Raw genomic sequence first — 108,540 nt, 5'->3', positions numbered from 1 at the left:
CCAATTTTACTTTTAGGGGTATAGCTCAGCTGGTAGAGCAGTGGTCTCCAAAACCACGTGCCGAGGGTTCGAATCCTTCTGCCCCTGCCATTCAAATTCTACAACATAAAAAATGTTGTATTAAAAATCTCCCACCCTCAACCGAGAGTGGGAGATTTTTAATGTAAGACGATTAAACTAATCATTCAACCTCGATAACAGGATCTATGCGTACAATGAAATTACATTTGGGATTTGAGCAGTAAAACGAATGAGCTTTATCAGCAGTTGTGTTAAAAGGAATAAAGTATCCGCTATGGCAAGCCTTACACTTGACCTTTTCACCTTTTATAAGTTTATCAATGAGATTTTCTTCTTTCATATATAGCGCCGCCTTTTCTTCTATTGTATTTGATTTAAAAGACTTACCATACAAGCATCTCCTTATTTGTGATACTTTGCGCAGTTAAAAAGCACACTATTGGTGTGTGGCGATTCGTCAGAAATTTCCTCATCATTAACTTTAATATCCTGAAAAGATTGTTCGGGGGAAAGTTCAAAGGATTCTTTCATAAAAGCTTCACGCTCTTCTGCAGAGCCATCCAAAACGGTTATGGGCTTTGTATCCGTTTAATCATCTCCTCAGAAAGCTGCTTTATAATGTTTGAAAATTTGCGCATTGTCTGTTTAAGTTAATTTTATAATATTTTTTCAACAGGAAGCGGCATACTAATTTTGTGATAGGCTTTTGTATTCATTATACCATTTCAGCCAGCGTTGTCAAGTGTACATTCTACATTTTCTCACCTTATGCTCAAAGACAAACGATGCCTCCCTTATAAGCTATTATAGATGATGTAAGCTTGTCTTTTTATTCGCAAGTCATTTCTTTAACTTTTGGAAGGCACATTTTTCATCGTGCTAAATTGATATAAAAATATAAAATGCCCATCTGAAGCCAATCAGATGGGCATTTTATATTATTACCTCTTACTTTTCAAATCCCTTTGGAGCTGCGATCTCGTAATCTCCGTCGGAGTTGATAGCTCTCATCATTGCAGCAATGAGGTCGGGCTGAGTTATCTCACGTGTGGAGCGGTTTATTACGCCGAAGCCCTTGTCGCCGTTCCAGCCGTTGTCCCAGTAAACGGGAATGCAGCCGTTGTCCTTGGCAGCCTTTACAACATATTCCATCCAGTAGCATCTGAAGCCGCCGAAGGTGTCGCTTACGTGCTCCTTGTTCTGAACGCCCATCTCGCCGATGATAACGGGATAGCCCTTGCTTACAAATGCGTCGTTCAGCTTCTTCATGGTGCTGTCAACGTAGTCCTCCTGACCCCAGTTGTCGTAATTTTCAACTGCGTATTTGCCCCACTGAGTCTTTGCTGTTGCCATGTTCTCGTCGATAGTAAAGTTATAGGGGTCATAGTAGTGAACGGATATCATAAGCCTATTGCCGTCTGCCTTGCAGCCGCTGTCGGTTGGAATAACAAAGCCGTAGTTGCCTGCAGTGTATTCAATGTTGGTGTTCCAGCCGGGAATAAGCAGCCAGCGCTTTTCGTTGTTGGAGCCTGTCTTTCTTACGGTGTCAACAAAGATCTGATTGTAGGCGTTGATATTCTCATAGCCGATTGCATTGGGCTTTCCGTATGTGTTGTCGGACTCCTCGTTCATGGACTCGAAAATAAGGTGCTGGTCATAATCCTTGAAGCGGTCAGCGATTTGTGCCCAGACCTTTTCGTACTTGTCCTTTATCTCGTCCTGGTTGTCGTCAACGCAGCGGAGCCAGCTCTTGTCAACAGTATAGTAGCCGTCGCCGTGAATGTTGATGATGGCGTAAAGGTCGTTGCCTACCACATAATCAACAACTTCCTGAACTCTGTCAAGCCATGCGCTGTCGATGGTATAATCGGGTGCAGCGCCGATCTTATCCAGATATGATACGGGGATACGGACTGTCTTGAAGCCCTGCTCCTTTACTGCCTTGATAAGGTCCTCGGATATTGTGGGATTGCCCCAGGTTGTTTCTGACGGAATACCTGCGTTTGATGCTTCCAGCTGATTTCCCAGATTCCAGCCCATGCCCATTTCCTTGGTGATGGTTGTCTGGTCAAGCTCAGTCCATGCAGACTGTACCTCTGCGGTATCTGCCTGAGACTGTGCATCTGAACCGTTTGCGTCAGAGCTGCTTGCGCAGCCTGTAAGACCCAGCATAAGTGCGGCGGTGAGCACACACAGTCCTCTGAGCAATTTGTTTTCCTTCATTGGTTTTATCCTCCTTAAAATCATCTTTTTTGCAATAGTCGATGAAATTGCATTTGCAAAAAACAGTTCCAGTTAAATTTATTCAATTATAACAGATTTTATCGGATAAAACAAGAAGTATTATCTATAATAATGAAATCGTTTTCTTGTTGCTTTAGTACAAAAATTATCGTAATATAAGTGGATTATCACACAAATGGGACAAGCTGAAAGCTTATTTGATTTTAACAAAGAAAAAGCGTACCAGAGCATAGAATAATATGAAAAGTGCAATGCAGATGTAAATTGAAGCGTTGGTCAGCAGGAGCAAAGCCTGTTCCATTGCGCCTCCGAAAAGCTCGTGGCGGAATTTTTCAAGGAGAAGTCCCGCTGCAACAACTGCTGCGGAAATTATAAGGTCTATCATCAGCTTTGTTAAATTTTCCTTTGCTTTCAGCTCCGGCATCTGCTTTGTTCCTATTCGCTGCCTGTTGATGATAAGGCATAAAACGGCTGCGAGTATGGGAGGAAGTGCGAAAATAATCATATTTATAATGCTCCTTTGTATATTATTTCCGTCAGGCAATTTTTATTAGAAATTGCCTGACGGATTTTTGACTTAGGTTGTGATTCTGCTAAATGTATTACATATTACGGTACCTTTGTTGACTACGTTTATAGATGACCGGCATCTGAGTGTGTATCCAACATAACCCTCGTTTGATTCATAATAAACATCATTCAGCGAAGTGCTTTTGGTTGTGCTTTCTTTCCAGAATAAAGCAGCAGCGTCGGATACACCGTAAGTTACGGTGCGGCTGTTAACAGCAACATTTTCTGTTTCCCATGAAGCTGCTGCGTCAACAAGTTCGTTGTTCGGACCCAAATTATCGATCCAATATACAAAAGCCCATGCTTTGATATCATACTGGAATTTTGGATCCCAGTTTTCCTTAACTGTTGCTGATACTACTGATGCTGTTACATACATATTTGAGGCTTTGCCTGCTTTATTCTTGACTTCACCGATTTTTCTTACTGTGGAATTAACGTCCATTGTAAGAGTATCTTCGGAGGTGCCGCTTACAGGAATAAATTCTGCATTTGCGCCGATACCGTCTCTGATAGAGGCTGGAATGGAGTAATCAATGATACTGTTTTCGGTTGCCTCTTTTAAGGTGTCCATATTTACGGAATTCATCAGTCTGTTGGCTTGAAGCATAACGTATTGCTCATCGGATATGGCTTTCTCCGAATAAGCGTATATAGGTGTGCAGGTAACGGAAAGAGCTGTAACAACGGACATTGCTGAAGCAATAATTCTTTTAATACTAAGCACCAATTAAAAACTATACAAAAAATTGAGCATAATCTTGCGTATATGGATTATGCGATGATTTTTTTGTCTATAGTTTTATTGGTGATTAGTATAAAGCACTTATTCATAACATTCAATCCTTTCATTTTCAGCACTAAAGGCTGTTTTTACGTTCATAGAATTTGGCGGTCATATTTGCACTGAACGTGGTGCGGGACATAATCGGTAAGGCAATTATTTTTATGATTTTTAATATTTTTTGGAAATAGAATCTGTAACGTGTTCGCTTGAGCCGTTGCGGTTTACATAAGCAGATACGCTTAATGTATAGGTTTCGCCCTTTGTAATGTTTGAAGTTGTCTTTGAGCAAACAAGCATTGAACTTTTTGATGATAAATTACTCCAAGACTTAACTTCATTACCATTGCTGTCTTTTAAGGATATGGTGCAGTTGGTAATGCTCGTTGTACCGGTATCTCCTTTTATTTTTGCATAGCATACAGCTTCGTTTTCTGAAAAAGTGATACTAAGAGTGATTTTGTTATTATTTGAATAACGAGGTTCGGCATATACCAGTACAGATGAACAACAAATTAAAATCGTCGTTAATGTAATAGCTAAAATGGCTAAAATTTTTTTCTTTATAAAATAACCTCCTTTTTCATTGCCTTACATTTATAAAACGACAAAAATCCTTTTTTTACTGCAAAATATTATGGCTTTTTTCAAAAAATTATACTTTCGGCTATTTTAATAAATTCATCTTGGCTAATTTGTGCATCTATGCTATAATAATAACCGCTTTGATACCATATCAGTGTGCTTTCGCTGTCAGCTTTTGCCGCTTTATAGAAATAATAAACCGTATTATTATCGTTTATTTCAATAAGCTCATGCCGTTCATTGTCATATGATATTTGAGAATTACTTCCCAAACCATATTCAAAATATAAGTAAGTGTCATTTGTCGCTTCATAAGTCAATGCCACATCGCTTTCGGAATAATACACCGACCTTAATTCATATCCTTCAGGCACATATCCAAGCTGTATATTTTTATTGAACTCCACATCGCTGCCTGTCGAAAAGCTGTAGCTGTCGTGGGTGGGGAAAATGCTTCGGAACACGTTTCCTACTGCGGCAGATACCTCAGGCTGTGTGAGCAGTCCGCCGAAAAGTATTCCCATTGCCGCCGCTGCCGTGACCGCCAGTTGGCTGAACACTCTGCCTGCCGCAGATATGCGCTCCCTTCTGCCTGCGGAGTTCCTTATCCGCCTGAGCCGTCTGTGAAAATCTGCGGGATAGATGTGCTCCTCGGTGGAAAGCATGGCGGCTGATGCTTCGTTTTCGTATCGGGATATAAGGGCGCTTTTCAGCAGTATATCAAAGATCTCGTCATTTGCTGCTTTTCTCCGTTCCATACAGTTCCTCCAGTTTTGTCATTAAAAGCTTTTTTCCACGGTATATGCGTGAGTCTGCGGTTTTTACGGGAATGTTCATAAGCTTTGAGATACTTGCTGTGTCATAGCCATATACAAGCTTCAGCATAAGTATATCGCTGTAAATGCTGTCAAGTTCACCGACGGCGTTCAGCAGGGCGCTGTAGCCATCACTGCTTATTATGTGGCTCAGAACATCGGAGGATATATCGGGTATTGCTTCATCAAGCGGCTCCGTGTCATTTATGTGCTCAGACTTCAACATATCAAGAGCAGTGTTCCTTACTATAATAACGATAAAAGCGGCAGTTTTACTGCAATTCGGGTCAGAAATTTTTGAAATATTTTTCGCTATCTTCAGAAAGCTTTCCTGAACCGCTTCTTCGGCAAGGGCGGTGTTGTGCAGCACAGACATTGCCTTTGAAAACATCATATTGCCGTAGCTTCTGAAAATCTCGGCAAATTTTTCCTTATCGTCGGGTTCGTCTATAAGCGAGAGATAAAAGCCTAACATAAGCAAAACCTTTCTAAAAAAAGCTGCCGCACGGTTCATCGTGGGCAGCTTTCGGGAAGCTATGAAATTATCTTATATTATGCCACACTGTCGTTATTCGTCTGAACTTTGCTGACTTTCCGTTCCGTTGTTATCTTCCGATGCAGATGTATCGCTTTCAGCCTGAGCGGTCTGTTCAGCTTTCTGCTCTTCAAGTTTATCGCTGAGCTTGCCCAGCTTATCCTTTACTTCCTCGATGGTATTAAAGATAGGATATTCGATGGAGAAATATGTGTAGCTCCATGTGCCGTCATCAATGTCATACACCAGCTGACCGTTCTGCTCGGCAAGAGCGTCTGTTTCGTCGAAATAAACCTCGCCGTCGATTATCATTTTTGTGCCGCTCCACTCGCAGCTGAACTCGCAGGGCTTGGGAGCCTGCTTTACAAGCTTTTTGATGGTGGTATCAAGCTTTATAAAGCCCTTGTCAACGTCAAGTGTATTGGGCTGAACATACACGCACTTCTTGCCCGTGGATTTGTTCTGCACGTCAAGCACGTAGTATCTGAATGCACCCGAGGGTGAAACTCCCTGCTCGATAAGCGTATCTACCGTTGTTACCCTGAAAACGTTCATTATCAGGAAGAATGCGATGCCGCCGAGTATGTACATCAGCAGGAATATGGTGCCGAAGATCGTTTTTGCTGTCTCGTTCATATGGCAGCAGAAGAAGCCGAAAAGTGTTACCACTGCGGCAGGCAGAAGCAGCGGCCAGTTGCCCCAGTCAAGCAATAGCAGCGGGAAGAACAGCAGCATATTCACCATTCCGAAAATACAGGTGAACACCGATTTTCTTGTGTACATGAACAGCAGGCATATGACCAGAGAAAATACCGAGCCGATTATAGCAAATTCCTTTCGGCTGACATATTCTATATCGTAGAAGAAAACATTGTAGTCAAAGCACGCCAGCACGATGGAATAGGCAATGCCCAGCAGGCTGACTGCCATTCTGAACCATTTGTTTGTAACGACTGTCATGAATTTATTCATATGAAAACTCCAATCCTAAAGAATAAAATTACAGCTAATATAATTATACCAAAGCTGTCATAAAAGTCAACAAAAATTCCGTATCAATGCGGTTACAATAAAAAGACCCGAGACATTGTCCCGGGTCTTGGAAGATTTTCATACTAATCCTCAATCAACCTATAGACAAATCCTCGGCTGAAATAAGCCCATTCTTCGTCAAGCTTCCTTGCCGGGCGACAAGCCCGCCTGCAGTCGCTTTCCTAGACTGGTCTTATTTCATCTGTCGGCTTTGTCTATAGAACGATTAAAGATTAGTATCAAATGTGTTATCTGAACTTTCTTACTACCTTCAGCACGAAGAACGCGATGCCGCCTACGGCTGCGATTATCAGCACGATGAACAGGATAGTTGTTATAACTCTTGTAAATCCGCTGGGGCCTGTATAAACGGAAGTGTCAATGTCGCCGATATTTGCAAGGGTCTTGCCGTAGTTATCGGTGATGTCGATATTATCCACGTAGCACACATTTCCTGTAAAGGTCTCGGTGATGGGAATGGAGATGCCCACCTTTGTGTTCTTGGAATCGGCGGGAACTATCATGGAAGCTGTTACCCATGTGCCGTTGCTGCTGGTGGCAAAGGGAGTGGATGACCACTGGTCACCGTCAGCAAATATCTCAAATCTGTCGGTAGCCTTTGCGGCTTCCTTTGTGGCATGGATGTTGAAAGTAACGGTATAGCCGCCGAAGTTTGCAAGGCCGAAGTCGGCAGCGTCAAGGTAAAATCCGCCGTAGCGGTTGCTAAGGCTTCCCTTGAAATCCTCGCTCATAAGGAGCGATCTGCCCCAGATAACTTCCTTTTCGGATATCTCGGTCTTGAGGCCCGTATCGGAAGCATTTCCGAAGGTGTGGACATAATCCAGTGCCTTATCGGTATCAAAGGTTATTGTAGCGTCGGTTGACGAATTTGTTTTCTCAGTTTCAGCAAAAACGGCTGTACCCATTGTAAAAATGGAAGCAGCGGCGAGTATCAGTGATAAGAGTTTTTTCATATGCTTTGACCATCTTTCTCCGAATTATTTGCCATATGGATCTACTGCAATTTTTTCGTCCCCAGGGACGTACCCACTTGCATAAATAAGTTACAATATTATTAGTTTAATATAAAATCAGCGCTTTGTCAATAGGATTTTTTGATAAAAATATCATTTCGTTTAAATTTTCTGCAATTACCTGCAAATAAGCTGCCCCCTTCGTTTAGGAAAGGGGCAGGCTGTGTTTTTCTTATTCTCCTGTGCTGAGTGAGAGGATAACATCGCCCACAAGGTTTGCGGGGAGAAGTTCATATCTTACAAAATTGAACTCAAAGCTGCCCTTGCCTCTTGTTATCTGCCTGAGCTGAGTGGTGAAGTTCTGCATCTCTCTTTCGGGGACTTCCGCCTCGATGATGGTCATACCCTTTTCATCGGAGGGGTGCATACCCAGAACTCTGCCTCTGCGCTTGTTAAGGTCGCCCATAACATCGCCTGTGTTTTCGTTGGGGATAACTGCTCGCAGGGTTCCGACAGGTTCTAGTATAGCGGGGTCTGCCTGCTTGATGCCCTCCTTGAATGCCAGAGCTGCGGCGGTCTTGAACGCCATTTCGGAGCTGTCAACAGGGTGGTAGGAGCCGTCAACAAGGATAGCCTTTACGCCTGTTACGGGGCATCCTGCCAGCACGCCCTTGCCCATGCAGTCCCTGAGGCCCTTTTCAACAGCGGGGAAGAAATTCTTGGGAACCGCTCCGCCGAATACCTTTTCTTCAAATACCAGTTCGTCGGAAAGGCAAGGCTCGAACTCGATCCATACGTGACCGTACTGACCGTGGCCGCCCGACTGCTTCTTGTGCTTGCCCTCTGCCTTGACCTTCTTGCGTATAGTCTCACGGTATGCTATCTTTGCGGGCGCAAGGGTAACTTCCGTGCCGAACTTGTTTTTGAGCTTTGCGCAGGCAACTTCAAGGTGCTGATCTCCCAGACCCTTGATGATAAACTCGCCTGTTTCCTTATCCTGACCGAAGGTAAGGGTGGGGTCTTCTTCAGTAAGACGTGCGAATGCTGCGCTTATCTTGCTTTCATCGCCCTGTGTCTTGGGCTTAACAGCCATCTTGCAGCAGGGCTTGGGGAATACTATCTTGTCGTAGGACAGTATCTTTCCGCCGCAGAGGGTGTCGTTTGTGGCAGCGCTTATCTTTACGGCTGCGCAGATATCGCCTGCATTTGCGGAGGTTATCTCGGTCTGCTTCTTGCCGCAGAGGGAGTAGAGCTTGCCAATCTTTTCAGTCTCGCCTGTGGTGGCGTTCACATATTCGCTGTTAGCCTTGAACACGCCGCTCATTACACGGATAAAGGACATTTTGCCAACAAATGGGTCGGCAACTGTCTTGAACACGAATGCGCTTGCGGGAGCGGAATCGTCGCAGCTTACCTCTTCCATATCGTCAGCTGTGTATGCTATAGCGGGAGGGCAGTCTGCGGGGGAGGGGAGCAGCAGGCATATTTCCTTGAGCAGCATATCTATGCAGCCCATGGTAACATCGGAGCAGCATACAACGGGGGTTATCATACCCTTGTTCATGCCGTCGTGGAGGCCCTTTACCAGCTCCTTCTGAGTAAATGCCTCGCCCTCGAAGAACTTCTCCATAAGAGCGTCATCGGTCTCGGCAACTGCCTCGGAGAATGCTGCAACAAGGCCGTCGAGACGGTAGTCTATCTTTTCGGATATCTCGGCTGTGGGCATATCTGTTTCGGAAACGTTGCCCTTATCGTCGTACTTATAGCATTTCATTTCGATAAGGTTTATGTAGGATACCACCTGTCTGTCCTTGATAACAGGTACGATAACGGGGCACACTGTGGGGCCGAAAACTGTTTTCAGGTCAGTGAGCACGTTGTAGAAGTTTGCATCGGGGTCATCTACCTTGGTGATAACGAACATAGATGCCTTGTTCATCTTCTGTGCTGCGGCATATGCCTTTTCAGTGCCTACCTTTACGCCCGACTTGCCCGAAACGGTTATCATAACGGTGTCGGAAGCTCTTACGGCTTCAAGCATATCGCCCTCAAAATCGAAAAGGCCGGGAGCGTCAAGAAGATTGAGCTTCAGACCGTTGTATTCAAATGAAGCTATGGAAGCGCCCAGCGATGCCTTGCGCTTTATCTCTTCGGGGTCATAGTCGCATACTGTTGTGCCTTCGGCAGTCTTTCCAAGACGGTCGGAAGCGCCTGCTTTATATATCAGGGCTTCTGCAAGAGTGGTCTTGCCCGAGCCGCTGTGTCCTGCGATGGCGATGTTTCTTATATCTGCTGCGTGATAGTCTTTCATGACGATGCTCCTTTTCTTCGTATATTTATAATATTTTGTTGGAAATCCACAATTAGAAATCGCAACTATAGGGATATTATATATCATTTGCCAATATATTGCAATACTTTTACGGCAAATTATATATAAATTTTAAATTTGAGATATGCTCTTTGTTGATGTTGCACAACAAATGGCGCCGAGACTGACCTTTGTGTGCGGTATATATCCGCACTTCAAAGCTTTAAAATGTCATTATGGTAGGTCACGGAACTTTTTTCCTTGACTTTTATTGCCGTCAATGTTATAATATTGAATAGTATATTTTTTTATGTCATCTAATAATGACCTTGATGTGCGGCTATGCCGTATCAGGGCTTTTCAATGAAAGGAAGAATTTACAATGTCCAGAGTTTACAACTTCTCGGCAGGTCCCGCAATGCTGCCCGAAAAGGTACTCAGCACAGCTGCTGCTGAAATGCTTGATTACAACGGAACAGGCGAATCCGTTATGGAGATGTCCCACCGTTCAAAGGAGTATCAGGCAATAATCGACGAGACTGAGGCTCTCCTCAGAGAGATCATGTCCATTCCCGATAACTACAAGGTGCTTTTCCTTCAGGGCGGCGCTTCCACACAGTTTGCAATGATCCCCCTCAACCTTATGAACAAGTCCGGCAAGGCTGATTTCGTTCTCACAGGTCAGTGGGCTACAAAGGCATTCCAGGAAGCTTCCCGCTACGGCGACTGCAAGGCTGTTGCTTCCTCAAAGGATAAGACCTTCTCTTATATCCCCGAGATCGACAAGAACGAGTGCAGAGCAGACGCTGACTATTTCCACATCTGCTTCAACAACACCATTTACGGTACAAAGTGGGCTGAGATCCCCGATGTAAGCGTTCCTCTGGTAGCTGATATGTCTTCCTGCATTCTTTCCGAACCTGTTGACGTAAGCAAGTTCGCTATGATCTACGCAGGCGCACAGAAGAATATGGGCCCTGCCGGTCTTACCGTTGTTATTATCCGTGAGGATCTTATCGGCAATGCAAAGGATATCACTCCTACAATGCTCAACTACAAGACCCACGCAGACAATGGTTCTATGTACAACACACCTCCTACATACTCCATCTATATCCTTGGTCTGGTACTCAAGTGGGTAAAGGAGCAGGGCGGTCTTGAGGCTATGAAGGCTCTCAACGAGAAGAAGGCTGCTGTTATCTATGATTTCCTCGACAGCTCCAAGATGTTCAAGGCTACCGTTCACGGCAAGGATCGTTCTCTTATGAACATTCCTTTCGTTACAGGCAATGACGAGCTTGATGCAAAATTCGTTGCAGAGGCTAAGAAGGCCGGCTTTATCAACCTGAAGGGTCACAGAACCGTCGGCGGCATGAGAGCTTCCGTTTACAACGCAATGCCTATGGAGGGCTGCGTAAAGCTGGTTGAATTCATGAAGAAGTTTGAAGAAGAAAATTCCTGATCGGAGGTTCTTTTACCATGTACGATATTCTTACACTCAATAAGATCGCCAAGTGCGGCACAGACGCATTTGACAAGGCAAAATATACAGTTGCCGATGCTGTGGAAAATCCCGACGCTATCATGGTACGTTCCGCAGCTATGCACGATATGCAGTTCGGCAATAAGCTTCTCGCTATCGCAAGAGCAGGCGCAGGCGTAAACAACATTCCCGTTGACCGCTGCGCAGAAGAGGGCATCGTTGTTTTCAACACTCCCGGTGCCAATGCAAACGCTGTTAAGGAGCTTGTTATCGCAGGTCTCCTCCTTTCCTCCAGAAAGGTAACTGACGCTATTGACTGGGTATCCACCCTCAAGGGTCAGGAAGATATCGGCAAGAAGGTAGAAAAGGGCAAGTCCAACTTCGCAGGTCCCGAGATCAGCGGAAAGACTCTGGGCGTTATCGGTCTGGGCGCTATCGGCGTTCTGGTCGCAAATGCTGCAATGAGCCTTGGCATGAAGGTGATCGGCTACGATCCTTTCCTCTCCGTAAAGGCTGCGCTTTCCCTTAAGCCCGGCGTAAAGACCGTTACCGATGTTAACGACCTCTATGCTGCTTCCGACTATATCACTATCCACGTTCCTTACAATGCTGATACCAAGGGCACTATCTGTGAAAAGTCCATCGCTGTTATGAAGGACGGCGTAAGAATACTCAACTTCGCAAGAGGCGAGCTGGCTGATACCGCTGCTGTTCTGGCTGCTGTTGAAAGCGGCAAGATCGCTTGCTACATCACTGACTTCCCCTCCGATGAGCTTATCGGCGTAAAGAACGTTATCTGCGTTCCTCACCTGGGCGCTTCCACTCCCGAGTCCGAGGACAACTGCGCAGTTATGGCTGCTTCCGAGCTTATCGACTACATTGAGAACGGAAACATCAGAAATTCCGTAAACTTCCCCAATGCAGAGATGAATGCCGCAGGCACAAAGATCTGCGTTCTGCATAAGAATGTTCCCGCTGTTATTTCCGAGATCACAACTATCCTCGGAAAGGCTTCCATCAACATCGACAACATGATAAATGCTTCCAAGAAGGATTACGCATACACACTCATTGACGCAGCAGGCAACATCAGCGAGGACATCGCTGCAAAGCTTTCCGCTGCAGAGAACGTAATCAAAGTAAGAGTTATCAAGTAACTCTTACTTTGGAATAAAACTTCATTGTTATCACGAAAGGGGTAAAAAAATGGCAAATTACAATTTCAGCCAGGAAGACGCAAACGCAAACAAGGGTATGGGTATTCTTATGTCGGTTTTCCCATTTCTGTTCTTCCTTCCTCTGGTAGTTGAGAGCCAGAAAAATTCCGAATATCTCAAGTTCCGTGCAAATCAGTCGCTGATTATTTTCGGCTGCTCTGTTGCCTGCTCGATCCTTAATTACATACCCATTATAAAGTATATCTCGGGTATCATCAGTCTTGTTGTATTTGTTTTTGCTATCATTAACCTTGTTAATGCGTGCCAGGCAAGCGATAAGCCCCTGCCCCTTATCGGCGACATCAAAATTCTTTGATAAAACCCTATAAAATCAAAAGCCGTCTCGTTTGAGGCGGCTTTTTCATAGCATATAAAAATACTCATTGTATATATCTGATTAAATATATACAATGAGTATTTATTCGCTTACTTCTTTCTTATCATTTCAGCTTTGAGCTGTCTGGGGAGGAACATCTTTACGCCCTCCATGGTCTTTTCGTTGGGAGTGAAGATAAGGCGGACATTTCCTGCGCTCTGGTGCCTGAAATCGGCGTAATATGCGCCCTCGTTTGTGCCGTCGGTAACAAGGACGGTAGTTACCTTGTCGGCTGCCTCGGGAGCTTCCTCCAGCTTGCCGAAGGCGGTGAAGTCGCCTATCTTTGTGCTGAGCAGACGCTTTCTTTTGCGCTTGCCTGTTATCTTGTCGATATCAAGGTCGCCGTTGGTGAGGATATATTCATACTCGGTGTCGATGCCTGTCATAAGATAATATCCGCCGTAAAACACCAGACCCACCAGCAGCAGGCTCAGCGGGAAAATAATTATAAGGAAAAGAAAGGCTGCCACAAGAGCGGTAAGCACGCCTATGAGTATTTTCTTGGCTGTTTCGGAGCCGCCTGACTTTTTTGCCACAAGCTGCTCGGAATAAAAATCGTTGTTCATTCTGATGATCCTTTCGTGTAATGAAATTCCCCTATTCAAATAATTATATCACACAATCACCAAGGTTGCAAGGATAAAATACAGTTTTTTTGTTTACAGTGTGTTGACGCAGGCGGTTTTATGCTGTCAAATTGTCTTGCAAAGAGGAGGGATATGTGCTAAAATACAGGTAAAGTAAAAATAAGGCACGGGTCAGCCCGTGAGAGGTGCAAAATGATATCTCAGATAAACGAAACTTTGAAAATTGCTGTTGAAAACGGCGACGTATCAGGCGCAAATGTGCTTGTGCTGCATAACGGCAGGGAGGTGTATTGCCAGTACGGTATGAGGGACATTGAAAACAGCCTGCCTGTTGAGCGTGATACTATCTTCCGACTGTATTCCCAGACAAAGCCGATAACTGCCGCAGCGGTGGTGCTGCTGGCCTCCGAGGGGAAGATAGACATGGGAGCGTGGCTGTCGGACTATATGCCCGAATTTGCCTGCTCATATGTGAACGCCGACGGCGAAAGGCGTGGGGCGAAAAATCACATCACAGTCCGTGACCTGCTGAACATGACCTCGGGTATCCCATACCCTGACGGAGCCACTGAGGGCGGCAGACAAAGCGGAACGGTGTTCCGGACAGTAGAACAGCGGCTGCGCTCCGACTCGCCTGTGACTACCCGGGAGTTTGCGGAGATGATGTCCCACGTTGACCTTTGCTTTGAGCCGGGGGAGCGGTTCATGTACGGCGCTTCCGCCGATATTCTGGGTGCGCTTGTGGAAAGGGTCAGCGGAATGTCATTCCGTGATTTCCTCAAAAAGCGCTTTTTCGAGCCGCTGGGCATGAATGACACGGATTTTTATGTGCCTGCGGAAAAATCCTCACGTCTTGCAAAGGTGTATGACTATTCGGAAAACGGTCTGTATGAGATGAAAACAAATCATCTTGGTCTTGCGTATGAGAGGGATAACATCCCAGCGTTCCAGTCAGGCGGAGCGGGTCTGTGCTCCACCCTTGATGATTATGCCAAGTTTGCCCAAATGCTTATGAACGGCGGAGAATATAACGGTACCCGCATAATGCCGCAGGCGGCGGTGAGATTCCTCACTCACGGAGGTCTGGCACCCCACCGGAAGCATCAGCTGGCAGAGGGCTGGGGCTGGATGACAGGCTATACATACGGTAATCTTATGCGTGTATGCGACGACGAGAGCATGACATCGCTGTTTTCAACCAAGGGAGAATACGGCTGGGACGGCTGGCTCGGCACGTTCTTTTCAAATGAGCCTGCCCATGGCATCACGCTGCTTTTCGGCACACAGCAGGCAGGCGTGGGCAGATCGGGCGTGCTGGTGAGAAAGATAAAAAATATTGTAATGAGCAGTCTTGCTTAAAGGAGAAGCTATGATAATTGAGAGTTTTAAGATAAAAGCAGAGGGCTCGGGGGATAATGCCACCCTGCGCACATATATCGTTGACAGCTCGGAATATTTTGAGTACAGCAGGAGACCTATGGTGTTCATCTGCCCGGGCGGAGGATATGAATTTGTGTCCCACAAGGAGGGGGAGCCTCTGGCGCTCCAGTTCACCGCTATGGGCTATCATGCGGCGGTGCTTACATATTCGGTAAAGCCTGCGGTATATCCCACACAGCTGCTGGAGATCGCTCAGGCATGGAAGATAATCCGTGAAAATGCGGACAGGTGGAACGTTCTGACGGACAAGATCATCATTATGGGCGGCTCTGCTGGAGGTCATCTGGCGGCAAGCTACGGCATTTTCAGCGGCGAGGACTTTATATGCCGCTCTGTGGGGCTTACAGCACAGGAGCTTAGGCCTGCGGGAATGATACTGTGCTACCCTGTTATATCCTCGGGCGTGTATGCTCACCGTGGCTCCTTTGAGGCACTGCTGGGGGTACCATATGGCGAGAATAAGGAGATGCTTGAAAAAATGTCCCTTGAAAAGCAGGTGACGGAGAACACTCCCCCTGCCTTTATCTGGCACACCTTTACGGACAATGTGGTTCCCTCGGAAAATTCCATGCTTTTTGCCATGGCGCTGAAAGAAAAGGGCGTAAACTGCGAGCTGCACATTTTTCCCGACGGGGGACATGGGCTGGCGCTTGCCAATGAGTTCACCCAAGACAAGGGCGGATATGGCATTCAGCGTGAGTGTGTTGTGTGGATAGAGCTTGTAAAAACATGGCTTGGAAATAAATTTGGTTTCGGTGAAAGTCTGTAAAAATATTTTTCGGCATTTTATATCCGCAGCGGGATCTCTGCTGCGGATATTTTAAAAAAGTGCTGATTTTGATGTGCATAATATCTAACCGTATATGTGCAAAACAGCATATCTGTCAGCAAATGTCACAAACTGAAATTTTTTTTGAAAAACCCCTTGACTTTTCCTGCTGAATGTAGTAGAATAAACAAGTCGGTTGAGGACAGCGGTTCTCAAAAGACAAGCGGAAGCCCAACAATATCGGGCGAATGGGAGCATAGCTCAGCTGGGAGAGCATCTGCCTTACAAGCAGAGGGTCATAGGTTCGAGCCCTATTGTTCCCACCAAAATGATGCGGAATTGTTCGCAAAAACAATTCCGCACAATATTCGGCCTGGTAGTTCAGTTGGTTAGAACGCCGCCCTGTCACGGCGGAGGTCGTGGGTTCGAGTCCCATCCAGGTCGCCATTTTGCCTCTGTAGCTCAGTCGGTAGAGCAGGGGACTGAAAATCCCCGTGTCGATGGTTCGATTCCGTCCGGAGGCACCATATTGCGGATTTAGCTCATCTGGTAGAGCGCCACCTTGCCAAGGTGGAGGTAGCGAGTTCGAGCCTCGTAATCCGCTCCACGATTCGTCGAGACAATAGTCTCGGCGTTTTTTTTTATCCTTTTATACTATTATAATGTATATCGGAGGAAGCTATATGAAAAGATTTGCGGCGGCGCTGGCTGCTGTTCTTATGCTTACCGCCTGCACTCAGGTGGAAGAAAATATACCCGTAATGGCGGAGACCTCTGCCGTGACCGAGGATACTGACGCATCTGTCGATGTCACCACTGCTGTTTCGTCTGAAATTGTTTCGGAAGAAATAACATCGGAAACCGAGCTTGAAACATCGGAGGCAGTGTCCGAAAGCGAAACAACTGCTGCGGAGGAGGTACAGACCGAAGCACCTGCGGCTGCTGAAAATTCGGCAGAAGAGACCTCAGCAGCTGAAACTACGACAACCGAGGCGGTTTATGAGGACGCTCAGGCAGAAAGCACGGGCACTGTCACAGGCATTGAGCTTACGTTTTACGATGTGACGCTTTCTCAGGGCGAACACAAGATGCCCATTGTTACCATGTCACCCGAAAGCGCTCCCGATAAATCCGAGATATGGACAAGCTCCGATGAAAGCATTGCAAAGGTAGATGGGCTTGGAAATATCACCGCTGTGGGCGAGGGTACGTGCGTTGTCACCGTGGCTTCCGCTGCCAGCCCCAACGTTACAGCAAAAGTGAACGTGACTGTCAAGGCGGCTCCGGGACTTACATACATAGGCGGTATTCTCATTGCAAACAAGACCTACGCTCTCCCTGCGGACTATAACCCGGGCGTTGACCCCGAGGCTCAGGCGGCTTTTGACGATATGCAGGCCGCAGCCACAAAGGAGGGGCTGAACATATACGTATCATCGGGCTTTCGCTCCTATGAATATCAGTCGGGGCTTTACGACAGATATGTACAGCGCAGCGGTAAGGCAGAGGCAGACCGCTATTCCGCCCGCCCGGGCCATTCCGAGCATCAGACAGGGCTTGCCTTTGATATGAACACCATTGACATCTCCTTTGCCGATACCGACGAGTATGTGTGGGTCAAGGCACACTGCTGGGAATATGGCTTCATCATCAGATATCCCGAGGACGGCGAGGATGTAACGGGCTATATGTATGAGCCTTGGCATATCAGATACCTTGGTAAGGAGACTGCCAAAAAGGTCTATGACAGCGGCCTTACGCTGGAAGAATATCTGGGAATAGATTCAAAATACAGCGAATGATGCAACTGCATAAGCTGCTTACTTGCATTAAAATAAATAAAAAAGTCCGCGTGGGTTTATATTTTCTGACTTAATTTGTTCGGAGGGTATTGACTTTTGCGGATTTTTTTGTTATTATAAATTTGTGCATTGCTTTGCAGGAAAATAACAGTCGGCTTGCATATGGGCGGCAGGGACGTCCGCAGGTCGGTCATTTTGCTTTTCTGCGTTAATGAATATTATTATTTTATAGGGAGATTGATATTTATGATCCGTGTCGGTATTTTAGGCTACGGCAACCTTGGAAGAGGCGTTGAGTTCTCTATCCGTCAGAACAAAGATATGTGCCTCAAGGCAGTTTTTACACGCCGTGATCCCGCTTCTGTAAAGATAATGACAGAGGGCGTTCCCGTTTATTCCGTAAACGATGCAGCAGCTCACAAGGACGAGATCGACGTTCTTATCCTCTGCGGAGGAAGCGCAAATGACCTTCCCGCCCAGACCCCTGAGTATGTAAAGTATTTCAATGTAGTTGACAGCTTCGATACTCACGCAAGGATCCCCGAGCATTTCGCAGATGTTGACAAGGCTGCTAAGGAGTCCGGCAAGATCGGTGTTATCTCCGTTGGTTGGGATCCGGGACTGTTCTCTCTTATGAGAATGTACGGCAACGCAGTTCTTCCCGAGGGAAGCGACTACACATTCTGGGGCAAGGGCGTAAGCCAGGGTCACTCCGATGCTATCAGACGTGTAAAGGGCGTTAAGAACGGCAAGCAGTACACCATTCCCGTTGAGTCCGCTCTCGAGAAGGTAAGAAACGGCGAAAATCCCGTTCTCACCACCCGTGAAAAGCACACAAGAGAGTGCTTCGTAGTTGCTGAGGAGGGTGCAGACCTGGCTCAGATCGAGCATGATATCAAGACCATGCCCAACTACTTCTCCGACTATGATACTACCGTTCATTTCATCACCGAGGAGGAGCTTGAAAAGAACCACAGCGGAATACCTCACGGTGGTTTTGTCATCAGAACCGGCAAGACAGGCAACGGCGATAACAAGCACGTTATGGAATTCAGCCTGAAGCTTGACTCCAACCCTGAGTTCACCGCAGGCGTGCTGGTTGCATTTGCAAGAGCAGCATACAAGCTTAACGCAGAGGGCGCAAGCGGCTGCAAGACCATTTTCGACGTAGCTCCCGCATACCTTTGCCCCCAGACTCCCGATGAGCTGAGAGCACATATGCTTTAATTTTGCGGTAACAGAAAATCCCGATGCACTGCGGTGTGTCAGGATTTTTTTTCAGACGAACTGGTATAATAGGAGTATGACAATTACAGTATCCCGATGCGAGGAGGCATATCAAAATTATAACCGGTTTTGACGATATCAGCAAGCGCGCCGCAGAGTGCGGCAGAGATGCCAAAGCGTATATTTTTCTTTCGTGGCTGGGACTTACCGAGGACGAGATGAAAAGCATAGGGGCAGATGATTATAACGCAGCAATGCGTATCCTTATGTGCGGCAGGCGAGAGCCTGCCGCTTTTGCGTGATAAGTGGACTGTTGGAAAAATCAGCACAAACAAAAGCAACAGGGACCTGCATTTTGTCTGCAAGTCCCTGTTAATATCGTTAATATATCTTATTTCCTCACAAAACTGTAGTCACAGCAGCTTCCGCCGTTTCCTATCTGCTGGGTATAAACAAAATCTGCTCCGGGAAGCGAGTCGTAAATGATATCATCTATATGGCAGAACACAGCCGTAAGCTCGGGTATGCCGTATTTCCTGAACAGCTGGTCAAAAATACAGTCGTGGGTTATCATGGAAAATGTGTTCTTCGGTGCCTGCGGTAGCTCGATGTTCCAGCCGTAGCCTGCTGTTCTGCGGATCTTTATTGGCATATACACTTTCAGAAACGGCACGAACACAGGCAGACGTGACAGCTTTTTCATCGTATTTATCTGTGGCTTTACAAAGTCGTACATGGCGTTCCGCACTATTGCTATGCTTTCCTCTCTTGTTCTGCCCCGCTCTTCATACGAGAACACAAACGCCAGCGAGGTGAAAAGGTTGCACAAAAAGCCGTAGTTCTTATCATCGGCATATGGCCTGTTGTCGCTGACAAGCCTGTCTATGCGGCTCAGTACCTTTTCCTGCATGGCTTTGTCAGAATCTGCAAAAAGCACGGAAAATCTGCTGTCTGAGATCATTTTCTCAGGGTCATAGTCTTTCATTTCAAATCCCCTTTGTTTATATTAGCATATACTAACCAAATTATACCATCGGATTGGAAAAGTGTCAATAGGAAAGCGTGTTTTTTGGCGATATTTGGGCGCATCAGGCAGATGATTCATATTATCTATTGTAAAAACTGCGCTTGTGTGTTATAATGTGTGCAAATGTGATTTGAAAGGACGTTTTGATATGAATAAAAAGATCATTGCCGCTTTGTGCGCTCTGACGATATGCCTATCTGCTGCTGCCTGCGGACAGACTGACAGTGCAGAGGACGCTCCTGCCGAGACAACTGCTGCCCAGAGCGCTCCCGCTCCTGTTACCGCGGCGACCGAGGCTGTTCCCACTGAGCCTGTTGACCTCTCCAAGGGGCTTACGGACGCTATGTACGAGAGAGCTGTTGTCAGCGAGGGCAACAAGGCTCGCCTTGCAAAGGCTATGAAAAAGGTTGCAAACGGCGAGGACATCACTGTGGGCGTTATCGGCGGCTCCATTACTCAGGGAAGCAGTGCCACTGACCACAACAACTGCTATGCCGAGCTTTTTCACAAGTACTGGGTGGAGAAATTCCCTCAGAGCAATGTTAATTTTGTGAATGCGGGCATCGGCGGCACAAATTCCTATCTGGGCGTGCACAGAGTTGACACTCAGCTTCTTGACAGCAAGCCCGATGTAGTCATCGTGGAATTTTCCGTAAACGACACCGACAAGCTTATGAACAAGTATTCCTACGACAGCCTTGTAAGAAAGATACTTAACTGCGACAGCCAGCCTGCGGTAATGCTGCTTTTCACCACTCAGGAGGATGGCACCAGCCTGTGGGAGACCCACAAAGAGATAGGCGCTGCATATGACCTGCCCATGCTCAGCTACAGGGCTGTGGTTTATCCCGAGGTCTCTGCGGGCACTCTTGACTGGAAGGACATTTCCCCCGACAATATCCACCCCAATGACGAGGGCCACAAGCTTATCGGTCAGCTGGTAAGCAGGTATCTTGACAGTGTTTATGACGACCTTGACAATATTGACGACAGCAGCGTTGCTTTTGATACTCCCGCTTACACTGCCGATTATTACAAGGACGCAAAGATGCTCGGCGCATCGGATATCACTCCCCAGGAGATAAGTGGCTTTGAGCAGGGCGGAAACTCCGTTTATCCCGAGCTTTTCCCCGACAACTTCGTTACCGAGGATGAGGGATATCTTAAATTCGAGACAGAGTGCAAGTGCCTTGGCTTCTTCTACCTGAAAAAGGTTGACGGCAAGGGCGGCAAGTATGATGTTTACGTTGACGGCGAAAGAAAGGGCACTCTTGACGCTGATTTCAAGGGCGGCTGGGGCAACTATGGCGAAACTCAGCAGATACTTATCTCCAAGGACAGCGAAAAGCACACGGTTGAGATAAAGCTTGCCGAGGGCAGCACCAACACTTCACTCACAATTTTAGGAATAATGGAAAGTTAAGTTGAATACAGCTGAAAAATTTTTGTGCAAACATACAAAAAACACACTTGGCTAATCTGTAAAAATGACAGTTGAAGATTTGGCAAAAATGTGTTAAAATTAGCTTGTGAATATTTATGGGGGAGATATCGGCATATGATGTTTCTTTCATAAACAAAGGATTTAATCAAATTTTTTCAAGGAGGAGATAAAAATGAAGCTTAAAAGATGTATAGCTTCTGCAACAGCTCTTGCGATGACCGTAAGCGTTATGGCATTTGCACCTATGACTGCTGAAGCTGCTCCGGTCGATAGACCTAATGGCACTGAAAGTGTTATCAAAACCTTCAGCATTGACGGCAACCCCGTTATGTCTCAGTATGCTTCCTGCTGGGTAAGCCTTTACGGAATCGACGAGTCAAGCTTTACTTCCGCAAATTATGTAAAGGTAACCATGGATTTTGACACTGCACCTGAGATCGGTGACGGCAAAAACAAAATGAGCGAGGTCGCAGGCTGGGGCTGGGGCTCCTACAGCGGCTGGTATAATGCAGGTCAGTTCTACGACGGAACCATCAAGAGCAGTAAAAATCTGGTTCCTGCTACCAGTTCAAAGGATAAAGAATATTACTGCTACCTTCCTGTTTCGGATTTTAAGGTTGATGACCATATAGCCGGAAATGTTCAGAACTATATTGCCGTTACTGCAACACTGAAATCTGTTGAGCTTGTTGAGATATCAAGCTTCTCTGCTCCCACACTCCCCGCTTATAAGTATGATTTCGACCAGTCCAGCGGAAGCTGCGGCGCTTGGGGTCAGGCTGCTTTCACCGAAGTAGGCACTGACAAGACCGTTACCCCCGAGGTACTGGCAGGCAATTCTGTAATTGCTGTCAAATATACAAGCTCAGATCGCCCTGACCTTGTTCTCAGCGACAGCAAGGGTGATACTTCTCCTCTTAACTGGATAAAGGTAAAGCCTGACGGCGTTGCCGACGGCGTTGCTTACTACATGATGGCTGATATGGCTGCAGCATGGACAGCAGCAGGCGGCAGCACAGATTTCTCTGATGTTGCCAAGCTCTTTGTTTCCGCAGGCGCCAATGATCTTACCGTATCTTCTGCTTCCGTTTACTCAAACTGCAGCAAGATAAAGACCATTACCCCCGTAGTAACACTTCCCGATTCCATCACAGTTTACACTACCGATACAGATGCTCAGGTAAAGCTTATCAAGGGTGCTGTCAAGGTAAGCGGCATTGATATGCTTACTTCCGATGACTACACTCTTACAGTTTCATCTGACGGAGCAGCAGGTGTTGCAGCATTTGCTCTTACCACTGTCGGAAAAGCAAAGTATGAGCTTTCTGCCGATGCGGTTACCACAGCTACCTGCGTCATCAACTTTGAGGCTTGGAAGCCTACCTTCTATGATGATTACACCGTAAGCGGTCCCATGACCATTGATGTTGATTACAACTCCGACGCTTCCGCTGTTTCTTCCGCTATCACAGCTGCTATCGGTTCTCAGACAATCACAATGGAGCTTATCGCTTCCGAGGGTGACCACGCTCCTCTCCCTGCAAAGGCTATTGAGGACGTTATGACCTCTATCGTTCTTCCCGATTCCTACGATGCTGACTCTACTGTTTCCGTTCCTGTTACCATCGGTCTCAGCAACGTAATGAACGAGGGCGACGTTTACTATCCCAATTACACACTGGGCGCTTCCGGCGAGGCTGCAAGCTCCGTAACTGTTACATATACAGTTAATATCGGTTCTGACAGCTCCAAGCCCGATCCTAATCCTAACCCCGATCCCGATCCCGATCCTAAGCCCAATCCTGATCCCAATCCTACTCCCGAGCCTGTTCCCACAGGATATAACGGAGACGGCACCGATCCTACAGCAAAGTATCCTTCCAACGGCAGCACAGATTGTGCAGCAAGCCGTTATGCAGGCGGCAATGCGTACAGCTCAGCAAGAGCAGGCTATGCTATCCGTCAGGCAGCTTCCGGTTCTGAGGTAGTTATCATCATGGAATCCGATGACATTATCCTCAGAAGAGTTCTTGAGCTTCTTGCTCAGAAGGACAATGTAAACGCAACATTCGTTTACAGCGGATATTCCGTAACCATCAACAGCGACGATATCGACGCTGACGAAGTAACAGATATCGACCTTTCCAACAAGGGCAAGTTCCTTACCGCTGATGAGCTGGCAATGTTTGACGGCGCTATCGAGGTAAGACAGCTTAACCTCAGCGCATTCAAGGGCATTGCAAAGGTACAGATCACCATGACAATGACCGGCGCTTCCAAGGGTGCAGACGGCACAGCTCTTGACAGAACCTCCGAGGGTCAGTTCAGATTCATTTCCGACGGTTCCGTTGGTGATGACAGAACATTCTCCTTCGAGATCACCGAGGGCGGCAAGTATGTCGTTTTCACAGGCGACTGCGATGTTGAGGTTTACGAGGACGAGGTTTGATCGTTCGGACTAAGCTGAATTCTTAAACAATGAAAGCACGTACTTAAAGGGGCACCCTTAGGTACGTGCTTTTTCTTGTATGCAGATTATATTTAATTTATATCTGTAGAATTTTTTATACCATTGCTGTATAATATAATCACATAATGCGAAAGGACGATAATATATGAAATTCAGACTTACAATAGATATTGACGAATTGAATTACGCTCAGGCAATAAGAGCTATCCTGCCCTTTGTGAAAAAGGAAGATATCCCGCTGCCCGAAATGGTGCTGAGTGCTGCCGAATCTCCGGGAGTATTGGAGAATTTTCTGAAATTTATCCCCCGGGAAAAGCAGGACGAGCTTATCCTGAAAACCTTTGACAAAAACAAGGTGAGGATAATCGCCAAGGCTCACAGGACTGCCGCAAAATACGGCGTGGATATGAAAATATCGGACGTTTCCCTTGAGGAGCGCACCGATGATGTTATAGTGTATTGATAAAAGGAAGGAAGAAGATCATGAACGAAACCATTCAGAACCTTATTACAAGAAGAAGCGTGCGCTCTTACAGCAACAAGAGCATTCCCGATGATGTGCTTGACCAGATACTTGATGCAGGCTCATATGCCCCCAGCGGAATGAACAAGCAGTCCGCCGTTATGGTGGTGCTCAGGGACAGAGACAGGATATCCGACATCTCTTTCCTTAACGCCAAGGTCATGGGAACAGACAGTGACCCGTTCTACGGCGCTCCCGTTGTTGTGGTTGTATTTGCCGACAGCCGTGTTCCCACCTACGTTGAGGACGGCAGTCTTGTTATGGGCAACCTTATGAATGCGGCTCATGCGCTGGGCGTTGATTCCTGCTGGATACACCGTGCCCGTGAGGTGTTCTCTACTCCCGTTGGAAAGGACATTATGAAAAAATGGGGACTTGATGAGAACTATGTGGGCATAGGAAACTGCATTCTCGGCTACTCCGACAAGCCTGTTCCCGAGGCAAAGCCCAGAAAGGACGGAAATGTTATTTTCGAGCATCACTAAGCCGAAAAGAATTTTCCCGCTCATATTGCTGCTTCTCTGCGGCTGCGGAGAGGTGCGGGACGGCAATGTTTCCGAAACTGTTCAGAATGTTTCCGAGATTACTCAAAATATTTCTGAGCAAGCTCAGAAAACCGAAAGTGCTGAAACGGCGGAGATTTCTGCCGTTCGCAATGACGGCGTGCTGATGTTCGGCTTCACTGCAGATGAGTTTGTGAACAGCTTCAATGCGGTTTACAGTGATGAATACGGGGAGGTTTATCTCACTCCCGTTTCTCAGTGGAATTGCTATGAGGCGTGTTCCCCTTTATTGGATAACGACGGCATGGCGTACTGCTTCACCGAGGACAGGGAGATATTATCCATGCCGAACATCACTTTGTTTACCGATGACAACGGCGGTGTATATGAGATAATGGCGACCTTTGATGACCACGGATATCAGGACTGGCTCAACAAGAAGTTCGGCATCATAAGCATGAACATGATAGAGACCGTTCTGCCCGATATGGCAGATACAGAGGCGTTTTACAGGGAGCTGTATGCACTTGCCGGAACAAATTTTTACGGTGACGATTACAAATTCCCGCCCTCGGACTTTTACCGCAGCGGAGATGTGGGGCTTTACTCCTATTACGGCGGCGGAACTATAAATATATGCGCTGTTCCTGCCGATGATGAGCTTGAAAATGAGCTTTCTCGGGCGGATTGTGTGATACATGGGATAGAATAATAAAAGAGCTGCTGCATTTTTTGCAACAGCTCCTTTTATTATCCCTGCTCATTTTCAAACAGCTCGCCGTCAACTATGCGGACTATCCTGCCTGCACTTTTGGCAACGTTCAGGTCGTGGGTTATCATGACTATGGTATGACCCTTTTGGTTAAGCTCGCCGAAAAGCTTCAGAACTTCCTTGCCTGTGGCGCTGTCAAGAGCGCCTGTGGGCTCATCGGCGAGGAGCAGCTTTGGGTTGCCCACCAGTGCCCTTGCAATGGCTGCTCTTTGCTGCTGACCGCCCGAAAGCTCATGGGGCTTGTGATCCATTCTTTCGCCCATTCCCAGCTGAATAAGGCGCTCCCGTGCGGCAGCCTCCGCCTCCGACGAGGTAAGCCCACGGAGCAGCAGTGGCATCATCACATTGCGCAGCACGGTGTATTTCTGTATCAGGTGATATTTCTGGAAAATAAAGCCCACATAACGGTTTCGCAGGTCTGTAAGGCTTTTGTCGTTCATTTTATGCACGGCGTTGCCTGAGAGATAATATTCGCCGCTGTCAAAGCTGTCCATGCAGCCGATCATGTTCATAAGGGTGGATTTTCCCGAGCCTGAGGGTCCGAGTATGGCGAGAAATTCCCCCTCCTTTACTGTCAGGTCGATGCCCTTTAGCACGTTCAGAACGCTGTCGCCCATGGCATAGCTTTTTCTGATATCCTTCATGCTGATAACGTCCATATTGTCTCCTATTCTGCGCTTGCCGCACGGACTGTGCCGTCCTCGCTGACTGTAAGGGTGAGGATCGTTCCGACGGTTATGCCGCTATAGTCGGAGGAACGTCCCGAAAGTCCGGCTATTGTCATTCCCACGGGGATCATGTAGCTGCTTTCCTCGCCACTTTTAGTGATAGAAGCGCTCTTCCTGCCGCCTCTTCCGAAGCCTGCGCCGTCGGGAGCGTTCATATCACCCGAGGGCATTTCGGGCATATCTCCTGACGGCATATTTCCGTCAGGCATTTCGGGCGGAGTGCCGTTGCCGTCATTGTTGGGAGCGTCGGGGAGATCCGACGGCATATCGTAATTACCGTCCGACTTATCATCGGAATTGCTGTTATCACTGTCGTCTTTGTTTTCTTCCACCGTTCCCAGCGCCAGTGTAACATAATTGCCTGCAATGGCTGTGACTTCGCCCGAAACCGTTGTATCTGTTGAAACTGCGGTGTAATTGTTGGGAGCGGCGGTGGTTATCTGCTGATTTTCCTCTGCGCTGTCCGAGCAGGCAGTGAGGTTAAGGGTCAGCAGGGCAAGCAAAAGGAAAAAGCTTTTCTTATTCATATTATCTGCCTTTCTTATGTTCATATTTATTCTCCGCTGAGGGCTTCGATAGGTGTAAGGCGTGAAGCCTTGTATGCGGGGTAGAAGCCGAAAATAGTTCCCGTTGCCGCCGCAAATACCAGCGACAATACGCCTGCCGGCACCGACGGCTCTGCTCTTGTGCCCAGCAGCTCTGCCGCAGGGATAAGCGCATATCCTGCCGCCACGCCTGTGATACCGCCGAATATGGCTATCATTCCCGCTTCAAGGAGAAATTCGGAAAGTATCACCGATTTCTGGCTGCCAAGGGCTTTCAGCAGACCTATCTCGCCTGTGCGTTCCTTGACCGTTACGAAAAGTACATTCATAATGCCAACGCCGCCAACGAAAAATACTATGGAAGCCACGGCGATAAGAAGCGTCTGGAGAGTGTCGGCGGATTTTGTTGCCGCTTCCATCTGGCTGCCTGCATCGGTTATGGTAAAGGTGGCTGAGGGATAGTTCTGGGTAAGCACCGCCTCGATATCCGCCATTACGTTTTCGACCTCCGATACATCGGAAGCTATGGCGGTTATCTTGGGGTCGCTGTCCGAGCCGAAAATGTACTTTGCGGCTGTGGAGTAGGGTACGTATATTGCTTCATCGGGGGAAATTCCCGAGGAGACTGTTCCCATTGAGGAAAGAACGCCCACGACCTCGTAATTTTTGCCTTCTATTGAAATGCTTTCGCCCTGTGCCAGATAGGCAGCACCGAAAATGTTCTGCGCTGTTTTGTAGCCCAGCACGCAGACCTTTGCTTTGTCCTCTTCATCGTCCTCGGTGAAAAACTCGCCGTACTGCACGGAAAGGTTGCTTATCTGCGCATATTCGGGCATAACGCCTGCGGTGGTGAAATTTGTTTCTTCGTCGAGGTCTCCGCCGTCAACTGCTGCGTCTCCGCTGGTGATAATAGATATGGACTCAATGTTCGGAACTACAGCGGCAATGTCCTCAACGTCCTCTTCTGTGAGGGTCACGGCTCCTGTTCGGGCTGCACCTGAAAATCCGCCGGAAGAGCCTCTTCCTGAGAAACCTCCTCCTGCAGGTCCTCCGCCGCCTGACGGGAAGCTGCCGGAACCGCCAAAGTCGGGCATACCTCCGAAATCAGGCATTCCTCCGCTTGAAGGGGGACCGCCGGAGCCGCCGAAGTTTTCCATCATTCCTTCCACCATGGTATCGGCGGTCTGACCTGCGGTGACTTCTATTGCCCCTGCGTTCAGGTTCTTGAACTGGTCGGCAACATCAGCCTTGCCGCCCTGTCCAATGGCGATCACCAGCACGATGGTCGCCGAGCCTGCGGCTATTCCGAGAGAGGTAAGGGCGCATTTTGATTTGTTTGAAAATATATTTATAAAAACTGTTTTTATCAGCTCGGAAATCCTCATTCAGATCATTCCTTTCCGCCGCTGAGAGTGATCTCCGCCAGCAGCTTATCGCCTGCGGATACGCCTGTTATCTCAACGTTTCTTCCGTCGGTAAAGCCTGTCTGGACTTCCTTTTCAACGATATTTCCGCTGTCGTCATAGACCTTTACGTAGGAATGACCGTCACGGAAGGTAATGGCATTTACATTGACGGTGAGAACATCTGTTACCTGATGCTGTAAGAACGTAACATCGCCGCTCATGCCCTCCAGCACGTTAAGGCTGTTCCGGGTGTCAAGCTTTACGGTGACGGTGTAGCTTACTGAGCCTGAGGAACGGGCAGGCTCTGCGGAAATGGTGTCTATCTCGCCGCTGAAATTCTTATTGTCATAGGCGGTAAGGGAAATGGTGCATTCCTGACCTACCGTAAGAGCGGTTATATCCTCCTCGGATACGGATGTGCTGAGGTAAACGGAGCTTGTGTCCATAAGGGTAACGATAGTGGCATTCTGCATAATGCTGTCCCCCTCGGAAACGGAAACAGAGGAAACTATTCCGTCAATGGGGGCGTATATCACGCCGTCATCGCCTGCATTTTCGCAGAACTCGGCGTATTCCTCAACAAGAGAGTCATATTCGTCCTGCTTGGTCTCCACATCGCTTTCAAGGCTGCTTATGGTGCGTTCATAGGTAAGCTCTGCCAGCTCTGCGGCGGACTGTGCGGACTGGGCTTCCTGCTTGGCGTTAAGGCTGTCGGAGCTTTCGCTTACCGCACTGCTTTCGATGTTCAGCTGTGCGGAAGAAATGTCCGATTTAAGCTTTTCAATGCTGTCGCTGATGGAATCCGCATCGTTATTGCCGTAAATGTCGGTAAAGTCGGACTTGTAGTCCTCATATTCCTCACGGTAATCGGATATGTCGGAGTTAAAGTCGTCCATTTCGCTTTTGTATGCGTCGGTTATCTTCTGGTGAGCCTTGCAGACTTCCTCAGCAGCGGAGATTTTGTCCTCGTAGTCCTCTATCTTGTCACTTATCTGCTCGCCTAAAGTGACATAATAGCCCGAGTATGCGGTCTTGGCGGCGCTGTAGGTGCTATATGCCTTGGTGAGTGCTGCGGAAGAGGCTTCATACTTGCTTTCGGCGGAGGTGTTTGAGTTCTGGGAGTTTTGAGTGGTCGAAGAGTTGTCGGAGGAAGAAGTCGATATATAAACGGAATCATTGTAGGCTTCCTTGGCATCTTCATATTCGCTCTGAGCCTGTTCGTAAGCTGCCTTTGCTTCCTCGTAAGCCTGTTTCAGGGAGTTTATCCTTTCGCTGGTGTCGGAAATCTTTTCGGTGTATGCGCTGTACTCGTCCTTTATGGCTTCAAGGGCTTCGTTGTTGGCAGTGTCGGTTTTCTGATATTCCCTGTACTGCTTTTCCATTGCCTTGTGATCCGCTTCAAGCGCGCTGAGCTTATTCTCGTATGCGGTGAGCTTGGCGTAGTCATCGTCATAGGTGAGGGTCATATTCTCATATTCTTCAAGCTGCTTTTTCAAGTCGGCAAGATTTTTGGCAGAGGTCTCCTTTTCGTTTTCCTGCTTGCTGAGGTAAAGCTCATATTCGCTTTGCGCCGATGTGCCTTTGAGCTTGGCGCTTTCAAGCTCCTGCTCAGCTTTAAGGGAGCCTGAGGTGAGGTTGTCCTTTGCCTCATAAAGAGCGTTCTGAGCAGATCTAAGCTTCAGCTCATACTGCTTCTTGGCTTCCGCCACATGATCGGGGTCAACTTTAAGAAGAGCGTCGCCCTCCTTCACGCTTGTGCCTGTCTTTACATATACCTCTGTGACCTCGGCGGTGCAGGGGAATGAGACATATTCCCTGTCAAGGGAGAGGGTGCCGCTTTCCTCTGTTCCAGCGGTGATGTTTCCCTTGGAAACGCTGTATTCTCTGTAGCTTACGTCTTCTTCCGCCTTGGCTGAGGAGGCGTTGGCGATTATAGCAGCCGCACCTCCTGCGGTAACAGCCACAGCAGCCGCTGCTGCGAATATCTTTTTGTTCATGTTCCGTGCTCCTTTCGATTTCTGTAATCAATGATAATTGCCAAAGCTTAATTTAAGCTTAAAGGAAGAATAAGGGAGCGGAATTTTCATTTGTTTATCACAATATACTAACTGTATAAAATTGTATAGATATACAAAAAGGCAAGAATAACTGTATTAGAGAGAAAAAAGATCATAAAAAAATCAGCACAAATAAGTACAAAGCAAAGGGTTTGGGTCAAGCCTTTTTCCCGAAAGGCTTGCGGGTGTCCAGAGGGCAGAGCCATCTGGTCGCTGTCCGCAGACAGCGAAATCTTTTTGCTTGCGGCATAAATGATAAAATCGTTAGCCGACTGACTAACAAATCCTAAAGCCGCCTGCACCGTGATTTCAAAAACGCTCAAACAAATATAATTTCTCAAATAAACCCGAAACTATTCCATGCAGGCGGCTTGAAACTGAGAGCAATTTCGCAGAAATTGCAATTCAGTTTCCGCCGTAAGGCGCAGGTACGGACTATTCTACATTTCAATTTAATATGTCCGTACCATGCAAAGGAGACACCTAAGGAGAGAGGGAGGAAACCAAAACCCAACAAAAGCGGGCATTCCCCCCTCTCTCCTACGGTTTCTCCATGCCTTGAAAAGGCAAGCACTCATCTTTTCCCTACCCTCTCACCCCCACTAAGCCCGCTTTTACAGTTTGTCTTTAACTTTTTGTTTATCTCCTGTATTGAATATTGTTTCGGACCTTTCACCGCCGCCCCTCTCATTTGTGGTCTGGCGTTTCGATATCAAGTATCTGCTGTTAGTTTTGCTTGGCTCTGCGGTGGGGATTGGGTATATTGTCCGCCATACTTTAATCAGTCGGCTAACGTTTTAATTGCTTTAACCGTCAGCAAAGGAATTTCGTAGGTAAACGTAGTTTACCACTGCGGCAACAGCGACCAGATGGCTCTGCCCTCAGTGGACTTTCTAAACCCTTTGCCTTATGCTTATTTGTGCTGACTTTTTTGAGAGCAATCAATCCTCTTTTACGCAAAATGAGGCAGCCGATATTATCAGCTGCCTCAAATAAGTATAAGAATTTACGGACCGATACGTGAGAGTATTGATATCCCAATATAAGAACCCGTCTTCACAAGCATATGCGCACGTCTTTTCGGCAAATTTTGCCGCAGACTGCGTTAAAAATCCTTGCCGGGCGAAAGCCCGCCTGCGGATTTTTGCCTACTCTGCAACAAAATTATGCTCGAAAATCCGCACACATTTCTTATGAAGACAGGTTCTAAGTTACAGTATCCTGCCGTCAGTGGATATGGTAACACATCTGAACGGTACTCCGGCCGCTTGTGCAGCCTTTTTCGCCGCAAGCTCTATACCTCCGCAGCAGGGGACTTCCATTCTTACCACGGTAATGTCCGACACTCCGCCGCTTACTGCCACTGCGGTGAGCTTTTCAGTGTAATCGCAGCCGTCAAGCTTGGGGCAGCCTATAAGCGTGATTTTTCCGTTCATAAAATGACGGTGAAAATTGCCGTATGCGTAGGCGGAGCAGTCAGCTGCCACAAGCAGGCTTGAACCTGCAAAATAGGGCGCATTGACGGGGGCAAGCTTTATCTGTACGGGCCACTGGTTAAGTCTGCTCTCTATTTCGCTGAAATTCTCGGCTGTGCCAAGATCAGGCTTTTTATGCGCAAATGACTTTGCAGCCGTGCCGGGGCAGCCGCAGGGGAGAGGTTTGGGTGCTTTTGCTGCCATTACGGCGGCTTCGTTATACTCAGCGGCTTCCCTCATTTCAAAGGATATGGCGTTTGTGGGGCAGGCGGGGAGGCAGTTGCCCAGACCGTCGCAGAAATCGTCTCTCAGCAGCTTTGCTTTGCCGTTCACCATTCCTATTGCGCCCTCGTGACAGGCATTTGCGCAGGCGCCGCAGCCATTGCACTTTTCTTCGTCTATTCTTATTATTTTTCTTATCATAATATTGTTCCTTTCGATTATTATCGGGCTTATTGCTATGATGATATTATACATCACCCTCGCACAAATGTCTGTTGTTTTTACAACAAAATAAATTGCCAATGGTCGGGCTGTATATAATTACATAAATATTACAATTAGTAATCAAAATGAATATTTTATTGCAAATGCCGTGGGGATATGATATACTTATGCTGATGTTTAATGATATTTTCCGAAAGGGTGTATTATATGTCGAAAAGAACTGCAAAAATTGCGGCTACTTATTTTATAACTATCTTTGTGGCGCTGCTTGTAATAGGCGGAACGGGATTTTTTCTGCTGAGGTCATACCTTACCGATTCAGGCGTTAAGGACGACCTGAGCGGCATAAAGCCCGACGGCAGCCAGACCGTTACCACGACTTCGGAGGAATATGCTCCCAGCTATGCGGACAGCAAGACTGTGCTTGCCATATATGACGCTGAAAAGCGCAGCTCGGCGGTGTGCTTTGTGCTTGCAAGGTTCGTGCCTGCGGAAAACAAGCTGGTCATTGTCCCTCTTCAGTCGGATATTAAGGCGGAGGCTGACGGCAAGGTGAACACTATATATGAGTTTTACCGCTTAGGCGGAGCTTCCGATGCCAAAAAGGCGATAACAGCCGCAACGGGCATAGAGATCGACAGATATATGAAGTTTTCCAAGGACAGCTTCACACTTTTCTCAAATTTCATGGGCAACGTGGATTATGAAGTGCCCTACAATCTGGTTTATGAAAACGAAACAACAGGGGAAAGCACCATTATCAAAAGCGGCAGACAGACCCTTGATTCGGGAACACTGAGAAAGGTGCTCACCTTCCCCAACTTCAAGGGCGGCGAGGAATACCGTGCCAAGGTAGTCGGAACCATTACCGTTGATCTTATCAACTCGGGCGCATCGGGTATGCTGAGAGACGGACTTGACTCCGTTTTCACCTCCGTAATAAACAGCGACCTTGAGACCGATATTACCAAGTACGATTATGACGAGGCAAAGCCCGCCATTGAATATGTGCTGGACGCAACAAGCACCCCTGCACAGGTGGTCATACCCTCTGGCGTGTATGATGACAGCAAGATGTATGTCCTTGACGACAGCTTTGTTCAGGCATTGCCCAGATGGTTCTCCATGGATATTGGCGATGACGTTGTCAGCGCTGATGACACAGGTGCGGAAGAATAATAGATAAGAAAATGGCTGTTGCACAAGATGCAGCAGCCATTTTTTGCAATAAAGCAGGCAAATGAAAAAGTCAGCACAAATAAGCACAAGGCAAAGGGTTTGGGTCAAGCCTTTTCCCGAAAGGCGCAGGTACGGTCAAAACGCATGATACTGCCATAGTCTTTTTGTTATATATTCACATATTTGCCACCATACATTTGTCTATATTTATCCGATACAGAAAAATTATAATTATTTGCACTGAAAAACTAAGCTTTTCACACTTTCTGCCGATATAATAAGTGATAATGATGTTATTAAACTGATGAAAGAGGCTGTGAAATGGATATGAAAAACCAGAGCGCTTGTAATTTCCTTTTCGGCTCGGATAAAAAATTTACGGCAGAAGATGTTTTCGGCGGCGAAAGGGAATTTGCTTCCGATGAACGCCTAAAAAAGCTTTCCCGTATCATTTCTGACGGGGAATACAGAATATCTGCCGAGGACGTGGCTTCGGCTATAATTGGTATATAAATAAATGGCTGCCGATCTAACACGGCAGCCATTTATTTATTGCGTCAGCGTGACAGTCAGACCCGACTGCATGGTATCATTTATAAGCGCACGGGTAAAGCCGTTTTCCGCATCGTTGTAGGTGATGTCTGCGCCGATCATTCGGTGGTCGTCAAAAAGCAGGTCCACAACAACATTTTCGGGATAGTCGGGGTAGTTCAGGACTGTGTAGGTGTATTTGGTCACTTCCTTTCCCGCATACGGCTCCAGATCAAAGCCCTGCTGCTTTTGCAGTTCGTTATATTCCGTGAAAGCGGCGTTGAATTCTGCGGGTATGGTTATTTTCTCACGCTGGGGGTCTGGCTCGACTATAAGCCCCTGCTTGTTGAGAAACTCCACACGCTCCGAATTGCATTCAAAGGTGAACAGCTTATCCGCTTCCGCTTTGTCTCCTGCGGTGAACACGAACAGTGCAAGTCCGCCCAGAATTATCAGCGCCGCCGACAGAAATATCCACTTGGCGCTCCTTTTCCGTTTTGCTCTTCCTGTTGACAGATCATTGCTCATATCTCAGCGCTCCATTTCCTTGTGTATTTACAGAATTAAGGTGTAGCTGATATAAGATATGCGGGCAAGCTCCCTTTAATGACCTGTTTTTCATAACGCTTTTTAAGTATTTTCAATGACATATCACATATTTTACACATTGAGCCATTATTATATAAGCATAGAAACAAAGATGAGCCGATGAGGCCCATAGAATAAAGAACAAAAGAATAAAATGATCTGGAAGGATGATTTATATGTACGAAAACAATTACAATTATATTGATGTCCCCGAGGATAACGGCGGCAAGAAGAACAGCGGCAAGGGCGCAGGAAAAACTATCGCCATGATACTTGCAGTTGCTATCGTAGGCGGCGCTTCGGGCTTCGGCGGTGCATATCTCCAGAATGCGGTTTCGGACAAGAGCATTGCGGCTGATACTTCCGTATCCTCCGAGACTGCTCCCGCAGAGACAACTTCCACAACGGCTTCCGAATATAAAACAGATGTTTCTGTCAAGGACGACACAAGCAGCATGGTAAGCAGCCTGCTTGGCACAACTTCTTCCGACGGCTCACTTACCACAAAGCAGATAGTTGAAAAGGTAACTCCTTCTGTTGTGGGCGTACATTCCACATTCTCCACACAGTCGGGCGAAAGCTCCGCAACAGGTACGGGTATTATCCTCAGCTCCGACGGATACATCATCACCAACGCACACGTTATCCAGACCGAGGTTCAGGAATATGTAAATAACAACTCCAACAACTTTGGCAACAACAGATACAACGACTACAACGACATTTTTGAATACTTCTTCGGCAACGGCAGAGGCGGTTCATACCAGACTTCTACCAAGAATGCCGACAAGGTGACTATCGTTCTTTCAAACGATGAGAACACCGAGTATGAGGCTGAGATAATCGGCGCAGATGAAAACAGCGACCTTGCCGTTCTGAAAATAGATGCAACAGGTCTTAACCTTACCGCCGCAGAGTTCGGCAGCTCCGATGAGCTTACCATGGGCGACAAGGCAGTGGCTATAGGCTATCCTCTCGGACTGGGTCTTTCCACCTCAGAGGGCATTATCTCCGGACTTAACAGAACTCTCAACGTAGAGCTTGCAAATGGCGGTTCCGCTGCCATGACTCTTATTCAGACAGATGCTGCCATCAACCCCGGCAACTCCGGCGGCCCTCTGGTAAATGACAGAGGGCAGGTCGTTGGCATTACTTCTTCAAAACTTGTTGATAGCTCCGTTGAAGGTCTTGGCTTTGCTATCCCCATTTCCGATGCAATGCCACTTATCAGCGACCTTATGAACAAGGGTTATGTTACCAATACCACTCCTCAGATCGGCATTACAGGCACCGATATCAACAGCGCTATGATGAGATATTATAACCTCCCCGTTGACAAGGGCGTTATGGTAGTTTCCGTTGTTGAGGGCGGCGCAGCCGATGCTGCGGGCATCAGCGCAGGCGATGTTATCGTTGCGGCTGAAGGCAAGGATATCACCTCCATGGACGAACTTACCTCCGCAAAGAGCGGCAAGAAGATCGGCGACACTATGGTCCTCACCCTTGCAAGAGCTGACGGCAACATTGATGTTACACTCACCCTCACAGGCGAGGACGAAGCTGAGAACGCTCAGACCGAGGCTCCCGTTACCGACGGTACCGAGGCAAACTAAATTAAGCCTTCTTCATTTTCATATGATATCGTTTAGCAAAGCTAAACGATATCAATTATCCCCATCCTTAATATACTGCGAAAGCCGTCTCCGAAAAGGGGGCGGCTTTTGCAGTTGTATGGGTCGTGTTGTCAGCATCACACCGCCGACTTTACATTTTCTAACATAATATAAATTAAAATGACATAAATTTACGGTATAATGTATTTGTATTTTATAGGATGCAGGAGGTCAATATTATGGCAGACAATGAAAAGAAAGGGCTTATAGCCGAATTCAAGGAGTTTATCTCCAAAGGAAATGTTATGAACCTGGCAGTCGGCGTTATTATCGGCGCTGCGTTCCAGAACATCGTTACAGCCCTTACCAACAGCTTTATCGATCCCCTTATCGCACTTCTCACAGGCGGATGTGAGCACGATGAGGCAGGCAACCTTATCCTTGTGGGCGGTCAGTTCACCATCAACGGCGTTTCCTTCGACTACGGCGCATTTATTTCAGCTGTACTTAATTTCCTTATCATGGCAGTTATCCTCTTCACAATGGTAAAGGCTGTAAACAAGGCAATGTCTATAGGCAATAAGCCCGAGGAAGAGCCTGAGCCTGAAGCTCCCGCTGAGCCCGAGCCTACCAAGGAAGAGCTTCTCCTTACCGAGATAAGAGATCTTCTCAGCGAGCAGAACAAAAAGTGATTATGCACAAAAAAACATTGGTAAGCAGAGTATAATTTTTTATGCGATTTTACACTTTCTCTGTTGACTTGAAGGGCAAAGAGTAGTAAAATAAATAAAATACCTTAATGAAAGCAAAGTATTAACTGAGAACTGGAGGATGATTTTAAAATGCTGGATACGGATATGTCAAGCAAGTTCGGTAAGGAAGGACTTACTTTCGATGATGTTCTTCTTATCCCCGCAAAATCCGATGTAACACCCAATATGATCAACCTTAGAACAAGGCTTGCAAGGGATATTTACCTTAATACCCCTATCATCACTTCCGCAATGGATACTGTAACGGAAGCTAAGATGGCTATCGCCATTGCACGTGAAGGCGGCATTGGTATCATCCACAAGAATATGTCTATCGAAAAGCAGAGCGACGAGGTAGATAAGGTTAAGCGCTCCGAGAACGGCGTTATCGTTAACCCCTTCTCCCTGACCGCTGACAAGCTGGTTTCTGAGGCTGACAAGCTTATGGGCAAGTACAAGATCTCCGGTGTGCCCATTGTTGACGGCAAGGGCAAGCTGGTGGGTATCCTTACCAACCGTGACCTTCGTTTCCTCAAGAATTTCGATACTCCCATTTCCGAAGTAATGACCAAGGAAAATCTGATAACAGCTCCCGTAGGCACTGACCTCGAGGCTGCTCAGAAGATCCTTATGAACCACAAGATCGAAAAGCTTCCTATCGTTGACGATGAGGGCACTCTCAAGGGCCTTATCACCATCAAGGATATCGAGAAGGCTGTTCAGTACCCCAATTCCGCAAGAGATAAGAGCGGAAGACTTCTCTGCGGCGCCGCTATCGGTATCACCGCCGACGTTCTCGACAGAGCAAAGGCTCTGCTGGACGCTCAGGTCGATGTGCTTGTTCTCGACTCCGCACACGGTCACTCCAAGAATATCATGACCTGCATCGACAAGATAAAGAATGCGTTCCCCAACGCAGTTATCATCGCAGGCAACGTTGCTACAGCTGAGGCTACCGAGGACCTTATCAAGGCAGGCGCTGACTGCGTAAAGGTAGGTATAGGCCCCGGTTCTATCTGCACCACCCGTGTTGTTGCAGGTATCGGCGTTCCCCAGATCACAGCAGTATATGATGCAGCGTGCGTTGCAGCTAAGTATGATATCCCCATCATCGCAGACGGCGGTATCAAGTATTCCGGCGATATCGTAAAGGCTCTTGCAGCAGGCGCAAGCACCGTAATGCTCGGTTCTCTCCTTGCAGGCTGCGACGAGGCTCCCGGCGCTACCGAAATTTACCAGGGCAGAAGCTTCAAGGTTTACAGAGGCATGGGTTCACTGGGCGCTATGGCTTGCGGCTCCAAGGACAGATATTTCCAGGAGGGCGCAAAGAAGCTTGTTCCCGAGGGCGTTGAAGGACGTGTTCCTTACAAGGGACTTGTTTCCGATACTATCTTCCAGCTGGTCGGCGGTATCCGTTCAGGTATGGGCTACTGCGGCTGCCCCGATATCCCTACTCTTCACGAGAAGGCAAAGTTTGTACGTATCACAGGCGCAGGTCTCAAGGAGTCTCACCCTCACGATATCTACATCACAAAGGAAGCTCCCAACTACTCCGTTCACGATTGATCGCAGTTATAATAATCAAGGCGATGTACTCTTCAAAAGAGTGCATCGCCTTTTTGTGTATAAGCGTGCTATTGAGAAAGTCAGTACAAATAAAAGCAAGGTAAAGGGTTTAGGAAGTCCACTGAGGGCAGAGCCATCTGGTCGCTGTTGCCGCAGTGGTAAACTACGTTTACCTGCGAAATCCGTTTGCGAGCGGTCAAAATGATTAAATCATTAGCCGACTGACTAACAAATCCTAAAGCCGCCTGCACTATGAGTTTAAAGTCCTACAAATGAGTATTTTCTATCAATATAAGTAAAAAACTATTAAAGTGCAGGCGGCTTGAAACTGAGAGCAATTTCGCAGAAATTGCGTTTCAGTTTCCGCCGTAAGGCGAAGGTACGGACAAACATACCCCCTAAACAAAGTTCAAGCTCATATAAAATTTCTGTACTCCCAAATAGGTACAGCTTTTTTACTAATAAACATTTTGTGGGAATATAAAGACATCATACGGCAGAAAATATGATCATAAAAACAGGCTATCGTTAAAATGCCTTAATTTTACTTGTCAGAATAGCTTAAATTCTACACGCTTATTTAGTCATATTTCTGATTTTGTCTATTGAAAATGACCAACCGTTCAGCTATAATATTGTTTACAGGACAAAAAAATCCCGCACCTCGAAAGGTACGGGACCTGGTGGAAGAGGGTGGATTCGAACCACCGAAGCCGAAGCAACAGATTTACAGTCTGCCCCCTTTGGCCGCTCGGGAACTCTTCCTCAAACCGCATTGACCTTAGCGCCAATGCTTATTTTAAATCCGATGAGCTTCCTCATCAGGATACAAAACCCGTGCACACGGCACGGCATTTTATATAAACGCCATACGGGCGTCAATGGTCGGGGCGACAGGACTTGAACCTGCGGCATCTTGCTCCCAAAGCAAGCACTCTACCAAACTGAGTTACGCCCCGCTGTACACAGCTTGATTATAATATCACAAAAATGCACAAATGTCAAGCAATATTTTCGTCAACAACGTAAATTCGTCGTTTTTGACTATTACAAGCCTTTTGCGGCGGTGCTGCGTGGTCAGATTTAATAAGTTTTTTAGCTATAAAGGAAGTGTTAAGAAAAAGTTTCCACTTAATCGGCAAAAAAATTGCAAATTTGGCTGAGGATTGTTGTAATATTATTGTGTATAGCAGTGTCTTTACGAAGCGGTGCAAAGGAGCGTCGTACAAGCTATGAAGATAAAACTTTTCAGCAATATGATAAATGAGCAGCTCCGCTTCCTGCTTCCCAAGGCAATGCTGGCGGATCTGCTGATATTCGTGGCCGCACTGCCCTTTTACGGGCTTAATATACAGATCCCTCTGGGGCTTCTTCTGGGAACGGCGGCAATGACCGCAAACATTATCCTTCTGGGTATGTCCTCGGAAAGAGCCGTGGAGCGAGGAACGGCAAAAAGCGCCAAACGATATATGTTCAGCTTCTATCTTATCAGGCTGACTGTTATGGGGGCGGCGCTGGTGCTGGGCTTCAGATCTGACCTGTTTAATTCCGTCTGCACGTTTATCCCTCTGCTGTATCCGAAGACGTTTTATACAGGAAGTGCGATCATCAGGCAGAAACACTCATGAAATATGAAGGGAGGTTTGAAAATATATGGGAACCGCTCTGGCGGCTGAGGCCGTCTTGAAATTCTATGACACCGAGCTTCAGGTAGATGTGGTAGGCCCCAGAAAAATGATAACGCTGCTGGGCAGCGACGGAAATGAGATATTTTCTATCTCGGAAACCGTTGTTACAGGCTGGCTGCTCATTATTCTGCTGTATATACTTATAAGATGGCTCACAAAGGATCTTAAAGTAAAGCCCACATCAAAAAAGCAGGTCCTTGCGGAATGGTTCGTGACATTTTTCAATAACCTTGTCAAGGAAAATATGGGCAGCAGAATGGTAAAGCTTGCGCCCTACATTGCCACGATATTTACATTTGCGCTGACCGGCTCTCTGATAAGCGTTCTCGGTTTCAGGAGTATGACGGTTGACATTAACTGCACAGGAACGTGGGCGGCACTGACCTTTATAATGATCACCTATTACAAGATAAAGTCCAACGGAATAGGCGGTTATTTCAAGAGCTTTACCGAGCCTGTTTTTGTCATCACGCCGATCAATATACTCAGTGAAGTAGCAACACCTGTGGCTATGGCGCTGCGTATGTTCGGCAACATCTCAAGCGGTATGATAATCACAACGATAATCTACGCTTTCCTTACCATTCTGAGCAATGTGGTTTATAATGCACTGAGCCTGCATCTGGCTGCACTCAACTATTTCCACATTTTCCAGATTGGTGTTCCCGCTGCGCTGTCGATCTACTTCGATTTCTTCTCGGGCATTATCCAGTCTTATGTATTCATAATGCTGACAATGGCTTATGTAGGCGATGCCGCAGGCTGCAAGGACGAGTGATAACTCAGTCTCAAAATTCTTTTTTTGGAGGTATATAAAAATGGAAGGACAGACATATGAACAGACCCTGCTTCTTGCAAAGGCTATCGTTCTCGCAGGACAGGGCATAGGCGCAGGTCTTGCGCTTATCGCAGGTATCGGCCCCGGTATCGGTGAAGGCTACGCCGTAGGCAAGGCTATCGAGACCATCGGCAGACAGCCTGAGGCAAAATCCTCTGCCACAACAACAATGTTTATCGGCTGCGCAGTTGCAGAGTCCACAGGTATTTACGGCCTGCTGGTAGGTATTATTCTGTTGTTCGTTAATCCGTTCCTTAAGCATCTTGAGGGCTGATTTGCTTCAGCAGGAATGGGAGGATATCTGAATGGATATAAATTTTGAATTTTTCAGCATAGAACCCTCCACCATAATCGGCGTTCTGTGCAATACTCTTATCCTGTTTCTGATTTTCAAAAAGTTTCTTTTCGGCCCTGTTAACAAGATCATAGAGGAAAGAAAGGCTCAGGTCTCCAAGACCTATGACGAGGCTGACCGGGCTCTTAAAAAAGCAAAGGACATGGAAAGCGAATATACTCAGAAGCTGGAGGGCGCAAAGGAAGAGTCTGCCGAGATGGTAAAGGCTGCTTCCAAGAGAGCTCAGCTCCGCTCCGACGAGATCATCGCCGAGGCGAGAAACGAAGCTGCGGGCATCGTTACCAAGGCCAATGCGGATATCGAAAGAGAACGCAAGCGTGCTGTCAATAAGATCAAGGATCAGATCTCCGATATGGCTGTGGATATCGCAGGCAAGGTCATCGGCAGGGAGGTTTCCACCGATGAGGAGCAGGATCGCCTGATAGATGAATTTATCGGCGAGCTTGATGATGACGGCGACAAGTAATTTTCAGGAAAGGTTGTGCAGCTATGGCAGGTTCGGTTGAAAATGTTTATGCGCAGGCTTTGCTGGAAATAGGCCGTGAGGACGGTAATCTTAAAGAGCTTCATGAGGAGATACAGGCGCTCAGCGGGATATTCGATGAAAATCGTGATTTTGCAAGGCTGTTGTCATCTCCGTCAATGACCCCCGATGAAAAGACCAAGCTTATAAAGTCTGTTTTTGAGGGAAGGATATCCGCCTCTGCTCTGAATTTTCTCTGCGTGCTCGCTGAGAAAAACAGATGTGCTTATCTGGGCAAGATAGCTGCTGAGCTGAAAAAGGGCTATTATGAGGACGCAGGCATTGCGGAAGTTACTGTTACCACCGCTGTTCCGCTGAAGGACGGCGCAAGGGAGCGGCTCATCGAGAAGCTCTCTAAGAAGTACGATAAGACTATCGACCTTGTGGAAAAGACCGACCCCGCAATTATCGGCGGAATGATAGTTGTCTGCGGCGATAATATGCTGGACGGCTCTGTCAGAACAAAGCTTGAAAATATGCAGAAACAGATCAGAGATATGGCTGCCGATTAAAAAACGGCAGGATTTCGTCAGCTGACGGAATATCATATAAACGAAAGGGTGAATCAGATGGATTTGCGCCCGGATGAAATTACCGGAATAATCAAAAGTCAGATAAGGAATTTCAGCTCCGAGATACAGCAGTCCGATACGGGTACTGTTATCACAGTAGGCGACGGTATCGTAAGGATACACGGCCTCGATAACTGTATGTCGGGCGAGCTGCTGGAATTTGACGGCGGCGTTTACGCTATGGCAATGAACCTGGAGCAGGATTTCGTTGCGGCTGTTATGCTGGGTTCCGACGTTGAGATCAAAGAGGGCGACACCGTCAAGAGAACAGGCAGCGTAGTTTCCGTGCCTGTTGGCGAGGAGCTTCTCGGCAGAGTTGTAAACTCTCTGGGACAGCCTATCGACGGCAAGGGACCCATTCTCACAAAAGAAAAGATGCCCATTGAGCAGCCCGCTTACGGCATCATCACCAGAAAGTCGGTAAGCCGTCCTTTACAGACAGGCATCAAGGCTATCGACTCCATGATACCCATAGGAAGAGGTCAGCGTGAGCTGATAATCGGCGACAGACAGACCGGTAAGACCGCTATCGCTCTCGATACAATCATAAACCAGAGGGACAAGAATGTTATCTGTATTTATGTTGCTATCGGTCAGAAGCGTTCTACCGTTGCAAACGTTGTTGAAACTCTGGAAAAGAACGGCGCTCTGGACTACACTATCGTAGTATCCGCTACAGCGTCCGAGCTTGCCCCCCTGCAGTATATCGCTCCCTACTCGGGCGTTGCAATGGGTGAGTATTTCCTTAAACAGGGCAAGGACGTGCTCTGCGTATATGACGACCTGTCAAAGCACGCAGTGGCTTACCGTACACTTTCCTTGCTGCTTAAAAGACCGCCCGGACGTGAGGCTTATCCCGGAGATGTATTCTATCTCCACTCCCGTCTGCTTGAGCGTGCGTGCAGCCTGAACGAGAACTACGGCGGCGGTTCCATTACCGCACTGCCTATCATCGAAACACAGGCAGGCGACGTTTCCGCTTACATTCCCACAAACGTTATTTCCATTACCGACGGTCAGATATTCCTTGAGACTGACCTGTTCAATTCAGGTGTAAGACCTGCCGTTAACCCCGGTATCTCCGTTTCGAGAGTCGGCGGCGCTGCGCAGATCAAGGCAATGAAGAAGGTATCAGGCTCACTGAAGCTCACATACTCTCAGTACAGAGAGCTTCAGGCATTCTCCCAGTTCGGTTCTGACCTTGATAAGGACACTAAGGAGCGCCTTGCTCTGGGTGAGCGTGTTGTGGAAGTCCTCAAGCAGGACAGAAATTCTCCCGTTGCGGTTGAAAATCAGGTAGTTATCATCTACGCCGTAACTCACAATTATCTTAAAGATGTTCCCGTAGATAAGATCGGCGAATTTCAGACTGAGCTTTTCGATTACGTTGACAACAGCTATCCCGATATCATTTCCTCCATCAAGGAAACAAAGGATCTGACCAAGGAAAACGAAGAGGCTCTCAAGGCAGCTCTCGACGAGTTTGTAAAGAAATTCACTGCGGCGCTCTGATGAGCGCTGTGACTATTATGGCAAGGGAGGACTGTTGAATTGGCTTCCGGCAATATGAAGGACATCAAGCGGCGTATAAAAAGCGTTGAGTCCACTATGCAGATCACTAAGGCAATGGAGCTGGTTGCGTCTTCTAAGCTGAGGAAGGCAAAGGAAAAGGCGGATAAAGCCCGCCCCTACTTTGACGCCCTTTACGAAACAATGTGCGAGATACAGGCGGAAAATCCCAGCTTCCTTTCTCCCTTTACCCGCAAGGCGGGGGAGGGCAAGTCACTTCTGGTAGTTATAGCAGGCGACAGAGGACTGGCAGGAGGATTTAACTCCAACATCTTCAAGCTTGCTCAGGCAAGAATTGACGAGCTTGGCGGAAAGGATAAAACGGATATCATCGCCATAGGCAAAAAGGCTGTGGAATATTTCGGCAAGAGAGAGTTCAATATGCTTGGCTCTTACCCCGATTTTTCCGAAAATATAAGGATCCATCAGGCAAACGATATCGCAGGCGAGATCGTGGACAAGTATGTGAAAGGCATTTACGAGAGAGTAGAGCTTTTCTATACGGAATATGTTTCCTCCATAACTCAGCAGGCGGTAACAAAGAAAATGCTTCCTGTGGAGCTTGACGGACAGAAGAAGGTCTCAAAGGCGCTGCCTATTTATGAGCCTTCCGCAGGTCAGGTGTTCAACCACATCGTTCCCAGATATGTTACGGGAATGATATTCGGTGCGTGCGTTGAGAGCTTTGCTTCCGAGCAGGCTTCCAGACGAAACGCTATGGAGAACGCCTCCGACAACGCTTCCGAGATGATAAGCAGCCTTTCCCTTATGTATAACCGTGCACGACAGGCTTCCATTACTCAGGAGATCACTGAGATCGTCGGCGGTGCAAACAGCGCTGAGTGACGTTTTACTATAAGTATTATTACCGCTTTACAATTATACTGTCTGTAATATGCAGACAGAACTGAAAGGAGTGGTTATTTAAATGCCGCAGAACAATGTTGGAAAGGTTGTTCAGGTAATCGGAGCGGTCGTTGATATCCGCTTTGAAAAGGATAACCTGCCCAATCTTCTCAATGCGATAGAAATTGAGCTTAACGGCAAGAAGCTGGTGTGCGAGGTTGCGCAGCATATCGGTGACGACGTTGTAAGATGTATTGCAATGTCCTCCACTGACGGACTGGTAAGAGGCACTGATGCCATAAATACAGGCGCACCTATCACCGTTCCTGTCGGAAGAAATACTCTGGGAAGGATCTTCAATCTTCTCGGAGAACCCGTTGACAACAAGCCTGCTCCCGAAACAAAGGAGAGATGGGCTATCCACCGTGAAGCGCCATCCTACGAGGAGCAGACAGCTTCCAATGAGGTGCTTGAAACAGGCATCAAGGTAATCGACCTTATCTGCCCTTACCTCAAGGGCGGTAAGATAGGTCTTTTCGGAGGCGCAGGTGTCGGTAAGACCGTTCTTATCCAGGAGCTTATCAACAACGTTGCAAACCAGCACGGCGGTATCTCCGTTTTCACAGGTGTTGGCGAGCGTACCCGTGAGGGCAACGACCTTTACAACGAAATGACCGAGTCGGGCGTTATTGACAAGACCGTTCTTGTTTACGGTCAGATGAATGAGCCTCCCGGAGCAAGAATGAGAGTAGGTCTTTCGGGACTTACCATGGCGGAATATTTCCGTGACGTTGAGGGACAGGACGTTCTTCTGTTCATCGACAACATTTTCCGTTTCACACAGGCAGGCTCCGAGGTTTCCGCTCTGCTGGGACGTATGCCCTCGGCAGTTGGTTATCAGCCTACACTGGCAACTGAAATGGGCGCTCTCCAGGAGCGTATCACATCTACACATAAGGGCTCTATCACATCGGTACAGGCAGTTTACGTTCCCGCCGATGACCTTACAGACCCTGCTCCTGCGACCACATTTGCTCACCTGGACGCAACAACAGTCCTTTCCAGAAGCATTTCTTCGCTGGGTATCTACCCCGCCGTTGACCCTCTGGATTCCACATCGAGAATACTTTCTCCCGATATCGTGGGCCGTGAGCATTATGAGACTGCAAGAGCCGTTCAGAACATTCTCCAGAGATATACCGAGCTTCAGGATATCATCGCCATCATGGGTATGGACGAGCTTTCCGACGAGGATAAGCTTATCGTTGCCAGAGCGAGAAAGATCCAGCGTTTCCTGTCCCAGCCGTTCAGCGTAGCCGAGCAGTTCACGGGCATGAAGGGCAAGTATGTTCCCATCAAGGAGACTATCAGAGGCTTCAAGGAGATCATCGAGGGTATGCACGACGATCTTCCCGAGTCTGCGTTCCTGTTCGTCGGAACCATTGACGAGGCTGTTGAAAAAGCAAAGCAGTCGGGCAACTGATAAGGAGGTTGACAGCAAATGGCAACACCCTTTCATCTTACGGTCATAACCCCTGAAAAGATCTTTTTTGACGGTGAGACCACGCAGATAATCGTCCGCACCACAGAGGGCGATATCGGTATTCTGGCAAACCACACAAGCCTTGTGGCAAGCCTTCCCTCGGGACCTTTAAAGGTAATGACGGAGGACGGCAGCTATCGTGTGGCGGCAGTTTCCGCAGGACTTATCAAGGTCGGCGGAAACAAGGTAAATATCTTTGCCGATGCCGTTGAGTGGGCTGACGAGATAGATATCGAGTGGGCAAAGCGTTCCCGTGAGGACGCAGAGCGCCGAATTGCCGCAAAGAAGAGCCAGCTTGACTTTGACATTGCGGAGCTTAAACTCCAGCGTGCACTCAACAGAATCCATGTTCACGATATGATGAGATAATAAAAAGAGATGTTCCGTTTCGGAGCATCTCTTTTTTGTTGCTTAATTTTTAAATATGCTTATACTAAGCACCAATTAAAAACTATACAAAAAATCATCGCATAATCTTGCGTATATGGATTATGCGATGATTTTTTGTCTGTAGTTTTATTGATGATTAGTATTATTCGTAGTGCCTGAATTTTACGGAGGAGAGTATCTTTTCTATATCATTTGCGTAGTCGTCGTACCATGGGGCGTTGTTTATTATCACGCAGTCGGTGTATTCGCCGTCAAGCATGATGAAGCTCCAGTTTTCGCTGCCGTCATAATAGCACTGTGTTGCGGAATATCCGTTAAAGTCAATGGGCTTTTGCACAAGCCCCGTGCCGCAGACAGCGAAGTTTTTGCTGTATTCTATGGTTATGGTGCCCTCAGCTTCATTGTCGGGGCTGAGATATGCGGAAATGCTGCTTGTTGGCTCGTCTTCTGTCTGGGCGGACGTGTATGACCAGCCTGCAGGAAGTTCAAAGGAAAAGCCTGTTGACGGGGCGCACTGGGGGACAACTTCTGTCTGGACATTCTGAGTCTCAGCTTCCCAGCCTATTTCTTCAGGCTGTGTGCGTATATCGGCTGGGATAGCGTCAATGCTGCCCTCCGACATCATTACAGGCTCATCTTCGCTTGCTTCAGTGGCTTCTGTGACCTTGACTTTTATTGTTGTTTCGGCGTTATCGGTCTGTGCTGTATCCGTGCAGGCAGTCAGGGCAATGAGAACTGCGATAAGAGGTACGTATTTTTTCATATGATATCCTCCTTGTGTCTTATACTAATCACTGTATAAAACACAATTCACCCTGCCAGAAAATTTCATGCCTGCCGTGATTTCGTCATTTGTACAGTCTGATGTTGGAAATTTTAAGCAATATTACCACGATTACTGCGCCTGAGAGGTAAAATGCTTTATCAGGCTTATCATGTCGTCCTTGTCTGTGCCGCCGCTCAGTGTTTCGGCGTAGTCGTCTATAGGCTCAGTCTTTTTGCGCCACCAGTGCTTCAGTCTGTCACGGCAGAGATTCTTGGCGGTGACTGTGAGCCACGCACGCTCGTGCTTTTCATCGTTGAATTCTGCGCTCATTGCCTTTACAAAAACGTCCTCGGTGCAGTCCTCGGCATCGGCGGCGTTCTGCATAAAAATGTAGCATATCCTGTAAACGGCTTCAAAATGCCGCTTGTAAAATTCTGCAAAATCAGGCTTTGACGGCATATAATACCTCATGTAATTATAACGATCGGGGAGTGATATTTGTCGGGTGCTTCAAAAAAAGGCGGTCAAGTTACCCTGACCGCCTGATATTTTATGGCAATATGGAAGTTATCTTCTGTTGATCATGTTAAAAAAGTCGCTGTATTCCTCATCGTAGGAAGACTTCTTGGGTGCTGCGGGCTGAGGTGCGGCTGTTGATGCAGCAGATGCTGCGGGAACCTTTTCAACCTCGGGAGCGGGTTCTTCCTGCTTGTCGATATCATCATTGAAAGCGGAAGCGATAACAGTAATGTTGATCTCGTCCTTGAGGTTCTCATCGAAGGAGGTACCGAAGATCATGTTTACATCGGGATCGGCAGCCTCGGAGATAAGTCTTGTAGCTGTGTTGATGTCGCTTGCAAGAACGTCCTCGCTCATTACGATGTTAACGAGAAGTCTTGTAGCGCCGGAAATGGAGGTCTCAAGCAGAGGACTGGAGATGACCTGCTTTGCAGCCTCGGCAGCCTTGTCCTTGCCTGAACCGTGACCGATAGCCATATGAGCATAGCCTGCGTCCTTCATAGTGGTCTTTACATCAGCGAAGTCAAGGTTGATGTCGCCCTCGACAGTGATAAGCTCTGCTATGGACTTTACGCCGACCTTGAGGATATCATCAGCAAGTGCGAAGGACTGCTTCATTGTAAGCTCCTTGTCAGCACTCTGGAGAAGACGCTCATTGGGGATAACGATAAGTGAATCAACGTGCTTTTTAAGCTCTGCGATACCGGCCTCAGCCTGTCTCATCTTAGCCTTCTGCTCAAACTCAAAGGGCTTTGTTACCACTGCAACAGTGAGTATTCCCAGCTCCTGAGCGATCTCTGCAACGATGGGAGCTGCGCCTGTACCTGTGCCGCCGCCCATACCTGCTGCGATGAATACCATATCTGAACCGCTGAGAGCGGCCTTGATCTCGTCTCTGTTTTCCTCGGCGCTGCTTGCACCGATCTCAGGCTTGGCGCCTGCGCCCTTGCCGTTTGTAAGCTTAACGCCTATCTGTACCTTTGTATCAGCCTTAGATGAGTTGAGAGCTCTTGCATCGGTATTGACAGTTATGTAGTCAACGCCCTTGATGCCCTCGTCAACCATGCGGTTAACAGCGTTTCCGCCGCCGCCGCCCACGCCGACAACTTTTATAATCTCATCATAGGTGTTTTTCTCGTTATCAACCATGATCGCCATTTTTCTTCCTCCTGTTTACTGTTTATATGTAAATACAGAAAAATCTGAATTATTCCTGATTATATTATACACAACATTTATTTTAACACACCTGCGGATTTTTTTCAAGTGATTTTTCTAAAAAAAACGCAGTTGCACAAAAAAATGATAATATAGTACCCTTTTTGTTCACATTTCACAACCGTGCTTCATGATTATTCCATTGCCACTGCGGCGGAGGTCGTCTCCGACGTTTCAGTTTCAATGGGGTTGCCGTTTTCATCGGTTTCCTGAGTATCGGCGGTGGTCATGGAAGCAATGTTGTCGTTATAGACCTTGGCGTTGTTTTCCAGGCTTTCCTTGTCAAGGAATGATGCGCTGTTTGCGTCGGAAAGAATGGTAAGAGTGCCCTCGGTCTTGTCGCCTATCTTTGTCTCGATTATCTCCTTGGCAAAGTTCATTTTGTATTCAAGGTCGTTTACCGAGCCGAGACTTACTGTGATACGGTTATCGAAAACGCATTTGATATCCGCACGGTCGGTAACATCTACCGAGGTAACGGTGCTGTAATTGCCCGTGTCCAGCAGGGTCATCATCTGATAGACCACTGTGTCCTTGTGCTCATCGTTGGAAGCGTACTTGTCCCCGGGGAGAAGCTCCAGCTTGGGGTCAGTTCCCGTGAAATTGAAAAGGTTTGCCTTAGGCTCATCTATCTTTTCAAGTATCTTGCCGCCCTTGCTTATGAGATATATGCCGTGGTCGGTGATGAAATTCGCCTCAGGCTCGCTGGCTTCCACGTTTATTATCAGCGTGGAGGGGAATGAGCGGCTAAGATGTGCTTTTTCTATGTAAACCAGTCTGGAGGTTATCTGACTGCTTACCTTATCGGTGCTGAGACGGACAAGATTATCGCCCGCCTCAACTCCGCTGGCGTCGATTATTTCCTGTGGGGTGTAGTTTGATGCACCCGTTACACGAATGTTTTCAACATTGAATAGGACTGTTGTTGAAAGCAGCAGAAATATTCCTGCCACTATGATAAATACCACAATGCCCGTAAGCGTATGTCGCTGCTTGTGCCTGCGGCGGTAGGGCTGACTCTGACTGCTCAAAATAAAAACTCCTTGTTATACTAAACGCCAATTAAAAACTATACAAAAAATAGCGTATAGATCATTCGATGATTTTTGCATATAGTTTTATTGGTTATCAGTATTATATTATCCTGCTTATTTTTGCTCCTGCCGATGAAAGGATAGCTTCTATGCTGTCATACCCTCTGTCGATAAGTTCTGTCCTTGTTATCTCCGACCTGCCCGATGCGCCGAGAGCTGCGCAGACTATTGCTGCGCCTCCTCTCAGGTCAGGGGCTTCCGAAGCAGCTCCGTAAAGAGCGGGAACGCCTGTTACAACGGCGACCTTTCCCTCCGCACGGATATCTGCGCCCATTCGGCTAAGCGCTCCCGTGTGGCGGTAGCGGTTCTCGAAGATGTTCTCCACAAACACTGTGGTTCCCTCCGCCGTGCAGAGGGGAGCCATTATGATCGCCTGAGCGTCCGTGGGAAATCCCGGATAGACCATTGTGCGTATGGTATCGGCGGCTTTAAGACCGCCTGTTTTCTGTATGTATATATTTGAGCCGAAGCTGCGGACGTACATACCCATCTGCTCAAAAAGGGGAAGTATGGCTTCCATATGAGCGGGGCAGCAGTCGGTAAGCATAAGCTCTCCCCCTGCGCAGGCGCAGCAGGAAAGATATGTGGCTGCGGCTATTCTGTCGGGGATTATTGCAAAGCTTTCCCGGGGAGCCGAAAGGCGCTCAACGCCCTCAACGGTTATCCTGCTTCCACCTGCGCCGTTTATATGAGCGCCGCAGGCGATAAGGAAATCTGCAAGGCAGGTTATCTCAGGCTCTCTTGCGCAGTTGGAGATAACAGTTTCGCCCTTTGCGGTGACAGCCGCCAGCAGAATATTTTCCGTTGCTCCCACCGATGGGAATGAAAGGGATATCTTGCAGCCTGTCAGACCCTCGGGAGCGGAGCATTCTATAATTCCGTGCTCGTCTGTTATTACAGCCCCCATTTTCTTCATAGCCGAAAGGTGCATATCTATAGGCCTCGGGCCAAGATCGCAGCCGCCGGGATAGCACAATGTGCATTTGCCCGTTCTGCCCATCAGCGCCCCCATAAAGATTATAGAGCTGCGCATGGTGCGCATAAGCTCGCAGCTTATGGAAGAACTGTCGATGCCGGTGCAGTCAACGGTCATGTCTGTTCCGTCGGCACGGACCTTTCCGCCAAGGCTGGTAAGGATACGTGCAGCGCCGTATCGGTCGGAGATGCAGGGGCAGTTGCTGAGCCTTACCTCCCTGCTGCACAGAGTACAGGCGGCAAGGACGGGCAGCACTGCATTTTTTGCTCCCTGGACTTTTATTTCACCGCTGAGAGGGCGGCCTCCGTCGATCACCAGCTTCTGCATATCCGACGCTCCTTTATAAGTTGATTATAACTTATATTATGAGCGCTGCGGAAAAGTGTGAAAAAAGCTTATTTTTTCATTACGTCGGTTATTGCCTTGTATATCCTGTCGGGGGTGTCGGTGATGCACTGCTCGTGAGCCTTGCGTGCCAGATCGTCCAGTCTTGCGGGATCGGAGCAGAGCTTCTTTGCTTCATTTATGATAAGCTCGTCCGTAAGATCTTTCTGCTCGATAACGATGGCAGCGCCGGCTTTGCCGAGCACCATTGCGTTGTGATACTGATGATTTCCCGCAACCACGGGGGAGGGGATAAGAATGGAAGCACGTCCCATTGCTTCAAGCTCGCTTATGGCAGAAGCTCCGCTGCGGCAGATTATAAGGTCGGCTGCTGCGGTGCATACGTCCATGTTGTGGATGTACTCCTTGACCATGAGCTTGGGGTCTGTATCGGGGTCGATGCCCATTTCTTTAAGGCTCTGTACAAAGGTACCGTGACCCATTTTGCCGTAGCTGTGGATATGGGAGATGTTCAGTCCGCTTTCCTTTTCCCACTTTATAAGGGCAAGGGCGCTGCTGTTGATAGCTCCCGCACCCAGGCTTCCGCCCCATGAGAAGATACAGATGCTGTTTTCGTCCAGCCCCAGCTCTTTCTTGGCTTCCGCACGGCTGATGCGTGAGGGGTCAAAGCCCTTTCTTACGGGCAGACCTGTTTTTATGTACTTTACGCTTTTATCGAAATACTCAGCCGCTTCTTCCATGGTGAGCATTACTATATCAGCCTTTTTGGAAAGTATCCTTGTGGTAACTCCGGGGTATGCGTTCTGCTCGTGGATAGCAGTGGGGATACCCATTTTTTCAGCTTCCAGAACTATAGGGCCGCTTACATATCCGCCTGTTCCGATGACGATATCGGGGCCGAAATCCTTGATTATCTTACGTGCGGTATGACCTGCGGTGGTAAGATATGCGGCTGCCTTTATGTTCCTGACGATGTTCTTGGGGGTGAGCTTTCGCTGAAATCCGCTGACCTTTATGGGCGCAAATGGGATATTCTCCATAGGCACAAGGCGGGATTCCATTCCGTTTGGTGTGCCGGCATAGAGGAATTCAGCGTCGGGACAATGATCCTTTATTATGGATATAATGGCGAGAGCAGGATTGATATGACCTGCCGTTCCGCCTCCTGCCAGTAAAACTTTCATAAGCTACTTCCTTTTCAGATGATAGGTACATTTTATTTTTTGCGTGAACGTGCATTTTGACCCAGCTGCTTTTTAGCCAGTTCGATCTCACGGGACTGTTCCGAGGGAGCGGCGTCAGGCTGTTCCTTGTCGGGCATGGATTGTCGTGACACGTTCAGTATCAGCCCCATTTCCAGGAGCTGGATTATAAGCGCCGTTCCGCCGTAGCTGAAGAACGGCAGCGATATTCCTGTGTTGGGGATAGCGTTTGACACAACGGCGATATTCAGCAGTGCCTGCAGTCCTATCTGTACGGTAAGACCTGTAACAAGCAGCATACCGAATTTATCGGGTGCGTTCTCGGCTATCTTGAAGCCTCTGAATATGAGCATAAGGAAAAGAATGATAACGACTGCTGCGCCAAGGAAGCCCAGCTCTTCGCACACGATGGCGAAAACAAAGTCGTTCTGCGACTCGGGGAGATACAAAAACTTCTGCCTGGAATTTCCCAGACCAAGACCGAACACTCCGCCCGAGCCTATGGCAATGAGGGAGTTTCGTGTCTGCCATGCGATATCACGGTTTGCGTCATCAAAGGTATAAAGCCAGCTGTCGATACGGTTTTTGATGTATGAGTAGTCGGCGTATTTGTACAGGATAAATGCAACAACAGTGATAAGGGCAATACCGCCGATTACCAGAGGAATGAACGATTTCATATTTGCGCCGCCCACATAAAGGAGTGTGACTGCAATGGCGCAGATGATTATGGTACCGGAAAGGTGGGGCTGAACGACTGTAAAGCCTGCGGCAATGGCGAGTATGGCGATATACGGCAAAAGTCCGCCCTTTTCCTTCAGCTTCTGATGATTTGCGGAGATCATTGCAGAAAAAATGATTATCACCGCAAGCTTCATAAGCTCGGAGGGCTGAAAGGTAAAGAACGTTTTGGTTGCAGTACCAATTCTTATCCAACGGCTGGCACCGTTATCGGTAACGCCGAAGAATTTCGTGTGGACAAGTATCATCAGCAGTATGCAGATAACAAAAAGTCCGTTTGCCACCAGCGATGACCTGAGGATATGATAGTCAAACTTTCGGCTGGAAAGATACATCATCACCACAAGGCCTATTGCTGCCATGAAAAGCTGCTTCTTGAAATAATAATCCTGGGGTTTATTGTCATGTATCGCCAAAGCGTAGGAGGCGGAATACATCATTATCATTCCGAATACCAACAGCACAAGCACCAGAAAAAGAAAGGTGAGGTCTATCTCGCCGATGCGGATATTTTCCAGATACCTGCTTTTGGGCATAAGTGCCTTGAACCAGGTCTTGTTATTGGCAAGGCGCTTTTGCTTGGGTGCCTTTTGCTGCTTAGGCTGTTTTTTCTGAGCTTTGGCGTTTTGCTGGGACTGCTGTTTCGGCATGGCGGCTCTCCTTTCTTTAAATATTTTATATCCGATTATTTAAGGTAGATGTTGTAAAGAACGTTGCCCAGTATTCCGCAGATAAGACCCACTGCGGAGAATGTGATAACTATTTTGTACTCGGAAAAGCCGCACATCTCAAAGTGATGGTGGATAGGGGACATTTTGAAAATTCTCTTGCCTGTGGTCTTGAAGCTGATGACCTGGAGCACAACGGAAAGCGCCTCGCAGATATATACTATTGCGATGAGCGCCAGCAGCAGATGCTGGTGGGTTATAAAGCCCATTGCGCACACGCAGCCGCCCAGGAACATGGAGCCTGTATCGCCCATGAATACCTTTGCGGGGTTAAGGTTCCATACCAGGAAGCCCATGCAGCCGCCTGCCAGAGCAGAGGCGAATATGGAATACTCGTACATTCCCATGGTAAGGAAAATTGCCAGCCATGAGAGAGAGAATACTGTGGTAACTGTTCCGCACAGACCGTCAACGCCGTCGGTAAGGTTAACGGAGTTTGTGAGGAATATAAGGTACAGGAGCATTATGATGTAGTAGAAGAAGCCGAAATCCACCTTGCCTGCAAAGGGAATGATTATCTCTGTGGAGGTATCGCCCAGCAGACGGAGAACTTCAAGGAACATAACGGAAGCCGCAAACTGCATTATCATCTTCTGCTTTGCGTCAAGACCCTTGTTCTGCTTTTTCACTGCCTTGATGTAATCGTCGATAAATCCGATAACTCCGTTGAGGATAGCGTAGCCCAGTCCTGCAAGGAGCTTGTATAGACCGTTGTTATCGGGTACCACTGCGCTCTGAGGACATACAAAGCGCCATACGCAGTAGGCTGCGGCGGTGGCAAGAATGGTTCCGATGATGAACATGAAGCCGCCCATAAGAGGGGTCCCGTTCTTGCTCTTGTGCCATGCGGGGCCTTTTTCGTAAATAGTGGTTCCGAAGTGAAGCTTCTTGAGAAGCGGTATAAGGTATATTCCCAGTACGGCGGACACTGCAAAGGCAATGGCAGCCGCCATCAGATTTATCCAGTACGGCATATTATCTGCTCCTATCTGTAATTATATCATGATCGTTTTGTCATATCACGGCGATTTGCGTCACCCGCAGGTCACTCGCCGTAATAATCCCTGATGATATCTTCCATTCGCATACTGCGGCTTGCCTTGTAAAGAACGGCATCGTTGTCTCTAAGGCTTGCTTTCAGGAAATCAAGCACTTCTGCCTTGTCGGAGGAGTAATAAGCCTCTGCTCCGTTTTCCTTTGCGCCCTCGGCAATGTGCTTTGCGTTATCGCCGTAGCATACTGCCAGGTCAATGCCCTTCTGTGCGGCATATTCGCCAACTTCCTTATGAAGTTTTGCGGAAAGGTCGCCAAGCTCCAGCATATCGCCCAGAACGGCAATGTGCCTTGCTCCCTTTGTGTCGCAGAGAACATTCAGAGCCGCCTTCATGGAATCGGGAGCGGCATTGTAGCAGTCGATTATGACTGTCTGTCCCTTTTTATATTCTTTGTGCTGACGGAGACCGTCCAGCCCGAAGCCCGAAAGCTTTTCCGCAATGCCTGCCATGTCGCAGCCTGCCGCTTCCGCTGCCGCCGTGGCAATGAGAGCGTCTGTGATATGGTGGCTGCCTATGCAGGGGAGGGTCATTCTTTCGCACCTGATGCCGTTTTTCACAACGGTAAAGGAAGTGCTCTCCTCGCCTGTTTCGATATCTGCCGCAAAATAGTCGCAGTTTTTATCAACTATGCCGCAGGTAATGACCTTGCGGTCGGTTATTGTGTTTTTCAGAGGTGCAAGGTGTGGGTCATCGCCGCAGACGATAAGGGGAGCGGCGGGTTTTGCACCCAAAAGCACTTCAAGCTTTGCCTTTAAAACGCCCTCCTGTGTGGAACCGAGATTTTCAGCGTGTGACCAGCCGATATTTGTTATTATGCAGATATCGGGGTTGCTTGATCTTGAAAGGCGTTCCAGCTCGCCGAAGTGGGACATTCCCATTTCGATAACAGCCGCTTCATATGCGGGGGTAAGCTCCAGCAATGCAAAGGGCATACCTATCTCATTGTTGCGGTTTGCAGGGGTCTTATAGGTGTTGTACTTTGACGAAAGGGCAAGTGCGACCATTTCCTTTGTGGTGGTCTTGCCCACGCTGCCCGTAACTCCCACAAGAACGGGGGAGAACTTTCTTCTGAAATGACCTGCAATGTCAAGCACTGCTCTTACGGTGTCCTTTGTGACTATGCAGGGGCAGCCCTCTATCTCATGGTCGGTCACATTGACAACAGCGCCCTTGTCGGTGCAGTCCTTAACGTAATTGTGACCGTCAAACTTTTCGCCTCTGTAGGCAACGAAAACATCGCCCGGTAATATCTTTCGGCTGTCGCTCTTTATTCTGTCGGCAGCGATCTTTATTGATGTGTCGGGGATATTTGCGCAGCTGCCTTTGCAGGCCTGAGCCATTTCCTCAACAGTCATGCTTATCTTGTCAAGAAGATCCAGCGCTTGGGCGCATATCTCACGCTCGTCAAAGTGAATGTGGACATTTCCTGCCAGCACCTGATAATCCTCGTGACCCTTGCCTGCCAGAACGATAACATCGCCCTTTCGAGCAATTTTCACCGCATGGAAGATAGCTTCCTTTCTGTCGGTGATGTGGTCGCAGGGAACGTCAGAACCCTCAAGCCCTGTCATTATCTCATCAATAATAGCGTCGGGGTCTTCATTTCTGGGGTTATCGGATGTTACTATGAGATAGTCTGCAAACTGAGCCGCAGCCTTTGCCATAAGGGGGCGCTTTGTGCGGTCACGGTCGCCGCCGCAGCCGAAGAGGCATATGAGCTTGCCCTCGGTGTTCTCCTTTATGCTGGGAAGCATATTTTCCAGCGCATCGGGGGAGTGAGCATAGTCGCAGACAATGAAGAAATCCTTTCCTGTGGGGATTATCTCGCACCTTCCCCTTACGCCCTTGAAGCAGCCCATGGCTTCGGTTATCTTTTCCATGGGGATTTTAAGCTGAGCGCACACGGCAATGGCCGCAGTGGCGTTCAGTATATTGTAGCCGCCCATCATTCTGAGAGTGAACGGGAAGCTCTTTCCGGGGCAGCAGAACCAGAACTTTGTCACGCCGCCCGAATACTTGATATAGCTTGCGTAAATGCTTGTATCACCCTTTAATCCGTATGAATACTTGGGGCAGGATATTTCATTGTAAAGCCTTTCGCCGTAGCTGTCCTCAGTGTTGATGAAAGCGCATTTGCAGTGGTCGGTGAACAGCTTTTTCTTTGCCTGATAATAGTTTTCCATAGTGCCGTGATAGTCCAGATGGTCACGGGTAAGGTTTGTGAAAACGGCACATTCATACACCGCAGGGCCAATTCTGTTCTGCTCCAGCGCAAAGGAGGATACCTCCATTACGCAGTATTTGCAGCCCTGGTCTGCCATCATTCGGAATATTTTGTAAAGCTCATATACCTTGGGAGTGGTGGGGGTGGAATCGTCCCTTTCAACAGGCTCGTTACCGATAAGCGCACCTGTGGTGCCGATAAGACCTGTCTTTTCGCCTGTGTATGAAAGAATATCATGTACCATGGTGGCAAGGGTGGTCTTTCCGTTGGTTCCCGTGATACCGATAAGAGTAAGCTGCTTTTCGGGGTGGTCAAACCATGCGGCGGTAAGGTGACCGTAGAATTTTCTGGTGTCGGATACAACGATCTGCCTGTCGCCGAGACCTAAGTCATGGTCGCACACAACGGCTGCTGCACCCTTTTCGAGCATTTCTGCCGCAGCGGTGTGACCGTCAAACCTTGCACCCTTTACGCATATGAAAATGCAGCCTTCCGATACGCTTCTTGTATCATCGGTAATGCCTGTGATATCGCAGTCGCCGCCGCTGTAAGCATATTCAGCGGACTTTCCCGCATCTGTCAGCAGAGCGGAAAGCTTCTTTCTGATTTCTTTCATAGATGACCATTTTTCTTCGGGTTTCCCTCGGAAAAATGTACTCCTTTCCTATATGATATCAGCCCTCGTCCTTTACACGGAAGGTTACTTCAACGACTGTTCCCACGGGAACTTCCGCACCCGGCAGATAGTTCTGGGAGTAGGCAATGGCACCCGAATGGGCGGTTGCGCCGTCGCCTGCCTTGAAGTTGATGTTTGCGGAGGTGAGCAGCTGATTTACCTCAGACGGAGTATGACCGATAACGTTGGGAACGGTGGCATACTGGGTCTCGTAATTTTCCTCGGTGTAAAGCACTACCTTGCCGTTTCTGGGAACGGAGGAGGAGCGGGAGGGGACCTGAGCCACGACCTTATCGCCCTCGCCTACCACATAATACTGAAGCTCGAGATTTGTAAGGGTCTGCTCTGCCGCCTCAACGGTCTGTCCCTCAACACTGGGAACGGTAACGTCAAGAGCCGCAAGCTCTTCATCGGTATATTCGGGATAATAGCCCAGATAGGGAAGTGCGTCCTTGAAAACTGCCGATACAACGGGAGCGGCGACCATGCTGCCATAATATACCTGAGAACCGTTGTGGTCTCTGCCCTGAGGCTCATCGACCATTACAAGCATGATTATCTCGGGGTCGTCTGCGGGAGCAAAACCTACGTATGACGCTACATAAAGGTTTTCAACGCCCAGCTGATTGTTCTTCTGGAGCTTCTGGGAGGTTCCCGACTTTCCGCCTATGCGGTAGCCCTTGATGTATGCGTTGGAGCCGCCCTTGTTGTTTACAACGCTTTCCAGCACCTGTCTCATTTCGGCGGAAGTCTCTTCCGAGATGACCTGTCTGCGGACAGTCTTTTCAACGGTCTGGATAACGTTGCCGTTGTTATCGACTATCTTGCTTACAACGTGGGGCTGTAAAAGGTATCCGCCGTTTATTACAGCGGCGTATGCTGTTATCATCTGAATGGGTGTAACTGTGTTTGACTGACCGAAGGAGCAGGAAGCAAGCTCAACTATGCCCATGCTCTCCTCGGCAACGTACAGACCCGAAGCCTCACCCGGGAGGTCGATGCCTGTAGGTTCGGTAAAGCCGTAAGCCCTGAAATAGCTGCAGAATTTTTCGATTCCCAGTCTCTGACCTATCTGAATGAATGCGGGGTTGCAGGAGTTTGTCATGGCAGTGGTAAAGTCCTGAGTGCCGTGAGCGCCTGCTGTCCAGCAGTTGATGGTACGGTCAGCCACCTGAATGGAGTGGTTGCAGGTAAATGTGGAGTTAAGGTCGATGACCTTTTCTTCCAGTGCGGAGGAGCCTGTTACTACCTTGAAAACGGAGCCCGGCTCATAAAGCTCGGTGATAGCCTTGTTTTTCCACTGCTTTTCACGAAGCTCGGCATACTTTTCGTTGTAGCCTTCCTCATCGTCGGGATTTTCTTCCTTGTACTTTTCAAGGGTCAGCTGATCTTTTTTTGAATAGATGCTGTTTCTGTCGTTAAGATCATATCCCGGGGAAGTAGCCATGGCAAGGATATCGCCTGTCTTTGCGTTCATGATTATGGCGCAGGCACGGTTATCAACGTTATTCTGCTCAACGCAGTTTGCCAGCTCTCTCTCGCAGTAATACTGGAGGGTGGAGTCGATCGTGAGATAAAGGGAGCTGCCGTCCTTTGCCGCATAGATCTTGTCGTTTTTGTAGGGCATCTCGTTGCCCAGACCGTCCGTTGCGGAGATGATTTTTCCGTCCACTCCCGCAAGATAGTCATTGTAATAGGCCTCAACGCCGTAAATTCCGTCGCCCTCGTAGTTTGTGAAGCCGATGACCGCAGCCGCCATGTCTCCCTGAGGATAATAACGCTTTGTGTCGTCCTCGGTGCTTACAAGGTTTCCCGCCAGACCCTCTTCATCTATGCGGGTGTATATCCGGGTAACAATGTCCTTTTCAATTTTGGAAGCGACCTTGTACCACTGCTTGTTCTTTGTTTTTTCGTCGCTGAATACGTTTACCAGCTTGGTGTAGTCAGCACCCAGCTCCTCGCTGAGTATCTTTGCAACAGTTTTTATCTGGCGTTCCTTTTCGTCCGCATTCATCTTGCTTTCGTCCACGCCTGTGAGGGCGCTGGGGTTGAGTATAACGTTATAGACCGTGGCGGACTGGGCCAGTATTTTTCCGTTGGTATCATAAATGCTTCCACGGTTTGCCTCCACCGTGGTGCTTCCAAACTGACTGTCATTTGCCATGGCGGTAAAGCGGTCATGCTCGGTTACCGACACATGGTAAAGGTTTGCGATAAGCACGCCTGCCGCTGCCAGCACTGCAATGCTTACAGGCAGGTTAAGGCGGTTCTTCATCTGTTTTGTTGGCTGATAGGACGGCAATGGTAGTTCTCCTTTCTTTGGAAAGCCCCTTTCATTGTTTGTGCCTTTTTGTATTTTTTTCAGGCAGATTCCTTTGTTCACATTCTTATAAGTGCAAGAACGCATGAGCCGTGAAAGCGGTCATGCGTTTCAATTCATGTATATTTATTCAGCCCTTGAGGTATTCCAGAAAGCTGTTGAAGCCGTTCTTTATTTTTGTGAAAATATTGTCGCTGCTGTCGCTTATTTCAGCCTTGTTTCCGCTTTCGATGCTTACATATTCTACCTGAGCGTTGTCAAGCTTCTGCATTCCCAGAACGTTTTCGGCGTAATCCTCAACTACCTTCTGGGAGCTTTTCTGCTCCAGACGGGTCATCATGCTGACATTTTCCTGCTCCAGCGAGCGTACTACCGCTTCCTGATCCACGATAGCTGCGTGAACGGAGGCGATATCAGCCTTTGATGTGATGCACAGCGAAATAAGTGCGCCTGTTGCGATGAGCAGCATCACCATAAATACAGGGTGAACTGCTGTCTGGGGCTTTGCTGCCTTGTGGCTCTTTATATTCTGCCGTGTGTTTTCACGGGCGTTTGATCTTTCTTCTCTTTCTTCGTACTGTGAAAGGCTATAGGCGAGATTTGTATTCCTTGCTGCCATAAATATCCTTCCTTTCTTCTTTCCCAAGTCTTTTTATTTATAAGTGTAAGTTCCTGTTTTTACAGCTTTTCGATTATCCTGAGCTTTGCGCTCCTGCTTCTGGGGTTAGCCTCAAGCTCCTCTTCGGAGGCTTCAAGGGGCTTTCTGCACACAAGCCTTCCCTTCGGCTTGTTGCCGCATACGCATACGGGAAAGTCAGGGGGACAGGTGCAGCCCTTGCACCAGCCTGCAAACCTCTGCTTAACTATCCTGTCCTCAAGGGAGTGGAAAGTGATGATACAGAAGCGTCCGCCGGGCTTTAAAAGCTCGAAGCCCTCATCAAGGGCACGGTCTAAGTGGTCAAACTCGCAGTTGACTGCGATACGTATTGCCTGAAATGTTTTTTTGCATGGGTTTTTGTCCCGCCTGAACTTTGCGGGAATGGAGTCCCTTACTATATCGGCAAGCTCCGTTGTGGTCTCAACAGGCTTTTCGGAGCGCCTTTTTATTATAGTTTCCGCAATCCTTGGAGCAAATTTCTCCTCGCCGTACTCGTAGAGTATCTTTGTGAGCTGCTCCTTTGAGTATTCATTGACGATATCCCTTGCAGATGTGCCTTCCTTTGACATTCTCATATCAAGGGGAGCGTCATTGTGGTAGGAAAAGCCTCTCTCGGCGTTATCCAGCTGATAGGAGGACACACCAAGGTCAAGGAGTATCCCGTCCGCACCGCAGATGCCAAGATCATCGGCTATCTGCTTTATCTCGGAGTAATTTCCCCTTACCACCTGTGCAGGCAGACCGCTGAGCCTTTCGGAAGCCACAGCTACAGCATCGGGGTCACGGTCGATGCCTATGAGCCTTCCCGTTGTGAGGCGCTTTGCTATCTCACGGGAATGGCCTGCACCGCCGCAGGTACCGTCAAAATAAATTCCGTCAGGTTTGATATCAAGACCGTCAAGGCACTGCTCCAGCAGCACCGGTATATGAGCAAATTCCATATATTTTCCTTTATTATCAGAATGCAAGAGAATCTATTGCCTCAGCAAGCTCTTCGTCAGTGAACTTGGAGTTGATCTCGTTATATCGTGCGGTATCCCATATCTCGGCACGGTTAAGGTTGCCGATAACGGTGATGTCGTGGTCAAGACCTGCGTGTTCCCTTAAATTCTGGGGAATGAGTATTCTGCCCTGCTTGTCAGCCTCGGCAACGACAGCGTTTGCCGCATACTTTCTTATAGCCTGCTTTGCAACGGGACCTGAAAGGGTGCGGAGCTGTTCGGTAAATTTTTCCCATTCCTCGTTGGAATATACGTAAAGGCAGCCTTCAAGACCTATTGTGATGACAAAATTCACGCCAAGCTGTTCTCTGAGCTTGTTGGGGAATGCCATTCTGCCCTTAGCGTCCATATTATGGTAATATGTACCCATGAGAGGAGCGTGCATCGTCATCAGTCCTTTCCGTACAGAATTTGGGGCAGCCATTCAACACTGCTTTCAACAGGCTGTTGAAAATCACCACTTTTCACCACAAAATGGGGCTGCTTCACCACTATGATTTAATTATACACTATGTGTTACCAAATTGCAACTATTAAAGGCAAACTTAAACCCAAATAAATCAAGAATTTTGCCCTTTGCTTTTGAGCATTTTGACGAAAATATCATGTCAAATCGTATAATTTGCTGTGTTTTTATCTATTTGTATAATTTTAAAGCTATTATACGGCGGTGGTGAGAAGTGGTGAATATTTTAACCGCTTTGTAATCCCTGATACTAAATCGAAACCAATTTTTTCCTTGACAAAATATTCTTTTGAAAAATATTCTAACAATTTTCTTTAAAACTGTGCATAATATCTATTGCAATATGCTTTTTATGCTGATATAATAGAAAAGGATGATTTTAAAGTGTGTCAGCAGTGCCTGAAACGCTGCTGCGAGAAAAATAGAAAAGTGTGTAAGAACTACCATATACAAACAAGGTAACTAAGGAAGGTAATACGATGTTAAAAGCTATCGGTTCCAAGCAGGATCTTTCATTGCCGGGCACTGAGTGCGGATACTACGAAGAGGTTGCGGATCTTCTCAAAAGCGAAGTTGTGCAGCAGATGAAGCAGTATATGCACCACGGTCATACGACCTGTTTTCAGCATTGCCTGAATGTTTCATACTACAACTACATTTTCTGCAAGCTCCTTTCGCTGGACGCCCGTGCAGGTGCAAGAGCGGGTCTTATCCATGACCTGTTCCTTTACGACTGGCACGATTATGTTCGTGAAAAAGGTCAGAGAATGCACGGTTGGACCCATGCGGCAACAGCTCTTGCCAATGCTCAGAAGTATTTCGATATCACTCCCGTGGAGGCTGATATCATTGAAAAGCATATGTTCCCCATGAACATTGCGCTGCCCAAGTATAAGGAGACAGTTGTTATCATCATGGTGGATAAGATATGCGGAGCGTGGGAAGTAATCGCTCACTGGGGTCTGCTTGCAGCCCGTGCTGCAATGCTGCCAAAGAGAATGATAACTCATTTCAAAGCACGCAGATCGGCATAATAACAATAACACTGTGCGGGGTAAAAGATATAACACAGAAACGGACGTCCTTCGGGGCGTCCGTTTTTTGTTATATCATATTAAAAAAAAATAAAAAAAGACTTGACAACCACTACATCCTGTAGTATAATAAAGCTACTACAGAATGTAGTGGATAATATTATCAAAATCTAAGTATTGTTCTGTTAAAGGGACATAGAAAGGATATGGTCATATATATGATTAAAAATTTAACTGAAGCAGAATCGGCTATAATGAAGAAAATATGGGAGCTGAATTCGCCTGTGACTTCTTCTGTGCTGATGGGTTATTTTTCAGAAGAAAGAGGGTGGAAATCACAGACTGTAAGCACCTTTCTGTCAAGACTGGTCAAAAAGGGCTTTTTGTCAGTGAAAAGGTGTGGTGCGGCAAATGAATATACCGCTGTTATTTCAGAAAGTGCTTATGAGCAGGCAGGAGCAAGGGAAGTTATCGACAGACTTTATAATGGCTCAGTGAAAAATATGATAGCATCTCTTGCTGACTGCGGTGCAATAAGCGATGAAGAAATGGATGAGCTTAAAAATTGGTTCAGTAAGAGGTGACGTGATTGACGCTTGTTTTTATTTTCGTTCTTGTGTCATCTGCAGTAGTAGGTATTATTATGCTGCTTTTTAAAGCAGTGCTGAATTTTGCCGGACGTGAGCTTTCCGCAGAAAGCAAGGAGACTGTGCTGATGGTACTGCTTTCATTTCAGCCGATATCAGCCGCAATTATGCTTGTTGCTGAGAGTATCCCTTTGCAGCCCTATCCGACAGTAGGTCATGAGGTACTTGCATTTGTCACTGCTTCTGCGGCAGAGGTGAGTGCAGAAACAATAAAATCGGGTTCAGCCGGAACAGGAAGCACATTTATTTATATTTTGGTGTTTGTCTGGTGTGTGACAGCTGCTGTTATTTTGATAAAAAAGGCAGTTGGTTATGCTGTATTCAGAAATGCTGTGGAGAAGACCGGTTTAAGAAAACAGGAGGGCTGTCCGACTATTATGGTAAGCGATGCAGTGACATCGCCATTCCTTATGGGTGTTTTCAGACCTGTCATAGTAATTCCTGTCAGCGATCTTTGCAGAGATGAGCTTGAAATGGCTGTCAGTCATGAAAAAGCGCATTATCAAAGACATGATACAGCCAAAAAGGCATTTGCGGAGCTGCTTAAAAGCTTGAACTGGTTTAATCCCTTGTTTTATATGCTTACAGATGAACTGTATGAATTATCTGAACTTATTGCGGATAGTATTACTGTTTTAGGCAGAAGCCATGATGAAAGAAAAGCCTATGGAATGATGCTTTTGAAATTTATTGACAGACAGCGTAAAAGTGAGCTTTGTGTACATATGAGCGGAAATGCAAAAAAACTTAAAAGGAGGTTGGAGTTTATTATGATGCCTGAAACAAAAAAAGTTAATACATTTATGGTTGCTGTTCATAAGGCAGCGGGAATTGTTTTTGGCGCAGCGATATTATTTTTTATGTATATCAGTGTACATACTGTTATTTGTGCTGTTGATGATAACAGTATAACATACGGTAAAGATCAATTACCTATAAACGGATACAGCATGATAAATGATATAGGTGAAAAGATCTCTCCAGATTCTTTTGAATGCAATGAAATGTCGGTTCCGCAAAATGATATGTATTCTGTATCAATGCTTCAGTCCGACAGGGGATACTCGGTAGATCGGGTTTCTTACGGTAACGGGCAAACTATAGTGCTGTGCAGTGATGATGAGGCGGGCTTTGATTTCAGCAAAAACAGTAAAGCAGTTATATGTATTTTACCTGATCTGTCCCCCGATTATTCAAACATAGACGGCAGCGGTGAGCTTGTAAAGATTGGTTATATCTATAATGGAATTGCTACAGAGCTTTACAAGGGGCGTATAAATACTGAAGGGCTTGAGGTGGAGTTTTCAGCCGAGGAAAATGGAAAATATATGTTTTATGTTGTCAATTCCTGTGCTGGGCTTCAAAATATTGAAAACTTAAAAATCATTATATTATGACGGGAGAGATAATTATGTTAAAGAAGATCACAAGTATTCTGGTTGCAGGTGCTATGGTTACTGCCATGGCAATAAGTGCAGGAGCTGAAAATTATGATAAAAAAATAGATCAAGTATATTCTTCGGAATCAATTATGAGAGCAAGCAGTTATTCCTATAGCGATTTCAGCATTAACAATGGATATACTATGATTTTAGGTAATTCAAAATCTAATGACGGCTATTTTTATATTGATGCCGGTACAACTGTTACATTAACCACTAAGCTTACTTCAAACCAGACAGCTTTGGATATGGGATATTATTATAATGGCAGCTATACAGAGTGCGGCTGGAGCAATTCCGGACCATCATGGGGAAAATACACTTATACGTGCACAATGACTATCAGTAAAGCAGGCTATTATAAATTCTTTATTTCAAATAATACCGCAAATACTTTATCATTCACAGGAACATCTGTTGCTTTTTAATTGATAGCAAATAAAATTTTGTTCCGATCTATTTGCACAGTGGGCGCAGTTATTTAACTGCGCCCATTTTTGGTATAAAATATGCACTGATAAAATTATAAAAAAAGGACTGCGGCAGCTTTATACCACAGTCCTTTTAATTCTCGTGTTCATCGGAATTACTGATTGTCCTCGATGTACTTAACGATATCGCCTACAGTCTTGATATTTGCAACTGCTTCATCGGGGATCTCCATGTCGAACTCTTCTTCGAGGGACATAACGAGGTCAACAACGTCCAGGGAATCTGCGCCGAGATCGTCCTGAATGTTGGATGTAACGGTAACAGTATCAGCGTCAACGTCGAGCTGCTCTGCGATGAGTTCCTTAACCTTATCGAATACCATTTGAATTTCCTCCTTGTGTATTTTTATATAAAGACAAAATTGTCCTTACGGCTTGGTAAAAATCAGTCCTCGGTAAAGGCGCCGATTTTTCTAAACTTATTATATCGTTCATTCAGCAAAAGGTCAATATCTTTATTGATTTTACTGTTCAGCGATTTTGCCAAAAATTCACTGATATTTTCGGCAGCTGTCTCGGGATCGGTGTGAGCGCCGCCCTGAGGCTCGGGGATTATCTCCTCCGCAACGCCCAGCTTAACGGCGTCCTCAGCGGTTATGCGCATGATATTGCAGGCTTCCTTTTCACGGGAGGAGTCCTTCCAGAGAATGGAAGCAAAGCCTCTTGGTGAAATTACCGAATAGATGGCGTTCTCCATCATTGCCAGCTCGTCGCACACGCCCAGAGCAAGTGCTCCGCCGCTGCCGCCCTCTCCCAGTATAACGGAGATAACGGGAGTTCTGAGGGTCATGAACTCGGCAAGGTTCCTTGCTATTGCTTCACCCTGACCACGCTTTTCAGCAGCCACGCCGCAGAATGCGCCTGAGGTATCTATGAAGCAGATAACGGGGCGGTGGAATTTCTCCGCCTGTCTTGCCAGTCTCAGAGCCTTTCTGTAGCCCTCGGGGTGGGGCATTGCAAAGTTTGAAGCCTTGTTTTCAAAAATGTCACGGCCCTTTACCTCTGAAATGACGGTAACGGGCATTCCCTGAAATCTTCCCACGCCTCCGAGAATGGCGCCATCGTCTCCGAAGAGCCTGTCGCCGTGCATCTCATAAAAGTCGGTGAAGATAAGAGGAAGATAGTCCCTGATAGTGGGGCGATTCTTGTGGCGGATTATTTCAAGGCGGTCATATGGGGTAAGCTCGTTTATGATATTTTCCTCAGCCATTGGTGACATCCTTTCCATCGGGAGTGTAGGACTTATGGAGACGGATAAGGTGCGCTAAGGTGTGGCGCATATTCTTTCTTTCCGTTATCATATCCACAAAACCGTTTTCAAGCATGAACTCGGCGGACTGGAAGTCCTCGGGGAGCCGCTGCTTTATGGTGCCCTCGATAACTCTTCTGCCCGCAAAGCCTATAAGCACTTTTGGCTCGGCGATGATTATATCGCCCAAAGAAGCGAATGACGCAGTTACGCCGCCTGTGGTGGGGTCGGTGATCACTGTGATGTAAAGACCGCCTGCCTGTGACAGACGTGCGGCAGCACCGCTGGTCTTTGCCATCTGCATAAGAGAGACCAGACCCTCCTGCATTCTTGCGCCGCCCGAAGCGGTGAAGAGAATGAGGGGGAGCTTTTTCTCAGCAGCTCTTTCAAAGGCACGGGTTATCTTCTCACCCACGACGCTTCCCATGGAAGCCATCATAAAGTGGGAGTCCATTATGCCGATGATGCAGCGCTCGCCCTTTATGGTGCATTCGCCTGTGATGACAGCCTCGTTCAGACCTGTCTTTTCACGCAGAGAGCTTATCTTCTCCTGATAATCGGGGAAATCTATTGGGTTAAGGCTTGTCATACCCTTGTCGTACTCAACAAAGCTGCCGCTGTCGGCGGTTATGGCAAGGCGGTCTGCGGCGTTCATTCTGCCGTGATATCCGCAGGAGGGGCATACCCACATATTCTTTTCAAGCTCATCGTAATCGCATGATGCGGAGCATCTGGGGCATTTGAAGAGCTTTTCCGCAGGGGTCTCTTCCTTGATCTTATCCCCGTCCTCGCTGTTGAAGCGGGCAGTGACGACCTTAAACAAATCCTCTAACAAGTTTTTCGCCTCAATTCAACTTTATTTTCCCGAAAGCTTTCTTCCGAGATATCCTATATCATAGGTTCCCTTTTCAAACAAGCTGTCTCTTATAAGGGAAAGCTGGAAATCAATATTTGTGTCAACGCCGTCAACGATGAACTCGGCAAGCGCCCATTTCATCTTGGCGATAGCCTCTTCTCTGGTAGGGGCGTGAACTATGAGCTTTGCTATCATGCTGTCATAGTAGGGGGGAATGGTGTAGCCCTGATATGCGGAGCTGTCCACTCTTATGCCGGGACCTCCGGGGATATGGAGAGCGGTTATCTGACCGGGGCTGGGACGGAAGTTAAGTGCGGGATTTTCCGCATTTATTCTGCACTCTATTGCATGGCCTCTGATGGTGATATCCTCCTGTGCAAAGGGCAGCTTTTCGCCGTTTGCGATAAGTATCTGCTGCTTTACAAGGTCGATGCCCGTAACAGCTTCGGTAATGGGGTGCTCTACCTGGATACGGGTGTTCATCTCCATGAAATAGAAATTCCTGTCAGCGTCAACGAGGAACTCGATGGTTCCTGCATTTGTATATCCGCAGGCCTTTGCTGCCGCAACGGCAGCCTTGCCCATTTTAGCTCTCAGCTCGGGTGTCATGATAGGTGAGGGAGTTTCCTCCAGCACCTTCTGGTTGCGTCGCTGCATGGAGCAGTCACGCTCGCCCAGATAAACGGTGTTGCCGTAGCTGTCCGCCAGTATCTGCACCTCGATGTGCTTGGGGTTCACGATGAACTTTTCCATATAAACCTCATCGTTTCCGAAGAAGTTCAGGGCTTCCTGCTTTGCTGCGGTGATAGCCGCTTCAAGGTCTTCGGGGTGCTCTACCAGACGTATTCCACGTCCGCCGCCGCCTGCCGATGCCTTTACCATAAGGGGGCAGCCTATCTCTTTGCAGAGCTTCTTTGCGGCTTCCATATCGGGAACTGCTCCGTCGGAGCCTGGGATAACGGGAACGCCCGCAGCCTTCATGGTCTCCTTGGCGGCAGCCTTGTCGCCCAGCATTCTGATTGATTCGGGGCGGGGGCCGATGAAAACTATATTGTTTTTAAGGCACAGCTCGGCAAAATCGGCATTCTCGGACAAAAATCCGAAGCCGGGGTGAACTGCCTCTGCGCCTGTCATCTTGCACGCTTCGATTATTGCGGCAGCGTTAAGGTAGCTGTCCTTTGTGGCGGCAGGACCTATGCACACAGCCTCGTCGGCGATCTTTGCGTGAAGTGCGTGCTTATCTGCGGTGGAATAGACCGTGACGGTATGTATGCCCAGCTCTCGGCAGGCACGGATTATTCTTACGGCTATTTCGCCTCGGTTTGCTATAAGAACCTTTTTAAACATTTTATTCAGAGCCTTTCGGTTACTTTATTGCAAATGTGATCTCGGCGGATACGGCCTTTTCGCCGTTAACGGTGCACAGGCCCTTGCCAACGCCGATGGGACCCTTTACCTTGATTATCTCGACCTCGATCTTCAGTCTGTCGCCCGGAACTACCTGGCGGCGGAACTTTGCTTCCTTGATGCCGCCGAAGAAGCCGATCTTTCCCTTGTTTTCGGGGAGGGTGAGCATTGCTGCGCAGCCTGCCTGAGCCATCATCTCGACCATGAGAACTCCGGGAACTACGGGATAATCGGGGAAGTGACCCTTGAACCAGAATTCATCGGGGGTCATATTCTTGTATGCCACCACACGCTTTCCCGGCTCCAGCTCCTCGATCTCGTCGATAAGCAGGAACGGGTCACGATGGGGGATTATTTCCATGATCTGTTCTTTGTTCATAAGCATATTATTTTCCTCCTCAGCCGATTATCATTACAGGCTCGTCATATTCCACAGCCTGACCGTTCTGAGCCATGATCTCCTTGACCTCGCCGTCGCAGGGGCTGGGTATCTCGTTCATTATCTTCATGGACTCGATTATCATGATAACGTCGCCCTTCTTTACCTTCTTGCCTACTGTTACGAAAGCTGGCTTGTCGGGTGAGGGGGAGGAGTAATATGTGCCCACGATAGGAGCCTTTACCACAGTGCCGTCTATCTTCTTCTCCTTCTTTTCGGGAGCAGCCTCAGGAGCGGGTGCGGGTGTGCCAACAGGTGCTGCGAATGCGGGAGCGCCCATAGGCATGGGAGGGGGAGGGCACTTGCCCTTTATTACCAGCTTTGCGCCGTTTGTCTTGTCCTCAAGCAGGATCTCTCCCAGGTCCTTGTCGTTTATAAGATCCGCCAGTGCGGAGATGTCTTTTATTTCCAGGTCAAAGGGAAGCTTTCCCATTGTTATCAGTCCTTTCGCAGTTAGCCTGTGTATTTCTTCAGGCACAGAGTAGCATTGTGGCCGCCGAAGCCCAGGCTGTTTGTGAGAGCGGCATTGACAGTGGTATTTCTGTTGCCCTCAACACAGTAGTCAAGATCGCACTCGGGGTCGGGAACCTTGTAGCCCACTGTTGCGTGGATAAAGTCCTCGTGGCAGGAAAGAGCGGTAACGATGGCTTCAACGCTTCCTGCTGCGCCCAGAAGATGACCTGTCATGGACTTGGTGGAGTTGATAGCTACCTTTCTTGCAGCTTCCTCGCCCAGAGCCAGCTTGATAGCGGTGGTCTCGTACTTGTCGTTAAGACCTGTAGAGGTTCCGTGAGCGTTGATATAGTCAATATCCTCAGGCTTCAGACCCGCTTCTTCATAAGCCAGTCTCATGCCTGCTGCTGCTGCCTCGCCTGTGGGGGAGGGGCTTGTCATATGATATGCGTCGCCTGTTGCGCCGTAGCCAGCGATTTCAGCATATATCTTTGCGCCTCTTGCCTTTGCGTGCTCAAGCTCTTCAAGCACCAGCATACCGCTGCCCTCGCCCAGAACAAAGCCGTTTCTTTCCTTGTCGAAAGGAATGGAGCATCTGGTAAGGTCATCGGAACGGGTAAGAGCCTTCATATTGTTGAAGCCGCCCAGTGCAAATTCGCTTACGCACGCCTCAGCGCCGCCTGCGATGCAGACATCAAGGTAGCCGTCCTTTATCTTTCTGAAAGCCTCGCCAATGGCGTGGGTGGAAGATGCGCAGGCTGTGGTGGTGCAGAAGTTTGCGCCCTTGAAGCCTGTCTTCATGGAAATAGTACCTGCTGCCATATTTCCTATCATCATGGGAATGAAGAAAACGGAAATTCTGTCGGGGCCTTTTTCCAGATACTTGGAATGTTCCTGATTTGTAAGGTTAAGACCGCCGATGCCTACGCCGGCGATAACGCCTGCACGGAATGGGTCGATGTCCTCAAACTTTGTGCCTGCGTCATCAATAGCCTCGAGAGCTGCGGTGACTGCAAACTGAGTGAAGCGGTCCATTCTCTTTGCTTCCTTCTTGTCAAGGCGCTTTTCGGGAGAAAAGTCGTTGACGGTGGCAGCGATCTTTACATCAAAATTCTCGCTGGTGATGTCGTTTATATAGGAAAAACCAAGCTTGTTAGCCTTGATATTGTTCCAGAATTCTTCTACTGTGTTGCCCAGGGGGGAAACTATTCCCATTCCCGTAACTACTACTCTTTTCATATGATACCTGTCCTTTCTTACATTGAAAGTCCGCCTGAGATCTCAATGACCTGACCTGTTACATAAGAGGAATCCTCGGAAGCAAGGAAGGATACCACGCTTGCGATCTCCTCAGGCTCGCCGTAGCGCTTCATAGCGATCTGATTGAGCATAGCGTTCTTCTGCTCATCGGTAAGCTTGTCGGTCATGGGGGTGTGGATAAAGCCGGGAGCTACTGCGTTGCAGGTGATCCCTCTGGAACCAAGCTCTTTGGCAACTGTCTTTGTCATGGAGATGATAGCGCCCTTGGAAGCGGCATAGTTTATCTGACCGGGATTTCCGTACAGTCCTGTTACGGAAGCAAGGCTGATGATATGACCGCTCTTCTGGCGGAGCATAACGTTGCCCACAAGCTTCATCATGTTGAATACGCTCTTCTGATTAACTGCAATTACCATGTCGTACTGCTCTTCGGACATTCTTGCCATAAGACCGTCTCTTGTGATGCCTGCGTTGTTTACCAGAACGTCGATGGAGCCGAAGCGTGCCTTTACGTCCCTTACCATCTGCTCGCACTGGTCGTACTTGGAAACGTCTGCGCAGAATATCTCTGCCTCAACGCCCAGAGCCTTTACCTTGTCAACGATATCGTTGTTTTCAAACATGGTCATGTTAAGGTCGTTGAAAGCAATGTTCATGCCGTCCTTTGCAAGTCTCAGGGCAATGGCTGCGCCTATTCCTCTTGATGAGCCTGTTATCAAAGCTGTTTTTGCCATTATATTATCCTCCGTAATTATTCTATTGACATTTTTCAGGAAAATTATTCAGCTCAGAACTGAACGTTCAGAAGCTTGCCTGCCTGGGAAACAATGTCGTTCACTATTTCTGCGCAGGGCTTAACGTCGTTTATCATACCTGCAATAAGGCCGCAGAGCATTGAGCCCTCGTCTGTGTTGCCGTCAACGACAGCCTTTCTGAGAGAGCCTACTGTAAGAGCTTCAAAGTCCTCGGGAGGAGCAGCCTTTTTCTCCATATCCTGAAGGACCTTGGTATATTTGCTCTTGATGCAGCGGCAGGGGCTTCCCGAATAGAAGCCTGTGATGGCATTGTCGGTGTCCTTTGCCTTTACGACTGCATTCTTGTAGTTTTCGTGTATCTTGCATTCCTCGGAAGCAAGGAAGCGTGTTCCTATCTGAACGCCCTCTGCGCCCAGCATAAAGGAAGCTGCCATTCCTCTGCCGTCGGCAATTCCGCCTGCTGCGATAACGGGTATCTGCACAGCGTCAACTACCTGGGGAACGAGACACATGGTAGTGTTCTGACCGATGTGTCCGCCTGACTCGGTGCCCTCTGCGATAACAGCGTCAGCGCCTATTCTTTCAAGTCTCTTAGCCAGTGCGACGGAGGGAACTACGGGAATTACCTTTATTCCTGCGGCTTTCCAGTCGGCAATGTACTTGCCGGGGTTGCCTGCGCCTGTGGTAACGAAAGAAACGCCCTCTTCAATTACCAACTTTGCAAGGTCATCGGCATTGGGGGACATGAGCATGATGTTCACGCCGAAGGGCTTGTCGGTAAGCTCCTTGCACTTTCTTATCTCGCTTCTAAGGTAGTCGATGGGAGCGGAACCGCCTGCGATGATGCCTGCGCCTCCTGCGTTTGAAACAGCGGAAGCAAGGCTGCTTTCAGCTATCCATGCCATGCCGCCCTGAAGAAGGGGATACTTTATACCCAGAAGCTTTGTTACTCTGTTTTCCATTAGGTTTTCCTCCGTTTTTGAAGATGTATATATATATCAGTATTCTGTGATTACCGAGCCCATTGTAAGACCTGCGCCGAAGCCTACCAGACAAAGCTTGTCCCCACGCTTGAGCACGCCTCTTTCAACTGCGTCGTTGAGGGCAACGGGGATAGATGCGCTGGAGGTGTTGCCGTGGAGGTCGATGTCGGTGAAGAACTTGTCCATGCTTACGCCAAGGTTCTTTGCGGCAGTCTCGATTATTCTGATATTTGCCTGATGGGGGATAAACAGGTCGATGCTTGTAACATCAAGACCTATCTTGTCAGCTGCGTTCTTTGCAGCTGTGGGGAGCGCCTTTGTGGCGAATTTATATACTTCCTTGCCGTCCTGAACGATGCCTGTGTGAGTGATGGCAGGGTCGGTCTGGTCGTCAATGGTAAATCTGTCCTCGGTCATGAAAGGATTATCGGGATGAGATGCCTTTGCGTAAAGGAACTTTGCACCTGTACCGTCTGCGCCCAGCCAGCTGGTGAACATCTTGTCGGAGCGCTCAAGGAGCACTGCTGCTGCGCCGTCGCCGAAAAGAATGCAGGAGGAGCGGTCGCTGTAGTTTGTGATATAGGAAAGCTTCTCGTTTGATACTACCAGCACATATTTCAGGCTGTCGTCTGTAGCGAGGAACCTGTGCGCTGTGTCAACGGCATATACGAAGCCTGAGCAGGCAGCGTTAAGGTCAAATGCGGCAGCATTCACTGCGCCAATTTCTCTCTGGACCAGGCACGCCATGGAAGGTGTCACGAAATCGCCTGTGATCGTGCTGTCGATGATAAGACCGATATCCTTGGGGTCGATGCCTGCTCTTTCAACAGCCTGCTTTGCTGCCATGGAACCCATATACCATGTAGGCTCGCCGTTGGCGATGCGCCTGTGGCTTATTCCTGTGCGTGTTCTGATCCATTCGTCGTTTGTCTCGACGATCTTGGACATATCGTCGTTTGTGATGTCAAGCAGCGGAGTGTAGGCTCCTGTTGAAAGAATATTGATACCGCTCATTATATTGCTCATCCTTTCGGGAATTTGTTCTGCGGAAGCATACTTCCTCGGGAAAATTGTTAAAGATAGCCTTTTGCGTATTGTAATTTCGGAACAAATATGTTATTATAGATTTATGGCATTATTCCCGTGCAATACGATACACTATATATTGTAATATATTTTTACAGTGCTTGTCAACAGATATTTTGTCATTTTTGAAATTTTATAATCTTGGACTGTAAGGTGTGCCTAAGTTTGCCTGTGATTTTTTGTGTGTTACGGCGAAAGTTTGTACGATTGGGAATAATCAAGTCAAATATACGCTTTGTATAAAATATCGGAGGTTATTTTTATGTCACCTGAAAAAACAGCTTTCCTGTTCTCCGGACAGGGTTCACAGTACGCAGGCATGGGCGTTTCTCTTGTTGAGGCATATCCCGAGCTTAAAAAGATATTTGACGAGGCAAGCGAGATACTCGGCTTCGACCTTTACGACAAGTGTGCAAACGCTCCTGCTGAGGAGCTGGCTCAGACTGCAATTTCTCAGCCTGCTATCATGGCAGTTTCCCTCTGCGCTGCGGAGGCTCTCAGAATAAACGGCATCACAGCTACAGCTGCGGCAGGTCATTCTTTGGGCGAATATGCGGCTATGGTATATACGGGAATGGTATCACGCACCGACGGCTTCAAGCTCATCAAGGCAAGGAGCCTTGCAATGCAGAAGGCTGCGGAAAACAGCAGCGGAGCTATGTTTGCCATCATCGGCAGCACTCCAGCAGATATTGAAAAGGTATGCGCTGAGACCGAGGGCTACGTTGTTCCCGTAAACTACAACTCCTCCGTTCAGACAGTTATTGCAGGCGAAGAGGCTGCTGCTCAGGCTGCTGCCGATACACTTGCTGCGGCAGGCGCAAGGGCTATCAGACTGAATGTTGCGGCTGCTTTCCATTCAAAGCTCATGCAGGGCGCAGCTGACGAGTTCAAGCCCGCAGCGGAGCAGATCTCCTTCAAAACTCCCGAGATAACTATGCTTTCCAACATTTCGGGCACAGTTCTTGACAGCATCGACAATATGCCCGAAAGACTGGCGCTGCATATCGTATCTCCCGTAAAATTCACCTCGGAGCTTGCATATCTCAGCGAGAACGGCTATGATACTTTCATCGAGTGCGGTCCCGGAAAGGTGCTTACAGGTCTTGTAAAGAAGACTCTCAAGGGCGTTAACGCAATGAACGTTCAGGACGCTGACACACTGGCAAAGGTCATAGGTTGATAATTGACTGTCAGAATATACTATATATAGTATATTCTGACAGTTTTGAGTGAAAATGGCATATACTATTATAATAGTGCGGAAAAACGAAAGGAAGATTTTCAGATGAAGCGCTACGGTCTTTTGGGATATCCCCTGAAGCACACCATGTCCCCGCCCATTCACAAAAGGCTTTTTGAACTGGACGGGCTTGACGGAACGAATTATGAGCTGAAAGAATATTCATCGGAAGAGCTGCCTTGCAGGATAGATGACCTTATGGCGCTGGACGGCTTCAACGTGACCATTCCCCACAAGGTGGAGATAATAAAGTATCTGGACGAATTGGGAGATTCGGCAAAACGCTATGATTCCGTCAACTGCGTTGTGAAAAAGGACGGTAAGCACATTGGCTACAACACCGACTGCGACGGTTTCCTGCGCTCCCTTGAAGCGGCAGGCTCAGGGCTTCACGGCAGGGTATTGCAGATAGGCTGCGGCGGCGTTGGCAGAATGATAGCTATTGAGGCTGTGAGACATGGGGCAGAGCTGACGGTTGCCGTGCGAAACGGCTCCGAAAGCAAGGTTCAGCCTGTGTTTGACTACGCAAAGGAAAACAATATTGATGCAAAAATAACGGTAGTCCACCCCGAGGACATCACAGGCAGCTATGATGTGTTGGTGAATGCTTCTCCCGTTGGAATGTTTCCTCACAACGATGACTGCCCTGTAAGTGAAGATGTTATCGCAAACTGCGGCTTTGTTTTTGACGTTATCTACAATCCCGAGCGCACAAAGATCATGCAGATCGCCGAAAAGTACGGCATAAAGACCTGCGGCGGCATGGCTATGCTGGTATGGCAGGCGGCTGTGGCACACGAGATATGGAACGGCGCTTCCTACAAAGATGATGATATAGCTGCGCTTATTGCCGATATGCACAGGCTCATGGAGGGAAAGTGATATGGGCAGGCAGTATTTCAAGGGCGGAACTCTCATGGCGCCTCTTCCTGCGGCTCTGGTGACCTGCGGCAGCGGCGACGGCAGAAATGTCCTTACGGCGGCGTGGACAGGTATCGTAAACACACGTCCCCCTATGGCGTATGTTTCCATACGTCCCGAGCGCCATTCCTATGCTATTATAAAGGAGACGGGGGAGTTTGTCATCAACCTTACCACCTCGAAAATGGCAAGAGAAACTGACCTGTGCGGCATGAAAAGCGGCGCAAAGCTTGATAAATTCACAAAATGTCACTTTGAGACCGAAAAGGCACAGACCGTTGACTGCCCCGTGATACTTCAGTGTCCCGTTTCGCTGGAATGCAAGGTGAGAATTGCCAATGACCTTGGCAGCCACACCATGTTTATTGCGGTTATCACGGGAATGAGCGTGGACGAACGGTATGTTGACAGCAAGGGCAAGATAAATCTCCAGCAGGCGGGGCTTATGGCATATTCTCACGGCGAATATTTTGCTCTGGGACGAAAGCTGGGCGACTTCGGCTTCTCGGTGCGCAAAAAGGGGGCGGGGAAATGAGGATAATAGATTCTCACGCTCATTATGACGATGACGCTTTTGAAAGCGACCGCTATGAGCTGCTTGACAGGCTTTTTGCGGGCGATATCGACAAGATAGTGAACATCGGCTGTTCGGTGAAAAGCTCATACACCTCTGTGGCGCTGGCTGAAAAATATTCCAAGATATTTGCGGCTGTGGGACTTCACCCTGACAGTGCCGATGAAACGGACAGGCTTGACGAAATAAAAAAGCTTTGCGGCAATAAAAAAGTAGTGGCTGTGGGCGAGATAGGGCTTGACTACCACTATGAAAATCATGACCGTGAAGTTCAGAGATCCACATTTGAAGAGCAGTTGAAGCTGGCGGCGGAGGTGGGTCTCCCTGTGGTGATTCACACCCGTGACGCCTGGGAGGATACCATGGCGCTGCTGAGGAAATACCGTCCCAAGGGCGTTGTACACTGCTTTTCCGGCTCAGCCGAGACTGCCCGTGAGATAATCTCGCTGGGTATGTACATCGGCTTTACGGGCGTTGTTACCTTTAAAAATTCCAAAAAGGCAAAAAATGCCCTTTCATCTATTCCCCATGACAGGCTTCTTGTTGAGACGGACTGCCCTTACATGGCTCCCGAGCCCAACAGGGGAAAACGCAATGACAGCGGAAATATCGTTTATACGCTGGGTGCATTTGCGGAGCTTATGGGCGTCACCCGTGACGAAGCGGCTGAGATCACGGCGCAGAATGCGGAAAGATTATTTGGAATATGACCGAAAGGAATGATATAATGGCAGGTTTCCACGTGGCTGAGGCCACAAGCACAGTCAGCCTGAATATTGCTTTGGCTGACGCACTTTCACAGTATCCCGAGCTTTTCAGGGAAAATGTGAAAATAGCTTCATTTTTCGGCAGTATGCCCCTTATCTGGAACGGCGGAAGAATGATACTTGGCAGGTTTTATCCCGACAGGGCAAAGGCTGTCATCGACGCATATAACCAGAGGGGGATACCTTACAGATTTACCTTTACAAACCCTTTCATCACCGAGGAATATCTGGACGATCCCGACTGCAACACCGCTCTTGAAATTGCGGACAACGGCATGAACGAGGTCATAGTTTTCTCGCCTGTGCTGGAAAAATACATCAGGCAGACCCACCCCAATATGAAGGTCACAAGCTCTACCTGCAAGTGCATCAGGGATATGAATGATGTAAAGGCGGAGCTGGCAAAGGACTACAGCCTTGTAGTGCTGGACTACAACTTTAACAATAATTTTGAGGAGCTGGAGAAGCTCACACCCGAGGAAAGAAAACGCTGCGAGATACTTTCAAACCCTGTCTGTGTGGCAGGCTGTCCACGCAGAAAGGCGCATTACGAGTACATCGGAAAGATGCAGCTGGAAAAGCTCGGCATATCAAAGCAGTACCCTGCCCTTACTCCCGACATCTGCCGGAGATACGGCATAAAGGAGTGGGAGTGCGAGTGGAGAAAGTTTGACCCATACGGCGGAAAGGAATATCCCCTGAGAGTTACGCCCGACCTGCTTTACGGAAAATATGTTCCCATGGGCTTCGAAAATTTCAAGCTTGAGGGCAGAAGCGCCAATATGATGCTTCTGTGCGAGCAGATAGTCGATTATATGGCAAAGCCCGAATGCAAGGACAAGCTGAGATACGAGATAATGGTGGCAGCGCTTAACAACAGCGGACTGAACTATTGATCCAAAATGAAAAATATGGGCAGTTTTTAAATATTTTTTATAAAAGAGCTTTAAAAACAAATTTTAAATTTGTGCATTAAGGATATTGAAATTGCTTGTGAAATGATGTATAGTATTATACAGACCACGGAAGGGTCGGGCGAAAAGCCGGTGGGCTTCGGGTGATAAAACCCGGAAACATTCGCAAAATCCGCTCTTTTTGGGCAAAAAGTGTGCATTAAAGATAAAAAGGCTTTGGCAATTTTGTTGTATATGTACATTGACATGAACGCCCGCAAGTGGTACAATAATAGCGTGATACAACGTGAGCAGAAGCACAGTATCACCATATATTTGATTTCCATACATATTTGGAAATAAATAAAGAAAACCAAAACAAAACAAGGAGGAATTTTTCATGAACATGAAAAAGTCAATTGCTGGCGTAATGGCTGGCGCAATGGCCGTATCTGCAATGGCTGCAACTGTATCCGCTGATCAGGATACTATTTCCCTTACTTATGACCTTAAGAAGTACGTACAGGACACTTCCGTTACCTCTAAGGTAACCGTTGTTGCTAACTACGCTGCTTCCAACACCAACGCTTACTATTCCGTATCTAAGGCTGTTAACGATGAGCTTAACTCTGCTGATGCTAAGTCCTACATCACTTTTGGCCTTGACAACGCAATCGTTTGCGCTCAGGTAGCTCAGTGCTACAAGGCATATCCTAACGACACTTCCGTAATCGGCGGTATGTCTGATTTCCAGGTAACTGCTACACCTATCAAGAATGTTGCTACCGGCGACCAGGGTGCTCCTGTTACCATTTCTTGGACTGCTGATGCTGCTAAGACCGATGGTTCTCACGTAACCAGCGATCTCGGCGATGGCAAGAAGTCCTTCAACATGCCTGTATCTCTCGGCAACGTTGCTGGTTCTCTCCCCATGGCTAACTACGAGCTCGGCTCCCTTGGCTACACTGCAAACGCTGGTGAGTATGGCTTCCAGGCTCTCACTGCTAAGATGACTTACAAGGTTCCTGCACAGGTTATCGTTAACGGTTCCAATGCTTGGAGCTGGGATGCAGCAGCTGTAATCGGCGCTCTCGGCGGCGATGCATACGTTGAGAAGACCCTCACTGCTGAGATCTTCATCAACAACGGCAAGAGCCTCATCACTTCCGATCACCAGATCATGCAGGCTCCTACTTCCGTAGCTGTTTCCGCTTTCACACAGGGCGATCTTTCTGATAAGATCTACCCCATGAAGTCCACTCTTAACGCTCCCGCTAACGTAGTAAACGCTCTTACTGCTCGTAAGGCAGGCGGCAACTACTACACCAAGCCTGTAGCAGTTATCAACGACGCTATCGCTAACCACGAGAACGTAACCTTCACATTCACTTCTTACGATGGATATGTTACCACCGCTAAGTCTCACCTCTTCCAGCAGTGGGTTGAAGCTGACAGAGCTTATGGCTACCAGACTTCTTCTTATGACTGGTACAATCCTACCTTCGGTCAGCACCTCTACACCAACCTTGGTGATTCCTACAGCTCCTTCGGTACTGACGATTACGATATGTACGGTTCTTACTCCTCTGCTTGGGGCACCAACCTCTTCACCGGCGCTATCGTTGTAAACAGCGGCATCACAATGCAGCTCAACGACACCGATAAGTTCAACTGGGGCAACAACACTCTTACCTTTGACTGGGCAACAATCACCGACGAAGGCAAGATCACTGATGCTAAGACCTTCCTTACTTCTATGCTCCTCTACACTCCTGCTGACTGGTACTGGGATAACCTTACTGTAGTAGTAGGCGACGACGAGAACGTTGACGCTGGCGAGGGTATCGACGGCGAAGGCGACGAGATCTCTGACGACGAGGAAGTTACTGACGAGGAAGTTGTTGAGGACGAGGTAGTAGCTGATGATACTGCTGAGGACGAGGCTCCTGCTGAGGAAGTTCCCGCTCCTGCTCCTTCTCCTGCAACCGGTAACGCTTCTGTAGCTCTCGCAGTTATCCCTGTAGCTCTTGCTGCAGCTGCTGTAGTAGCTAAGAAGAGAGGCTAATCTCCATACGGAGTTTACTTCTTGAAGTTACTTAATAAGTAATCAGATTCCGCTCACAAGAAATTGTGAGCGGAATTTTTTTGTTGACCGGCAAATTTTTCATTGCTGCTTATGTTGTTTGTACATATTATCTGGTTTTTGACGATATAATATGTGCAGAAAATTATACAAATCGTAAAATGCACCAATTACTTAATCGTTTAATTGGAGCATTTAACCAAAAAAAGTCGGTCAAAATATACACAAAAAACAACAACATTACTTGACAACCATTAGTCAACTTGATATAATTATTATACGGGTCCATAGTTTTTCATTGTTCTCACTGAATTTTTTTGTCAAATTGCCATAAAGCTAACGCAATTTTCGCACAAGTATCACGAAAAGGGGAAGTTGCGCCTCAAAAGCTTGATAACAGCATTTGCTTCTCTCGGTGATAATATTGATAAAATAATATCAAAGCGTCCCTATTCTTATACGAAAGGTGGTCTATCTTTTGTCAAGGAAAACAAGTCTAAAAAGGCTCCTGTCGGGTGTAATGGCTGTGATGATCTGCATGACTTCTTTTTCGTTTACAGCATTTGCCGATTCAGAGTCAGCTGCTGACGAAATTCTGCAAACTGAGGCGGAAAAGTACGAACTCCCTGAGATCACATACGTCAAGCAAAAAACGTACAGCGATTATTACTCCGAAATTTCTGACAAAGTACGTCCGAGAGACGAAGTCTTTCTGCAGTATTCTTCATGTTCTGACGACGCTAAGGTTGAAGTCGGAAGATACGAGGGCAAAGACGATGTCGTTATCTGGTCAAACGAAGACGGCACACTTGACTTCACTGTTGACGTAACTACAGCAGGCGCATACAACATGGAGGTTTGCTATTATCCCATCACAGGCGGCAATACCACTTCCGAAATGTCTGTGCTCATCGACGGCGAAACTCCGTTCGATACTGCAATGCGTGTAAGCTTCCCAAGAACCTGGAAGTCTGCTTACGAGATCGCTCCCAACGAGCGTGGAAACGAAACCCGTCCTCCTCAGATCGAGGAACCTATGTGGGTAACAACCTCCTTCAAGGATTCTGACGGACTTTACAACGAGCCTCTTTATTTCTACTTTGACGAGGGTCAGCATACCGTAAGCCTTAATTCCGAAAAGGCTTCCGTTGCTATCGCTTACATCAAGCTTTATCAGTATGAGCCTGCTGAGGCTTATACCGCTCCTTCCGATGAAGAACTGAGAGCAAACGCAGGTGCTGAGACTGTTAAGGTACAGGGTGAAAATTACATTTACACCAATTCTCAGACAATTTTCCCCACATATGACAGAGGTACATACCTTACCGAAGACCATAACGGCGATCCTTCCGACCCCGTTAAGGAGCGCTATAATACCGTGGGCGACGGTACCTGGGATACATCAGGTCAGATCGTTACATGGGAAATGGAAATTCCTGAGGACGGATACTATAAAATAGGTATCAAGGGTCGTCAGGACGTTATGAGAGGTCTTTACTCCAACCGCCGTGTTTATATTGACGGCGAAGTTCCCTCCGAGCCTTTCGAGCAGGTAAAGTTCGATTACTCCAACGACTGGGTAATGTCCTATCCTACAGATGATGCAACAGGCGAGCCTGCTTATGTTTATCTTACAAAGGGTACTCATACAATAGCTCTTGAGGCTATCCCCGGTGAGATAGGCGAGTCCATGCAGCGTCTGGACGAGATCGTTTACGAGGCTAACCAGTATTATATGCAGATCCTTATGATCACCGGTCCCAGCCCCGATAAGTACACTGATTACTACGTTCACAAGGAGATCCCCGATCTGCTTGAAGCGTGCGCAAGACTTTCCGTAGAACTGAGAACCGAGCAGGCTAAGATCGAGGACCTTTCCCAGCAGTCCGGTTCGGAAGCTACCGCTCTTGCAAGACTTGCCGATGTTCTTGACAGATGCGTTGACAAGCCTAACAAGATCCCTACATACATCTCCAACTCTTCTCTGAAGGATAACATCACTTCCGTATCCTCCTGGATGCGTGAGTACAGAGATCAGCCTCTGGAAGTCGATTACATTGAAGTCGCACCCGCTTATGATGCAAGCGGCAAGACTGCCGAGTTCAGCAACGTTAAGGAAAACTTCTTCAAGGCTGCTGCTTTCGGAATCCGGGGCTTCGTCGGCTCCTTCTTTGAGGATTATACCGTTCTTTCGGATACAACTGCTGAGTCCGTTGTTGTTTGGGTTGGTCTCGGACGTGACCAGACAACCGTTGTAAAGCAGCTTACAGAATCTGAATTTACTCCCAACTATGGAATTGATGTTTCCATCAACCTGGTTCAGGGTACTATCATGGAAGCAGTTCTGGCAGGCAAGGGCCCTGACGTAGCAATGTTCGTCGGCGGTGAATTCCCTGTAAACCTTGCTATCAGAAATCTCCTTGTTCCTCTGGACGATTTGGACGGCTTTGATGAGGTAAAGGGCAGATTCCAGGATACCGCAATGGTTCATTATACATATGATAACCAGACCTACGGCATTCCCATTACCCGTACCTTCCCCATGATGTTCTACAGAAAGGACGTGCTTTCTGAAATAGGCATCACCGAGCCTCCCGAGACCTGGGACGACCTTATTGATATGCTTCCCGCTATCCAGAGAAAGTATATGCAGCCCGGTCTTATCCTTCCCGCAAACGTTAACGGTAACGCCGTTGCTCCTTCTACCGAAGTTGGTCACACATTTGCAATGCTCATGCTCCAGTCCGGTCTCAACTATTATAATGATGAGCAGACCGAAACTACCTTCGACTCCGTTGAGGCAGTTAACGCATTCGATACATGGACCAAGTTCTATACTACTTATAAGTTCGACCAGACCTACGATGCGTTCTCCCGTTTTAGAACAGGTGAGGCTCCCATCGTGATCCAGAACTACTGCACATTCTACAATCAGCTGAATGTTGCTGCTCCCGAGATCAAGGGTGCGTGGGATTTCTGCCCCGTTCCCGGTACACGCAGAGAGGACGGAACTATTTCTCATGCGGCTAACTCCTCAGGTTCAGGCTTCATTATCCTCAAGGACTGCAAGAATGTAGAGGGTGCATGGGAGTACATCAAGTGGTTCACTTCCACAGACACAATGATCACTTACGGTCAGAATGTTGAGGGCGTAATGGGTCCTCTCGGAAGATTTGAGTCCGCAAACGTTGAGGCTCTCCAGAAGCTCAACTGGTCCAAGTCTGATCTTACCAAGATCAACGCTCAGCTCAATGAGCTTGATGAAATTCCTATCATACCATCTTCCTATGTTGTTACCCGAAGCATTATGAACGCATTCCGTTCCGTTGTTAACGATAACGAAAATGCCCGTGAGACGCTCCGCTGGTATAACAAGGATATCAACGCCGAGATTACACGTAAGCGTAAGAACCTCGGTCTTGATGAATAAAAGAAGGAGGGCTTGACTTTGGCTGACAGTACCGTTAAAAAAGAAATCCTGCTCCCTTCGGAGAGAAAAATGAGCCGCAAGGAAAGACTCGATTACACATGGCACGATATGAAGCGCAACTATATGTGCTATCTGATGCTTCTTCCCTTTATGCTCCTGTTCCTTGTCTTTACCGTTATCCCAGTAATAATGTCGCTCCCTATGGGCTTTACCGATTTCGATATGGCAAGTGCGCCTAAGTTCGTAGGCTTGCAGAATTTCTACACCCTGTTCCTGGCGGACGATGTTTTCATTCAGTCCATCAGAACTACCCTCATTTTCGCCATCTTTACAGGACCTCTCAGCTATGCGATGAGCTTCCTGCTTGCATGGCTCATAAATGAGCTGCACCCCACCCTTAAAACACTTTTCACCCTGATATTCTATGCGCCTTCAATGGCAGGTAACATCTACTTCGTATGGCAGCTCATCTTCTCGGGCGACCAGTACGGTTACCTCAACGCATTCCTTATGGAGCTGGGCTTCACCTCCTCCGCTATCCAGTGGCTTACCGATGGTAACTACGTTCTGGGCTGCGTAATCGTAGTTCAGCTGTGGGTATCCATGGGCGCAGGCTTCCTTGCAATGCGTGCAGGTTTCCAGGGCATCGACAAATCCATGTATGAGGCCGGCGCTATCGAGGGCATCAAGAGCCGCTGGCAGGAACTTATCTACATAACTATCCCTTCAATGGGTCCTTCCCTTATGTTCGCAGCAGTTATGCAGATCGTATCCTCCTTCACTGTTGATATCGTTGGACGTACCCTCGCAGGCTTCCCTTCAACAGACTACAAGGTACATACTATCATGACCCACGCTTACGATTACGGCTGGGTAAGATACGAGATGGGCTATTCCGCCGCAATATGTTTTGTGCTGTTTATTGCAATGCTTGTCTGCAACAATCTCATAAGCAAGCTTCTCAGCAAGTATATGGACTGATAAAGGGGTGAGCTGTTAAATGAAGAAAAGAAGAAAAGATTTGAAACCTTCCGAGCTTGCCGCTTTGCAGGCGGAGGAAAATGCAGCCGCTCTTGAAGCTCTGAGAAAGCGCAGAGAAAAAGAGCACAAGAAAATGATGAGATCCAAGGGTTCCAACAAGCGTGTCGGAAAATCCTGGAAAAACGATGTTGGAATTTTCCTGCTCCTTACCATCACGGGTCTGTTTATGATTTTCCCCATTTATCTGGCAGTCGTAAACTCCATCAAGCCCGTACAGGAAGTATTCCTTATGCCTCCTAAGCTTTATGCTATGGATCCTACCTTCGATAACTTCAAGGATCTGTTCAAGATCGCAAACAATTCGTGGGTTCCTTTCTCCAGAAACATATTCAATAGTATATATGTTACTGTTGTTGCAACCATCTTCCACGTTCTGTTCGCATCGACCGCCGCTTTTGTACTTTCAAAGTGCAAATTCCCCGGAAATGCTCTTCTGAACCAGATCGTAGTTATCGCACTTCTCTTTAACTCTACCGTTCTGTACATCATGCAGTACATCGTAATGGCAACACTGGGCATGATCAACACCTACTCCGCACTTATCCTGCCTATCATTGCAACGTCTATGGGTCTTTACCTTATGAGACAGAGCATGACCTCCATCCCCGACGCTATGATCGAGGCTGCAAAGGTTGACGGCGCAGGTCTTATGCATATCTGCTGGGGAATCGTAATGCCCAACTGTAAGCCTGCTCTTATGACTATTATCATCTTTGAATTCCAGACTGCATGGAACACAGTGGGCGGCGGTCTTGTATATGACGAAGCGCTCAAGACCATTCCCGTTGTTGTTCAGCAGATTGCCGCTGCCGGTATTGCCCGTCAGGGTGCGATTGCGGCTTCCGCCGTTGTTCTGATGATTCCGCCTCTGCTGGTATTCGTTCTGGCTCAGAGAAACGTTATGGAAACAATGGCTCACGCAGGTATGAAGGATTAAGCTTTCATGAGACGTGATAATACTAAAGAAAAGGGTGATGATATGTCAGGCTTGAAAAAGCTGATTGCTGCCGCAGGAGCGGGAGCTATTCTCGTAAGCGGGCTTGCAGCTAACGTAAGCGCCGTTGAAAGCTATGACCCTTACAGCTACGACAGATGGGGCGATGCCGTCGCATCACAGGTCGGATATACTGCGGAATATTTTGTTGACGGACAGTCTATCAACGGGCTTGCCGAGGTCATCGAAGCAATGGACGGCTTTAATGCCGAAAAGGCTTCATGGCAGGAACTGCTTGGCCTCAAGGAACCTGCTGATATGTACGTATCCGCTGACGACCTTATGTATATTGCCGATAAGGGCAACAACAGAATACTGGTGACAGACCTTGATTTCAATCTCGTAAATTATATGGATACCTTCCATTACAATGGTGAGGAGCTTACCCTTAAAAAGCCCGAGGGCGTTTTCGTTGACCAGTACACAGGCTACATTTATGTGTGTGATACCGAAAACAGCCGTGTGCTCAAGTCCGATAAGGACGGAAACGTTGACAGGATATTTGAAAAGCCTGTTTCCGAGATCTATTCTCAGGACCTTACCTTCAACCCCAAAAAGGTTGCGGTCGATAAGGCAGGAAATGTTTACATTGTAGTAAAGTCTGTAACAAAGGGCTCTGTAATGTATGACATCAACGGCGAGTTCCTCGGCTTCTTCGGTGCGAACCGAGTTGAGGCTACCTCCGAGATCATTGCGAACGCTTTCTGGAACACCATTTCCACAGAATCCCAGAGAGCACGTTCCACAAAAACAACACCTGTAGGCTTCTCAAATTTTGATATCGACGACGACGGCTTCATCTACACCGTTACCGAGTCCTCCGATGTCAAGACCGATACTGTAAAGAAGCTCAACCCCAAGGGTCAGAACATTCTTTCCGCTATCACAGCAGATGATGTTACCTTCGGTGATATCTCTCCCGCTTACTACTCCATCTACACCAAGGAGTCCGCTCTTACCGATATCGACATCGGACCCAACGGTGAGATGAACATTCTGGATTTTGCTCACGGCAGAATTTTCCAGTATGACAAGCTTGCTAACCTGATGTTCGTTATGGGCGGCACAGGCGAGCAGCTGGGCACATTCAGAAGCGCAACTGCTATCGAAAGCCACGACAATATGCTTTATGTTCTCGATTCCCGTAAGAACAGCATCACCGTTTTCAAGCGCACTGCTTTCGGCGAGATCGTAACAAAGGCAACAAACCTCTACAACGATGGCTACTACGAGGAATCCTATGAGCCTTGGCTCACAGTTATCAAGTACGACGGCAACTACAGACGTGCATATATCGGTATCGGTAATGCTCTTCTGAATGCCGAGCAGTACAAGGACGCTATGAAGTACTTCAAGATCTCCATCAGCCGTGTAAGATACAACAGAGCTTACGAAGGCTACAGAGGTCAGGTCCTTGAAAAGTACTTTACTCCCGCTATCCTGATAATCATTATCGTTTGCGTTGCTGTAAAGGTTCTCAAAACACTTAGCAGAAAGGGAATAATCACATTCCCGTGGCAGAGAAGGAGAGGTGCATAAGTTATGTTGGATCTTACACAGGGTCAGTTCGTCAAGCACGTTGTTATGCACCCCTTTGAGGGATTTGAAGACCTGAGATGGAAAAAGGCAGGATCTATGAAGATCGCCATCGGCATCGTTTGCCTGCTGTTCATTCAGGCTCTTGCGTACAGCAGAATGTACGGATTCCAGTATTACTCAAGCTACGACAAAATTTTCAACATAGTTCCTTTTATCTTCCAGAGCTTCGGCATATTCCTGCTGTACGTTGTGTGCAACTGGGCAATGTGTACGCTGTTTGACGGCGAAGGCTCAATGAAAAACATCTTCATCGTAACGGCGTATTCGCTGATACCGTACATATGCGGCAGACTTATCGGAACCCTTCTTTCTCATATCCTGATTCGTGACGAGTACATCTTCATTCAGGCGTTTGAGATAGTGGGTACGGCATGGACAGTTGTTCTGTTCATCTCGGCGATGAAAGCAGTTCATCAGTTCTCATTCGGCAAGACACTGGCGCTGATACTGCTCACACTGGTCGCAATGGTACTGGTACTGTTCCTGCTCGTACTTCTTCTTACATTGTTCCAGCAGGTACTCATCTTCATATTCACGATCTATACGGAGCTTTCCTACAGATTAAGAGTATAGTTCTAAAAAGGAAAAGTGGTGAAAATAATGAATTCAAAGGTTAAAAAGACCCTTGCTTATATGCTGTGCTTTTCAATGATCGTTTCAGCAGGCATGACAGGCGTTCACTCTGAGGAAGCTCCCGCTGAGGAGGATACATCAGCTGCCGACAGCGCTGATGAGGCCGAGGAGGAAGAGGACGATGCGGAAGAGGAGGAAACTCCCCGTACCGAGGAAGAAGCTATGGCTCTCATGACCGAGGTCGCTTCCAACTCCAACCTCAAGCTTTACAAGAATGAGGACGAGGGAACCATCGCTCTCGAGGACCTTAAAACAGGCAAGATCTGGTGGTCAAACCCCGTAGATCTTGAGACCTCCAACGCTAAGAAGAGCCAGAAGGACGAGCTTGCTTCCGGTATGACTCTTATCTATGGCGAGCCTGCCAGCCGTGCTACCACAGTCCAGACCAGCAAGGCAAAGGGCAAATTCAAGATGAAGGATATTCCCAACGGAATTGAGATCACATACACCTATGCAGGACCCGGTATCACTATACCCGTTCAGCTCACACTTGAGGAGGATTACCTCAAGCTGTATGTAGATACCTCCGCTATCGAGGAGAAGAATCCTTCCACTGTTGACGGTCAGCTGGTAACAGATCTGGCTTTCATGACCACCTTCGGTGCCGCAGGACTTGATGAAGACGGCTATTTCGTTGTACCTGACGGTTCGGGTGCGGTCATCAACTTCAACAACGGCAAGACAGGTCTTAAAACATACACAGGCAAGGTTTACGGCAGAGATATCACCGCCGTAAAGACCACCAAGCAGGCAGTTATCCAGAACGTAAATCTCCCCATGTACGGCATCGTCAAGGGAGACAGCGCAATGATGGTAGTTGCTTCAAAGGGCGATACCTGTGCTTCCATCAACAGCTACGTATCAAACCAGAACAACACCGACTACAACTCCACATATTTTGATTTCGAGCTGAGAACCTCAGACGAATATCTCATGGGCGGTGAATCCAACCCCCTGAAGGTATTTGAGAAGAGAGGAATCCTCATTCCCGAGATCGAAGTAAGATATTATCCCGTTTCCGACAACGGCGAGGAAGTTGATTACACCGATATCGCCGCTAAGTACAGAGATTACCTTATCAAGGAAAAGGGCGTTGAGGACAAGGATCTTACCGATTCCTCCTCACTGTATGTTGACCTTTACGGCGGAACCCTCAAGAAGGAATCCATCGCAGGTCTCCCCGTTACCGTTAAGGAATCTGTTACAAAGTTTGAAACTGCTCAGTACATTCTCGAAACTCTCAACTCCAACGGCGTTGACGATATGGTCGTTACTTACAACAAGTATTCAAGCACCAATATCGGCGAGAAGATCACAGACTCCTTTGACCCCTGCTCCAAGCTGGGCGGAAAGAGCAAGTTCAAGGATCTTATGAGCTATGCTGAGTCCAACAACATCAAGCTTTATCCCTCTGTTGATAACCAGCAGTTCAAGACAGGCAACGGCTACTGGAATATGACAAATACCTCCATCAGAGTATCGAACGCATATTCCCAGATCTCCGTTTACGACCTGGCTCACGGTATCGCAAACGAGTACTACAGCCCGCTTTCGCTGTTTACTCCCGCTTCCTACAACAAGGCGTTCACAAAGCTCATCAGCAGCTACAATAAGAACGGAGTTTCAAACTTCGCATTCGGAAGTCTTGCAAACACCATTTACGGCGACTACGGCAAGAAGGCTGTTTCCCGTGAGATGGCTAAGGGTATCGTTACCGATATCTACAGCAGCGCAAAGTCAAGCGGAAGCGTTCTTGCGGAAAATCCTGCGGAGTACGTTCTCCCTTATGCTGATTACCTCACAAACGTTCCCGTATCCTCCAGTAAGTTCGACCTGTTCGATTACGATATTCCCTTCTATCAGATGGTGCTCCACGGCGTAACTCCTTACGCTTCCACAGCAGTAAACAGCGAGGCGAATATCTCCAAGCAGATCCTTACTTCCCTTGCCGCAGGCAGCAACCTGAGCTTCGACTTCGTAGGAATCGAGGCAAGTGACCTGAAGGATACCAAGCTTGACTGCTACTACTACGCTTACTACGCAAACTGGGTAAATGAAGCTTCCGAGCTTTATCAGCTTGCTGACAAGGTGCTCACACCTGCGTCCGATGCAGCTATCGTTTCCTACAACATCTCCGAGGACGGAGACGAGATCGAGACTGTATATGACAACGGCTACACCACCGTGGTAAACTTCGCTGAAAACACAGTCAAGGCAGGCAATGAGACCTACAGCCTTGCTGATTACATTGGAGAGGAGGTCATCGGATTATGAGAGGACTGAACCTTTCCTATGAAAAGAAAAAAGGACTTTACGGCTATGGCTTCATCGCCCTCTGGTTCGTGGGAGCGCTCATATTCTTCATTATCCCCGTTATCAAGTCCTTCATCTATTCCTTTTATGATGTAAAGCCCGACGTCGGACAGCTCATTATGAGCCCTCTTGGACTTGATAACTACAAGAGAGCATTCATGACAGACCCTGATTTCAGAAAAAATCTGGTATCAGTGCTGGGTCAGACCCTCTGGCAGACACCTATCATCATTATCTTCTCACTGTTCGTTGCTATCATCATTAACCAGAAGTTCAAGGGCCGTACCTTTGCCAGAGCGGTTTTCTTCCTGCCCGTAATCATTGCGACAGGTCCCGTTTACGCTATCATCACCGGTAACCTTGATACCAGCGGAACAGCAGATGCAGACCAGTTCTCCACAATGTTCTCCGCTGACATGGTAGATGAGCTGCTGGAGTTCGTGGGAATCTACGGCTTCAACGACAAGCTCACGGAAATGCTTTCGACAATGACTTCGGACATCCTGAACCTGGTATGGAAGTGCGGTATCCAGATCATCATCTTCCTGTCAGCCCTCCAGGGTATCCCCACATCTGCTAAGGAAGCAGCTGCCATCGAGGGTGCTACCTCATGGGAGTTCTTCTGGAAGATCACTCTTCCCTATGTATCGCCTATGATCCTTGTAAACCTGGTTTACACCATCATTGATACATTCACCGACCCCACCAACGTCGTCATGGAGCAGGTGCTCACAGTTCAGGACGACTGGAAGTACGGTTTCTCGGCGGCGATGGCATGGAGCTACTTCGCAATAGTTCTTATTGCAGTCGGCATTATCTTTTCGATCATGAACAAGATCGTTTACTACGATGATTGATTAAGGAGTTGGAAAAAATGGCAGAAAAAACACTCAAGTCTAATCCCATTTCCGACTACCTTAAAAAGCGTCAGTCGGAAAAGCCTCCCAAGGAGGAGAAAAGATCCCGCAAGGAGGAGCGTGAGCGCTTTAAGAAGCGTCTCGCTTCCCTTACCCCCGCAGAGCAGAAGTACCTTAAGCGCAAAAGAGCATTCGATACCGTTTGGCCCGTGTGCCGTGCGCTGCTGGTAATCGGTCTTTGCTTCGTAATCATCTACCCCCTGCTGTATATGATCACAGCAGCGTTCCGTCCCAGATCCGAGATGAACGACCCCACGATCATCTGGATATCCAAGAGCTTTACTACCAGCAACATCAAGGACGTAGTAAGAGTTATGGACTTCTGGCATACTCTGGGCAACACACTGTTCATCAACATCGGCTGCTCCATCGTTCAGGTAATCACCTGTGCGATAACAGGCTACGGCTTCGGACGATTCAACTTCAAGGGTAAAAACATTCTCTTCGGCGTTGTAATCATGATGATCCTGGTTCCATCACAGATCATACTTATTCCCCAGTATATGTTCTTCCGTTACTTCAATCCTCTGGGAATATGGCACATGATCGCAGGCGACTACATCAACCTCATCAACAGCCCTCTTACAATGTATATGCCCGCTATCACAGCAAACGGACTTCGTGCAGGCCTGTTCATCTTCCTTTTCAGACAGTCCTTCAGAAGCCTTCCCAAGGAGCTCGAGGACGCAGCTTATCTGGACGGATGCTCTCCTTTCAGAACCTTTATCAAGGTAATGGTCCCCAACGCAGGCTCCACATTCCTTACCGTTTTCCTGCTTTCAGTAGTATGGTACTGGAATGACTACTATGTAAGTACTTCGTTCTTCACAGATAACAGCACGATCGCCCTCCAGCTTAAGAATCTGGACGCTTCCCTTACACGTATCCTGTTCAACAACGGTACCGTTAAGGTAAATGCCCGTGAGCTTATCGTTTGGATGGAAGCAGGCTGCCTTATCTCCATCACACCCATCCTTGTAATGTACATCTTCCTCCAGAAGAACTTTACAGAGGGTATCGCAAGATCCGGTCTTACAGGTATGTAATTTAGCGACATTAAATATGAAGTGCTGCGGAACGGTCTTTCCGTTCCGCAGAGCTTTTATACTGCAAAAAGCAAGTGCTGATTTAACCGTTTTACAATTATATATTACGGTTGGATCAGCAGTTGTTTTTTATAAACAAAATAACCGAAAGGAACTAAAGATATGAACCCTTCAACCGAACTTTATTATAACAGTCCCGCTGCTGACTGGAATGACGCCCTTCCCGTGGGAAACGGCAGAATGGGAGGCATGGTTTTCGGAAAGCCTGCCGATGAGCTCATCCAGCTCAACGAGGATTCCCTCTGGTCAGGCGGCTTCAGAAACAGGAACAATCCCAAGGCGTATGATAATCTTGAAAAAATACGCAACCTTATAAGGGAGGAAAAGACCACCGAGGCGGAAGAGCTGTGCGCAGATGCGTTCTACGGCACCAATGAAAATCAGCGCCATTATCAGCCTCTGGGCGACCTGCACATCTGGCAGAGCGTAGGGGAGTATGAGGGATATGTCCGTTCCCTGAGCCTTGACACAGCTGTATGCGTGATAACGTTTACATCAGGCGGAGTAAAATACACCCGCACCGTTATCGCTTCCCACCCCGATGAGGTCATCATCGTCCATTTCTCTGCGGATAAAAAGGGCAGCATTTCCTTTGTCTCCGCCATTGACGGCAGGGACGACAACTATGACAAGAATGAAGCTTATGACGATAAGACAGTTCTTTTCACCGTTTCCGACGGTATTCCCTATGCCTGCGCCATAACGGTAAGGGCAAAGGGCGGTCAGTGCGGCACAGATGCAAACAGGCTTTTCTGCAAGGACGCTGACGAGGCGGATATCATTATCGCCGCCCAGTCTGCATGGAGAACAGGGGATTATGAGAAAAAGGCAGTTAATCAGGCAAAGACTGCCGCAAGAAAGCCCTATGAAAAGCTCCTTGACCGCCATATCTCCGACTACCGCTCACTTTTTGACAGATGCAGCCTTACCCTCTCTCCTGTGGGCGAAAGCATTACCAAGCCCACAGATGAGCGCCTTGCGGACGTAAAGAACGGCGTGTATGACAATGAGCTGGTTGCTATGTACTTCAACTTCTCCCGCTACCTTATGATAGCAGGCTCCCGTGAGGGAACTCTTCCCCTTAATCTCCAGGGCATCTGGAACAAGGATATGTGGCCTGCGTGGGGCGGAAAATATACCATTAACATCAACACCGAGATGAACTACTGGGGCGCACTTATGCAGAATCTGCCCGAGTGCTGCACGCCTCTTTACGACCATATCGAGCGCATGAGGGAGAACGGCAGAGTTACCGCCCGCAGTATGTACAGATGCAGGGGAGCGGTGTGTCATCACAACACCGATATCTGGGGCGATACAGCACCCCAGGACAAGTGGCTTCCCGGAACCTTGTGGCCAATGGGTCTGGCGTGGCTTTGCACCCACATCTGGGAGCATTTCCTCTTCACCCGTGATGAGGATTTCCTTGCGGAAAAGTTTGATACTCTGGTTGAAAGCGCAGAGTTTTTCCTTGATTACCTGACGGAAAATGACGAGGGCTGCCTTGTGACAAACCCCTCCGTTTCCCCCGAGAACACCTATTACGCCACCAACGGCAGAACGGGAACGCTTTGCAGCGGCCCTTCCATGGACAGCCAGATACTTTACACCCTTTTCAGCGCAGTTATAGGCGCTTATGATATCCTGGGCGGCGACGAGTATGCCAAGACAGTAAGCGACATCAGGGCTGCAAGAGACCGCCTGCCCAAGCCTCAGATAGGCAAGTACGGTCAGATAATGGAGTGGGCAAGGGATTATGACGAGGTAGAGCCGGGACACAGGCATATTTCCCAGCTGTACGCCCTTTATCCTGCGGATATGATATCTCCCGTAAAGACACCTGAGCTGGCAGCTGCGGCAAGAGCCACTCTTGAACGCCGCCTTTCCCATGGCGGAGGACACACAGGCTGGTCAAGGGCATGGATAATCAATATGTGGGCAAGGCTTTTTGACGGCGAAAAGGTCGGCGAGAACATTCAGGCTCTGCTTGCACATTCCACCAGCATAAATATGTTCGATATGCACCCGCCCTTCCAGATAGACGGAAACTTCGGCGGAGGCGCAGGTATAGGAGAAGCTGTTTTTCAAAGCGAATGCGGCGAGCTGCATTTCCTCCCCGCACTGCCTCCCATGTGGAAAAGCGGCAGCGTAAAGGGACTTAGAGCACGAGGCGGATTTGAGGTAAGCTTTGACTGGGCTGAGGGCAGCCTTTCATCTGCAAAGATAATTTCCCTTGCAGGTCAGCCCGCAGTGATAAGGACAGATAAAAAGATAACCGTCACTGCGAACAGTAAAAATATACCTCTTGCCGAAAATAACGGCACATATTCATTTGACACGGAGCAGGGAATGGTATATACTATAAGTGTAACTTGATTTACGTTATCTAAGGTAAGGACACAGCGAAAGGAGCATCACTATGAACGAATTTTACAGTCCTCGGCGTGAAAATAAAAATACAAATGAGACTGCCTATGCAGAGCCTGCCGATGAACTGAATATAGTGGTCGATGACAACGATACGGGAGCGGCATTCTGCTCCAAGTGCGGAAACCGCCTTGATGCGGGGGACGCATTCTGCAGCCGATGCGGAGCAAAGACCTTTGGCTCTTCGCAAAGCCGGACACAGCAGCAGTATTCCCAACCGACGGCACAGGCTCAGACCCAGACGGCTCAGCAGCCCCAGAATGTTTATAACTACAACTATAACTATTCAACTACCACCACCACAAACACCTCCGCAAACGTTAACAGCGGCAACGTAAATTCCTATGCCTATGGTCATGGAAAGCTCAAGGACAAGAGAGTTTCCCTTATCCTCTGCCTGCTGTTCGGCATTTTCGGCGCACACAGGTTCTATGAGGGCAAGATATTCACAGGTCTGCTTTATCTCTGTACCTGCGGACTTTTCGGCATCGGCTGGCTGGTCGATCTTATAATACTGCTCAGCAAGCCCGGATTTTATGAGCCGTGACCATATTTTTAAGTATCGGTAAACATGACGTAACCGAACATATATGCGGGTACATCTGCCAAGTACAAAAATGAATATAGTTTTAATTCACTATAAAAATTGAAGGCTTATTTTATGAAATTTACAAATGGTTCATAATAGTTGCTGATAAAATTTATAAACTTTGGTGAAATATATTATATAATGAGTAATATAGCATATCCGAATAATTTTTAACAATTTTTTATCGGACAGCTTTGTAATTTATGATGTAAAATGACCCTGAGGTCAATAAAACAGGAGGAATAAGATATGTCACTTGGTAAGGTACTTGTAGTTGATGACGATAATAACATCTGCGAACTCCTTAAACTGTATCTGGAAAAAGAAGGCTACGGAGTAATGGTTTCTCACGACGGCGATGAGGCTGTTGTTAAGTTCAACGCTCTCAAGCCCGATATCGTGCTTCTTGATATCATGCTCCCCGGTCTGGACGGCTGGCAGGTTTGCCGTGAGATCAGAAAGAAGTCCAACGTGCCTATAATCATGATAACCGCCAAGAGCGAGACCTTTGATAAGGTACTGGGTCTTGAGCTGGGTGCCGATGACTACGTTGTTAAGCCCTTCGATACTAAGGAAGTTATCGCAAGAATAAAGGCCGTTTCCAGAAGAATCGGTCAGTCCTCTTCCGAGTCCGAGGTAAGAGAAGTTAAGTACGACAAGCTGGTAGTAAATATGACCAGATACGAGCTGAGAGTTGACGGCAAGGTAATGGATACTCCTCCCAAGGAGCTTGAGCTTCTGTTCTACCTCGCTTCCAACCCCAACAGAGTTTATACAAGAGACCAGCTCCTTGATGAGGTCTGGGGCTTTGAGTATTACGGTGACTCCCGTACCATCGACGTTCATATCAAGCGTCTTCGTGAGAAGCTCGAGGGCGTTTCCGACAAGTGGGCGCTCAAGACCGTATGGGGCGTAGGCTACAAGTTCGAGGCTGAGGAGGACAATGCGTAAAAGCATTGCTTCCGAGTATTTCAGCTTGTGCATAGCGCTTATCGCCGCATCACTCATATGTATGTCTGCGCTGCTCATAAGTTTCTCCTTTTCGACATATCTCAATGACAGAAGAACTGTTCTGAGCAATGTTTCCAATGAAGTCCTGTCAGAATACAGGGCGGTGTTGGCGGACGGCTTTGACAGCGGTAATGTCACAGAGATGGAAAACGGTCTCAGAAGCATGAGCAACTGGACAAACACTTTAATTATCCTATTTGACGGCAGCGGTGATGTTTTGGCTTGTTCCGAAGCATCACCTTGTTCGCATTATGGCAAAAAGCTGAACTCGGATGCAATAAAGTCTGCCACCTCAACGGGAAAATACTCCATGGGTACGCTGAACGGCTATTTTGACGGCGCACGCCTTAATCTGCTTTCAAGCTTTGAGATGCAGGAAGGGCAGACGATGTATCTTTGCATCACTGCTCCCGGCGATCTGCTGGTGGAGTACCTTAAAAGGGCGATACTTGCGTTCCTGCTGATATTTGCAGTGATAATGATAGTTGTGTATCCGCTGCTCAAATACACCATAAGCAGGATACTCAGCCCCGTAAAGGAAATGACGCTGGCGGCAAAGCGCTTCGGCGAGGGCGATTTCTCCGAAAAGGTGAACATATCCGACCAGAACGAAATGGGCTACCTTGCCAATACCCTTAACGATATGGCAAGCTCCCTTGAAGCTATCGAGGAAAACAGAAAGAGCTTTATCTCCAACGTTTCCCACGAGCTGAGAACGCCCATGACCACCATCGGCGGATTTGTTGACGGAATCCTTGACGGCACCATTCCCGAAAGCCAGCATAAGCAGTACCTGAGAACGGTATCCGAGGAAATAAACCGTCTGGCGAGACTTGTCCGCTCCATGCTGAATATTTCCAAATATGAAGCAGGCGAGCTGGAGCTTCAGACAGAGGTGTTTGACCTTACGAGCCTGACTATCAGGACAGTGCTGCTTTTTGAAAAGCGCATCGAGGCAAAGCACATTGATATAAGAGGGCTTGACGCAGGCAGATTTTTCGTCAATGCCGACGAGGATCTTGCTCAGCAGGTAATATACAACCTGACGGAAAACGCTGTAAAGTTTGTTGACGAGGGCGGATATATCTCCTACGATTTCCGCAAGGACGATAAATTTGTCTATGCAGTTATAAGAAACAGCGGCGAGGGTCTGAAAAAGAACGAGATAAACAAGGTCTTTGACAGATTTTACAAAACCGATGAATCCAGGGGTAAGGATAAAACAGGCGTTGGACTTGGTCTTTCCATAGTCCGCTCCATAATAAAGCTTCACGACGGCTCGATTCTTGTACGAAGTAAGCCCGGTGAATATACTGAGTTTGAATTTTCCCTGCCTGTGGGTAATCCCGGCTCGCATCGTTCGGAACAATAATAAGGGGGGAATCTTTCCCCCTTTTCTTTTTATTATAATGTAAATTCTAAAAAGGAATGGTCAATAAAATGGATCAGTTTGAAAACAACACTCCCGTTCAGGGCGATACTCAGGGTGAGACTTCTCACAATGAGCCTGAACAGGCGCCAATTCAGGAAGCTCCTGTTCAGGAAACTTCGGCTCGGGAAACTTCCGCTCAGAAAAATGGGCAGGAAAAGCCCCATGACGATGTTTTTGCGGAGCATAGCTTTGCGGAAACTCAATATCGGCAGACTTCCAACGGATATGCTCAAAACGGTTATGCACAGAGTGGATATGCACAGAATGGATATGCACAGAATGTGCAAGCGCAAAATGCGCAACAGCCATTTGACCCATATCAGCAGGGAGCCGATATGCAGTACCGCTCAATGTACAGTAACAACGGCTATGTTCCCCACAGCCCCTATGCCGCAAATCAGGGACAGCAGGGTCATGCACAGGCGCAGCAGCAGTATGCGCAGTATGCCCAGCAGGGCGGATATGTGGCTTATCCCACACAGGGCGGGGGAGTTCCTCCCGTGTCGGATATACCACAGAAAGAGATGAAAAAGTCCTCCAAGGCATGGCTCATTATCGCCATTATCTGCCTTGTGGCGCTTCTGGTGATAGTTATGCTTCTACTGGCGGCAGGTCATAAGAATGACGATAAGGAGATCGCCGGCACTCCATCCGGCAGCGGAGTTACCGTCAATATAAACGTGGCGCCCCACCCTGCGGACGATTCCCTTTACGCCGACAAGGAAACAGGGCTTTTCACCACCGTGGGAGCGGCTGAACAGGTGCTTCCCTCTATAGTAAATCTGTACGGCTATACCGATACTTCCATTGCCGCATACAACGAGGCTTCGGGCATAATCATTTCCGAGGACGGATACATCATCACCAACGCCCACGCTGTGGAGGATATCAAGCGCTTCAAGGCGAAGCTCCACGACGAGCGTGAGTTCGAGGCGACCGTTGTGGGCATTGACACAAGAACAGATCTTGCGGTGCTTAAAATAGAGGCAGATGACCTTGTGCCTGCCGTTATAGGCAGCTCCGACGATATGAAGCAGGGCGAGCAGGTCGTTGCCATAGGAAATGCAGGGGGCTTCAACGACACCGTTACCGTGGGATATGTTTCCTACGTGAACAGAGAGATACAGAGCTACACCAATTATCCCATTACCTGCATTCAGACAGATGCAGCCCTTAACTTCGGTAATTCGGGCGGAGCGCTGGTCAATCTGTACGGTCAGGTGGTCGGAATAGTTGTGAGCAAGTACAGCTCCACAGGCTCGGAAAATATCGGCTTTGCCATTGCTTCTGACTTTGCAGTGCCCATTGCGGAGGATCTTATCGAAAAGGGCTACGTGAGCGACAGACCCAGAATTGGTATAATGTACAGCCTTATCACACCCGAATATGCCGCACAGCTGGACGTAAAGCCCGGTATGCTCATTTCCGAGATATCTCCCGACTGCGATGTTGCAAACACCGACCTCCAGAAGGACGATATCATAACCGAGCTTAACGGCAAGCAGATACTCACCGCACAGGACGTTAAAAACTTCCAGAATACCGCCAAGGCGGGGGATAAGGTGACTGCAAAGGTCTATAGAAAGACTATCACAGGAGAAGTTACCGAGTTTGAGATAGAGTTCACTCTTGAACAGGATAAATAAAACAACAGCCCCACAGATAACTGTGGGGCTGCAATTTTATACATTACTTCTTTTCGGAAATCAATAAATATAACCAAAGTTTTGGTTTGCTATCGTTAATTTAATATTGTCAAATATAACGGAGTTATACTAGAGCGTATCTGAAAACTCAAAAAAGTTGTATTATTTAGACAAAAGCCAAATGGAAGCGACGTGTACGAAAGCAAGAAACGATGAAGCAAGCTTATCATAACGAGTAGCAACTCTGCGAAAAGCTTTGATTTTATTGAAAAAGCACTCGACCAGATGACGTTCCTTATACATCCAATAATCACAATACCACGGGTCAGAAATGTTTTCCCTTGGCGGAATGGTGTATTTTGCATTTTGCTCGGTAATGTAAGTTCTGATTTTTTCAGTACCATAGGCTTTATCACCAAGAATATTACTGCCTGATATATTAATTCCCGATAAAACATCTACTGCCGCCTTGGAATCGTGAACCTGACCACCTGTAAGCATAAAGCAAACAGGATTGCCCAATCCATCTACAACAGCGTGGATCTTGGTTGTTTTACCTCCTCGGCTTACACCGATAAACTGGTTGTTTTCAGCGTTTACTGCCCCTTTTTTGCACCCGCACTTTGTGGGTGTGCTTTAATTGAGGTGCTGTCTATGCTGAGATTTTCAAAATCTGCATCTTCGTTCAGAGTCTCAAAAATACGAAGAAGTGTACCGTCATCTCTCCATTTGCAAAAACGACTGTATACTGTTTTGTATGAACCATAGCGTTCAGGAATATCTGCCCACGCAGCTCCGCTGCGTGCAAGCCATAGAATTGCATTCATCATTATTCTGTTATCCTTGGGTGGTCTTCCCGTTTTCGCTTTGGGGAACATTTCCTTGATCTGTTCCCACTGTTCATCACTTAATTCATATCGTTTTGCGCCCATTTGCACTTCTCCTTTGGCTTTTTCTTTTATTATACCATTTGAGGGCTTTTTGTGCAACTTTTTCTTTTCAGATACACTCTAATCACCAATAAAACTATAGACAAAAAATCATCGCATAATCCATATACGCAAGATTATGCTCAATTTTTTGTATAGTTTTTAATTGGTGCTTAGTATTAGTCAAGCGTATCATCAGGTGGAATGTCTGCTGCCCGAGATAACGCACCCAAAGTTTAATATACATTAAATAAGAACAAAATGGCAATCTTTTTACTCACATTTGTTTATTTAACTATATTGACAAAATTGGGACAAAATTGTATAATAATAATGAGTTGAATTGCATAAAAATCAGCTTTTAGGCTAAGAAATACATTGATATCTGCGTGACCTTACAATAAGAAGGGGGGAGCATCAACGGATAATACAAGGCAGAAGCATATGCGTGATATCCTTATCGCATCTGTTATCATTGCGGCAACTGTTGTGTGCTGTGCATTTTTTATCATAAAGCTTATCAGGAAAAACTCGGAAAGTGCGGGCGATATAGTATCTATTCTCTGCATTGCGGGAGCGGGCGTGTGCATTATCACAGCTGCAATCGTGCTGCTGCTTACAAGGCTGAGGGCATCACAGGAAAAGGAAAATCTGGAGCACGTTATAGATCACCTGAATGCTATGGCGGTTCTGTGGGATACTAATTTCAGCTATGTCCGTGTGAATAACTCTCTCGTGCGCATCACGGGCTACTCCGAGGAGGAGCTTCGTGACCCTGCAAACCTTAAAAAGATACTCCCTGCAGACGCTTTCAGTGAAAATCTTCAGGCCATAGTAAACAACAAGGACGAGGAATTCTTCTTCAAGGCAAAGGACGGCTCTGTTGTGTGCACCGTCTGGAACACTTCCATCGTTTCAAGGATAGTTACCCATAACGAGACACAGACCATTATGATATCCATTGGCCCCGATCTTACCGAGGTCAACAAGATGAGGAACGAGATAATCTCCTACTCAAAGAAGCTGGGCGAGTCGGAAAGAAAATATGCCCTTACCACGGGCCTTTCCGAGATAGGTCTGCTGCTGAGAGAAGCGGATAATCCCAAGTATTACTGCTCCACACGTCTCCGTTCCATGCTGGGAATAGTTTCCGAGGACGGATACATTGAAGAAAGCGTGCTGAGAAAGGCTTTCCACCCTCAGGACAGGGTAATATTCGACAGCTTTGCATCGGGCATGAAGACTATCCATGACGATGTGCGTTCAGATGAAGTCCGCACCGTTGACTTCCGTGCCATGAGCGCAGACGGAATGTATCACTGGTACAACTTCCGTTACAAGGCTGTTTCCGACAGCGGCGAAAAGTGTATAGGCGGCGCAATAATCGACATCACCGCCGACAAGGAAAAGGATCTGGTAATCGAACGCATGGCGTATATCGATGAAGTTACCCAGATCTACAACAGAAACAAGTTCATGCTCATGGGCAATGAGATTCTGGAATGCACCCGTGATGACAGCAGCATTGATTACTGGATAATCGTATTCGATATTGATAATTTCCACATTATAAACGATACCTGCGGCTATGCCAACGGAAACCTGCTGCTGAGAAAGTTTGCTTCCGCACTTTCCGTAAACGTGAGCGAAAGCGGTTTTGCGGCAAGAATAGGCGGCGATAACTTCGCCCTCATCGTCCATACCGACGGCGACGATCAGCTGCCGGTGCGTATAATAAAGAGCGTTCAGGCGGATATTGCCGATATCGGCGGAATGGGCCTGGAGGCTCAGAACCTTACCTGCTCCGCGGGCTACTGCCTTATGTCAGACGGCGGCGGCTGCGAGTTTGCTCAGGTGCTTGACCGTGCCGAGTTCGCACTCAGCCTTTCCGACGGAACCAAGAACTCTATCCTCCGCTTTGATAATCACGCCCATGATGCGATCATTCAGGGCAACGAGATAGAAAGGAATCTTGCAAAGGCTATAGACAACAACGAGCTGGTGCTCTATTATCAGCCCAAGATAGACCTTGCAACAGGAAACGTTGTGGGCATGGAGGCTCTTATCCGCTGGATAAAGCCCGACGGCACTGTAGTTCCTCCCTGCAACTTTATCCCCGTGGCGGAAAAGTCCTTACTTATCACAAAGATAAGCCATTTCGTGCTTTACGAGGCTTGCCGCCAGAACAAGGCATGGCAGGATATGGGACTTGCACCCATTACCGTTTCCATAAACCTTACCGCTATCGACTTTTATCAGACAAACGTTACCGAGGTCATAAGCACAGCCCTCAGGGAAACAGGTCTTGCCCCTCAGTGGCTTGACGTGGAGCTTACCGAGAGCCTTGCCCTCAAGGACATCGACCATGCGGTGGCTCAGATGAAGGAGATAAAGGAGCTGGGCGTAAAGCTCTCCATGGACGATTTCGGCACAGGCTATTCGTCACTGAGCTATATCCAGATACTGCCTATAACCGTGCTGAAGCTGGACCGTTCCTTTATAATGTATCTTGAGGACGACGCTATCTCCCGTGAGATAGTCTCCGCCGTTATCAGGATAGCAAAATCCAAGAAGATAGAGACCATTGCCGAAGGCATTGAAACTATAGGTCAGGCTGATATACTGAGAGAATCGGGCTGCGACCAGGCTCAGGGATATTTCTTCGGAAAGCCCATGCCCGCAGACAAGTTCGAGCAGTTCCTGCGTGAGCGTCAGCCTCAGAAAACAAAGGCATAATTTACAGGAGGATTGAAAATCATGGCAAAGAAAAGAATAGGTATCCTTACCAGCGGCGGCGACTGCCCCGGTCTTAATGCGACTATAAGAGGCGTTGCAAAGGCGTGCTTCGAGACTATGGGCACCGATAATGTGCAGATAGTCGGAATACAGAACGGCTACTACGGACTTATCAATAACATTGCCAGAGAGATGGATCCCTCCGAATTTTCGGGAATACTTACTCAGGGCGGAACTATCCTGGGCACCAAGCGACAGCCCTTCAAGATGATATCCAGTATCGGCGAGGATAATATCGACAAGGTAAAGCAGATGAAGGATACCTACAAGAAGCAGAAGCTTGACTGCCTGCTCACCCTTGGCGGAAACGGCACTCATAAAACCGCAAACCTGCTTTCTCAGGAGGGCCTTAACGTTATCGGACTGCCCAAGACCATTGATAACGATATTTACGGCACAGATGTTACCTTCGGCTTCCATACCGCAGTGGATATCGCAACCGATGTTATCGACCGTCTCCATACAACAGCAGCTTCCCACAGCAGAATACTCATGGTGGAGATAATGGGCAATAAGGCAGGCTGGCTCACACTTTATGCAGGTATTGCAGGCGGTGCGGACGCTATCATCATTCCCGAGATACCCTACGATATCAACAAGATATGCGAGGCAATGCAGAAGAGAGCCGATAACGGTCATTGCTTCTCCATCGTTGCAGTTGCAGAGGGAGCATACAGCAAGGAAGAGGCAAAGCTCAAGAAGAAAGAGCGTGCAAAGCAGAGACTTGACGCAGGCATCACCACAGCAACAAATACCATTGCTTCCCAGATACAGAAAACAACCGGGATCGAGACCAGAGTGTGTGTTCCCGGACATATGCTCAGAGGCGGAAGCCCCTCCGCATACGACAGAATACTTGCAACACGCTTCGGCGTAAGAGCAGCACAGCTCATTGCCGCTGATAAGTACGGTGTTTCCGTTGCAATGATAAATGCAAAGATAGGCGAAAATCCTCTCAGCGAGGTTGCGGGAAAGACAAAGTTTGTTGACCCTCAGGGCAACTACGTTATCACCGCAAGAGACCTGGGCGTTTCATTCGGAGACTGAGTTTCAGAACAGATATAGAAAAAGGGCTGTTGCATAAGATGCGGCAGCCCTTTTTTATACTAATCTTCAATCGCTCTATAGGCAAAGCCGACAGATGAAATAAGACCAGTCAAGGAAAGCGACCGCAGGCGGGCTTGCCGCCCGGCAAGGGAGCTTGACGAAGAATGGGCTTATTTCAGCCGAGGATTTGTCTGTAGGTTGATTGAAGATTAGTATTAGTAAGCGTTAGAGCATGGTACGGACAAAACCATATTCAAAAATGCAGTATCTGCACTTGACAATTTCACTCCGCTTTGCTATAATAGATTATATATGTATATAAATCGGGCGATTTTGCCTTAAAAAGATTGGAGTCTTATAAATTATGGAATGGACAGGTCTTAACCAGCTCCGTGAAAAGTATCTTTCTTTTTTCGAGAGCAAGGGTCATACAAGATTACCCAGCGCTAATCTTATCCCTCAGGGAGATAACAGCCTTCTGCTCATCAACAGCGGTATGGCTCCTCTTAAAAAATTCTTCCTCGGCACAGAAACACCTCCCAATGTGCGTGTAACTACCTGCCAGAAGTGTATCCGTACCCCCGATATCGAGCGTGTAGGTAAGACTGCCCGCCACGGTACTTATTTTGAAATGCTCGGCAACTTCTCCTTCGGCGACTACTTCAAGAAGGAAGCTATCGCATGGGCTTGGGAGTTCCTCACAGGCGTGCTGGAGATCCCCGCTGACAGACTGTGGATAACCATTTTTGAGAGCGATGACGAGGCTGAGAGCATCTGGATGAACGACATCGGCATTCCCAAGGAGAGAATTATCCGTCTTGGCAAGGCTGATAACTTCTGGGAGCACGGCAGCGGCCCCTGCGGTCCCTGCTCCGAGATCCACTTCGACAGAGGCGAGGAATACGGCCCCTTTGAGAGCTTTGAGCAGGCAAGCGACTGCGACAGAGTTATCGAGATATGGAACCTGGTATTCTCCCAGTTCGACAGCGACGGAAACGGCCACTACGCTGAAATGGCTCACAAGAACATTGATACAGGTATGGGTCTTGAGCGTCTTGCCTGCGCTATGCAGGGCGTTGACAACCTCTTCGAGGTAGATACCGTTCAGAACATAATGAAGCACATCAGCCGCATTGCAGGCGTAAATTATAAGGAAAACGAAAAGTCCGACGTTTCCCTCCGTGTTATCACCGACCACATCAGAAGCACCACATTCATGGTAGGCGATGGCGTTACCGCTTCCAACACAGGCAGAGGATACGTTCTCCGCAGACTGCTCAGACGTGCAGCACGTCACGGCAGACTTCTGGGCATCAAGGAGCCTTTCCTCTACAAGGTTGCAGACACTGTTATCGACGAGAACAAGTGCGCATACCCCGAGCTTGAGGAAAAGAGAGAGTACATCAAGAAGCTTATCCTCAACGAGGAAGAGAGCTTTGCAAAGACCATTGACGCAGGTATGGACGTTCTTACCAAGATGCTGGACGGCATCGAAAAGGGCGGCGTTCTTTCCGGCGAGGATACATTCAAGCTTTCCGATACCTACGGCTTCCCCATTGACCTGACCAAGGAGATCGCCGAGGAAAAGGGCATTTCCGTTGACGAGGAGGGCTTCAGAGCCTGCGTTGACGAGTCCAGAAAGCGTTCAAGAGAGGACAGACTTGCAAAGGGCGGCTCTTCATGGGACGAGGACGCAATGAGCAATCTTGACCTCCCCAAGACTAAGTTCACAGGCTATGATTATTCTCAGCTTGAAATAAATGCAAAGGTTCTTGCCGTATTCAAGGACGGCGCAGAAGTTAGCGAGCTCAACGAGGGCGATGACGCAGTTGTTATCCTCGATGAAACTCCTTTCTACGCTGAGAGCGGCGGACAGGTAGGCGACACAGGCGTTATCACCATCGGTGAGAGCCGCTTTGCAGTTACCGATACCAAGAAGACTGCAAAGGGTCAGTACCTCCACTTCGGTACAGTTGAAATGGGCGGTCTCGGCAAGGGCGACAGTGTTACCGCTTCCGTTAACGTTGAAAAGCGTTACGCTATCATGAGAAACCACACCGCAGCTCATCTGCTCCAGGCAGCTCTGAGAAAGGTTCTGGGCGACCATGTTCATCAGGCAGGTTCTTATGTTGACGCTGAGAGATGCCGTTTCGACTTCTCTCACTTTGAGGCAGTTACACCCGAGCAGCTTTCCGAGATCGAAGCTATCGTAAACAAGGATATATTTGACGCTATCCCCGTTACCATGACCGAGATGCCCATTGAAGAGGCTAAGAAGCTTGGCGCAATGGCTCTGTTCGGCGAAAAGTACGGCAATATCGTAAGAGTTGTTGAGGCAAAGGGCGTTTCCGTTGAGTTCTGCGGCGGTACTCATATCGACAACACCGCTCGTCTGGGACTGTTCAAGATAATCGGCGAAAACTCCGTAGCTTCCGGTATCAGACGTATCGAGGCTGTTACAGGAAGCGGCGTTCTCAAGCTCCTGAACGAAGTTGAGAACAGAGTAAGAGAAGCGGCTCATATCCTCAAGGTCGGCGATATGTCACAGCTGGCTGAGAAGATAACCTCCGTTATCGAGACAAACAAGGGTCTTGAAAAGCTCAACGAAGCATTCAAGAAGCGCATTGCCGATGGCGTATTTGAGGAAGTTCTCAGGAACTGCCGTGAGGTAAACGGCGTTAAGGTAATGGCAAATATGCTCACCAACGTTGGTTCCGATATGTACGACAAGTTTGCTGACAGAGTTAAGGAAATTGAAGAGCCTTTCATTATCCTTATCGCAGGAACAGCAGATGAGAAGCCTAAGTTCCTCTGCGCTTGCTCCAAGGCAGCTGTTGCCAAGGGCGCCAATGCAGGCAAGATAGTAAGAGCTGCTGCTGAGATAACAGGCGGTAAGGGCGGCGGACGTCCCGATTCCGCAATGGCAGGTATCGGCGACAAGAACAAGATCGATGAAGCTATCAACGCATTTGACGGCATCGTTGCTCAGTTTGTAAAGTAAGGGAGAACTAAGATGGAAGATTGTCTTTTCTGCAAGATCATCAACGGCGATATCCCCTCCAAGAAAGTATATGAGGACGATATGTGCTATGCTTTCTACGATATAGCTCCCGCAGCACCCATTCATTTTCTGGTTATCCCCAAGGAGCATATCGCTTCCGCAGCTGAGATAACTCACGATAATTCCGCTGTTGTGGCGCATATTTTCGAGATAATCGCTCAGCTTTCCAAGGAAATGGGCATGAAGGACGGCTTCAGAGTAGTTTCCAACTGCGGAGACTGCGCAGGTCAGACTGTTCATCACCTGCATTTCCATGTGCTTTCGGGCAGAGATTT

General features: G+C 47.8%; 95 protein-coding genes and 7 tRNA genes. 58 read left to right on the top strand and 44 right to left on the bottom strand.

The genetic code is table 11. The features are described from left to right. The first annotated feature begins 14 nt into the window (after positions 1 to 14). Positions 15 to 90: transfer RNA gene (locus tag OCV68_RS07770), tRNA-Trp, on the top strand. Between the two features lie 91 nt (positions 91 to 181). Here OCV68_RS07770 and OCV68_RS07765 read toward each other — a convergent pair. From OCV68_RS07765 to OCV68_RS07725, 9 genes are all read right to left on the bottom strand, one after another. Further along, the gene (locus tag OCV68_RS07765; protein ID WP_147622736.1) at positions 182 to 361 is read right to left on the bottom strand and encodes a hypothetical protein; all 180 of its coding nucleotides are present in this window, start codon (positions 359 to 361) and stop codon (positions 182 to 184) included. Between the two features lie 608 nt (positions 362 to 969). Then, on the bottom strand, positions 970 to 2,244 hold the full coding sequence (locus tag OCV68_RS07760; RefSeq protein ID WP_262571919.1) for a glycoside hydrolase family 5 protein: 1,275 nt from the start codon (positions 2,242 to 2,244) through the stop codon (positions 970 to 972). 214 nt (positions 2,245 to 2,458) lie between these two features. Then, the gene (locus OCV68_RS07755; protein ID WP_262571918.1) at positions 2,459 to 2,770 is read right to left on the bottom strand and encodes a hypothetical protein; all 312 of its coding nucleotides are present in this window, start codon (positions 2,768 to 2,770) and stop codon (positions 2,459 to 2,461) included. Positions 2,771 to 2,842: 72 nt separating this feature from the next. Then, positions 2,843 to 3,529: a hypothetical protein gene (locus tag OCV68_RS07750; RefSeq protein ID WP_262571917.1), complete on the bottom strand. Its 687-nt coding sequence runs from the start codon at positions 3,527 to 3,529 to the stop codon at positions 2,843 to 2,845. A gap of 737 nt (positions 3,530 to 4,266) precedes the next feature. Then, positions 4,267 to 4,962, bottom strand: coding sequence for a DUF4367 domain-containing protein (locus OCV68_RS07745; protein ID WP_262571916.1), 696 nt, complete (start codon positions 4,960 to 4,962; stop codon positions 4,267 to 4,269). Continuing rightward, positions 4,937 to 5,494 carry an RNA polymerase sigma factor gene (locus tag OCV68_RS07740; RefSeq protein ID WP_262571915.1) on the bottom strand — a complete coding sequence of 186 codons (558 nt, stop codon included), beginning with the start codon at positions 5,492 to 5,494 and terminating at the stop codon, positions 4,937 to 4,939. The genes OCV68_RS07745 and OCV68_RS07740 overlap by 26 nt, the downstream gene beginning before the upstream one ends. A gap of 93 nt (positions 5,495 to 5,587) precedes the next feature. After that, a complete protein-coding gene (locus OCV68_RS07735) occupies positions 5,588 to 6,526 on the bottom strand; it encodes a hypothetical protein (RefSeq protein ID WP_262571914.1) in 939 nt (312 codons plus the stop codon). Positions 6,527 to 6,834: 308 nt separating this feature from the next. Then, positions 6,835 to 7,560, bottom strand: coding sequence for a hypothetical protein (locus OCV68_RS07730; RefSeq protein ID WP_022475129.1), 726 nt, complete (start codon positions 7,558 to 7,560; stop codon positions 6,835 to 6,837). A 232-nt stretch (positions 7,561 to 7,792) separates the two neighbouring features. Continuing rightward, positions 7,793 to 9,871 (bottom strand): elongation factor G, encoded by a 2,079-nt coding sequence (locus tag OCV68_RS07725; RefSeq protein ID WP_262571913.1) that lies wholly within the window; start codon positions 9,869 to 9,871, stop codon positions 7,793 to 7,795. A 382-nt stretch (positions 9,872 to 10,253) separates the two neighbouring features. Between OCV68_RS07725 and serC the strand changes: the two genes are divergently transcribed. From serC to OCV68_RS07710, 3 genes are read left to right on the top strand one after another with little or no spacing between them, the layout of a single operon-like run. Then, positions 10,254 to 11,333: a 3-phosphoserine/phosphohydroxythreonine transaminase gene (serC, locus tag OCV68_RS07720; RefSeq protein ID WP_022475131.1), complete on the top strand. Its 1,080-nt coding sequence runs from the start codon at positions 10,254 to 10,256 to the stop codon at positions 11,331 to 11,333. Positions 11,334 to 11,350: 17 nt separating this feature from the next. Further along, positions 11,351 to 12,511: a phosphoglycerate dehydrogenase gene (locus OCV68_RS07715; RefSeq protein ID WP_262571912.1), complete on the top strand. Its 1,161-nt coding sequence runs from the start codon at positions 11,351 to 11,353 to the stop codon at positions 12,509 to 12,511. Positions 12,512 to 12,560: 49 nt separating this feature from the next. Continuing rightward, a complete protein-coding gene (locus OCV68_RS07710) occupies positions 12,561 to 12,887 on the top strand; it encodes a hypothetical protein (RefSeq protein WP_147622726.1) in 327 nt (108 codons plus the stop codon). Between the two features lie 110 nt (positions 12,888 to 12,997). On the opposite strand, the gene OCV68_RS07705 is transcribed toward OCV68_RS07710, so the two are convergent. Continuing rightward, positions 12,998 to 13,513 (bottom strand): FUSC family protein, encoded by a 516-nt coding sequence (locus OCV68_RS07705; protein WP_262571911.1) that lies wholly within the window; start codon positions 13,511 to 13,513, stop codon positions 12,998 to 13,000. 213 nt (positions 13,514 to 13,726) lie between these two features. On the opposite strand from OCV68_RS07705, the gene OCV68_RS07700 reads away from it, so the two are divergent. The 8 genes from OCV68_RS07700 (at position 13,727) to OCV68_RS07665 (ending at position 18,772) form a co-directional block, all read left to right on the top strand. After that, on the top strand, positions 13,727 to 14,893 hold the full coding sequence (locus OCV68_RS07700; RefSeq protein WP_262571909.1) for a serine hydrolase domain-containing protein: 1,167 nt from the start codon (positions 13,727 to 13,729) through the stop codon (positions 14,891 to 14,893). A 10-nt stretch (positions 14,894 to 14,903) separates the two neighbouring features. Next, positions 14,904 to 15,743, top strand: coding sequence for an alpha/beta hydrolase (locus OCV68_RS07695; RefSeq protein WP_262571907.1), 840 nt, complete (start codon positions 14,904 to 14,906; stop codon positions 15,741 to 15,743). Between the two features lie 250 nt (positions 15,744 to 15,993). Further along, positions 15,994 to 16,069 (top strand) — tRNA-Val (locus tag OCV68_RS07690). A 44-nt stretch (positions 16,070 to 16,113) separates the two neighbouring features. Next, positions 16,114 to 16,190: transfer RNA gene (locus OCV68_RS07685), tRNA-Asp, on the top strand. Between the two features lie 4 nt (positions 16,191 to 16,194). Further along, positions 16,195 to 16,270, top strand: a tRNA-Phe gene (locus OCV68_RS07680). 4 nt (positions 16,271 to 16,274) lie between these two features. Further along, positions 16,275 to 16,350 (top strand) — tRNA-Gly (locus tag OCV68_RS07675). A 76-nt stretch (positions 16,351 to 16,426) separates the two neighbouring features. Beyond that, positions 16,427 to 17,545, top strand: a complete 1,119-nt coding sequence (locus OCV68_RS07670; RefSeq protein WP_262571906.1) for a D-alanyl-D-alanine carboxypeptidase family protein — start codon at positions 16,427 to 16,429, stop codon at positions 17,543 to 17,545. A gap of 246 nt (positions 17,546 to 17,791) precedes the next feature. Then, entirely contained in the window at positions 17,792 to 18,772 is a 981-nt protein-coding gene (locus OCV68_RS07665) for a diaminopimelate dehydrogenase (protein ID WP_262571905.1), read from the top strand. A 391-nt stretch (positions 18,773 to 19,163) separates the two neighbouring features. On the opposite strand, the gene OCV68_RS07660 is transcribed toward OCV68_RS07665, so the two are convergent. Next, positions 19,164 to 19,757, bottom strand: coding sequence for an L-2-amino-thiazoline-4-carboxylic acid hydrolase (locus OCV68_RS07660; RefSeq protein ID WP_262571903.1), 594 nt, complete (start codon positions 19,755 to 19,757; stop codon positions 19,164 to 19,166). Between the two features lie 190 nt (positions 19,758 to 19,947). Between OCV68_RS07660 and OCV68_RS07655 the strand changes: the two genes are divergently transcribed. From OCV68_RS07655 to OCV68_RS07635, 5 genes are all read left to right on the top strand, one after another. Further along, positions 19,948 to 21,222: an SGNH/GDSL hydrolase family protein gene (locus OCV68_RS07655; RefSeq protein WP_262571901.1), complete on the top strand. Its 1,275-nt coding sequence runs from the start codon at positions 19,948 to 19,950 to the stop codon at positions 21,220 to 21,222. A 193-nt stretch (positions 21,223 to 21,415) separates the two neighbouring features. After that, positions 21,416 to 23,692: a hypothetical protein gene (locus OCV68_RS07650; RefSeq protein WP_262571899.1), complete on the top strand. Its 2,277-nt coding sequence runs from the start codon at positions 21,416 to 21,418 to the stop codon at positions 23,690 to 23,692. Positions 23,693 to 23,858: 166 nt separating this feature from the next. Further along, positions 23,859 to 24,176: a hypothetical protein gene (locus OCV68_RS07645; RefSeq protein WP_022475142.1), complete on the top strand. Its 318-nt coding sequence runs from the start codon at positions 23,859 to 23,861 to the stop codon at positions 24,174 to 24,176. A gap of 20 nt (positions 24,177 to 24,196) precedes the next feature. Next, the gene (locus OCV68_RS07640) at positions 24,197 to 24,721 is read left to right on the top strand and encodes a nitroreductase (RefSeq protein ID WP_022475143.1); all 525 of its coding nucleotides are present in this window, start codon (positions 24,197 to 24,199) and stop codon (positions 24,719 to 24,721) included. After that, positions 24,699 to 25,451 carry a hypothetical protein gene (locus OCV68_RS07635; RefSeq protein ID WP_262571897.1) on the top strand — a complete coding sequence of 251 codons (753 nt, stop codon included), beginning with the start codon at positions 24,699 to 24,701 and terminating at the stop codon, positions 25,449 to 25,451. Before OCV68_RS07640 ends, OCV68_RS07635 begins: the two co-directional genes overlap by 23 nt. Positions 25,452 to 25,489: 38 nt before the next feature. On the opposite strand, the gene OCV68_RS07630 is transcribed toward OCV68_RS07635, so the two are convergent. The 6 genes from OCV68_RS07630 to OCV68_RS07605 all read right to left on the bottom strand — a co-directional run bounded on the left by OCV68_RS07630 (position 25,490) and on the right by OCV68_RS07605 (position 32,145). Beyond that, complete coding sequence (locus OCV68_RS07630) at positions 25,490 to 26,170, bottom strand: ABC transporter ATP-binding protein (protein WP_022475145.1); 681 nt, start codon at positions 26,168 to 26,170, stop codon at positions 25,490 to 25,492. Between the two features lie 8 nt (positions 26,171 to 26,178). Beyond that, positions 26,179 to 26,766 (bottom strand): hypothetical protein, encoded by a 588-nt coding sequence (locus tag OCV68_RS07625; RefSeq protein ID WP_262571895.1) that lies wholly within the window; start codon positions 26,764 to 26,766, stop codon positions 26,179 to 26,181. 26 nt (positions 26,767 to 26,792) lie between these two features. Then, the gene (locus OCV68_RS07620) at positions 26,793 to 28,169 is read right to left on the bottom strand and encodes an ABC transporter permease (RefSeq protein ID WP_262571893.1); all 1,377 of its coding nucleotides are present in this window, start codon (positions 28,167 to 28,169) and stop codon (positions 26,793 to 26,795) included. 5 nt (positions 28,170 to 28,174) lie between these two features. Further along, complete coding sequence (locus OCV68_RS07615) at positions 28,175 to 30,187, bottom strand: efflux RND transporter periplasmic adaptor subunit (RefSeq protein ID WP_262571891.1); 2,013 nt, start codon at positions 30,185 to 30,187, stop codon at positions 28,175 to 28,177. 107 nt (positions 30,188 to 30,294) lie between these two features. Further along, positions 30,295 to 30,570, bottom strand: a complete 276-nt coding sequence (locus tag OCV68_RS07610) for a hypothetical protein (protein WP_262571889.1) — start codon at positions 30,568 to 30,570, stop codon at positions 30,295 to 30,297. An 888-nt stretch (positions 30,571 to 31,458) separates the two neighbouring features. Continuing rightward, the gene (locus OCV68_RS07605) at positions 31,459 to 32,145 is read right to left on the bottom strand and encodes a 4Fe-4S binding protein (RefSeq protein ID WP_262571887.1); all 687 of its coding nucleotides are present in this window, start codon (positions 32,143 to 32,145) and stop codon (positions 31,459 to 31,461) included. Positions 32,146 to 32,376: 231 nt separating this feature from the next. Here OCV68_RS07605 and OCV68_RS07600 point away from each other — a divergent pair, with 231 nt between their 5' ends. Together OCV68_RS07600 and OCV68_RS07595 are read left to right on the top strand one after the other, a co-directional pair. Continuing rightward, positions 32,377 to 33,348 carry an LCP family protein gene (locus tag OCV68_RS07600; RefSeq protein WP_262571885.1) on the top strand — a complete coding sequence of 324 codons (972 nt, stop codon included), beginning with the start codon at positions 32,377 to 32,379 and terminating at the stop codon, positions 33,346 to 33,348. Positions 33,349 to 33,669: 321 nt separating this feature from the next. Beyond that, positions 33,670 to 33,861 (top strand): flagellar biosynthesis anti-sigma factor FlgM, encoded by a 192-nt coding sequence (locus tag OCV68_RS07595; RefSeq protein ID WP_147622712.1) that lies wholly within the window; start codon positions 33,670 to 33,672, stop codon positions 33,859 to 33,861. Positions 33,862 to 33,897: 36 nt separating this feature from the next. Here OCV68_RS07595 and OCV68_RS07590 read toward each other — a convergent pair whose 3' ends face one another. Continuing rightward, positions 33,898 to 34,407 carry a DUF4830 domain-containing protein gene (locus tag OCV68_RS07590; protein ID WP_262571883.1) on the bottom strand — a complete coding sequence of 170 codons (510 nt, stop codon included), beginning with the start codon at positions 34,405 to 34,407 and terminating at the stop codon, positions 33,898 to 33,900. A 236-nt stretch (positions 34,408 to 34,643) separates the two neighbouring features. Between OCV68_RS07590 and OCV68_RS07585 the strand changes: the two genes are divergently transcribed. The 3 genes from OCV68_RS07585 (at position 34,644) to guaB (ending at position 38,398) form a co-directional block, all read left to right on the top strand. After that, a complete protein-coding gene (locus OCV68_RS07585) occupies positions 34,644 to 36,080 on the top strand; it encodes a S1C family serine protease (RefSeq protein WP_262571882.1) in 1,437 nt (478 codons plus the stop codon). Positions 36,081 to 36,319: 239 nt separating this feature from the next. Then, complete coding sequence (mscL, locus tag OCV68_RS07580) at positions 36,320 to 36,772, top strand: large conductance mechanosensitive channel protein MscL (RefSeq protein ID WP_262571880.1); 453 nt, start codon at positions 36,320 to 36,322, stop codon at positions 36,770 to 36,772. Positions 36,773 to 36,922: 150 nt separating this feature from the next. Beyond that, the gene (gene guaB / locus OCV68_RS07575) at positions 36,923 to 38,398 is read left to right on the top strand and encodes an IMP dehydrogenase (RefSeq protein ID WP_178086137.1); all 1,476 of its coding nucleotides are present in this window, start codon (positions 36,923 to 36,925) and stop codon (positions 38,396 to 38,398) included. Positions 38,399 to 39,079: 681 nt separating this feature from the next. Here guaB and OCV68_RS07570 read toward each other — a convergent pair. Both OCV68_RS07570 and OCV68_RS07565 read right to left on the bottom strand, forming a co-directional pair. After that, a tRNA-Tyr gene (locus OCV68_RS07570) sits at positions 39,080 to 39,163 on the bottom strand. Between the two features lie 117 nt (positions 39,164 to 39,280). After that, positions 39,281 to 39,357 (bottom strand) — tRNA-Pro (locus OCV68_RS07565). Between the two features lie 273 nt (positions 39,358 to 39,630). Here OCV68_RS07565 and OCV68_RS07560 point away from each other — a divergent pair. The 9 genes from OCV68_RS07560 to atpC all read left to right on the top strand — a co-directional run bounded on the left by OCV68_RS07560 (position 39,631) and on the right by atpC (position 46,701). Then, complete coding sequence (locus tag OCV68_RS07560) at positions 39,631 to 40,026, top strand: ATP synthase subunit I (protein ID WP_022474660.1); 396 nt, start codon at positions 39,631 to 39,633, stop codon at positions 40,024 to 40,026. 25 nt (positions 40,027 to 40,051) lie between these two features. After that, positions 40,052 to 40,864 carry a F0F1 ATP synthase subunit A gene (locus tag OCV68_RS07555; protein ID WP_022474661.1) on the top strand — a complete coding sequence of 271 codons (813 nt, stop codon included), beginning with the start codon at positions 40,052 to 40,054 and terminating at the stop codon, positions 40,862 to 40,864. Positions 40,865 to 40,904: 40 nt separating this feature from the next. Next, the gene (atpE, locus tag OCV68_RS07550) at positions 40,905 to 41,198 is read left to right on the top strand and encodes an ATP synthase F0 subunit C (protein WP_022474662.1); all 294 of its coding nucleotides are present in this window, start codon (positions 40,905 to 40,907) and stop codon (positions 41,196 to 41,198) included. Between the two features lie 31 nt (positions 41,199 to 41,229). Beyond that, positions 41,230 to 41,745 (top strand): F0F1 ATP synthase subunit B, encoded by a 516-nt coding sequence (gene atpF, locus OCV68_RS07545; protein ID WP_262571878.1) that lies wholly within the window; start codon positions 41,230 to 41,232, stop codon positions 41,743 to 41,745. A gap of 23 nt (positions 41,746 to 41,768) precedes the next feature. Further along, a complete protein-coding gene (atpH, locus tag OCV68_RS07540) occupies positions 41,769 to 42,314 on the top strand; it encodes an ATP synthase F1 subunit delta (protein WP_022474664.1) in 546 nt (181 codons plus the stop codon). Positions 42,315 to 42,371: 57 nt separating this feature from the next. Next, a complete protein-coding gene (atpA, locus tag OCV68_RS07535; RefSeq protein ID WP_022474665.1) occupies positions 42,372 to 43,886 on the top strand; it encodes a F0F1 ATP synthase subunit alpha in 1,515 nt (504 codons plus the stop codon). Between the two features lie 39 nt (positions 43,887 to 43,925). Then, the gene (gene atpG, locus OCV68_RS07530) at positions 43,926 to 44,789 is read left to right on the top strand and encodes an ATP synthase F1 subunit gamma (RefSeq protein ID WP_262571875.1); all 864 of its coding nucleotides are present in this window, start codon (positions 43,926 to 43,928) and stop codon (positions 44,787 to 44,789) included. A gap of 82 nt (positions 44,790 to 44,871) precedes the next feature. Continuing rightward, the gene (gene atpD, locus OCV68_RS07525) at positions 44,872 to 46,272 is read left to right on the top strand and encodes a F0F1 ATP synthase subunit beta (RefSeq protein WP_022474667.1); all 1,401 of its coding nucleotides are present in this window, start codon (positions 44,872 to 44,874) and stop codon (positions 46,270 to 46,272) included. An 18-nt stretch (positions 46,273 to 46,290) separates the two neighbouring features. Next, positions 46,291 to 46,701: an ATP synthase F1 subunit epsilon gene (gene atpC, locus OCV68_RS07520; protein WP_022474668.1), complete on the top strand. Its 411-nt coding sequence runs from the start codon at positions 46,291 to 46,293 to the stop codon at positions 46,699 to 46,701. 163 nt (positions 46,702 to 46,864) lie between these two features. Here atpC and OCV68_RS07515 read toward each other — a convergent pair whose 3' ends face one another. The 13 genes from OCV68_RS07515 to mraZ form a co-directional block, all read right to left on the bottom strand. Continuing rightward, the gene (locus tag OCV68_RS07515) at positions 46,865 to 47,485 is read right to left on the bottom strand and encodes a carbonic anhydrase family protein (RefSeq protein WP_262571873.1); all 621 of its coding nucleotides are present in this window, start codon (positions 47,483 to 47,485) and stop codon (positions 46,865 to 46,867) included. A 132-nt stretch (positions 47,486 to 47,617) separates the two neighbouring features. Next, positions 47,618 to 47,947 carry an RNA polymerase sigma factor gene (locus tag OCV68_RS07510; RefSeq protein WP_262571871.1) on the bottom strand — a complete coding sequence of 110 codons (330 nt, stop codon included), beginning with the start codon at positions 47,945 to 47,947 and terminating at the stop codon, positions 47,618 to 47,620. Positions 47,948 to 48,055: 108 nt separating this feature from the next. Continuing rightward, positions 48,056 to 49,165 (bottom strand): cell division protein FtsZ, encoded by a 1,110-nt coding sequence (gene ftsZ, locus OCV68_RS07505; RefSeq protein WP_022474147.1) that lies wholly within the window; start codon positions 49,163 to 49,165, stop codon positions 48,056 to 48,058. 194 nt (positions 49,166 to 49,359) lie between these two features. Further along, positions 49,360 to 50,256 (bottom strand): cell division protein FtsQ/DivIB, encoded by an 897-nt coding sequence (locus OCV68_RS07500; protein ID WP_022474146.1) that lies wholly within the window; start codon positions 50,254 to 50,256, stop codon positions 49,360 to 49,362. A gap of 103 nt (positions 50,257 to 50,359) precedes the next feature. Beyond that, positions 50,360 to 51,622, bottom strand: coding sequence for a UDP-N-acetylglucosamine 1-carboxyvinyltransferase (murA, locus tag OCV68_RS07495; protein ID WP_262571868.1), 1,263 nt, complete (start codon positions 51,620 to 51,622; stop codon positions 50,360 to 50,362). A gap of 68 nt (positions 51,623 to 51,690) precedes the next feature. After that, a complete protein-coding gene (locus tag OCV68_RS07490) occupies positions 51,691 to 52,824 on the bottom strand; it encodes a UDP-N-acetylglucosamine--N-acetylmuramyl-(pentapeptide) pyrophosphoryl-undecaprenol N-acetylglucosamine transferase (protein WP_262571866.1) in 1,134 nt (377 codons plus the stop codon). 32 nt (positions 52,825 to 52,856) lie between these two features. Then, complete coding sequence (locus OCV68_RS07485; RefSeq protein ID WP_262571864.1) at positions 52,857 to 54,233, bottom strand: FtsW/RodA/SpoVE family cell cycle protein; 1,377 nt, start codon at positions 54,231 to 54,233, stop codon at positions 52,857 to 52,859. Positions 54,234 to 54,268: 35 nt separating this feature from the next. Then, positions 54,269 to 55,285 (bottom strand): phospho-N-acetylmuramoyl-pentapeptide-transferase, encoded by a 1,017-nt coding sequence (gene mraY / locus OCV68_RS07480; protein ID WP_022474142.1) that lies wholly within the window; start codon positions 55,283 to 55,285, stop codon positions 54,269 to 54,271. A gap of 71 nt (positions 55,286 to 55,356) precedes the next feature. Then, positions 55,357 to 58,206 carry a UDP-N-acetylmuramoyl-L-alanyl-D-glutamate--2,6-diaminopimelate ligase gene (locus OCV68_RS07475; protein ID WP_262571861.1) on the bottom strand — a complete coding sequence of 950 codons (2,850 nt, stop codon included), beginning with the start codon at positions 58,204 to 58,206 and terminating at the stop codon, positions 55,357 to 55,359. A gap of 58 nt (positions 58,207 to 58,264) precedes the next feature. Further along, entirely contained in the window at positions 58,265 to 60,568 is a 2,304-nt protein-coding gene (locus tag OCV68_RS07470) for a penicillin-binding transpeptidase domain-containing protein (protein WP_262571859.1), read from the bottom strand. A gap of 148 nt (positions 60,569 to 60,716) precedes the next feature. After that, entirely contained in the window at positions 60,717 to 61,205 is a 489-nt protein-coding gene (locus OCV68_RS07465; RefSeq protein WP_022474139.1) for a hypothetical protein, read from the bottom strand. Positions 61,206 to 61,264: 59 nt separating this feature from the next. Then, positions 61,265 to 62,185 (bottom strand): 16S rRNA (cytosine(1402)-N(4))-methyltransferase RsmH, encoded by a 921-nt coding sequence (rsmH, locus tag OCV68_RS07460; RefSeq protein WP_262571858.1) that lies wholly within the window; start codon positions 62,183 to 62,185, stop codon positions 61,265 to 61,267. A gap of 16 nt (positions 62,186 to 62,201) precedes the next feature. Then, positions 62,202 to 62,630, bottom strand: a complete 429-nt coding sequence (gene mraZ / locus OCV68_RS07455) for a division/cell wall cluster transcriptional repressor MraZ (protein ID WP_022474137.1) — start codon at positions 62,628 to 62,630, stop codon at positions 62,202 to 62,204. A gap of 560 nt (positions 62,631 to 63,190) precedes the next feature. Between mraZ and OCV68_RS07450 the strand changes: the two genes are divergently transcribed. The 4 genes from OCV68_RS07450 to OCV68_RS07435 all read left to right on the top strand — a co-directional run bounded on the left by OCV68_RS07450 (position 63,191) and on the right by OCV68_RS07435 (position 66,262). Further along, positions 63,191 to 63,745, top strand: coding sequence for an HD domain-containing protein (locus OCV68_RS07450; RefSeq protein WP_262571856.1), 555 nt, complete (start codon positions 63,191 to 63,193; stop codon positions 63,743 to 63,745). 218 nt (positions 63,746 to 63,963) lie between these two features. Next, entirely contained in the window at positions 63,964 to 64,329 is a 366-nt protein-coding gene (locus tag OCV68_RS07445) for a BlaI/MecI/CopY family transcriptional regulator (protein ID WP_022474135.1), read from the top strand. Between the two features lie 5 nt (positions 64,330 to 64,334). After that, positions 64,335 to 65,789: a M56 family metallopeptidase gene (locus OCV68_RS07440; protein ID WP_262571853.1), complete on the top strand. Its 1,455-nt coding sequence runs from the start codon at positions 64,335 to 64,337 to the stop codon at positions 65,787 to 65,789. Positions 65,790 to 65,803: 14 nt separating this feature from the next. Then, positions 65,804 to 66,262, top strand: coding sequence for a hypothetical protein (locus tag OCV68_RS07435; RefSeq protein WP_022474133.1), 459 nt, complete (start codon positions 65,804 to 65,806; stop codon positions 66,260 to 66,262). Positions 66,263 to 66,420: 158 nt separating this feature from the next. On the opposite strand, the gene acpP is transcribed toward OCV68_RS07435, so the two are convergent. The 10 genes from acpP to OCV68_RS07385 form a co-directional block, all read right to left on the bottom strand. Next, positions 66,421 to 66,648 carry an acyl carrier protein gene (acpP, locus tag OCV68_RS07430; RefSeq protein ID WP_022474132.1) on the bottom strand — a complete coding sequence of 76 codons (228 nt, stop codon included), beginning with the start codon at positions 66,646 to 66,648 and terminating at the stop codon, positions 66,421 to 66,423. 62 nt (positions 66,649 to 66,710) lie between these two features. After that, positions 66,711 to 67,535 carry an acetyl-CoA carboxylase carboxyltransferase subunit alpha gene (locus OCV68_RS07425; RefSeq protein ID WP_022474131.1) on the bottom strand — a complete coding sequence of 275 codons (825 nt, stop codon included), beginning with the start codon at positions 67,533 to 67,535 and terminating at the stop codon, positions 66,711 to 66,713. Continuing rightward, positions 67,528 to 68,409 (bottom strand): acetyl-CoA carboxylase, carboxyltransferase subunit beta, encoded by an 882-nt coding sequence (accD, locus tag OCV68_RS07420; protein WP_394803502.1) that lies wholly within the window; start codon positions 68,407 to 68,409, stop codon positions 67,528 to 67,530. Before accD ends, OCV68_RS07425 begins: the two co-directional genes overlap by 8 nt. A gap of 21 nt (positions 68,410 to 68,430) precedes the next feature. Next, a complete protein-coding gene (locus OCV68_RS07415) occupies positions 68,431 to 69,777 on the bottom strand; it encodes an acetyl-CoA carboxylase biotin carboxylase subunit (RefSeq protein ID WP_262571850.1) in 1,347 nt (448 codons plus the stop codon). Between the two features lie 19 nt (positions 69,778 to 69,796). After that, positions 69,797 to 70,222 carry a 3-hydroxyacyl-ACP dehydratase FabZ gene (fabZ, locus tag OCV68_RS07410; RefSeq protein WP_262571848.1) on the bottom strand — a complete coding sequence of 142 codons (426 nt, stop codon included), beginning with the start codon at positions 70,220 to 70,222 and terminating at the stop codon, positions 69,797 to 69,799. Between the two features lie 13 nt (positions 70,223 to 70,235). Next, a complete protein-coding gene (gene accB / locus OCV68_RS07405) occupies positions 70,236 to 70,709 on the bottom strand; it encodes an acetyl-CoA carboxylase biotin carboxyl carrier protein (RefSeq protein ID WP_262571846.1) in 474 nt (157 codons plus the stop codon). Positions 70,710 to 70,729: 20 nt separating this feature from the next. After that, complete coding sequence (gene fabF / locus OCV68_RS07400; RefSeq protein ID WP_022474126.1) at positions 70,730 to 71,968, bottom strand: beta-ketoacyl-ACP synthase II; 1,239 nt, start codon at positions 71,966 to 71,968, stop codon at positions 70,730 to 70,732. 17 nt (positions 71,969 to 71,985) lie between these two features. Next, positions 71,986 to 72,723: a 3-oxoacyl-[acyl-carrier-protein] reductase gene (gene fabG / locus OCV68_RS07395; protein ID WP_022474125.1), complete on the bottom strand. Its 738-nt coding sequence runs from the start codon at positions 72,721 to 72,723 to the stop codon at positions 71,986 to 71,988. 53 nt (positions 72,724 to 72,776) lie between these two features. Continuing rightward, the gene (gene fabK, locus OCV68_RS07390; protein WP_022474124.1) at positions 72,777 to 73,706 is read right to left on the bottom strand and encodes an enoyl-[acyl-carrier-protein] reductase FabK; all 930 of its coding nucleotides are present in this window, start codon (positions 73,704 to 73,706) and stop codon (positions 72,777 to 72,779) included. A 36-nt stretch (positions 73,707 to 73,742) separates the two neighbouring features. Then, positions 73,743 to 74,741, bottom strand: coding sequence for a beta-ketoacyl-ACP synthase III (locus tag OCV68_RS07385; protein ID WP_262571843.1), 999 nt, complete (start codon positions 74,739 to 74,741; stop codon positions 73,743 to 73,745). A 334-nt stretch (positions 74,742 to 75,075) separates the two neighbouring features. Between OCV68_RS07385 and fabD the strand changes: the two genes are divergently transcribed. The 19 genes from fabD to OCV68_RS07290 all read left to right on the top strand — a co-directional run bounded on the left by fabD (position 75,076) and on the right by OCV68_RS07290 (position 100,432). Then, positions 75,076 to 75,996 carry an ACP S-malonyltransferase gene (gene fabD, locus OCV68_RS07380; RefSeq protein ID WP_262571841.1) on the top strand — a complete coding sequence of 307 codons (921 nt, stop codon included), beginning with the start codon at positions 75,076 to 75,078 and terminating at the stop codon, positions 75,994 to 75,996. 105 nt (positions 75,997 to 76,101) lie between these two features. Further along, positions 76,102 to 76,938, top strand: a complete 837-nt coding sequence (locus OCV68_RS07375) for a shikimate dehydrogenase family protein (protein ID WP_262571839.1) — start codon at positions 76,102 to 76,104, stop codon at positions 76,936 to 76,938. 1 nt (position 76,939) lies between these two features. Next, positions 76,940 to 77,512 (top strand): flavin reductase family protein, encoded by a 573-nt coding sequence (locus OCV68_RS07370; protein ID WP_262571837.1) that lies wholly within the window; start codon positions 76,940 to 76,942, stop codon positions 77,510 to 77,512. Further along, positions 77,509 to 78,261 carry a TatD family hydrolase gene (locus OCV68_RS07365; RefSeq protein ID WP_262571835.1) on the top strand — a complete coding sequence of 251 codons (753 nt, stop codon included), beginning with the start codon at positions 77,509 to 77,511 and terminating at the stop codon, positions 78,259 to 78,261. The genes OCV68_RS07370 and OCV68_RS07365 overlap by 4 nt, the downstream gene beginning before the upstream one ends. Before the next feature lie 17 nt (positions 78,262 to 78,278). After that, the gene (locus OCV68_RS07360; protein WP_022474118.1) at positions 78,279 to 79,214 is read left to right on the top strand and encodes a hypothetical protein; all 936 of its coding nucleotides are present in this window, start codon (positions 78,279 to 78,281) and stop codon (positions 79,212 to 79,214) included. A gap of 403 nt (positions 79,215 to 79,617) precedes the next feature. Then, positions 79,618 to 81,276 (top strand): hypothetical protein, encoded by a 1,659-nt coding sequence (locus OCV68_RS07355; protein ID WP_262571833.1) that lies wholly within the window; start codon positions 79,618 to 79,620, stop codon positions 81,274 to 81,276. 496 nt (positions 81,277 to 81,772) lie between these two features. Further along, positions 81,773 to 84,724 (top strand): extracellular solute-binding protein, encoded by a 2,952-nt coding sequence (locus OCV68_RS07350; RefSeq protein ID WP_147622690.1) that lies wholly within the window; start codon positions 81,773 to 81,775, stop codon positions 84,722 to 84,724. A gap of 18 nt (positions 84,725 to 84,742) precedes the next feature. Continuing rightward, positions 84,743 to 85,705 (top strand): carbohydrate ABC transporter permease, encoded by a 963-nt coding sequence (locus OCV68_RS07345; protein WP_022474115.1) that lies wholly within the window; start codon positions 84,743 to 84,745, stop codon positions 85,703 to 85,705. Positions 85,706 to 85,724: 19 nt separating this feature from the next. Continuing rightward, entirely contained in the window at positions 85,725 to 86,702 is a 978-nt protein-coding gene (locus OCV68_RS07340; protein ID WP_022474114.1) for a carbohydrate ABC transporter permease, read from the top strand. 6 nt (positions 86,703 to 86,708) lie between these two features. After that, positions 86,709 to 88,298 (top strand): NHL repeat-containing protein, encoded by a 1,590-nt coding sequence (locus OCV68_RS07335; RefSeq protein WP_262571830.1) that lies wholly within the window; start codon positions 86,709 to 86,711, stop codon positions 88,296 to 88,298. Positions 88,299 to 88,301: 3 nt separating this feature from the next. Further along, positions 88,302 to 88,931, top strand: coding sequence for a Yip1 family protein (locus OCV68_RS07330; protein WP_262571828.1), 630 nt, complete (start codon positions 88,302 to 88,304; stop codon positions 88,929 to 88,931). Positions 88,932 to 88,958: 27 nt separating this feature from the next. After that, positions 88,959 to 91,265 carry a DUF5696 domain-containing protein gene (locus OCV68_RS07325; RefSeq protein ID WP_262571825.1) on the top strand — a complete coding sequence of 769 codons (2,307 nt, stop codon included), beginning with the start codon at positions 88,959 to 88,961 and terminating at the stop codon, positions 91,263 to 91,265. Next, positions 91,262 to 92,161 carry a carbohydrate ABC transporter permease gene (locus tag OCV68_RS07320; protein ID WP_262571824.1) on the top strand — a complete coding sequence of 300 codons (900 nt, stop codon included), beginning with the start codon at positions 91,262 to 91,264 and terminating at the stop codon, positions 92,159 to 92,161. Before OCV68_RS07325 ends, OCV68_RS07320 begins: the two co-directional genes overlap by 4 nt. Before the next feature lie 17 nt (positions 92,162 to 92,178). Next, positions 92,179 to 93,267, top strand: coding sequence for a carbohydrate ABC transporter permease (locus tag OCV68_RS07315; RefSeq protein ID WP_022474109.1), 1,089 nt, complete (start codon positions 92,179 to 92,181; stop codon positions 93,265 to 93,267). 162 nt (positions 93,268 to 93,429) lie between these two features. Next, the gene (locus OCV68_RS07310; RefSeq protein WP_262571821.1) at positions 93,430 to 95,703 is read left to right on the top strand and encodes a glycoside hydrolase family 95 protein; all 2,274 of its coding nucleotides are present in this window, start codon (positions 93,430 to 93,432) and stop codon (positions 95,701 to 95,703) included. Positions 95,704 to 95,746: 43 nt separating this feature from the next. Continuing rightward, positions 95,747 to 96,301, top strand: coding sequence for a zinc-ribbon domain and TM2 domain-containing protein (locus tag OCV68_RS07305; protein ID WP_022474107.1), 555 nt, complete (start codon positions 95,747 to 95,749; stop codon positions 96,299 to 96,301). Between the two features lie 291 nt (positions 96,302 to 96,592). Further along, positions 96,593 to 97,294 (top strand): response regulator transcription factor, encoded by a 702-nt coding sequence (locus OCV68_RS07300; RefSeq protein ID WP_022474106.1) that lies wholly within the window; start codon positions 96,593 to 96,595, stop codon positions 97,292 to 97,294. Further along, positions 97,287 to 98,726: a sensor histidine kinase gene (locus OCV68_RS07295; protein ID WP_262571818.1), complete on the top strand. Its 1,440-nt coding sequence runs from the start codon at positions 97,287 to 97,289 to the stop codon at positions 98,724 to 98,726. Before OCV68_RS07300 ends, OCV68_RS07295 begins: the two co-directional genes overlap by 8 nt. Positions 98,727 to 98,794: 68 nt before the next feature. After that, entirely contained in the window at positions 98,795 to 100,432 is a 1,638-nt protein-coding gene (locus OCV68_RS07290) for a S1C family serine protease (protein ID WP_262571816.1), read from the top strand. A gap of 162 nt (positions 100,433 to 100,594) precedes the next feature. Here the strand turns inward: OCV68_RS07290 and OCV68_RS07285 are convergent. After that, positions 100,595 to 101,364, bottom strand: a protein-coding gene (locus tag OCV68_RS07285; RefSeq protein WP_394803501.1) for an IS5 family transposase whose coding sequence is annotated in 2 segments (ribosomal slippage) — positions 100,595 to 101,037 and positions 101,037 to 101,364 — 771 coding nt in all. Because the reading frame shifts where the segments join, the coding sequence is not laid out codon by codon here. 441 nt (positions 101,365 to 101,805) lie between these two features. On the opposite strand from OCV68_RS07285, the gene OCV68_RS07280 reads away from it, so the two are divergent. The 4 genes from OCV68_RS07280 to OCV68_RS07265 form a co-directional block, all read left to right on the top strand. Beyond that, a complete protein-coding gene (locus OCV68_RS07280) occupies positions 101,806 to 104,097 on the top strand; it encodes a sensor domain-containing protein (protein WP_262571814.1) in 2,292 nt (763 codons plus the stop codon). Between the two features lie 21 nt (positions 104,098 to 104,118). Next, positions 104,119 to 105,204 carry a 6-phosphofructokinase gene (locus OCV68_RS07275; RefSeq protein ID WP_022474102.1) on the top strand — a complete coding sequence of 362 codons (1,086 nt, stop codon included), beginning with the start codon at positions 104,119 to 104,121 and terminating at the stop codon, positions 105,202 to 105,204. A gap of 364 nt (positions 105,205 to 105,568) precedes the next feature. Continuing rightward, positions 105,569 to 108,205, top strand: coding sequence for an alanine--tRNA ligase (alaS, locus tag OCV68_RS07270; protein ID WP_022475149.1), 2,637 nt, complete (start codon positions 105,569 to 105,571; stop codon positions 108,203 to 108,205). 12 nt (positions 108,206 to 108,217) lie between these two features. Then, a partial coding sequence (locus OCV68_RS07265; RefSeq protein WP_262571812.1) for a histidine triad nucleotide-binding protein occupies positions 108,218 to 108,540 on the top strand: 323 nt, incomplete at its 3' end.

The sequence above is a fragment of the Huintestinicola butyrica genome, assembly GCF_025567215.1.
GTDB classification, from domain to species: Bacteria; Bacillota; Clostridia; order Oscillospirales; family Ruminococcaceae; genus Huintestinicola; species Huintestinicola butyrica.
The sequence above is the reverse complement of the archived record's forward strand: the minus strand, read 5'-3'. Positions and strand labels throughout refer to the sequence as shown.

Bases quoted from the DNA above. Each gene is read 5' to 3' on its own strand.
- OCV68_RS07765 (WP_147622736.1), bottom strand. From the start codon at position 361: ATGAAAGAAGAAAATCTCATTGATAAACTTATAAAAGGTGAAAAGGTC.
- OCV68_RS07760 (WP_262571919.1), bottom strand. From the start codon at position 2,244: ATGAAGGAAAACAAATTGCTCAGAGGACTGTGTGTGCTCACCGCCGCA.
- OCV68_RS07755 (WP_262571918.1), bottom strand. From the start codon at position 2,770: ATGATTATTTTCGCACTTCCTCCCATACTCGCAGCCGTTTTATGCCTT.
- OCV68_RS07750 (WP_262571917.1), bottom strand. From the start codon at position 3,529: ATGTCCGTTGTTACAGCTCTTTCCGTTACCTGCACACCTATATACGCT.
- OCV68_RS07745 (WP_262571916.1), bottom strand. From the start codon at position 4,962: ATGGAACGGAGAAAAGCAGCAAATGACGAGATCTTTGATATACTGCTG.
- OCV68_RS07740 (WP_262571915.1), bottom strand. From the start codon at position 5,494: ATGTTAGGCTTTTATCTCTCGCTTATAGACGAACCCGACGATAAGGAA.
- OCV68_RS07735 (WP_262571914.1), bottom strand. From the start codon at position 6,526: ATGAATAAATTCATGACAGTCGTTACAAACAAATGGTTCAGAATGGCA.
- OCV68_RS07730 (WP_022475129.1), bottom strand. From the start codon at position 7,560: ATGAAAAAACTCTTATCACTGATACTCGCCGCTGCTTCCATTTTTACA.
- OCV68_RS07725 (WP_262571913.1), bottom strand. From the start codon at position 9,871: ATGAAAGACTATCACGCAGCAGATATAAGAAACATCGCCATCGCAGGA.
- serC (WP_022475131.1), top strand. From the start codon at position 10,254: ATGTCCAGAGTTTACAACTTCTCGGCAGGTCCCGCAATGCTGCCCGAA.
- OCV68_RS07715 (WP_262571912.1), top strand. From the start codon at position 11,351: ATGTACGATATTCTTACACTCAATAAGATCGCCAAGTGCGGCACAGAC.
- OCV68_RS07710 (WP_147622726.1), top strand. From the start codon at position 12,561: ATGGCAAATTACAATTTCAGCCAGGAAGACGCAAACGCAAACAAGGGT.
- OCV68_RS07705 (WP_262571911.1), bottom strand. From the start codon at position 13,513: ATGAACAACGATTTTTATTCCGAGCAGCTTGTGGCAAAAAAGTCAGGC.
- OCV68_RS07700 (WP_262571909.1), top strand. From the start codon at position 13,727: ATGATATCTCAGATAAACGAAACTTTGAAAATTGCTGTTGAAAACGGC.
- OCV68_RS07695 (WP_262571907.1), top strand. From the start codon at position 14,904: ATGATAATTGAGAGTTTTAAGATAAAAGCAGAGGGCTCGGGGGATAAT.
- OCV68_RS07670 (WP_262571906.1), top strand. From the start codon at position 16,427: ATGAAAAGATTTGCGGCGGCGCTGGCTGCTGTTCTTATGCTTACCGCC.
- OCV68_RS07665 (WP_262571905.1), top strand. From the start codon at position 17,792: ATGATCCGTGTCGGTATTTTAGGCTACGGCAACCTTGGAAGAGGCGTT.
- OCV68_RS07660 (WP_262571903.1), bottom strand. From the start codon at position 19,757: ATGAAAGACTATGACCCTGAGAAAATGATCTCAGACAGCAGATTTTCC.
- OCV68_RS07655 (WP_262571901.1), top strand. From the start codon at position 19,948: ATGAATAAAAAGATCATTGCCGCTTTGTGCGCTCTGACGATATGCCTA.
- OCV68_RS07650 (WP_262571899.1), top strand. From the start codon at position 21,416: ATGAAGCTTAAAAGATGTATAGCTTCTGCAACAGCTCTTGCGATGACC.
- OCV68_RS07645 (WP_022475142.1), top strand. From the start codon at position 23,859: ATGAAATTCAGACTTACAATAGATATTGACGAATTGAATTACGCTCAG.
- OCV68_RS07640 (WP_022475143.1), top strand. From the start codon at position 24,197: ATGAACGAAACCATTCAGAACCTTATTACAAGAAGAAGCGTGCGCTCT.
- OCV68_RS07635 (WP_262571897.1), top strand. From the start codon at position 24,699: ATGTTATTTTCGAGCATCACTAAGCCGAAAAGAATTTTCCCGCTCATA.
- OCV68_RS07630 (WP_022475145.1), bottom strand. From the start codon at position 26,170: ATGGACGTTATCAGCATGAAGGATATCAGAAAAAGCTATGCCATGGGC.
- OCV68_RS07625 (WP_262571895.1), bottom strand. From the start codon at position 26,766: ATGAATAAGAAAAGCTTTTTCCTTTTGCTTGCCCTGCTGACCCTTAAC.
- OCV68_RS07620 (WP_262571893.1), bottom strand. From the start codon at position 28,169: ATGAGGATTTCCGAGCTGATAAAAACAGTTTTTATAAATATATTTTCA.
- OCV68_RS07615 (WP_262571891.1), bottom strand. From the start codon at position 30,187: ATGAACAAAAAGATATTCGCAGCAGCGGCTGCTGTGGCTGTTACCGCA.
- OCV68_RS07605 (WP_262571887.1), bottom strand. From the start codon at position 32,145: ATGATAAGAAAAATAATAAGAATAGACGAAGAAAAGTGCAATGGCTGC.
- OCV68_RS07600 (WP_262571885.1), top strand. From the start codon at position 32,377: ATGTCGAAAAGAACTGCAAAAATTGCGGCTACTTATTTTATAACTATC.
- OCV68_RS07595 (WP_147622712.1), top strand. From the start codon at position 33,670: ATGGATATGAAAAACCAGAGCGCTTGTAATTTCCTTTTCGGCTCGGAT.
- OCV68_RS07590 (WP_262571883.1), bottom strand. From the start codon at position 34,407: ATGAGCAATGATCTGTCAACAGGAAGAGCAAAACGGAAAAGGAGCGCC.
- OCV68_RS07585 (WP_262571882.1), top strand. From the start codon at position 34,644: ATGTACGAAAACAATTACAATTATATTGATGTCCCCGAGGATAACGGC.
- mscL (WP_262571880.1), top strand. From the start codon at position 36,320: ATGGCAGACAATGAAAAGAAAGGGCTTATAGCCGAATTCAAGGAGTTT.
- guaB (WP_178086137.1), top strand. From the start codon at position 36,923: ATGCTGGATACGGATATGTCAAGCAAGTTCGGTAAGGAAGGACTTACT.
- OCV68_RS07560 (WP_022474660.1), top strand. From the start codon at position 39,631: ATGAAGATAAAACTTTTCAGCAATATGATAAATGAGCAGCTCCGCTTC.
- OCV68_RS07555 (WP_022474661.1), top strand. From the start codon at position 40,052: ATGGGAACCGCTCTGGCGGCTGAGGCCGTCTTGAAATTCTATGACACC.
- atpE (WP_022474662.1), top strand. From the start codon at position 40,905: ATGGAAGGACAGACATATGAACAGACCCTGCTTCTTGCAAAGGCTATC.
- atpF (WP_262571878.1), top strand. From the start codon at position 41,230: ATGGATATAAATTTTGAATTTTTCAGCATAGAACCCTCCACCATAATC.
- atpH (WP_022474664.1), top strand. From the start codon at position 41,769: ATGGCAGGTTCGGTTGAAAATGTTTATGCGCAGGCTTTGCTGGAAATA.
- atpA (WP_022474665.1), top strand. From the start codon at position 42,372: ATGGATTTGCGCCCGGATGAAATTACCGGAATAATCAAAAGTCAGATA.
- atpD (WP_022474667.1), top strand. From the start codon at position 44,872: ATGCCGCAGAACAATGTTGGAAAGGTTGTTCAGGTAATCGGAGCGGTC.
- atpC (WP_022474668.1), top strand. From the start codon at position 46,291: ATGGCAACACCCTTTCATCTTACGGTCATAACCCCTGAAAAGATCTTT.
- OCV68_RS07515 (WP_262571873.1), bottom strand. From the start codon at position 47,485: ATGAAAAAATACGTACCTCTTATCGCAGTTCTCATTGCCCTGACTGCC.
- OCV68_RS07510 (WP_262571871.1), bottom strand. From the start codon at position 47,947: ATGCCGTCAAAGCCTGATTTTGCAGAATTTTACAAGCGGCATTTTGAA.
- ftsZ (WP_022474147.1), bottom strand. From the start codon at position 49,165: ATGGCGATCATGGTTGATAACGAGAAAAACACCTATGATGAGATTATA.
- murA (WP_262571868.1), bottom strand. From the start codon at position 51,622: ATGCAGAAGCTGGTGATCGACGGAGGCCGCCCTCTCAGCGGTGAAATA.
- OCV68_RS07490 (WP_262571866.1), bottom strand. From the start codon at position 52,824: ATGAAAGTTTTACTGGCAGGAGGCGGAACGGCAGGTCATATCAATCCT.
- OCV68_RS07485 (WP_262571864.1), bottom strand. From the start codon at position 54,233: ATGCCGAAACAGCAGTCCCAGCAAAACGCCAAAGCTCAGAAAAAACAG.
- mraY (WP_022474142.1), bottom strand. From the start codon at position 55,285: ATGCCGTACTGGATAAATCTGATGGCGGCTGCCATTGCCTTTGCAGTG.
- OCV68_RS07475 (WP_262571861.1), bottom strand. From the start codon at position 58,206: ATGAAAGAAATCAGAAAGAAGCTTTCCGCTCTGCTGACAGATGCGGGA.
- OCV68_RS07465 (WP_022474139.1), bottom strand. From the start codon at position 61,205: ATGGCAGCAAGGAATACAAATCTCGCCTATAGCCTTTCACAGTACGAA.
- rsmH (WP_262571858.1), bottom strand. From the start codon at position 62,185: ATGGAATTTGCTCATATACCGGTGCTGCTGGAGCAGTGCCTTGACGGT.
- mraZ (WP_022474137.1), bottom strand. From the start codon at position 62,630: ATGCACGCTCCTCTCATGGGTACATATTACCATAATATGGACGCTAAG.
- OCV68_RS07450 (WP_262571856.1), top strand. From the start codon at position 63,191: ATGTTAAAAGCTATCGGTTCCAAGCAGGATCTTTCATTGCCGGGCACT.
- OCV68_RS07445 (WP_022474135.1), top strand. From the start codon at position 63,964: ATGATTAAAAATTTAACTGAAGCAGAATCGGCTATAATGAAGAAAATA.
- OCV68_RS07435 (WP_022474133.1), top strand. From the start codon at position 65,804: ATGTTAAAGAAGATCACAAGTATTCTGGTTGCAGGTGCTATGGTTACT.
- acpP (WP_022474132.1), bottom strand. From the start codon at position 66,648: ATGGTATTCGATAAGGTTAAGGAACTCATCGCAGAGCAGCTCGACGTT.
- OCV68_RS07425 (WP_022474131.1), bottom strand. From the start codon at position 67,535: ATGGCTGAGGAAAATATCATAAACGAGCTTACCCCATATGACCGCCTT.
- OCV68_RS07415 (WP_262571850.1), bottom strand. From the start codon at position 69,777: ATGTTTAAAAAGGTTCTTATAGCAAACCGAGGCGAAATAGCCGTAAGA.
- fabZ (WP_262571848.1), bottom strand. From the start codon at position 70,222: ATGCTTATGAACAAAGAACAGATCATGGAAATAATCCCCCATCGTGAC.
- accB (WP_262571846.1), bottom strand. From the start codon at position 70,709: ATGGGAAAGCTTCCCTTTGACCTGGAAATAAAAGACATCTCCGCACTG.
- fabF (WP_022474126.1), bottom strand. From the start codon at position 71,968: ATGAAAAGAGTAGTAGTTACGGGAATGGGAATAGTTTCCCCCCTGGGC.
- fabG (WP_022474125.1), bottom strand. From the start codon at position 72,723: ATGGCAAAAACAGCTTTGATAACAGGCTCATCAAGAGGAATAGGCGCA.
- fabK (WP_022474124.1), bottom strand. From the start codon at position 73,706: ATGGAAAACAGAGTAACAAAGCTTCTGGGTATAAAGTATCCCCTTCTT.
- OCV68_RS07385 (WP_262571843.1), bottom strand. From the start codon at position 74,741: ATGAGCGGTATCAATATTCTTTCAACAGGAGCCTACACTCCGCTGCTT.
- fabD (WP_262571841.1), top strand. From the start codon at position 75,076: ATGTCACCTGAAAAAACAGCTTTCCTGTTCTCCGGACAGGGTTCACAG.
- OCV68_RS07375 (WP_262571839.1), top strand. From the start codon at position 76,102: ATGAAGCGCTACGGTCTTTTGGGATATCCCCTGAAGCACACCATGTCC.
- OCV68_RS07370 (WP_262571837.1), top strand. From the start codon at position 76,940: ATGGGCAGGCAGTATTTCAAGGGCGGAACTCTCATGGCGCCTCTTCCT.
- OCV68_RS07365 (WP_262571835.1), top strand. From the start codon at position 77,509: ATGAGGATAATAGATTCTCACGCTCATTATGACGATGACGCTTTTGAA.
- OCV68_RS07360 (WP_022474118.1), top strand. From the start codon at position 78,279: ATGGCAGGTTTCCACGTGGCTGAGGCCACAAGCACAGTCAGCCTGAAT.
- OCV68_RS07355 (WP_262571833.1), top strand. From the start codon at position 79,618: ATGAAAAAGTCAATTGCTGGCGTAATGGCTGGCGCAATGGCCGTATCT.
- OCV68_RS07340 (WP_022474114.1), top strand. From the start codon at position 85,725: ATGAAGAAAAGAAGAAAAGATTTGAAACCTTCCGAGCTTGCCGCTTTG.
- OCV68_RS07335 (WP_262571830.1), top strand. From the start codon at position 86,709: ATGAGACGTGATAATACTAAAGAAAAGGGTGATGATATGTCAGGCTTG.
- OCV68_RS07330 (WP_262571828.1), top strand. From the start codon at position 88,302: ATGTTGGATCTTACACAGGGTCAGTTCGTCAAGCACGTTGTTATGCAC.
- OCV68_RS07325 (WP_262571825.1), top strand. From the start codon at position 88,959: ATGAATTCAAAGGTTAAAAAGACCCTTGCTTATATGCTGTGCTTTTCA.
- OCV68_RS07320 (WP_262571824.1), top strand. From the start codon at position 91,262: ATGAGAGGACTGAACCTTTCCTATGAAAAGAAAAAAGGACTTTACGGC.
- OCV68_RS07315 (WP_022474109.1), top strand. From the start codon at position 92,179: ATGGCAGAAAAAACACTCAAGTCTAATCCCATTTCCGACTACCTTAAA.
- OCV68_RS07310 (WP_262571821.1), top strand. From the start codon at position 93,430: ATGAACCCTTCAACCGAACTTTATTATAACAGTCCCGCTGCTGACTGG.
- OCV68_RS07305 (WP_022474107.1), top strand. From the start codon at position 95,747: ATGAACGAATTTTACAGTCCTCGGCGTGAAAATAAAAATACAAATGAG.
- OCV68_RS07300 (WP_022474106.1), top strand. From the start codon at position 96,593: ATGTCACTTGGTAAGGTACTTGTAGTTGATGACGATAATAACATCTGC.
- OCV68_RS07295 (WP_262571818.1), top strand. From the start codon at position 97,287: ATGCGTAAAAGCATTGCTTCCGAGTATTTCAGCTTGTGCATAGCGCTT.
- OCV68_RS07290 (WP_262571816.1), top strand. From the start codon at position 98,795: ATGGATCAGTTTGAAAACAACACTCCCGTTCAGGGCGATACTCAGGGT.
- OCV68_RS07280 (WP_262571814.1), top strand. From the start codon at position 101,806: ATGCGTGATATCCTTATCGCATCTGTTATCATTGCGGCAACTGTTGTG.
- OCV68_RS07275 (WP_022474102.1), top strand. From the start codon at position 104,119: ATGGCAAAGAAAAGAATAGGTATCCTTACCAGCGGCGGCGACTGCCCC.
- alaS (WP_022475149.1), top strand. From the start codon at position 105,569: ATGGAATGGACAGGTCTTAACCAGCTCCGTGAAAAGTATCTTTCTTTT.